This is a genomic window from Pseudodesulfovibrio nedwellii, assembly GCF_027923765.1.
GTDB classification, from domain to species: domain Bacteria; phylum Desulfobacterota; class Desulfovibrionia; order Desulfovibrionales; family Desulfovibrionaceae; genus Pseudodesulfovibrio; species Pseudodesulfovibrio nedwellii.
On the sequence record NZ_AP026709.1, the window covers coordinates 1,460,172 to 1,575,514 of the forward strand.

Consider the following 115,343-nt stretch of genomic DNA (forward strand, 5'->3'; position numbering starts at 1 on the left):
AATTGTTGGCCGGAGCAGTCCACTTGCCGTGCTGGACAAGATCAATGTTCTCATCAACCATTTCCTGATAAGTGCGATACGAGCCGTCAGACTTGAGCATGGCGCTCATCAACATCTCGCAGCCGACCTTGATGGAATTACCCACAACAACCTGAGAGCGAGAACCACCAGCGGGGCCGCCGTTGGGGCAATAGCGGGTGTCGTTCAAGGTCAAATGAATCTGGTCAGGAGTAAGTCCCAAAGGACGCAAGGATTCATGAGCAGTACCCAGCACGCCCATATCAGCGCCCTGTCCATGATCATGCCAACATGTCAGCACGGTCACACTGCCGTCTTCATTCAGGCGAACGTCCGCTTCAGCGGTGTCCGGGCCATCAAGGCCGGAAGCGTACACGCCAAGGGCAATACCCACACCACGTTTGATTTCATCGGTGGAGTTGGCAGCGGTCTTTTTCTTGGCTTCCTCGTACTTGGGACGAAGAATGTCGAACATTTCAGGCAAAGAATAGATTTCAGGATCACAACCCGTGGGAGTTGTAGAACCTTCACGGTAGATATTCTTGTAACGAAGTTCCAAGGGGTCCATACCGAGTTTTTCAGCCAATTCGTCCATCAGGGTTTCAGAGGGGAACTCGGCTTCAGGTCCGCCGTATCCACGGAAAGCTGCACCCCATGCATGGTTGGTGCAGACAGTCCGACCTTCGCCGCGAATGTTGTCGATATTGTAACCGGCACCGATGAACTGAGCACCGCGCAGGGTCAGCAGATCACCGAACTCGGAATATGGACCATGGTCAACGGTCCAATCGGTTTCCATACCAAGCAGCTTGCCTTCCTTGTCGGCAGCCATGCGCACGGTAGTGAACTGAGGCGAACGCTTACCGGTGTAAGTCTGCTGCTGATACCAATCGTAACAGAGGAAAACCGGTTTGCCAGTTGCCAGACAGGCTGCACCAACAAGCGCTTCCATAGTCGGGGAGAACTTGTAACCAAAGGTACCACCAGTAGGATTCTGAACCATGATCAAATTCTCAGGCTCGACACCGAGACCAGGAGCGATCATGTACAGGTGCAGATGCAAACCAATGGACTTTGAATGAATGCACAGTTTGCCTTCGTCATCCAGATAAGCGAATCCAACATCCGGTTCGATGGGCATGTGCGGCTGACGAGTCGTGAAATAATCACCCTCGATAACCACGTCGGCCTTATCAAAAATAGGAGCGGTTTCTTCGCCCTTGGCGACTTTCTGTGTGTAATAAATGTTAGGAGTGCCGGGATGAATTTCAATGGCATCGTCAGCCATGGCGGCAGGAGCACTCATGTACTCAGGCAGACGCTCCAGCTCGACTTTAACCTTGGCGGCTGCGGCCTTGGCATTCTTCTCGGAGTCAGCGCAGACGATGGCAATGGCGTCACCGTACTGGAAGACCTTCTCGTCGCACAGGATAGGACGATCCCAACCGTCACCCTTATTGGTGGGGAAGGTGATCAGACCAGTGATACGGTTTTTGCCTTTGACATCCTTGTGCGTAACGATCTTTTCCACGCCGGGCATGGCTTCGGCTTCGCTGGTATCAATGGAGATAATCTTCGCATGGGAGACTTCTGCCTGAACCAAAGCGCACTTGAGGGTTTCCTTGGGCATCTTGATACCGAGGTCTGCACCGTAATCCAGCGTACCGGTGACCTTGGCCACGGCGGTGGGACGGGGATACTTTGTGCCCCAGATACGACCATCTTCGGGGATCTGGAAAGCCAGCTCGTCCATACTCATGTCGCCGCGCATGACAGCGGCGGCATCCATAACGGAATCGACCAACTGCTTGTAACCGGTACAACGACAGGCGTTGCGATATTTCTGAAACCAGTCACGAATATCTTCGCGGGTCGGACTGGGATTGGCCTGCAACAGGGCGTACGAAGAAACAATGAAACCCGGAGTGCAGAAACCGCACTGTGCGCCACCGTTGGCGATCCAAGACATCTGGATGGGGTGCAGATTATCAGGAGTACCAATACCTTCAGTCGTCAGGATAGTTGCGCCGTCCTTGATTCTGCTCATTTTCATGGAGCAGGAACGGACCAGCTTACCATCAACGATAACTGAACAGCTACCGCATTGTCCGGTGCTACAACCGACCTTCACGCTGGTTAACCCGAGGCTTTCACGCAGGATCGACGAAAGTTTGTCGTCCTTTTCGCAAATCACCTGTTTGGGTGCATTATTCACGGTAAGATTCAATTTAATCATGACAGTATTCCTCCTTGGTGTGTAACTGTCGCAGGTTCACGCCGCCTATTGGCGGAGGGAAAAAAGCCTATTTTCCAAAAGGACAGATAGGATAACGGCAAACATCACAGGATGCACAAAATCCACCATGTCCCAGGGCTACAATGTCTTCTCGGGTGATTTCTTCCCCGGCCAACAGGCGGGGCACCACAAGGTCAAAAATGGAAGCCCGGTAGTACATGACACAACCAGGCAGCCCAAGAATGGGCACACCTTCCCGCATGGCGATCATGAACATGACACCAGGGAAAGTGGGCGAACCATAGGTAATGACTTCGGCCCCGGTGGCACGAATAGCCGTGGGAGTCTGATCATCAGGGTCCACAGACATACCGCCCGTGACCACGACCATCTCGGCTCCTTCAGCAATGAAGGCCAAAATGGCATCGCGAGTCATGGACGGATCATCCGACGTCAGCCGTTGATCCATGACCGTGGAACCAAGTTTGGAAAATTTCTTACGAATAACCGGACCGAATTTATCCGTGATACGCCCGTGAAACACTTCGCTACCAGTGGTCACAAGGCCAACGTTGTGATGTTTGAAAGGACGAACGCCGACCACATAGGGGTACTCGGCACAGATGGCTTCCACTTGCTCTATCTTTTTCTCGTCAATAACCAGCGGCACCACACGAGTACCAGCCACGGGACGAGACTGTGTGACCTGCTGGCCGGTGTGCATGGTAGCCAACACGACTTCTTCTATGGAATTAATACGATTAAGGGCCTCGACATTGACATCAAGCAAACCGGGAGAGGCTTCGAAATTGACACGGCCTTCACTGACCTCGGACAGAGTTATTCCCGGTCCGACTGCAGCTTTTGAAATACGCTCCGCCGCCTCATTTTCGTGAATGCTTCCTTTTTCCAGATTGAGCACATAAATGTGCTCCTTGCCAATATCCAGCAATACCGGAATATCTTCCTCAGCAACGACATGCCCTTTTTTGAAGGCTGGACCTTTGCTTTCTCCGGGAACAATCTTGGTCATATCGTGACACAACACCATACCGACGGCATCGTGAACGTGAACAGTTTTCATCAGCAACAAACTCCGTATTCCGTCAAGGGTAAGTTTCACCTTTACCCTCAAGTATTTTTCAAAACAATATTATGTCAAAATAGGCCTAATACTTAATACAACATTCTTCAAAAAGCGTGACATTCTCCACTTCAAACAGGACTCATCCGAGTTCTTCAATATTTGTTCATGTACAATTATGCCGCAACAAGCACAATACAATTGACGATATTTCCAATGAAGCATCGCCCCCATGCTTTCCGACATATTCAAGCATACAAGGCGCAGCATTGTGCCCAAACGGACATAACATACTCCTCCCCTCAAACTGCGTCAATATGAGCGATCATTCATTCGATAAAGAACAAAAAAGACTTTGCAAATTAAATGCCGCAATTCCCTTAAGTTACGACAACTTTCCGATCACCCATAACAATCATGGTCTAAGAGGGGAATCCACGCCCGCAATCGTGCCAAAATTCAAGCCTCATTGTCTGGCAAACGTTTCGCAAAATCGCGCGACAGTGTAAAATGGCGAATAAAATCAACACGCCAACTTTTCATTTATCAACAAAATAATACAATAGATTCAATAGCATGCCGATTACAACGCCATCCCCCGCGAATGCAGGCACGGCCTATGCAATCTCTTGTGACATTACTGAGGAAAAAATTCATCAATAAGGAGAATTCATAATGGAAATCAATTTTACCGTACATGGACATTCCTGTGATCTAGCACTGCACCCCATATCCGAAAAGACCGCACACATCATCAACGAGTACGGCTCTGACGTTTACGCCATGAAGGCCCTTGAATGGTGGCGCAAGGGAAAGACCGCCACATGGGGAATGCGCATTGATGACGTTTGTCACGTTCAAGTAACAGTGGATGGTGACCCCATTGAATTCGATACCAATCTGATCACAGCCGATCCTTTAAAGATCAGACGCAGAATGTACCTTGATAGTAAGGCAAAGTACGTATGCGTCCTTGGTTTCGACAACGAACTCTGCAAGTTCTCCTGGCAGTGGACTACTCCCGGTGCTTTTGATCCTTCCAAGTTCGAATTCATGGTCCACCAATGGGACAGAATCATGGGTGAAACAGGCTACTTCATCCTTGATGAAATTCGTTACGACAATACTTTTGCAAATAATCACGACTGGTGTGACGCTTCCGGCTACTCACTGGTCCCACCACGTATCATTGATCTTGATGAGGTCAGACGGGAACTTTCTTTGGGAGCCCCCGAGCATGAAGGCCCGCCTTTCCCCTCACCGCACGTCACGGCACAAACAGCCTCGGAATAGGTCCAACCGCCCTTCCTCTGGGGTTTATCACAAACACCCCTATAAAAGCCCCCGTACCTTCTGGTGCGGGGGCTGAATTATGCTAAAATCCACTGTTATTTATTTTCATTCGGGGAGGCTGACGGCTTCTGCCTGAGGAGCACTATTTTCTTCATTGACCCCGCCATCACTTTCAACATCAAGAACGGGCAGGAGCCGCATGGAAACCGTTGTCCCATGCCCCGACTTGCTGGCAATTTCCACGGTCCCGCCAAAATCTTCCACAATCTTCTTGATCATGGCCAGACCAAGACCATTTCCATCTTCCTTGGTCGAATAAAAGGGGTTAAAAACCTTTCCCAACTCCTGCTCGGCCATTCCGACTCCCGAATCCTTCACGTTCAACACAACCTCGCCATTCTCCAATACCAAATCGAGAAGAATGGCCCCACCATCGGGCATTGCCTCAATGCTGTTCTTGATAAGATTGACGATACACTGCTTGAGTGCATCCGCCTCCCCCTTTACTGGTGGCAACGACGACGCCTTCACTTCAATGGAATACCCTTGTTTACCATAACCAACAGCCATCAATTCCGCGACATCCTGACAAACATTTACGATATCAACATTCTCGCCCCCGAATCGGGTGGGACGGGCAAAATTCAACATATTGCTCAACATTCGATCTAACCGTTGAGTTTCATCAACTATAATCTGTGCCTTTTCCCGATCCTTTGCATCGAGATTCGATGATTTTAGCAAAGAATTAGCAAAACCACCCACGGCAAAAAGCGGATTACGAATTTCATGGGCCAGATACGTGGACATCTCGCCGATTATGGCAAACTTATCTCGCTGATGTTGGAATTTCTCACGATGTGTTCGTTCCGTAATATCCCGATGCATAACCATTACATGTGTCATATTCCCTCTGATGTCATAGATCGGATAGGCATATAACCGGTAATATTGCAGCAAACCGTTCCCATTGATCCGTGTGACCAATGATTCTTCCTTTTTCCCACTTTTCAATGTCGCATGAAACGGACAAGCCGAATCCAAATCATTACAGAAAATCGAACCGTCCCGCAGTCTGGCCGCATGCCAACACGGTTTGCCCAAAAGCTCCTTTCGCGAAACACCCGCCCGTTGCCAAACCATACGATTCAAATCCGTGATAATACCATTCTTGTCGAGCAGGAAGATATCCTCCCGGATTTCATCAATAATGGATTGAAGCAATGTCCGTTGGTGATCCAAATGATTCATGTAGTTGCTCTTGACCAGAGCCATGTCGTGTAGACCACACAAAAACACAAACTCTCGGTGGTCCATGAGAGAAACTCTTTCAGGAAGCGACTGTCGCAAACGGCAGCGTGTACTGCGATTGCCGGTGATCTCAACAACCAAATTTATTTCCGGGTGCATGTCGAGCATCTCCGCCCAGGTTGCATAGACAGGACAGGAAACACCGTCCAATTCTCGCAATACGGTCTCGGTTTCACCTTCATGGCTGACTGCGAGCAATCGTATTTCCGGCAGAAACTCTCGGAAGGCTTCGTTGTAAATGATATCCACCAAAACCTTCAGTCCATTCCCAACACCGACAACTCCAATATTAAATGGCCCCAAGGCTCCATTCCAATAACAAAATCCCATATTTTCATAGCTAAAATCATTCACGCTTAACTCCTGTATATTTCATCGCAAAAAAATAATGTTGCATATGGTTATCCACCAAAGAAATGAAGAATATCATCGATATGCCACGCCGCTACAAAGCCGGTCAGGGACATTGTAACGGTGTAGGGCAAGGCCAAAACGACCATCCGCCCATACGACAACCGGATAACCGGTGCCAATGCGGAAGTAAGAAGGAAGAGAAACGCAGCCTGCCCGTTGGGTGTTGCTACACTCGGAATATTCGTACCGGTGTTGATGGCCACGGCCAGCTTGTCGAAATTCTCCATAATGGCACCAACCTGTTGCGCAGCACTTGCCGGAAGGCCAGCCAGGACCTCGGCCCTCGACAAAAGCGGGTCCGTCAACATGTCCATGAGCTGACTGCCCGCCATGGCAATACCGGGGACAGCGTCAAGCATCTGCGTAAAGTGCATCTTGGTTTCGGAAATATACACCGTTGCCACAAAGACGTTGTCAGAAATCATCGAAAGCACACCATTAGCAGCATAATAAGCGGCCATCTGGGTCTGCCCTTCCAAGCCAAGGACATAATCAATGACTGGCTTGAAAAGATGTTGATCGTGGATAACAGCAACAATCGAGAAAAAAACCACCAATAGTGCGGTAAAGGGCAAAGCCTCCTCAAAGGCATGGCCCAACTGATGTTCATCCGTCACACCGTTGAGCGCCGTCAACAAAACGATCACGGACAGACCGACGATACCTACAGCTGCCAAGTGAAACGCCAAGGCAATGATCAGCCAAATCGCGGCGAGTCCCTGAGTGACAAGCTTGGCCCGACCAGTTTTACCCAATTCGGCTTCACTCTCCATGGCTGTTTCCAACAGATGGGAACGGATATTTCCGGGAAGTAATGCGCCGTATCCAAAAATCTTAAATTTCTCGACCAGCACACAAGTGAGCAGCCCGACCACGAGCACTGGCATGGAAACAGGAGCAACCTTGATAAAAAAGGTGCTGAAATGCCAGCCCATCTCGGCTCCGATAAGCAAATTCTGCGGCTCACCCACCAACGTACAGACACCACCGAGGGCCGTACCGACAGCACCGTGCATCATCAAATTACGTAGGAAAGTTCTAAACTGGTACAATTCTTCGCGTGCAGTCTCCTTAACGAACTGATCACTGCACAGATCGTGTGTACAGAATCGGTCCTTGCCGGAAGCGAAACGGTGATACACGTTATAAAAACCATAGGCCACAGCGATAATAACAGCCGTGACAGTCAGGGCATCAAGAAACGCTGACAAGAACGCACCAGCCATACAAAAAAGCAACGAGATAAGCACCTTAGAACGGACCCTGATCAATATCCGGGTAAAGGTAAATTGAAGCAGATCTTTCATGAAATAAATACCTGCCACCATGAAAATCAGCAGGAGTATCACTTCAAAGTTGGCAAGCGTTTCATGATACACGCTTTCGGGACGAGTCAAACCAAGGAATACCGCTTCAATAGCCAACAAACCGCCAGCAGGAAGAGGGTAACACTTCAAGGCCATGGCCAGTGTGAAGATGAATTCGCCGATAAGTACCCAGCCAGCGATGAAAGTCCCCGCACCATAGATAAGAACGGGGTTGAGAAGCAGAAAGCCCAAGATGGTCATTTTGTACCATTTGGGCGCATTGCCAAGAAAGTTAAGAGCGAAAGCCCTCGAAAGTGAAGTGGTCACAACGGTTCTCCCTGTGTTGCGTTTGTGGTTAAAGGTTCACATCAAATCATGGTCGAATTCTTGAAAAGCTGATCAATTTCTATCTCGTTATTACGAAGCTGCTTTTTCTCAATGGCTCTCTGCACAGTGCTAAGAATCTCCTCCACAGAAGCAGGTTTCACGAGGTAATCGAACACCCCACGCTGTAGAAGTTTTGTCGCGTCATTGATCGAAACATGTCCCGTCAGACAAATGGTTTCGACATCAAACCCCTGTAAACGGATTTCATTATACGTTTCTTCCCCGGAAAGTTCCGGCATTTTCAAATCAAGAAGGACAACGTCGAACCCGCCTGTCGCAAGCCTATTCAACGCATCCATACCGTCACTGGCTTCATCCACGGCATATCCTTTGGATCTCAAAATTCGAGCCATGGATTTCCGAAACCGTTCTTCATCATCAACAACCAAAATTCGCGCGTTGGTTTCCATCTGTACCTCTCAAGATTCAATAGGGATTCGGACGGTGAAGGCCGCACCTTCACCAGGGGCTGACTTTACGGTTATGTCACCCCTCAATTCATTGACGATACGCAGGCTGACCGAAAGCCCAAGTCCCGTCCCTTCGCCAGGAGCTTTCGTGGTATAAAACGGATTAAACACTCGCTTGAGATCTTCCGGAGGGATACCCGGGCCAGTATCCCGTACTTCAATGCACACCATACTTTTTTCACAAAAGGTGGACACGAAGATAACGCCAATCTTTCCCATGGCCTGCACCGCGTTGATGAGCAGATTCAAAAAAACCTGCCGTAAAAGAGGGGGATCGGTCTTCACCATGGGCATGAGGTCATCAAACGCCCTGACAATCCAAATACTGTCAGTCCCGGATTCGCGCTCAACCAAAGACAACATGTCTTCCATAAGCAAATTGATATCCGCGAACTGAGAAACAGGACGACGATGCCGGGCGAAATCCAACAGTTTATGCGTTATTTCCGAACACCGCTCAACCTGACCAAAAATGGAATCAAGACTTCCCTGAATCTCACTCATCACCTCTGGAGGTGGGGGTGAGTCGAGCTGCATTCGCAACAACTCGACTTCACGCAAAATGATATTCAAGGGATTATTGATCTCATGCGCAATACCTGTGGAAATTTCTCCAAGAGCGAGCACTTTCTGCGATTGAATGAGTTCCTTCCCGAGACGGGACTGCTCAGCCGTTGCTTCATCGAGCCACCGGGCAGAGATACGAAGCAACCCCCACATTCCAACAATGATTGAGGCAATAATGGCCATGATAAAAGCATGTTCAAAAGGCGGGAATTTCCAGACAACAGCAGCGATCAACAAACAGGAAGCGGGATATACGTACTGCCCCAAACGGGCGACTCTTCTGACCCGCAACAACTTCATACGTCACCTCGGTCCAGCTTCTTCAGTCGGGAGTGTTCGCTGGCAGCCCTAATTCGTTCAAGCAAATCATCAATGGAAAAAGGCTTGAGAATATAATCGTAGGCACCGTGACTCATTCCGTCGATGCCCGACTTCACGGATCCGTGCCCGGTGAGCATGATGACGGACAACCCACCAAATCTCTTTCGGATCTCCTTGAGTGTTTCTATGCCGCTCAAACCCGGCATTTTGACGTCAAGAATGAGGACATCCACAGGACTCTTACGCAGACTTTCAAGAGCGACCTCACCACTAGTGGCAACATCAACGTCGATATTTCTTTTTGACAATCGACGTTTAATCAACTTCAGAAAATCCGGTTCATCATCGACAACGAGTACCTTTATTCGAGTCATGCTTCCTCCTGGCAGTCAGGGAAATACGGGCAGGTCAACGGCAGGGAAATACTAAAAACAGTCCCATGACCGCGTTTGCTGTCCACACTGATCTTGCCACCCAATTTCTTGAGGGTGGTGTAAACAATAGACAACCCGAGACCGGTGCCTTCCCCGGTGGCTTTGGTGGTAAAAAACGGATCAAAAACCTTATTGATATGCTCTTCCGGTATCCCTTCGCCGCTGTCTTCGATTTCAACAATCACCCGGTCTTTGTCCCCACGGGTGGTCAACGAGATGGAACCGTTTTCGCCGATGGCGTCGATGGCATTTTCAAGCAGATTCAGCATGACCTGCTGCACCTGATTAGAATCGGTTGTGATCAACGGAAGATCCTGATCGAAATTGCGCACCACTTCAATATTCCGATGACGAGTCTCATTTTCAAGGAATGAAAAGGTCTGCATAGCCAACATATTAAGATCCACATCTTCGTGAAGTGGCTCCATACGACGAGCAAAACCGAGCATCCGATGCGTGACAGTCCGCGCCCTTTCCACATGCCGATCGATGTCGTCCGTGGCTTCCTGCAAATCATCCACAGCTTCGCCTTCACCGAGTTCTCCATCATTAATGATGTCTCGTATCCACCCGGCACTCTCACGTATGATGGACAATGGATTGTTGATTTCATGGGCCACCCCAGCGGCCAGTTTACCAAGCGAAGCCATTTTGCTTGATTGCATGACTGCAGCGTCCATGGCCGCCCGTTGTCGATCCGATGTCCTGAGTTTTGACACAACAGAAGACACGGAAATATACGCCCCGATGAAAACCATCAGCGCACAAATCGAAAGCAATGTGAATATGAGAGACTGTGTCCGCAAAAGCGGTGACAATTCCTCTTCTGGATTCTCAATGATGATAAGCCGCCACCCAGCATGGGCCAAAGGCGTAATACCGGCGATAAACGGGGTACCGTTTTTCTCCCAATCAACGATCTCGACATCATTTTCACCACGATATTCTGGAAGTTCTGCCTGAGACAGCACCTTGCCACCGAAACGAGACGGCGTCTGGAGCGCGTAATCTCTGTTAACGAGATAGGCATCTCCCTGCCTGCCGATACGAACATTGCGAACAAGAGACGTAAATACGTCGGAATCAATAGTGGCTCTGAGTATCCACGTAATATCCCCTTCCCGCCTTTTGACCGCTATGATGAAATGCGGAAAATTTCTAAATCCCATAAAAACGTCACTGATATACAACCCCTTGAGCATTACCTGATTAAACCAGGGTTCATCCTTGTAATTGACATCTTTGAGATCAAAGGGACCACAATACGCTTCATGCCGTCCGTCCTGCCCTATGACGCCTATGTCTATAAAAGAATGTGACGCCTGCTGAATGGTATTAAACACCTCATGCAGGTAGGTCTGATCCGTCATGTCGGCAAAGGAATGCATATCGGCGAGAAGCTGCAACTGGACAACCCGCTCAGTCAAAAACATATCGATAGCATCACGCTTGTTACTTGCCACAAGCCGCAAATTGCTCGTCAGCTTTTCTTCATATGACTGACTAAATTCAGCGTGGATGACATACCCCAACACAAAGAGTGGAATAAGCGAAAGGCTCAAAGTAATAAGAACAAGTGTCCACCGCAATTTCCTGTATGATGAAGTCGTCATGCTCCGCACCTCCAATCCTGAGATTCTTCAGCAGTTCCCGACAAAAGCGCACCGATGTCCGCTGTAAACTTCTGTCCGTACCGACTGATGGAATCAGGGTCAGCCGCGACCATATCGACTTGACGGGTATGCACCAGCAGGTACCCAGCCACGACAAGGGCTTGTTCTACGGCTTCCTTTTCCACACCTTCAATCCGTGCAAACAGGGCGTCATCCCGTACTTCCACGATAAACCCATACCGTTCCAATATTTCACCAATCATATTCGCTCTGCGGGAACGCCGCACAATATCTGCACCGCCTCCCTTAAACTGAAAGAGTGCATAATTTTCAACGGGTGTATCACCGGCAAAACCTTCAATGGTACAAAAATGAAATCCGAAACGGGACTGGAGATTGCAATAATGCCGACCGACAGTGAAATAGTTACGATCGCCCATACTGTTGGCCATTCCCGGAGCCAATGCCGGGTTACATGCAGCTTCGGAAAAAACCGACATAAGTCCACCGGGAGCGACCGGCGGAGGGCCATCCCAAGGTATGGCGGTCATCCCTCGCCACAAGGCCTTCATTGTATTGGACCGGATGTCATCCAGACAAACGCGCGTATTATCACACGACTCAGCGGTACCGCCGCCAATATCAATGAGCCAGTACTGCATGGGCATCTTGCCGACCAGCTTTCGTGCATTTGCCGTCAACTGCTCCCCGCCCATAAACATTTCATTGACGGCCTTCTCATGGCAAAACCTTGTAATATCATGCAAAGACACACAATTCTCTGGAGAAAATTGCGGCGACTCAGGATCGGTCAGCGAAAGCGGCACGATATATGGCATCATCCGTTGTAATGCCAAATGCACTTCATTGCTTGAAGGCGATGAAACAGAATCCACGGATTCATCAATCTGAGACTGCCTCATACCGAGATAAATATTTCCGTTGTCAGCATTAATAGTGACGACACCAACTCCGGATAACTGCTCGACAGCACCCGGTCCGGCGATCAGATAGGGCTTGCCAAACTCTCTGGCAACATTGGCAAGATGCCCGACCGGACTGCCATATTCGGTCACCAGCCCACTGACTTGTGACATCAACACTGACAGATGAGGCCGCGCACTTCGTGCCAGCAAAATACCACTCTCCGGGAACTGGGACATATCTTCATCCGATGCAATGAGAGCCACACGGCCTGCTGCAACGCCGGGACTTGCAACAACACAGGAATGCAGAAGGATGGAGGCAGCGTCTTCGTCGTTATTCGTATGCGGTAATACCTCCTCATGTGGCACACACACGGACAAAGGACGGCACTGAAGAATGACAATACGACCATCGCGGGCTAATGCCCATTCGATATCCTGAGGAGAACCAAAATGACTTTCGATGCGAAGGGCCAGCCAAACAAGCTGTTGGATAACCGAATCCGAAACTGACGGGGCCACGCTCCTGTCACCATAAAGTTTTTCTTTGCTTATACGACCGCCGGAAGTCTTCACGTAACAGACTTCCTTTGCCGCGATATCCTTGCTTCGGATTGCCAAGGACACACGTTCGACCACCCAGGAATCGACCAGAGAGCACCCATCAACGACGGTTCGGGGAAGTCCTGGCACCGCGTTGACGACTACACGCCCATCGTCATGTCCCATGGGAGACCGGGTATAAATGACACCTCCGGCCTTTGCGTCGATCATTTCCATACAGGCAACGCACATGACCACAGCGTCATCACGCAACCCTCGATTGAGCCGATACGCCATGGCCGTGGCCGAATATGCACTGGCTAAAACGCTTCTGTACGCTTCCAGTACGTCGCCAGCCTTGACCCCAAGCTTCGACATGAACTGTCCTGCAAAACTGGCATCTTCGGAATCTTCACCCACAGCACTACTACGGACGGCCATTCTGACGTTACCAAGTTTCCTGCATTTTTTAATAACTGCCTGCTCGATATCCTGCGGAATCACCGTCATATCGATAGCATGTCGGATGCTCTCCTCAAGAAGACGCAACCCGTCCAAGGTCTCATTGTCGTGTATCTGGATCAGCCGGTTGATCTCATCACCAAGCCCGGATCGCTCCATAAACAAATGGTACGACGAGGCAGTAATGGAAAACCCACGGGGGACTTCCACTCCAAGCGCTGCCTTTACTTCACCAAGCATGGCCATCTTTGACCCCGTCTGTGGTAAGGAATCAGCCCTTATGTCTTCCATCTGCAAAACCAGTGGCCCGGAACTTTGTTTCGTCCCTTCATCCATGGCCTTTTCCATGGAAAGGACGATATTATTGAACACATCACTAAGTTCGCCATATTTCCCAGGAGCCATGAGACACAATCGTTCGATCATCTGACGAACGCCGGAAGCAGCCTTGAGACATTGAGCCCTGACATGGGCCATGCTGAAAATACTTTCCGACTGTGCTTCTTCGGTTATCTGGGCCATGATTTCGAGCGCCTTGTTGTTGGCGGCTAACAACAGACGAAAATTCTCGGTCTTGGCAAGAAAGCGCTCCCTGTCTTCATCATGTCCGGCAGAAGATTTGCGAATGCAATTAAACAGAGTCTTGAAGAGGGTCTGCATGTGTTCATCCTCCAGCCATTACACCTGTGTACGATGTCTGGATCTGACAGCATCCAGCACCTTGAAATACAACTCATCAGTCCCTACCGGCTTAAGCAGGAAATCAAAGGCACCGATGTCCATCCCTTCAATCATGGTTTGAGAATTGGCATGTCCCGTGAGGATGATCACCGGGAGATTTGGCTTGATGGCTTTGATACGACGCAACGTTTCAATGCCATTCATCTCAGGCATCATGACGTCGAGAATAACTACGTCGAAATCAATAACCCGAATTTTGTCTATAGCCTCCTGTCCACTGGACGCGATAGTAATGTCGGCGTTTCTACGAACAAAGCGTCGGGCGTATACTGTAAGAAAATCCTTTTCATCATCAACAAGAAGCAATTTTATCTTCTGCATGGGAATCTCCGATCAACATTGTCCACGTCTGGCCGGGGGCGGGGCAAGCCCCCGGCCTGGATGGGGAGGGTAAGGATTATATGCACCAATACGTTTGCGCCGAATCGGTCACATCCTCACAGAAATACTGCCCGCAATTCAAGAACCAGAGGAGCTGCGGCCCAAAAAAATACCAACAACAAGAAAGCTGTCGTCGCAACAATCACAGCAGCCTTGAGCTTGCTTACCTCAGCCACCTTGAACAGCCCGACGCCCACGAGCACGGCCCGTACTGGCTCCATCACAATGGCAAGTCCAGGAATCCAGGAAATGACCATGACCGCGCCGCTGGCATAGGCGTACACATTAAAAACCTTGCCATATGGCACTTTGCCCTGACCGGTCATGCCAAGCAGAATAAAACTAAAAGCCGCTCCAAGTGCAGGCATAAGCACCGCGTTAACCATCATGACCACACCCATGGCCAACGAATTCTCAAAAAAATACGTCATGCTCACGGAACAATAAAAAATTCCTGAAATCATGAGAAAGAACAAAGCTCGACGCGACCCGGACTCCAACGCGACCTGTTCAAAATGCCGAGCCGGTGACCGCATGACATGAAAAATAACGTCAAAATATTCCCTGATGCCCATTCTGGCGTCTGCTGCGCATGTTGCTTTCATTATTCCTGCTCCCTAAAAAAAATCTCGTGAATATTCGACCACACCCCAAATGAGCATGACCATGGTCATGACGAACAACACTCGCCGTTCAGTCTGCTTTGTAAAATACGTCACACCCTTTTCATGAACGAAAAACTTTTTGCGTTTCTTTTCCTGTGTCATGATGAATCTCCTGTTAGAATCGACGACCCGCCCGAGGACGGGCCGCCGGAGTATTACGGTTGTTTCAGCATCGTCAGAACGATGGAAGATCATTGAATCCGATACCGGTCCAATAAACCGCTGTCAGAAGCACAATCACAATATTCGCAATGAACCACATCGGGATACCAACCCTCACATAATCCTTGGGTTCCAGATAACCGGACGCATAAACGATGGCGTTTGGCGGCGTACCGATAATCAGGCAATAAGCGAAGGATGACGCCACAGCTGTGGACATTGCCATGAACGGCAGGAATGTGGTGCCGGGATGAACAATGCTTGCCAAGTTAAGGGTGATGGGACCGACTGCGGCTGCTGCCGGACCATCGGCCATCAGGTTTGTCAGGACGGCTGTCAGACCATTGGAGGTGAGCATCAGCGGGATGCCTTCGCTCATGCCCAACGGAGCCAGCATGTCGATGACGGACTGAGCCAACCAGTAAGCAGCACCGGTCTTATCGAGGGTCCGACCAAAAATAATCGCGCCCGCGTACAACCAGACAACACCCCAGTCGACCTTTTCCTGATAATCACGCCAGTTGACAACGCCTGCCAGCAAGTAAGCCACAGCACCGCCAACCGCGATGACACCAATGCCAAGACGAATGGGGTAAATACCCATATTGAAGAAAGCCTTTTCGGTGAACCATCCGAAAACCATGATGATAAAAATGACCATGGCCCAAATCTGATGCTTGTTCCACTTACCCATCTTGTCAATTTCGCCTTCCAGATGGCGCATGGCCGGAGCAAGGGAAGTAATGCGTGGCTTGAAGATCATGTTGGTGATGAGCCACGTGCACGGAATCATGACAATAACGAACGGCATACAATAGCCGATCCACTGGGCGTACCCGATATCCATACCGAACATGTCACTCAAGTATGTCATCATAATGACGTTACGAGCGCCGCCGGACGGAGCACCAGGACCACCGATATTACATGCCATAGCGATGGCAATCATCAACATCTTGGCGAGTTCCTTGTCCTCCGGGATCTCGTCAGTCAGGCTGTTCTGATAAAGCAGCATACCAATGGGGAGAAACATGGCTGCCAGCGCGTGGTCAGAAATGAACGCCGCCAGCGGGCTGATTACGACAAAGAATATCAATGTAATCCAGCGCACATTTGGCACTGCCAATTTACGGAACATCATCAAGCACATACGCTTGTCCACGCCCGTTTTGACAAAGGCCGCCGCGAACATGAGTGAACCCATGATAAACCAGCAGGCGTCAGACCAATACAGACCGGCCACCTGGCTTCGTGAAACGACTCCAGAGAAAACAAGAATCAATCCGATACAAAAGGCCACACCCGGAAGTGGCATGCACTCGGTCATGAAACAGAAGACAACAAACACCACGAGGGCGATCGCGACCTTGATCTTCCATGCTCCCTTATCCGCGTTCACCTTGTCTCTGTCCGAAAGGTTGTCATACTTGAGCCCCTTCGTCCTCATCTTGAACGCACTCTGCATAACCGCCATATAGGCTTCAGCTGGCACGGAATCCACGACATACTTCATGGACCGTTGGAAGTTGATCGAATCAACAGGAATCTTGTACTTCTTCGCCCACTTCACATCGCGCTTCATGAACCGTTCTTTAGACAAGGCCCCCATGCGCATGTTTTGTTCCATCATACGGGCGGTCAGCACCTGCCATTGCTCACAATCAGAACTCGTTTTACCAAAAAGTTCTTGAGCGATAAACTGGGTCACGACCTTAGGACCAATCGAATACTGCATTCCAACGTTCTTCATCCCATCGGGAGTAGGAAGAAGAATAATGACAGTAAAAATTATCACCGGAATTATTAATAGCTTCCAATTGACGAACTTATCGTAACCGGTCGCCTTTTTCTTTTCTTGAGCCATTTTTAACCTCTGTGTGTTGAACTTCAATCAAAGTCAGCTGGATGAAATGATCTTTGCGACCTCGTAGAACAGCTCTTGCTCTCGAACGATACCGACATCCTTGCCGTTGGCCTGAACCAGCATGCGCCGTGCAGGAAGTGTCACCATGGTGTCGGCAACTTCCATGAGATTGGCCTCTGCATCGATGACGGGAAGTGAATCGGACATGAAAGTCCGAACGGGCTTGTCCACGATTTCCTTGACTCTGGAAGTGAAAAGCCCCTGCCAGAACATGGCAGAATATTGAAGAGTGTCGGCCATCGACGGCTTAGGAACCGAGAGATACTCGGGCCTTACCGCATCGATGAGATCCAACGGGCTGAGAATACCGACCACAGTATTATTGGAACCGGTCACCACCACTGAACGGTGGCCTGTGTCCATGAGTCGATCCGTGGCCATGAATTCGCGCATAGCATTTTCAAGGGCGGCGATAGCGTCACGGACAGTGCTGTCAATGTCGATTCTCGTATATCTTTCAAGGGGGATCATAATGTCCCCGGCCATTTTTTCGATGTAAGCGACTTTGGTTGCGTACTCGTAAGCGTCCTGAATTTTGGCACTCAACAAGTCCACGTCGCAGGGTTTTGCAAGGTAGTCGAACGCACCGGTTTCATAGGCTTTCCGTGCACCCGGGACATCACCGTGACCGGTCAGCATGATAACCGGTGTATCCGGCTGCCGTTCCTTGATGATTTTCAAAGTGGCATGCCCATCCAATCCGCTCATTTTCACGTCCAGAATGACCACGTCGGGACCCTGGCTCATTTTTTCCAAAGCCTCTTCACCACTTTCTGCAAGTATTGTTTCAAACCCTTTACGGGCCAATATCTTAGCCGTCGTGGTACGGAAGCGTTCCTCATCATCGACCATGAGGACCTTGATCTTAACCATTTCAACCTCCTAGTGTTATCTAACGCAGGCCACCCTGCCCACCGGTCGCTTCGACCATGCGGGCAGAATGAATTTTCTGTTTTTGAAGCGTTACCTTTTCAAAAGCCTCCTCTGCCTTTCCAAGAAAATCCTTCATACTGACAGGCTTGATAAGATAATCCAGCGCACCGAGCTTTAAACATTCCACGGCGGTCTCCATCGTGGCATGTCCAGTCAAGATGATGACTTCCATGAGAGGGTAGTTCTTCTTGATGCGCTGCAAAGCTTCCATTCCGTCCATGCCAGGCATTTTGATATCGAGAAACACGACATCAACTGCTTGCTCTTCCAGGATACTCAGAGCATCCTTGCCAGACGAAGCTGTCAGGGCATAAATGCCCATTTTCTCGAAAAGTTTTTTTGTCGTGCTCAGCAGACGTTCTTCATCGTCTACAAGCAAAATTTTCAATTGTTCCATGGTGTCACCGTCTATTTGACCTGCTTGATAATTCGTGAACAATGGCTTCTCTTTAGCAACCGGTGTGCCATTTGTAACACACTGATTTAAATGAATTTTAAATGGCAATATCTATTGCAATATCTAATTGCCAGATTTAAATTCACACAATATAAAGAGAAAAGAAGGCAAGAAAATAAGCGGGAATGAAACAGAAGGATTCATTATTCTTCAGAAATAACAGGCCAAATTTCAGAACAGAAACGAACTTTACGATATGGCAAGGCATGGATGATGCACGGTACAAAACATATATTACCAACAGAAATTACGGAGAATGCCTTGCTTACAGATCTTTTTCACTACGACAAAAATGACTACAAGCTTCTCGAAATTCTTGATGACCTTTTGACAAGGGAAGTCGACAGGTCCAATTTCAAGACGCTTCTTGAGCCATATCTTAAGCCGCACGGCATCAAGGAACTCGCAGCAGAACGAGGACTCAGAATCGCCTATGCGATCATGCACCTGCTCCAATCCTTAAAATCTGATCAAGCGTCAGACAGGACTAAAGCTCTTATCGCACTTCGTGACGAAACTATGTCCGCAGCCGGTGGAGGTATGCGCAACAACAGGGCCAGAGTGCTCCTCCAGATAGGCAAGGAACTGATTCGAGCCAGGAGAGATAAAGACAAGCAGCTTGCCCTGGCACATGAATTCAGGAAAGCGGCAATTGGTAAAACCCGTTTCATTCGTCAACAGTTGAAAAAATACCATTTGCTCGAAATGCCTGAGGAATGGAATCAGGTCACTTTCGATGACCGTGTACACGATGCCAACAGCAAAGGCAGAAAATCAGCGACCCATCTCATTATGGACGCATGGATCAAAGGTATCCGCCGCCTGACAGTCGTTTATTACGACTTCATGGAACCATCTGTTGCCAGAGAATTATTCGCTTCAGCCCAGATTCTGGGCATTACCGTCTCAGTGGGCATTGAATACAAGGCTCGATTCGGCGACCGATTCGTCAAGATTGTTTGGGGACCTGAAGGATTGCAGGACAATGCAGACATTGAAGGCTTTTTCAAACGTGAATCCGTTCTTGAATTAATGCAGCAGGGACGCGAAGTTCAGGCATACAGGACATGGTATGTTCAATCTGCCACAGAAGCATTCAACGACGTTCACAGAAAATCGATCCGCCAAGAATTCGGTATTAACCTTCCCCGCATCGAATACAAGGATGTCGCCAAAACCATTGGCACAGGCCAGCCGTCCATTTTTCACCTCGGTAATCATATCCATGAAATAGCGCTGCCCTTATTCGCTGACCGTGTTATTGAATTAAAGGCGGAATATGCAAATGCGGACTATGACACACGGGCTTCCATTGCTATGCATCTGGAATCACTCGATTCCCTCGACGCAGACACTATTATTGCGCGGTATCTCGTTCCAGAGGAAAATCCAGAAATTTCCGATCCCGACACCCCCTCTGCTGACGGGTCCGGCCCAAAATTGTTGCAACTCTCTCCGGCAGAACTAACAACCCGACTCCGCCGCGTCAGTTATACGAGCCAATTAACGCTGATTCTTTCGGAGCTTGATCTGTCCGATGCCATTGAGCTGTTGTACGATTGCAAAGGTCGAATTTCACACTTTGAAGTCTTTAATACCAAAAGTCTGACGGAATTCATTGTCCGTCATCGTAAACCCTTCAGCCTGTTGCAACGATCATTAAACGAACAGAACGCTGTCACGCTCAAACGAACAATTCGTCAATGTATCGAACAGCTTCAAGAAGAGAACTCGACCAAATCAAAAGAAAAGGCAGAACGACTCTTAGCCATTCTTTCCGACTTCAGTGCGCTTCTGGATTACTACAAACGCTCACCGCTCAGAGCCAAAATCGGCAGTGGGTCGACTGGTCGTTCTACCCGATCCCATGGCATGGGATTCGCCGTAATAGATACACTTCCGCTCAGATCACAGCAGGAAATCCGCAACAGGACGACGTCAAACTGCATCCCGGTATCAGGCATCGCAACCCAATCCATAGAATTCATCCCGCCACGCAATAAAATCATCCGCTCCGGGGGGATTGCCAAAGCCCTTTGCCATATGCCGGGTTTGCGAAGCCTGATGTGCAAAACTAAGCATAGTTGGCACATTGCCGGATACCATGTTGACGATGCGGGATGCGGCAATGTCGTTTCTCTGGGTGGCATGAATCAGGAAGGAAATGGATTGAGTCTTTATGATGATGAAAAATCTCCGCATCGGCCATCAACGGGGACACTCAACACCGTACTAAAAAACGCTGCAAAAATCGTCATTGGCTTCATCCCTGCATTCCTGACATTCTCATTGACCAAAGACTGGTGGATACTGGCATATCTTGGCGGCGTGATCTGGTTTTCCATTACAGGCTTGCGAAACGTTATCCAGTCCATCCTCGGAGGAGGAGGATTGCGACGCTCGCCATATCTGACCTGGAACGATTATATCGACTGGGAACGCATATCTGACTCTCTGCTCTACACCGGATTTTCCGTGCCGCTGCTGGATTGGCTTTGCAAAACAGTTGTCCTTGATCAAAGCTTCGGCATCACGACCATGACCAGCCCGCTCTTGCTATACTCCATCATGGCCATCACCAATGGCGTATATATTTCCAGTCATAATATCATCAGGGGATTACCTCGAAAAGCCGCCATCGGAAACTTCTTCAGAAGTGTTTTATCCATTCCCGTAGCCATGCTCTTCAACTGGGGCGTTGGTCTTATTTTGATAGCTTCGGGAAACACAGATACTGCTGCGGTTCTTCAACTCTGGGCAGCGGTCATATCCAAGCTGGCATCAGACTGCGTAGCCGGTGTTATCGAAGGGCTTGCGGACAGAGGACGAAACATTGCCATGCGGCATTGGGATTACTCTGAAAAAATCAAACAAATCATCGAAATATTTTCACGACTGGAAATTGAATTTCCGACTCGAGACATGCTCAAGACATTGAATTCTCCAGATGATTTCATTGAGCTGTCCAAGAACACAACGCCAAACCATGTCCCGGAAGTTATCGCCAACGCGCTAGACCTCCTCTACATCCGCACCTACAAACCGCGCGCAAGAGAAGCTCTTCGGCAAGCATTGGAAAGCATGAACCGAGATGAACTCGAAGTGTTCATGGCGTCCCAACAAATCCTTTCTCAGGAAAAGACTATTGCACGTCTGTTTGTTGATGGTTTAGTCGGCCGAAATTTCCCCAAGGCATTGGCCTTTTATTTACTGCGATATCCCGACTACCTGCATGAACTGGACTCTCTAGCAACCCATTATAGAAGACAGCCGGACATTTAAGACCACTAACGCCGATTCGACAGACCTGGCAATGTAATAACAAACGTGGTTCCTTCACCCCGAACGCTTTCAACATTCAATTCGCCACCAAGCGAATCAATAATGGTGTGACTGACTGGAAGTCCCATGCCCGTGCCTTGCCCCGGAGGTTTTGTCGTATAAAATGGAAGGAATATTTTATTCTGGATATCCTTTGACATACCAGTGCCATTGTCAGCGACACGGATAACAGCGCTCCCCTGAATATTCTTCACGGAAACGCAAATTTCACCACCTTCCGTCCCGTGCCTGTCCACCACTGCATAAATGGCGTTGTTCAGCAAATTAATCATGACCTGCTGTAACTGTCCGGGATCGGCTGCAATGGTTGGAGATTTGTCATCAACTTCAAATTGCAAACGAATACCATGAACCTCTGCCTTGGCCTGAATCATTGCCCCGACTTCAGGAATATATGTTGTCAAAACCACAGGCTGTAATTCCGGCGCATCATGTCTACCGAAACGCAAAATTTCACGGGTTATTGCGGCGCATCGTCCAATCTGAATGGAGAACTGATCGACAACCTCCTGAGCTTCTGCACACAAATCAGCATCAGTCCCCTTTTCAACCAAATCACTCAAAGTTAATTCCAACAAAGCGGTATCGGTCTTCATGACCTGCAAGGGATTGTTGATTTCATGAGCAAAACCCGCCGCCATTTCACCAAGTTCAGCCAGACGGGCTGCTTGAAGCAATTGATTCTCCAAAATATCAACCTCTTCAGCCTGCCGTTGTAATGTATCCAAAACCCGACGACTAACGATCACGGCCAAAAAGATTATAACACCACCACCGCACACCAATATCAACAGAACCGTATACGACGCAGCCATGGTAGACTGAAACGCTTCTTCCTTCTTTTGACGAACAATCAAACGCCATTTCCCATCATTCATGGTCGCAGAGGCAAACAGATATTCCACATCCTGCTCTTTGCCAGTAAACGCCATGACTGATTCATCATGCGTTGGGTAGCTAAAGGCATCACGTTCCAATAATTCACCATAAGACCGGCGGTCTGTCTGAAAAATACCATCCCTGTTCAAAATATATGCTTCACCGGAATCTCCGATACTGACCTGCTCGACAAGTCGGCCAAACTGATTCGAATCGATGGAGGCTCGCAACACCCACACCTGTCCCTGAATACGACGAGCAACTGCCACAACAAAATGTGGAACATTCCTATAACCGAGGAACACATCGCTGACATAGTACCCCTGTTTAACGGCCTCACGATACCATGCAGTGTCCGAATAAAACTTACCGACTAAGTCATAAGGACCACTGTAAGCTGTTTGTCTCCCCTCCGGATCAATAACACCCATATCCTGAAACACATTCCCCGAAGCATGAAGTATTCGGCTGATTTCAGCCTGTCCAGCAGCACCGGACAAAGCATCGACCGAGGTGAGTGCCAGAATTGTTTCAAGGTCTGCCCGCCGCTCATCCAAAAAACCCACAATCATATTTCTATGGTCGATTGCCACTTGTTCAATGGCATTGGTCGCAAAATTCTTTGTGGTTTCAACATATGAATAAAATCCTATGACAGCTGCCAAAAACAACGGAACAGCCGGAACAATTATCATGGAGATAAAAAGCAGTCTGTGAACTCCGGTAAACATCGCGTTCTTATTCATAAAATTTCGCTGCCTGATTTTGCGCAAAACACTGCGAGTTAATTCTCAAATAATTACAAATATTTAACAAATCGCGCAAAGTAATATCGCATGATTGAAAAACCTCACACCTAATTAAGCAACCGTTATGCCAAAAATGATTGACACCGACAAAAGAGAAGAATAATCGCAGAAATAGAGATTGTAATTTCGCCTCATAACGTTGCTGTTTTCCATAACGGGAGGATGTCATGACCGAGACTCGCACGACCGATCAATCCACGCAATCACGCCGGACCAAGATGGGATCATCCATCATACGTAGGCTGGGATTGCGAGGAAAACTCCTCCTTGCTTTGCTCCCCCCCATTGTCGCCATTCTGCTTGTGACCGGATATGCTTCGTATACCGTTTCCGAAGACTTCATAGACATTGCCCTTGAACGATCCGTAAAAATGCATACCCTGGCCATGGCGCATGAAGTTGAGGAACTCCTCGAACAATGCCGGATCGACCTTCTTTTCTTTGCGCAAGGCAAAATGGAACCAAAAGCCCTACGTTCCATGCTGGAAAAACGTCTGCGTTCAGGTGGCAACCAGTATTTCGAACTCTCCTTTATTCCGGCCTCAGGCGGCCAACCGTTTGCACTCATTCAGCAAGATGGCATAATACAAGAAATTCACGCCGACGCATTCGATACTATATACCCGAACCCTTTTGAAGAGTTGAACAAAATTGATTTTCTCAAAGTCGGACAGGTGCTGCCTTCAGATATTATCGAAACGGTTTACCCCATGCCCAGTCACACGGCCTCGAACAGACACATCAAAACACGCATTCTCCGTTTTTACACATACTTCCCAGGTGATGAAATTTCGCCCCCCGGCATCCTGTTCCTCTCCGTAAAAGCTACCGATATTCGCAATATTCTTTCCTGGTATAATTCGGAAGAATCACCATTGTGGGCATTTCCACGGAGTGATGAACTTCGATTCAGCTACTTCCTCAACAATGATGGCTGGATGCTCTTTCAATCCGAAGCATTTAACGAAACCAACAAAGAGCTGACCACCTATCTTGCCAGAGAAAACTTCAGCGGCACACTGGGGAAAGACGGTCATGCTGCGGCATTTCGCCCTAATGAGAATCATGTCCGATATTGGGCAGCTGTCAACGACATCAACAAAGGGGAAAACGGTCTTACTCAGGTTGCTGAAGAACGCATCGGTGATTCAGCCGTAAATTCATTCTATTTCAGTTATGCCCCAGTTCGCTTTTGGGGCGACAGTAAAGATAAACCAACATCATTCGGCGGTGTTGTCTTCGTTGACAGAACCCAACTTCCCATCATTGCAGGTTACAAGAATCTGGATGTGATGCTTTTTGTCACAGCCGGAGCAATTCTCTTGATATCCTGCCTCGTCTTCTGGTTTGGCCGCATCCTCACACGCCCAATTCACGCCTTGGCAACCAAACTTGATTCATTGAATTCATTGGAAGAAATGGAAGAGATCAACCTCCCGTACAGCGGAGCAGACATCACCCAACTTCAAAAAGCAATCAACGTCATTATTCGCAAGGTCAAACAGCAAGTGGTTGAGATTCAAGTCAAGGATGAAGCCATTCTTAACGTGAACAAACGGGAACGCGCCCCGCTAAAAAGGGAACGAGAAACCCTTGCAGAAGCCGAATTGAGCCGTATCCCGGAAATCATTGGCATTGGCCCGGTCATTTCAAATATGAAAGTAAACATCCTGAAAGCCGCCCAGGTGGAAGTCGACGTCCTCATCTCCGGCGAAACCGGCACCGGCAAGCAACTAGTTGCCGAAGCCATTCATTCCCACAGCAATCGCACAGACAACCCGTTTATCTCCATCAACTGCGGTGCCTTAGATGAAAACCTTTTGCTCGACGCCTTGTTCGGACATATCAAAGGCGCATTTTCGGAAGCCAAAGAAGACCGTAACGGCGCATTTATCGAAGCTGATGGCGGCACTCTCTTTCTGGACGAAATCCAATCAGCCTCACCCAAGGTGCAACAATCTCTGCTCAGGGCCATTGCATCACGCAAAATAAAATCACTGGGTAGTGACAAGGAGTGTGCCGTAAACGTACGCATCGTCGCGGCAACCAATGTGGATATCCCTGACCTGATCGAACGAAGAACATTCAGAGAAGACCTGTATTACCGACTCAAAGTTGTTTCCATCGCAACCCCGGCTCTTCGTGAACACCGAGAAAACATCCCGATGCTCGCAGTCTATTATCTCAACCAGGCGGAACAACTCGCCGGACGAGAAAGCCTTGACCTGAGCAAAGGGGCACTTGCGAAGCTCGTCAACTACCAGTGGCCCGGCAATGTTCGCGAATTGGTCAACTGCATTACCAGAGCCGCTGTCATGGCAGAGAATGATATCATTCAGGCCGAAGAAATCCGCTTGGAAAACGAAACGCCTCAGCCCGTAACAGAGCAAAACGATACTCCTCCGATCACACCGAAAGAAGAGAGTGATCCCTCGGTGAATCGAGTTGAGCCAACGCCACCCCCGGCAATGGCTTCCCCGCTGAACGCTCGCCAAAAAGAAGCGTGGCCGCATATACAAAAAAAGAAATCAGTGACGCGCAAGGAATACCAGGAACTGGTGAGCGGCACACTGCCCACACGAACGGCAATTTACGACCTACAGGACTTCGTCAAACGAGGGCTCCTTATCAAACAAGGGAAAGGTCCTTCTACAAGATATGAAGTCGTCAAATAACGATTTCAGCGTCCCAATTTTACGCTGTGGCAACAACAATTCATAAGGGGAATGACGGGCTTCGTTGGTGACAAATGACGGCACTCTAAGGTATTCATGCACCATGAAAGTAACCTTCCTGCTCCGTATTCATTTATTGCTCTTTATTGTCCTCGCAACATCTCCAGCCCTTGCGGCGGAGTCCTTACGCATAAGTATTTTCCCTTTTTCACCACCATTTTCGTATTATGCAGTCCAAAACGGCAATAAATACTTACAAGGATACACGATCGACGAGAGTCTGGCTGTAGGAAAAGAGCTCAAACAAGATATTGAATTCATTGCAGTAAGCGCCATCGATAGACAAATAGGAATTCTCAAAAAAGGCGACATAGCGCTCATTGCTCATGATTCCGCTTCCTATGCGAAAACACATGGGCTAACCTTTATCCCCGTGGGAGTCAGCCTACAACACCACTTGTATATCCATGAGGCATGCGCCCCCTGTATTGATCTGCATAGCCCTGAAACTCTTCGGAATAAACGCGTTGTCACGGTCAAAGGCGCCCCTTATGTCATGGATATTTCGATGGTTCCCAACATCATCGAAGCGCCTTCAGCTCTTGAAGCCCTGAATCTCCTCAACCAGGGAATTGCCGACATTTATATAGCCCCGTCCGAACGAGTGGCAGATTATCTAATCGTTGCCAACGGCTTTGACGCTGTCCTCAAGGACGGTGACTTTATCGGTGAAGCCCCATTAGGATTCATCGTCAATCCCGATGACACGGAACTCATCAGTCGCCTCAAAACCGCCATCAAAACATTGGAACGACAAGGCACACTTGCAAGCATCCGAGACAAATGGTTCGACCAACCACATGAGTTCTCCCTCTCAAAATACTCCAAACAGATCGCCCTCACAGCGCTGGGTATAGCCACCCTGTTCGTAATGTTCGGTGTGTGGAATCTTTCCCTGAAGCGACGGGTAGCTCAAGTGGCGCGAGACTTGCGCCAGACTGAACAACGATATCGAGATCTCATCGAGTCATCACCCGATATGATTTTTTTGGTGACTGAGGACGGCGAAATCCTCCACGCCAATGAACGAGCATGCACCAATCTCCGCTTGAAGACACCGTTTAAAGGGTTAAACCTGCAGAACCTGATCGCACCGGAAGACAAAGAAGAAGTCGCCCCCTTTCTGGACAAGGTGTTCAACGACGGATGCGATAAATTCGAATTCAGGATGGACGAAAAGACAAGGCAGGACATGGAAGTTGAAATCGCAGGACGTATTCTGCAAGGCCCCATTCAACCGGGACTGCTGGCCTGCCTGTTCGCACGTAACGTCACGGACAGAAATCGTATGGAAGAAGAGCTCATCCAGTCAGAACGACTCGGCATCATAGGGAAAATGGCCGCAGGAGTAGCTCATGAAATCAACAACCCGCTGGGCATCATCCAATTCAACGCAGAAGATATGCTCTATGCGGAAGAAATGAGCACCGAAGCCAGAGAAGGACTTACTGCCATCTCCCGCAATGCGGCACGGGCTGCGGACACGATCACTCATCTGCTGGATCTGGCATCGCCTAAACCAATGGCAAACGACATCCTCCATCTGGACGAAGCGGTCAAGGACTGTATCGCTCTGCTAGGGCCCAAAATCAAAAAGACTACGCTCACACTGGATATTCAAAACGAACCACTGAGCATGCGCGGAGACTCCAGAGCCATCCAGCAAGTTCTGGTCAACCTTCTGCTCAATGCCTTGAGCAGTATGCAGGGCAAGAGAAGCATCTCCATTTTCGGCGACAGGTCCCACGAAAGCATTCGGCTTGTCATCGAGGACAAAGGGAAAGGCATTGTGCGAAAAGATCTCCCTCATATTTTTGATCCATTCTTCACATCCAGAGAAAACGGATTTGGACTGGGATTATTTATCACACGACGCATTGTGGAACGTCATGGAGGCATCATTTTTGCTGAGTCCGAGCCAGATAAAGGAACGCGAATGATTTTGGAATTTCCCCTGCACGAAGATGAAGAGAGCGTATAATGACCGACAAAATATTACTGGTCGATGACGAACTGGACTTGCTATCAACGGTTTCACGCGCCTTAAAACGACAGGGGTACACTGTCCACACGGCTACTTCTGGCGCAGAAGCTCTGGAAGCCTTGTCAGAAACCATATATGACCTCGTCATCAGCGACCTTGCCATGGAACCCATCGACGGCATGGAACTACTCAAACGGGTCCGTTCCATTGACACCCTCTTACCGATAATCATGATGACCGGCGTCGGGAGCATCGAAACCGCTGTGGAATCCATCAAACTCGGTGCCTATCATTATATCACCAAACCATTCACCCCGCAGGAGTTGTTGCTCCTCGTCCACCGGGCCATCGAGCATGGGCAACTCAATCGCAAACTCGAATCCATTCAGGCTCGTGACGACAATAAAGAAAGTGATTCCATGGTTATCGGCAACAATGCCATGATTCAACAAATGATGACAACCATGGATAAAGTGTCTGAATCGGATGCCCCTATTCTAATTCAAGGAGAGACCGGCACCGGTAAATCCCTGTTCGCCAAACGCATTCATACGATCAGCTCACGAGCGGATAAATCATTTTTTACCATAGATTGTGGAGCACTCACTGAGACCCTGCTGGAAAGTGAGCTTTTTGGTCACGTTAAGGGAGCATTTACCGGAGCAACACGAACCAAACGCGGCCTACTCGAAGAAGCACAGGGCGGCACTATCTTTCTGGACGAAATCGGCGATTTGTCGCCTTCAACACAGGTTAAACTTCTGCGAGCCATTCAGGAAAAAGAAATCAAGCCTGTGGGCAGCAACACATCAAGCATCATTGATGTCCGATTTCTCGCTGCCACCAGTCGCGACCTTGAATCAGGGGTGGAGACCGGCGAATTCCGCAAGGACCTCTATTACCGCCTTGCAGTCATTCCCGTTCGTCTGCCGCCACTGCGTGAACGTCAGGATGACATCGTCCTGTTCGTCGATTTCTTTGTGCGCAAATTCAACAAGCGCTATAACAAAGCCGTGACAGCCATTGACCCCAGTGCCATGCAGGTCATTCTCGATTCTCCATGGCCGGGAAATATCCGAGAACTGGAAAATGTCATTGAACGCGCCGTCCTTCTCGCAAATGGTGAAACCATTGCCCTAAACAGCCTCAACACCTGCCCACAGTCCTTTGCTACAATGCAAACTCATAATGCCCCTCTCCCACTCAAGACCGCAGTCTCGAAAGCTGAAGCAACCGCTATTCGCACGGCCTTGAAAGCGACCAATGGCAACAGGTCAAAAGCAGCGCAAATTTTGGGCATCGGCAGAACGACCCTGTATGAAAAAATTGATGCTTACCGCATAGACTGACAATTAAAATCAACACAACAACAGCCAAAAAAGGGGCGCCCAACACCCGATGTGTTGGACGCCCCATATCTATTGAGGAGGTTAAACTCTTTAGTAAACCGGCATGGTGTTAGGACCATCGTCGGTATCAACTTCGACCTCTTCACCCTCGTCAGTCATGGAAACATTGGAAAGAAGGCCGCCGCCGGTCATTTCACCGACTCTGGGCTTCTGTCCCTTGACGTTGGGGATCTGAAAACTGTTGTTTGCCGGAGGCACAACAGCAACTTCTTCAGCGTGTTTACCCTGCGGTGCCCACTCGTAGGGGACACGATAGGCGCGGTACACGTAATTGGTGCCGGGGATATTGCCGGGATAAGGAGAAATATATTCCCAGACAACCTCGCCTTCATGGGTCACTTCAATGAAGCGGCCATTGGAACCTTCGCAAATCAAAGTATTGCCGTTGGGCAAACGCTGTGCGGAACTAATAAAGGGGCTGAACTCTTCATAGCCAAAGAGCTTCCAGGGCTTCTTGCGGGACTTGATGGAATATTCCCACACAACTTCCTTGGTCACAGGATCAATTTCCAATACGCGTGAGTAGAAACGATGGATTGTTGCCAGTCCATTGGGGGACATAGAATTTGGTGCACCGTAGCCAGCCTGACCACCGTTGTCATAGACCATCACGTTGCTTCCACCGGGCAAGCCATTGGGAATCATATGTGTATGGTGGGGTCCAAGAATCTGACCAATCTTTGCTTCTGCGACCTGAGTATAATCCGGGCCGAGACGCCAGACGACCTTGCCGGTCTCGTGGCTGATAATACACAGAATATTGGCTTCACGAGAGTCAAAAATGATGTTGTCAGGATGAAAACGCTTGTCGCCTGCATCGTACCATCTGTTGGGCCCGAGGTAGGATGCACAGTTCTGATGCCACCAGTCAAAGCCGTTCTTTTCGGCACCGGCCTTGGGGCTCCAGCCTTTGATGGCCTTGATGGCATCCTTATCGAAGCCATATTCCTTGAAATGCTCAGAAGCGACCCATTCCCAAATGACCTTACCGTTTGCATCCACTTCGTACACGGTGTCGTCCATCAGCACATGGTCGCTGACATCCTTGTTCACGTGCCACTTATGCCCCAGAATCAGGGTCTTGCCCTTCATCTTGTAGCTATGGCCCGGCACATAATAAACTGGGTTACCTGCATGTTGCAGGTCATGATGCTGTGTGGAAATCCACATATCGCCTGCAGCTGGATTCTTGGGGTCTTTGACAACCTTGGCGTACTTACCGAATTCCCAAACGGTCTTGCCATTCCAGTCGAGCTGCTTCACGGTTATGGCATCATCAATGTACCCCTTCCAACGCTCGCCGGTGGAAAGGAGCTGGCCGCCGGGCAGCATCTTTGCGGGGAAACCGTTCACGCCTTCCCATTCATTGACGAGATTGCCATTCATATCCACAAGGCGGGCTTTACCACCTGCAATCAGCGTGTAGCCATTAAACGTCTTGTCCGGGGAATACTTTACAGTACCAGTCGGAAACACCGAGGTGGTAGCATAGGCTGCTGTAGCGACGAGAACCATCGCAAAAGCCAGCAAGGCCTGTCGTGTTAACCTTTTCATTCAATCACTCCATTCTGCTATGAGTCATCCGATTATTAAAGCAATCCAAATGGATCGCTCTCCTCTTCTTCCGGCTTACATTTCAAGGAGTGTTCCAATCATGATTTCATGGAACGACAAGATGATACAAAATTCACATTCAAATAAAAGTCTTAAATTACAAACGGATAGGACCTCTCAAACTTGTTATCAATCGATCAGATTTCCACCCAAAACAACATGGTGTTATTTTCGTCACAGCCGGTTGTCCGGCTGACCGAACACTTGTGCGTGGTCTCGGACAGAACAACCGAATGCTCTCTCATTCTGACCGACAAAAACAAAAAGGGCCTCAAGCATTCGCTTGAGGCCCTTTGCCTTTTCCTGGCTAACAGGAGAAACCTTCTAACACTTGGACGGAGCCAGTGCAGGCTCTGCATCCGGGTCAAAAACGACATCACCGTCATCAGTAACCTGCGGATTCAATTCTTCCAGAAAATCCTGTGTCATACCGGGAACCTTAACCATGTCGTCAGCCTTTTTGAACGGTCCGTTGACGGTACGGTATTCAACAATGGCCTTGGCAATGTCCTCAGAGACATCTACGTCTTCGATGGACATAAGCTCTTCCACGCTGGCCTTATTGAAGCTGACAATATCATCCTGAGCAAAGGCCGCTGTGGCAAACAACATGCACAGTGCAGCCAGACAGATGGTTATGATAAGTTTGTTCATACTATTTCCTTATACTTTTTATAAAGCGGACAGGGCGACGCGGAGGGGGCATCACCCTGTCCAGAGAGAAGTTCTGTTATTAATCAGCCTTGATACGGAATGTGGTATTTTCCGGCGGAGTGACGGCCTTCTCCTTGGGCTGCTTCAACTGGGGAACATAGTCATACGGTACACGCATGGCACGATAAACCAGATTGTAATTACCCTTCTTGGTGTAATACGGGCTGATATATTCCCAAACAATTTCGTGATCCGGGGTCACTTCTTGGAACTGACCGACTGCGCCGTTAGTAATCATCGTGTTGCCATTGGGCAAACGCTGTGCAGAGGACACGTAATCGGAATAGAACTGATACTTGTTACGCATACCCATCTGCTTGGCGGAATGTTCCCACACGATTTTCAGAGTACGAGGATCGAACTCGATAACGCGGGAATAGTCACGACGAGCATTTGACCAGCCATAAGGGGCACCGGGGTTGCGCGGGCCGTAACCAGCATAACCGCCATTGTCGTAAACCATGATGTTACCTTCACCCGGCAATCCCTTGGGAATCATGTGGGTGTGGTGCTGACCAATGATCTGGCCGAGCTTCTTGTAGGCCTTCTTGTACTTCTTGCCGTTGAATTCCCAGACGGAATCCTTGTAATAATAGGGACCAATCTGCCAAACGAGCTTGCCCGTCTTCTTGTCGATGATGCAGGACGTGTTGGTCTGCCGGTTGGAAATAATGATATTATCCGGGTTGAACATGGAATACGTCTTCGGATCTTCATCGTACCACTTGTTGGGGCCGAGATAGGAAGCCGCGTTGACATGAATCCAGTCGCCACCCTTCTTGCCCGGAGTACGGGTCATGGAGAAAGTGGGGTACTTGCGCAGAGTCTTCTTGAATTCCGGGGGGAAATTCATTTCGTCAAAATGGTCGGAAGCGAGCCATTCCCAAATGATCTTGCCGTTCTTATCCACTTCCACGATATAATCGTCGTACAATTCTTTTTTCGTAATCTTATCATTGTGTACGAACTTGTGGGACAAAATCAACATCTTGCCCTTACGGTTGTCCACAGGCATGCCGGGAGCGTGGTAGCCGACCGGATTGCCTTCGAACTGGTAATCATGGTGCATACCAGCACGGGGAATCTTGCGAACGACCTTTTCATTCCAATCCACAACCACGAGGTCAGTCGAAGATTCGTCGCCCCAAGTCCGACCCTTTTTCTCAGGCGAAGGACGCTTGGCACCAGCCAGATAGCCACCCTTCAACAACTTGGGAGGATGCTCTGCCTGACAAATATCCGTCCACTGTTTGACCACGTTACCGTTCATGTCGATAAGCACGGTGCCTTCAGCTTCAACTTCGGTACCGAACACGGTAAAGCCATTCCAGCACTTCGAAGGCTTATAAATGGTCGTGCCATGAGGAAATACGGTGGGAAAGCTCATGGCCTCCATGGGATTGACCAACGCGGTGGCGGCAAGAGCTGCGCACCCGGTCAAAAACTGACGTCTTTTCATGTCCTCTCCTTAAAGTTCACTTCCACGACATTGACTGCCACGGATAAGATTATGCAATTTCACTTCACATAAAGCACAGATCGTGCCGAAAAGAATTTTCATAGTATTTTAATGAGATAGAGAACAAAGCAACATCTTTTGAGTGCGTCCTCATGCACACTCGCCCGAACAGTGTACGGACTGACGCACACCCGGAGATTCAAAAGAAAGGCCCCCTGCACACAAAGGGTGCAGGGGGCCTGTTATTCTTTGTAATCAGATAGACCTAGTATGCATGCATGGCAGGGCCATCCTCTTCTTCGGTATCATCATTTTCATTAGCGAATCCTTCGCTTGTTCCACCGTCAAGGATTGCACCACGCTTATAGTCTTTGTAAAAACGCGGACAGTCATCGCCACAAATATATCCCTGCGGAGTCATATCCTTACCCTTGAAGGCAGGATAATCCTTGCTGTAACGATAAGCGCGATGAATGTAGTTGTTTGCGATATCATACGGGGTCATCCCTTTCTTGGCCGTATATTTTTTGCTTTCATCAAACATACAATGCGCTTCTTCACCGAATATGGGATTCACAAATTCCCAAACAACCTTGGGATTCTTGCCGCCAGTTACTTCGATCAGATGTCCCTGACCGGTTGAAGTGATAAAAGTATTACCATTTTCCAAGCGTTGTGCGCCACCTTGGTACATGGAATAAAAACTGTTAGTCAGCTTACTTGTATACTCCCAAACAACTTTGCCGGTTTTGGGATCCATTTCCACTGCGCGGGAACGGTTTCCTTCAGGACGATACCAACCATTGTCAAAAATCAAAAAATGACCATTTTGCAACCAAGTAACATGGTGATTACCAAACAGTTGTTGATCACCGTTATCGATAAAGGCAGGGGCCTTTCCGGCATCATGTGTACTCGGATTACCCCATCGGTATTCGATTTTTCCAGTCTTACGATCAATTACGTAAAATTCACCAAAGTTACGAGAATTCAGGACAATTTTTTTACCGTCTGGAGATACATCAACGGAGTTGCAATGCGTCCAATCAACAACGTCCATTAATTCGACGATGTTACGATCACCCCTGAGATACCAGTTGATATCAATCTTATCCGGTCCGGTTCCAATATGGTCCCAAATATGCCATTCCCAAACAACCTTGCCATTCTGATCAACCTCTTGGACATAATCAGCCCAAGTGTACTTGAATTGCATCCCCCACAGCTTCAAACCGCCCTTGGGCATAGCCTTGGGATCACGGCCTTTTGCAATGGCTTCTTCATTCGTTTTTCTTTCCCAGCACAACACAAGAGTATTGCCGTTAGGAAGTCTGCGAAAAGAATGATGCTGAAGAGACGTATCGCTAAAATTCTTATACTTCCATACGAGTTTGCCATCCCAATCAAACTCTTCCAAAAGCCCACCCTCTCCGCCGAAACCGACAGTGGCAGGCTTATCCAGATGGCTAGCTCGAAGCAGATGCCCATTGGGAAGCAACTGGGAGTGGGCTCCGGCTTTAAACTTGTGCTTCCACGTATGAACAATATTGCCTTCCATATCTATCAGATAAGTAGACGTTCCCATGCCAGGATCAAATAGTGTATACCCTTCAAGAGCCTTGCCTTCTTCATACTTCAAAACACCGGTGGGCCCGGTCAATGCCTCATAAGCCTGTGCCGGAACAGCCAACACAACTGCTAACAGCGCGGCCAGTGCAAATGTGTAAAAATTGGATTGCTTGCGCATTCGTCCTCCTCAAAATGATTGTTACAGTAGATACACCTACAATCCAACTTCCGTGCCATTATTCTATTTTTTATTACTCAATATATTCAGACACTTAAACTCAATTTAAAATTCATTCATGCCAAGTTCCGCACACCACACAAAGCGACTGTGTTAACGCCCGCACAGAAGTCCATAAAAAAAGACGACCCCGAAGGGCCGCCCTGTTTGAATTCATATAATATCGTAAAGACCTAGTATGCATGCATGGCGGGGCCATCTTCTTCCATGCTGTCGTCTTCCTCATCAGCGTATTCGTCTGTATCGCCGCCTAAGGTTGCACCCTTTTTAAAGTCACGGAAAAAACGCGGACAATCATCGCCACAAACATATTCTTGTGGAGTAAGGTCTCTCCCTTTCAGACCAGGGTAGTCCGGGCCGTAACGGAACGCACGATGAATCATGCCCCACATGGAATCATCATGACCATCATAGATAGCATCTTCGTCACCCAATACGCACTTAGCCTTACCAAAGACGAAGGGATTAACAAATTCCCACACGATTTTCTTATCGTTTGTTACTTCCATGACGTGACCACCATGGGTGGAACAAATCAAGGTGTTGCCATTGGGCAGACGCTGCACTCCACCCTGACGATGAGAGGAAAAGCTGTTGCTGTGCTGTGTATGAAATTCCCAAACGACCTTACTCGTCTTAGGATTGACTTCAACTGCACGAGAAAGTCGCTTCTCCGGTGCTTCAGAACCGTTATCAAAAAGGAGAACGTTACCATTCTCCAATGGAACCGCGCAATGCTGGCCCCATATTTTCTGATCGCCATTGTTGTACCAACTTGGCTTTTGGGCCTTGGGATTCCAAGCGGTATCGTTACCCCAGCGATACTCAATTTCACCGGTCTTGTGATTAACAAAATAAAACTCGGACAAGTTACGGGAGTTCAACACGATGGTATCAGTTTCCGGGATATAACTGACCGTATTGAAATGAGACCAATCGTATGATGAATAAATGGAACCAACCGGTTTCGGAAGAACATAATTAAAATCGAGTTTTTTTGGTCCCTTACCCATATGATCGGCTGTATGCCATTCCCAGACAGTCTTTCCTTTGGAATCAACTTCACGAACGAAATCATTCCAAAAACCTTCATGACTAGCCCCTTGATACACAACAGGCTCGGAAGGGATAGTCTTGGGATCACGACCCTTTTTTATGGCCTCTTCCTTGGTCATGTATTCCCAGCCAAGGATCAGGGTGTTGCCATTGGGCATACGATGGAAAGTATGGTGATGGATCTCCTTGTACGGCTCGGCCATCTCATATTCCCAAACGACATTGCCGTCCCAGTCGATTTCTTGAACGATGCCACAAGCACCTCCAACACCGACATATTTTTTGAGATCTTTTTTACCCAGTTTCTTCCCATATTTCTTCTCCAGCTGCTTCTGCTGATTGACACGTCCACCACGAAGAAGATTTCCATTAGGCAACAGCTCAGCATACAAACCAGGACCTGTTTCGCAATCCCACGTGTGAACAATATTACCTTCCATATCAATCAGGTAAGTAGTCTTGCTCCCAACTTGGGGCGAAAACAGGGTATAACCTTCGTAGGCTTTTCCTTTTTCATATTTCAGGACGCCGGTGGGTCCTGTAGCAGCCTCATAAGCCTGTGCCGGTACAGTGAGCACAACCGCCAGCATAGCGGCCAGTGCAAATGTGTAAAAATAGGATTGCTTGCGCATTTGTCCTCCTCAAAAAATTTGTTACAATAGATGCGCTTCTAATCCAACAATCATGCCAGCACACAAAATGAAAAATTTCACAATATTATAAGCTATTACGGCACCACAAAAGGCCACATGTGCAGAACATCGCGCGGTTTTACCGCACACTGTATAGAGCGCCGCACAGGTTGAAAAATATCAAAGATTATAGGTATCGATTTTATCGTAGAGCGTCCGCCGACCAATGCCGAGGATCTTGGCAGCCTTGGAACGGTTGCCTTCTGCAACGGCGAGAGCCTGCCGAATAGCGGAAATTTCAGCCTTTTCAACGGCACTTTTCAACTCAACTGGCTGACTAGGATTTTCGTACTTGTTTTGAGCACATGTTCTCGCATTGGTACACAAGGAATCAAGCGTAATGATATTATCGTCTGAAAGCAGCACAGCACGCTCAATAACATTCTCCAGCTCACGAATATTCCCCTTCCACGGTGAATCCATAAGCATTTGTAAAGCACTCGGAGACAATTCTGTAACATCCTTGTTGTACCGGGTGTTGAACTTGCGCACAAAGTGATCGACAAACAACAGAAGATCATCCTGTCGTTCTCGCAAAGGAGGCAATCGCAACGGGATAACAGCCAAACGGTAATAAAGATCCTTACGGAACTCGCCTGTTTCCACCCCTTCGTCCAGGTTCCGACTCGTGGCAGAAAGAAAACGAACATCGATATTGATAGGAGTGTTGCCACCCACTGGCTTAATCTCCAGCTCCTGAATTGCCCGAAGGAGTTTCACCTGCGTAGACGGTGACAGTTCACCTATTTCATCCAGAAAAATCGTGCCACCCTGCGCTTCTTCAAGCAGACCGCGTTTGGCGCGCGTTGCCCCGGTGAAGGCTCCCTTAACATGACCAAACAACTCACTTTCCAACAGATTTTCAGTGAGCGCACCGCAATCAATAGTGAAAAAAGGTTTGTCTGCACGAGAACTTGCCAAATGAATCCGCTTGGCAAACATGGACTTGCCAGTACCGGTCTCGCCCTGAATGAGTATGGGGGCATCTGAACCAGACACCTTATCCACAGTGTTCATCATCTGCTGGATAACCGCGTTGTTGCCAATGACCATGGCACCTGTCTGATCATCTTCTTCCTGGGCATTGAAAGATTCCAGTTTGCGATGCAACTCACCGTGTTCGATGGCCCGGCGGGCGAGTAAAGCCAACTCCTGAGTCTTAAACGGCTTGGTAATATAATGGTAGGCACCAAGCTTGATGGCATCCACCGCCGTCTCAATAGACCCCGCTCCGGTCATAATTATAAAGGGCAAAATGCTATCAATAGTCCGCACCTGCTTGAGCAATTCAAGTCCGCCCATAGGCTCCATGGCAAGATCACTGACAATCAGATCATACATGGTTTCAGAGAGAGCCTTCCACGCTTCCTCACCGGACGAAGCTGTATGCACCACATATCCCTGACGGCTCAAAGATCGCTTCAGGATGGAAAGCAATTCCTGTTCATCATCTACGAGCAGTATTTTATGAAGCATCAGTCTTATCCTTATGTCGATATGCGGGAAATTCCAAAATCATACGAGTGCCGTCCCCAGCTTCCGACTCAGCGAAGATCAAGCCGTCATGACGCTCAACCATACGACGGGTAATAAACAGGCCCAAACCGAACCCGCCCTTGCGAGAAGTAAAAAAAGGCTCAAAAATACGTGGCAAATTCTTACGAGGAATTCCTTTCCCCTCATCTTTGACCTCCAGTCGCACAGTCTGAAGATCATGTTCTCCCTGCCGCCAAACCAAAATCTCAATAAACCCAACCCCGTCCATACTCGCCAAGGAATTAAACAGCAGATTCACTATAACCTGTTGCAAGACACGATTATCGCCTCGAATAAAGAGAGGGCCGTCCTCCACACGCACTTCAATTCTGCTCTTTTTCGCCTTGGGACCAAGCAGGGAAAGCGACTCATAAATCATGTCGCCTACATTGATTTTTTTCAAAGAAATGGGTTTAGGGGAAGCCGCTTCAAGCAGGCCTTTGGTTATCTCACCCGCACGGATGGCATTCCGCTGAATGGCAGACAATCCTTCCTTCACATCCTTGTCAACATTAGCTTCACACAAAAGCTCTTCGGCGTTGGCCTGAATAATGCCCAACGGGTTGTTGACTTCATGGGCTATACTTGCCGCCATCTTCCCGATAATTCCAAGTCGCTCAGATTGAATGAGTTCCTCTTCCATACGATTACGTTCCATCACATTTCGCGCAAAGAGACAGGCAAGGAGCTCTGTATGCAACGGCCCCTGTATAACGCGACCGGCAATCTCCACTTCCATCGGGTTGCCTGACACACTCTGCATGCTGAATTCATGCTTGTCGCACCCGTCATTAAAAACTTTGGTCAAAAACGCCGCGATTTCATCAACATCATCAGGGACCATGATCTGCCCAAGATTCACAATATCATCCTGATCCGGAAACAAAAGAAATGATTGAGCGCGCTCGTTGGCGTGCAAGATATCGCCAGCCTCGTTGACCAAAAAAATCACATCCGGGGAAGACTCGATCAAATCACGATACCGTTGTTCTGTCCGACGTAAATCGCTGGCAGCTTTGTCCACTCGACGTTTGAGCGAAACATTCCACAAAACAATACCGATAAAAATCAAGCCGACTATCGCCACAGCAATGGCAATATGTTTGGCATAGTAAGTGAGGCCGTCCCTTCGCGAATGCTCACCAAACCATTTATCTCGCAATTGAGCCAAATGTCCGGTTTCCCGCAAGTGCCGCACGGCAGACATCAGGTCAGCGGCAAACTGCCTGTCGTGCCGAGAAACAGACAGTCCAAGAGGCACTTCACCCAAGACCTTCCCTTTTTTCTCGATATTCGAAAAACCATTCTGATCGATCAGGTAATCCGCCACCCTCTCGGACGGCGCCACAAAAATTTCAACAACACCCTGATCAAGCATACTCAAGGCTTCAAGCGGAGAGGTCACTCTGATCACATCATCGCCGAACTCGACTTCCGGGCTATAGGGAGCCCCGGTAATAGCCACCACACGCTTGCCAGCGAGTTTATTTGAATTATTAACCACTGGACTCTTCGTGTTGACGAAAAGATGATTACGCAGACTGTATCCCAGCGGAATAAAAACAAATGAAGAACGGGAAGATGGACGTGATCCGTGTGCCATGAGGTCAAGTTGCCCGTCTGCATACATGCGAGGGTAGTCAACCAGACTATCTACAAGGACAAATTCGATATCCGCATCAAGCAGTTCACCAAGCAAAACCCATTCATCGATGGAATAACCACGAACCCCTTGTTCGCCATCCTGCATGGCAAGAAACGAAAATGGTGGAGATATAGCCCGAATACCAACTTTGCAAGTCTCACGACACCACGCATTGCCAGCGGAAAAGAAAAGAACAAACGCCATAAGAATCAGGCTGAGGTAAACGGAGCGTCGCATGCCGGTCCCATAACGCAAAGAGCCACTATGCACCAGCCCGTACAACGTCCATTTCCCAAAAACAGGGACTGCCCCCGGCATGTCTATGCCGGGGGAAATCTCAGGGAGGAGGTATGATGAATTTATACTATTCATCTGGTTATGATAACTATTTGGTCTCGCCAATCAACACGGCTTTGTACCCTTTTCCTATGTCATTTCTGGCATCGGAATACACCATGATGATATCCATGAACCGGCCGAGCTTGTTTGGTGTGACTAAAAACTCAATGGGTGCGGTCTGCCCGGCTTCGAGTTTCAGTGCGCCCTGCCAGTAAGTCGTCTTGAACTTGCGCGACTTGACGGCCGTCACGGTCATAGAGGCGTCACCAGAATTCTTGATCATGATTTTAGTCGGAGTAGCCTTGCCATTGACCAAACCTTCCACCGTGGTCTTGCGCGGGGTTACAACCATAACACCCATAGGGATCGGATCGACATAACCGACGATATGAATGGTCTGTTGGCTTTCCTTGCCTTCACCCGTGCTGACCGTCACGGTCTTGTCGAATTTACCAGGATACTTGAACGTGTTGTAGCTGATGACCATTTCAACAGATTCACCAGGATTGATGCTGCTCTGTCCCAGAGCAGTTGTGGTGCAACTTCACGACGTCGTCACGTTCTTAATCGTGACAACCTCCTTGCTGACATTGGTGAGCATCACCGTTTTGCTGGCAACAGGCCCTTCGATCATGGAACCGAAATCAACCTTCATATCACTGATGGAAACGGGCTGGGCCGCCATTGCCGAAGAGGCAAACAGCAAACCAAGCACCAGAGCCATAAGCTGAATTTTCTTGAACATAGTGAGTCCTTACTTTTTCCCGTGAACGAACCGGGATTTCAAACTGTAGTCAAAGTTCTTGTCCTGCCCTTCGGTATGACAGGTGCGACAATTATCCTCACCGGGCTTCCCGATAATATCCTTGGGGTCCTCGGACTCGGTATGAGCCAACCCCGGACCATGGCAGGATTCACACTGAACATCCTTGAGTTCAGGGGTCAGTTCAATGTCAATGAAGCCGCCGTCCGCATCCATTGCCACCACGTGACATTGGACACATCCCTGCACCTGTTGCTTTTCCTCGCCCTGCTCCTTGAGGGTCTCGAAAGCGTGCGCATGCGGGGTCGTCTTCCACCCCTCCACGATCTCAGCGTGGCAGTCCGCACACGCTGTGTACCCCACGTAATCGCCAAAAATTTCGGCATTGGCAGCCGAAACCAGCGACAAGACAAAGAAAATGGCAACGATGCTGAGCACAAGGCGATTCATGATATATCCCTAACAGTTACAAGATGATGCAGGTTCCAAGAACAAGAACTTGCTCAGTTTACGCAATAAGGTGGAATCAATGCCGTCCACATCAAGCAATTCATCCATATCCACGAACTCTTCATTTTCAGTACGCAACTCGATAATTGCCTCGGCCATGGGCTGATCAATGCCGTCGATGGCAACCAACTGCTCCACGGTTGCGGTATTAAGATTAAGCTTGCCATCATTGTCACCGGCAAAAGCGGGAACAGAGGCTATGGCAATGGTCAACAGAAGGGTCAATGCGATGATGATATTTTTCATTTTCATACTCCTAAAGATTACCAGCCGAGATAGTGATGGCTGTACAAAACGGACCAGACCAGACAGGAAACAGTTCCGCTGACTATTCCGGAAAACACTTTTTTTGCGAATGATGTGGTGCCCCTATGAGCCTTAAACGCGCCCATATACAAGGCTGCGGAAGACATAAGGACCAACAAAACAGCGACCAATGGCAGAATGACGTAGTAGATGCCATGCATTGTGAAGCCCTCCTAGAGCATACCCATGTATTGGCTGATGGTGATAATGGCCATAATTGCCAAGGCAAAGATCACGCCGAGGCTATCCCGGTCCTGTTCTTCCTGTCCTTTATTGTCCATGTAATTGAACCCGGTTTCATCAGTGGTGTGCATATGTCTTTTCATTGTCAGACTCCTTAGGCCGGAAGCAGGCCGGTTTTGACGCAAAGCAGGATCACTGCCAACAACAGCGCGATACGAATGAATCCGGCAATACAGGTGACCAAAAATCCTTTGAAGCCATGCTCACCTATGTCACGGAAGGAAAGGGAAAGCCCAAGAGCACCCGCTGCCAGCGAGAAATCCCACTTGACCATTTCAAAAATGGCATGATGTGCAGGCTCCTTAAAGACATGCAGGCAGGCCAGCACCCAGAAGAAAATGAACACGCCAAGCCACAACGGGAAAGTCTTGATGCCACGGGTGGCACGGACTTCCTCATTATTCCTGTTCCGCAATTTGCGAATGAACATGACGATGAACACATACAGAAAACCAGCGGGCATAATCACATGGCGGCCAACATCAAACCAGCTTGCCCAACGCCCAGCCTCGTAACTGTTGCCAAAGGCGGCATAAAGGCCTTGTGTGCCGTTACCGACACCGACAACGGATGCCAGCCCAAAATACTTGGCCGGAATACCGACCAGATCACCCAGAACTGGCAGAAGCTGCATGGCAATTAGGCCAAAGACAATGACACAGACAAAGGCATTGACGACCTGACCACCCTTGGCCTTGATCAGCGGCATGAGAATGGCACAGACATGGGGGTCGCCAGTGGACAGGCCACCCGCGATAATGGAACCATGCCGGTCATCCAACTTGAGCAGTCGGGAGACCCCCAATGTCACAGAGGCCGTGACAAACAGGGAACCGGTGCAAATCAAGATGGGGATCAGGCCTATCTTGAAAGCATGACCGATCATGAAATGAGGGGCCAGCATGATGATACCCAACGGCATCAACATATGAATGTAGGACAGACCGCGTTTCCAACTATCCGGCACACCAAAGATGTTCCCAATAAGCAAACCAAGCAGCAGCGGATTCCAGACGAAGTTGGAGTTCAGTATCTGAAAAAAAGGCTGATGGTTCAGCGGACCGATAACTCCGTCAAGCCATGCAAACAGATTCTGGAGCGTGAACGGATTCGGCACGCCCGCCAAATTGTTACTGAAGATGGCGACAAAGAACATTGCCAGCAGACCGGGCAGCACTTCCTTGAGGCTGTAAAGCGAACTGAACCAGGATTTCCTGTTCAGATCGTAGTTCAATGTTGCACTCGAAGTATTCATTGTATTCCTCATATTTCTTATAAATAGCCGCTAGCGACGGATATGGGCGGAACCGCCGGTATTCACCGAGCCACTCAACTTTTCATATGGAGCATGCTGTCCGATACGCCAGTAATCCTTGAAGGCGAGACGGGGCAGCATTGAAAGGCGCAGGAAACCTTCGATAGTCCCGTTAACTCCCACCAGCACGTCGACGTTGTTCCTCGGACGGAAGGCAAGATTCTCAGTGGAATAGTGCTTTTTCCTGTACTCGGTCTCGATGTGCCATGCGTGAACCATTTCACCGTCAAAGCTATCCACCACAATCGTAAACAACGGTTTACCATTCTCATCACGAGGGCCTTCGTAGACAGGATGTTCCTTGTCCAGAATGATAGTCTCAGGGTTGTCCAAAAGGACTTCGTTGAGCTGATAGCAGTGACCACAAACGTCAGGGCGAACCATGAAGCGTGGATCATGTTCGAATGGTGTGTCTCGCTCCAATTCCTGAATGTCCGTAAAGAAGTAGAGATTGACCTTGCCGTCCTTGAAGGGCTTTTTCACATCCAGTTCGGCCATGACGGAACCATATTTGAGCTGCATGGTCTGGGCGACATCCTGATGCTGTGGCAGCAATTCTTTGGCGGCGGCGTTCAGCGGGCCAAGAATTTTGGAATCAACGTGATTGCCCTTGGCATCAAACAGGGTCAGGCCAACGGTTCCGGCGGTGGCATCAAAACTGTTGAGCTTCAATGTAAACTTCCCAAGCTTTGCCGTTTCTCCGACAGCCAGAGAATGCCCTTTCGGCTTGTTGAAAGAGTAGCTGATGGCCTGAATAGACGGCGTGCCGAATTCCTTGATCTTCACGTAATTGGAACCGATGTACTCCGGTACAATGTAGGTAGCTCCTTCCGAAAAGACTTCTGGCATATAGTAGCGATTGCCCGCTTTTTCATCTTCATTGAAACCTTGCGCAAGGTAGAAATGTGCGCCCCAACGGTTACCGGAATATTTCATAAGAGAAAGCGAGGCCACAGGACGGTCATCCAGATAAGTATGGCCGGTATACCGAAGTGCCTTGTTGCGCACGCCGAGCATCTCATCCTGCCAGTACATCAGGTTACCGTCGCCCATCGGCTGGTTCTTCCAGAAATCCAAATCCAAATTTTTACGGACAAACGTACCGGAGGTAAATGTCGCCAGATAGGCACGCTTGCCGAGCAAAAAGAAAGACTCGCCTGCCAGCGTGCGGATATTTCGCGCATTGCGGGAGGTGTAGCAGAGGCCAGCAGGCGGAATGACGATACGATTATTCTTGTAATCAACATAGCTGCCGCGAATGACGATGGCCTCGGCGGACAACAATTTTTCCCGTTTACGATTACGCGAGGTCTTGCGCATCAACCCTTTGAGGCGAGGCACAAAGGGCGCGGTGTGATCCGGCTCGTAAAAGGAAGAGTTGGGCACAATCTTGGGGTAGGAAGTAAAACGGGATTCCTCGACCACGGTGCCGTATGAAGAATCGGCAAGACGTGTAAGAAAACTACCTTCGATCATCGGTTCAAGGACCGGAGAAGAACCAAGAAAGAAATCGAGGTTAGTACGCCCTTCGTCAGCCCACATAACCATATTATCCGTCCGCATCATATAATAGTCGCGAACATACAGATTACGGACCACGTCGCCTTCAAATTTGTTGGCAACTACTTTGAACGCGGGACGATTCCAAATTTCAGAATATTTCACAGGTCCGTCAAAGCTGTCGTTGTCGTTGTCAAAAACCAACACGTCATTGTTCTCAATGAGCAAACGCTGCAACATCCCTGTCTTGAGATTCGGCTCAAGCACAACAGAATACCGAGAATCCAAAGGCCAGTCCTGACCGTTTTTCACGGTAACGAGATCACGATAAACAACAAAGGAAAAATGGCCGGTTGAATATCCATGAGACTTGCTGGTGGCCCAAGGCACAAAGTCGGAATCCTTGAGAAAACTTGGATCCATGACAATCTCAACACGCATATCCAACTCGGGAATCGTCAGGTTGTACTTGTCCTTTTCCCCCATCCGTGACTTGTATTCCTGTGCAGACGTCGGCTTGACCAATTTCTCAGCCAACACTTCGCTCCCGGTAAAGTCAGTGACCTTCACCATGAAGCCGTCAGGCTGACGGTAAGCGTAAATGCGCTTGTCGCCGTAGAAACGATAATCTTCCTGACGCACTTCCAAAATAATGGGACGCTGCATGGAAAATGTCGCGTCCGTAATTTCAGGGAATTCAATGGACTCAAACACGGCATCGTCAAAATCGATCTTGCTTGCCACATACTTGCTGGCACCAAAATAATAGGTGTTATCCAGATAGAAATTCTCCAACTGCGAGTTCAATCCTTCCTTGAGAGAGAGTTTACGAACTTCTTCACGTCCGGGGAACACAGTTGAAATAGGAAATTCAAGCGGCCATCCACCAGACGGAGACATCACAGCCAGTTCAGCATACGGCTTTTCATAATGGTCCGTGGAATAATCGAACCAGAGACGATAGCCGGTGTCGCCCAATGGCTTTCGGTCGCCCTTCTTGAGAGCAAAATCCTTGAAGACTCGCTTGGTGGAGTTTAAATCAACAAGATACGCGTGTTCGCCCAACACCAAAAATGGGTCGCGCATGAAAGGACGAGCATCGTGGGATGTTTCGGAAAGATAGAACAACCCGCCGGGTTGAACTGTGGCTTTGCCATCCTTGATCTCGCTGCCGCGCATGATGATGGCTTCGGACAAATGTTTTTTCTGTCCGTACTGGTTCTTGAAAACCTTGTTTCTCAAGCCTGCCAAGTGCGGCAAAAAAGTCATATCCGCTGCCGGGGACAACCCGTGCGGATCGTTGGCGGCCAAACCTACTGTAGGTATGGCAAAAAGGATCGCCAACGCGATGGCCAGAAGTCGTACTGTGTTTTTCATTCTCTTGTTCCTGAGTGTCTGAATTCAATGTCCGTGGACAAATGTCTTCCAACATACAACAAGAACCGTACCACTTCATTAAAAATTAATTAAACACTGTATTTACAGCGCTTTACAAAACAGACTTCTCTCATCTACTTTCCACAACTGTGCAGGCCACCGCACACTCATTTCGTGAGTGTCCCTCCACACGCACAATACAGCCCGATCCCTATAAAGGGTTGCGAATAGAACAATTCATCAAGCCCTTTTTCGAAGGATCTGTCCTGCTTGAGGCTTGATAAATCCCCCAAGAAAGTACCCGAATTTCAGGTTTGATTCGAGATAAACCCCAGTTGTTATGAATAAAAACAAAAAAACAACGGCCTTTCACAACCGCTGTTTTCAAATTTCAAACAGATACAAATAATTTGCTATAAAAACCATCCGTACTCAGGCTTCAGCTATAATTACGTTCACCCAATAGGAGGATAACTGCTCGCACCCAGCCGAATCGACAATTGTTCTGCGGCTTTATAAAGCTCAAGACTGACCGTCTCACGAACACCAGAAGAGAACCGTACGCTGGGCACGGAAACACCGATGGTTGCGACCAATTCATCGTTGTAATCAAACACTGGGACTGCGGCACAACAAACGCCATGGTATATTTCTTCATTGTCATACGAGACGACATTTTTTCGCACTTCTTCAATTTCCTTGATAAAATCAGCCATTTCAGGTGGTCTGATCTTTCCTTCTGATTCTCTCCGGATAGCCTCCAACAAAGCCCCTGACTTCGCGGAATCCATGAAGGCAAGATATGCTTTTCCAGAAGCCGATTGATACAATGGAAATGAACGACCAACAATTGAATCCTGGCGCAGCACCTGCGTTGTCACTTGCCTATCGACAACAACCATTTCAATGCCGGAGGGGACACAAAGGTTAATTGTTTCACCGACCACCTCAAGCAGCCGTTTGCAATATGGCCGAGCTGCTTCCTGAATACTCATATGCTCAGTGACCATGCTTCCCATTTGAAAAAGCTTGAAGGTCAAGGCATAGGCACTCTCCTCTTCTCCTTGCGAAACATATCCAAGATCCTGCAAAGTCAACAAAAAGCGATGAACCGTTGTTTTGGGAAGACCAACAGATCTACTCAGTTCTGCCAGTTCCCACTTATGCTGTTTCGTCATCTGTTCTATGACAGAAAACACCTTCACCACAGATCCAATCGTATAATACGCGTCTTTCGCCATACTTTCTCCACTCACAACTTCTCAGCCTTGCCAAACGGGGGGACCTACAGGATTTTCCAACAACAGTATCAGCTCCGTCAATCCGACAGTCACTCTTGACTCTCACACTTTAAGACTTCAGCAAAATAGACGATCATACAACAAAATGCCATCTCTCTTTTTGAGGAATTCACGTCCTTCCCAATTCTTTATACAACCAATTCAGCCCGCACTCAGGGAAAACGCTTCATAACCTGTAGAAGCCATTTCATTAAAACTCATCAAAAGACCTAAACACCAACCAACAATCTCACAAAGATATTCATGATATCAAATCATTCAAACAAACCTGCCGAGTAAACAAATTAAAAAACAGTGTTTACAGCGCACGACAATAAAAACCGTATCCCGATTTCAAAAACGGAACACAAAAGACCGTATCAATGTGTTGAAATATAGAATGAAGAGATGGACTTAACAGCCAGATTTCCCTGCAATTTCTAAGATATGCAGACAACAGAAAAAGACTTTATCGATCAGGTATACGCCCTTTTATGCAACTGATGATGCTGCAAGAAGTTCAGCAATCGCAGAGACCTCTAGATTAAAAGAGTGGTCAGGCGCTTGAAAAAGTTTGGAAGCTTCTGATGCGGCCATTGGTATTTCCTGAAGAAGCTTGTACGATAAGGATCGGTCCAGACGCACTGTGGGAACAGAGCAACTTATTGTTGCGACAACTTTCCCTAAATCATCAAAAATGGGGGCGGCCACACAGCGTATTCCCCTAAACAACTCTTCAAAATCCAAACCAATGCCTTTTTCGCGGACAGATTCAAGTCTTGTATAGAGCGAGTTTATTTTATCGATATTCATCGCGGTATCACTGCGTCTTAATTCCTTGATAAATACACGCAGATCATCCTCGGGCAAAAAGGCCAAAAAGACCTTTCCTGATGCGGACGCATAGGCAGGGAAAGATGTTCCTACAATTGAATCCATTCGCAAGGCATGCCGGGATGTTGTTTGGTGGACAACCACCATGTCTACACCAGACAAAATACTCAAATTAACGGTTTCGTTCACTTCATCACGCAAATGATGAAGGACGGGCTGCACCAGAGACGCTATATTACTTTGTGAAAAAACCTGATTGCCCAATTTATGGAATTTTAGCGTCAACGTGTACGCCCCGCCACGTTGGACTTGCCGAACATATCCCAGATCTTCCAAAGTTCGCAAAATGCGCTGCAACGTCCCTTTGGGGATACAGCAAGCCTCATTAAGACTCTTAAGCTTCCAATTCTTTCTAGTCGCCATGGTTTCTATGACAAAAAGAGCTTTTTCCAAAGAACGCATCATATAATATTTATCGGCCTGTGGCATTATTTCCCCGGCAAACATGGTCTTTGGTTTTGCGCATAGTAAAATATAATTTCAAAGGCCCTTCAAAACACTTGAAAGGCCTTTGAAAATTATTGTTTTTATGTATCTTTGTCTAGCCAATTTGGTTTTTCCAATAAATACATACCCTCCTTTACAAGGGAAATGCACATGGCGAACGTAAATATCATCATGGGGAATGCTGCAAGTGATATCAGCCCTCGGACAGGTTCAATTCCGCCGCATATACACAACACATAAGCGATAAGTCCGGTAACTAAACCCCAGATAATCTTCAAACTCTTGGGAGGTTCCTCACTTGCCCGAACACCTTTGGTCGATATAATTGCCAGTGTTGCGACTAATGAATCAGTCATTGTGGCAAATGAAAATACAATCGTGACGACAAAGAGTCCCATCAAAATCTTGCTGAAGGGGAACTGGGAAAGAAGGATGTATACCATCGATTCCATCCCATGCTGATGTATGCCAGCCCAGACATCGACTAAGCCTGTCCATTGAAAATACACGGCTGTTCCACCAAACGTCGCGATCCAAAAGTGACAAAAGATTGTCGGAGGGATGATATTGACCAGAATAAACTGACGAACAGTTCTTCCCTTAGCCATACGAGCCAGAAAATGTCCCAATAGCGGAGCAAAAATAAAAAAGATCTCCATATATGGAACAAGCCACTGCATGGGCCACTTGTCACTTATCTGCATGGTGTTGAGTAAGGTGCTATTGCGGAAAAAATTATTTGCAAAATACCCAAAGGATTCAACGCCAATCCCAAGAATGAACAGCGTAGGTCCCACAAAAAGGACAACTGCCATAAGCAGGAAAAACGCTCTTGTGGTTCCCGTGGAAAGGATACGCATGCCCTTCTTTAGACCGGAATAGGACGACAATACGTAAATTGGAATAATGATCGCTGCAGCAGCGGCCCAGGTCCAAGGACCTGGAGTATAATCAAAAATAGTTCCTGTTCCGCTGCCTATCTGCATAAGGCCGGCCCCCATGCTGGTAGCAATTGCACAGCAAAGAGAAAAAAGACAGATCGCGTGAACAGTGGAAGACAAAAACGGACGCATTTTCACAGGGAACAGGGCATACATGCCAGCAGCTATTGAGAGTGGATAGTCACGGTTAAAACTTACCAGGGCAATAGCTACTCCGCAGATGGTATAAAAACAGTATTGCGCGATAGTCCAATGCAGCGTTGTTTGAGCTATGGCAAAGACTCCGGCATCCTTTGATCCGGGTTCAATATGCAAACTCAATGGCGGTTGCATCATATGAAAAATTGGCTCTCCCATTGCCCAAAAAAGTATTCCGATCCCGATACAGCCACAAAGAGAGAGAGCAAACCACTGCCAGAAGGAAAACTCGGGCTTGGCATCCTTACCTCCAAACCTAATATTTCCAATAGGAGAAAAAGCGATCGCCACGGTAAACATCACAATAATGATGGCCAAAGAAACTTCCAGCCATCCGAAATTAATATGAATCCACTCCATCGTCGTGCTCAAAATTGCCGCGAGACCTTCTTGATATGACAGACCTAAGGTAATTCCGGCGAGTAAGAGTATGAATCCAGGCCAAAAAGTATAGTGATTGAGTTTTCTGTGTTCATCCGTTTTCCCTGCCTCTGACATAATGCCTCTCTCGCTGGTTTGTCCGATAATTGTTTTTTTTAATCGCCGAGTCTCATACCGCGATGCAATATTGATTAACTCTTTAAGCGGGTCAACAACCCTGTCGGAACGTTTTGGGTATAACAGCATCCATTGAAAAAGCGCTTTTTCGGTACAGTGTACCGTTTGGTGGTAAGATTAAAAAAACTACAAATTCATGTCAATAAGCGTTTTATTTTTTTTAGGGATCTGCTCATATTCAATAATAGTCTCATTTTCTTTGAGAAAATAATTTTACAAACACATCGGTAAAAGGATGACGTAAACTTTCGCCTCAGTTATAGTAAACAAATCGGTATGGCTTACCACTATATGGTACGGTATTCAACCTCAGATCGTATGCTTTCTCACACGAAATGGTACGTCGTCCCAAATTAGAATAACTTTCATTCTTCAGAACAGTTTTTTTACTCAATAAAACAAAGAATCTTTTCAACAAATATTCTCAAACTATGGCTGTTTTTTAAACCAACACAAACAATGGAGGCTTAAAATGAATATCGGTTTTATCGGGACAGGCAACATGGGAGGGGCCATTATCAGAACGCTTTCTGAAGTGGAGAACCTTACAGTGTATGGATTGAACCAAACCAGAAAAAAACTGGAAGAATTGGCGAAAGAAACCGGCCTTGTTCCTTGTGATTCCATTGAAGAATTAACCACAAAATCAGATTTTATTGTTCTGGCGGTCAAACCGCAGCAGGTAAAGGGGATATGGTCTAAGATGGTCCCGGCTTTAACGAAAGACAAATGCTTGGTGTCGATCGCAGCCGGCTTGACGTTAAATTCATTAAAAACCAGTGTTCACAATATTTGTCCGGTCATTCGAGTTATGCCAAACACTCCGGTTTTGATCAAAGAAGGAGTAACCGCTATTTGTCTGGATGATGAAACCATTTCAGAGCCACAAAAAGCATTTATTCAAACCATTTTCCAAAACTCAGGCGACGTACACATCTTGGCTGAAGATCAATTCGATGTGTTTACAGCGCTCATTGGATCCGGGCCAGCTTTTATCTTTTACCTCATTGAAACCATGATCGAATCAGGAGTGGAGTTGGGGTTGCACCGGGACATCTCGTCAAGCATGGTCAAAAAACTTTTCAGTGGGTCCAGTCTTATGGCGGAACACTCAAAAGAACATGTCAGCATGCTCAAGGAGATGTCGATTGCTCCCGCCGGAACAACAATTGCTGCCTTAACGCATTTTGAAAGAACTGCCCTGCGCGGAAATATCATGGATGCAATCCGCATGGCCTATAACCGCAGCGTAGAATTGGGCTAATAGAAAAATTAGTCCTGTCGATTGCTCGTTAGAAGAAAGCACACAGGCCTCCGTAATAAACGAAGGCTTGTGTGCTCCTCATAAATATCTCGTGGTCCCATCTTGAATGACACAATTTCAAATATATTCATAAGAATCATTTGAACCTGTAACCAACTCTATAAATTCGCTCTAGTTCAAACGCACAGCAAATTACAAGCGGTTAGCCACAAAGACACCGTACAGATTCGATTGAATTATTCAATTTAAAACTTTAAGCACAAACGCAACAAAAAAAATGCAACTACTTAGGCAGCTTGCACCTCTTTTCTTTGTCATGCAAAAGGAGTTGACCTAAATAGTTAAGCTGGTTTACCATCTGTGCATGGATAGTCAGACAAAAACACAAATGAACATATATAATCAATTGCGCCGAATCATCGAAAACCATACGCACATGGATGAACAACCGTTTATGCTGAATGAATCCATGTCACTCTCTCCGCGAGAGGTACGAACTATCGATTTTTTGGGTCAAAACAAAAATAAAAATGTGACCAACGTGGCTACACATTTCAACTTCACCAAAAGTGCTGCCTCACAATTGATAAATAGACTGGTTAAACGCAAACTCGTCAGCAAAAAGATTTCGAAACACAGCGACAAAGAATTTCACCTTTCCTTGTCACCGGAAGGCAAGAAGGCCCATCAACTCATCCAAATTATGACAAACCAACGTCTGGAAATGTTTCTGGAAATGACGGAACGCTTCTCCGCACAACAGATCGCCACGACCTCCGAGGTGCTTGAACAAATTGAGACTATGGTGAACGAACGACTCAAACGATTCAAATAATTTTTTTACTACAATAGTTAAGCTTATTAACCTTCATAAATCCATACTCTTCGACTCACGACACTGGATGGCAATAAAAAAAAAGACGCTTCAAATTTCCCCAAATACACATTGAGGAGAAAATGCTTTATGCCTGAAAGACATAAGACACATTGTCCCGAGGAACGTATCAATGCCAAAGGATATGGACCAACTAGCTTCTGGCTTCATGAACCGGAAGCATTGATCAAACAGCTCGACCTTTATCAGGGAATGGTCCTGCTGGACGCCGGATGCGGAGCTGGAGAATACTCTCTGCTGGCAGCGCAGCAAGTGGGAGACAAAGGTCAAGTCATCGCTTTGGATACCACCCCCCTTTCCATAGAAAAGCTTGCTAAGACATCCAAAAGAGAAGGTCTGACCAATATCCAAGGTCATGTCTGCGACATAACAGGCCACCTCCCAGTAGCCTCCCGAAGTGTGGACCTGATATTATTAAGCACCGTGCTTCATATTCGCGCAGTACGAAATCGAGCCTCGGACATATTTCACGAATTTCGACGCGTGCTGCGCCCCAAGGGGAAAGTAGCCATTATCGAATGCAAAAAGGAAAAAGCCGACTTTGGCCCTCCCCTGCACTCACGACTTGCTCCAGAAGAAATCGAATCCATGGCGGCCTCAAGCGGTCTGCAAAAGACTTCATTAATCTTGTTCGACTACACATATCTCCTCAACCTGGCATAAATTCGAACACCTTTCATTTGATTGCCCCTTGCCTCAGCATTGACCAAGAACTTCAAGCCTTCCATATCAAACACGCCTTCACGCCCGAAAGCATGCGGACTTCTATCCACCATGGAAGGGATAATAATCCATCACTGTTCCACTCAATATATAATGCTTCATCCCTTTGTAAAATTCGTCAGGATCTATCAACGCCACATCTTAAAATTAATAGGTGTTTTTATCAGAATAGAACGTACAAGTTTTTATGTCTCACGACAGACAAAAAACATCGTGTTCTGTTCTTGCCAAAGTAAAGTCAATCATATGAATTAAGAGGTGGCCTCGGTTCTTCGGGCCACTGAGCAGCGAATTTAAGATGGACGAGTTTACGGGTTACGCTGCCTTTTGATTCCAAGCCAATGCCTCACGCAGTTCACTTCCTGTGCTTAGCTCACGCAAATACACGCATTCATATTTCAACGAACGCCATAGCCGTTCGATCATGCCGTATCCATCCTACGCCCCCGTCCATCCATTGAAATGTGTATACCAGCATCCCTGAGAGTCTTCGTGAATTCATAACTGGTAAACTGTGAGCCTTGATCAGTATTGAATATCTCTGGCGCGCCATAGCAATTTATGGCTTCTTCCAAAGCTGCTACACAGAAATCCGTATCCATCGTATTCGACAATCGCCAAGAGAGAACTGCGCGACTGTGCCAGTCCATGACAGCTACGAGATACAGGAATCCACGTTTCATGGGGATATACGTAATGTCCGTGCACCAAACTTGGTTCGGCTTTGTGATCGGCAAATTCCGAAGCAAGTATGGATAAACCTTATGCCCAGGATGAGGCTGGCTCGTTCGAGGCTTTTGATAGACAGCCATCAAACCCATTTTACGCATCAGCCTTCTCACCCGTTCTCGACCGACGGAATACCCCGTATCTCGCAGGATATTCCGCATCTGCCTTGAGCCGAAAAACGGCAGTTCCATAAACAGCTCATCGATTTTACGCATCAATTCCAGATTGAGCGGAGACTCGCCGATAGGCTGGTAGTAATATGTTGATCGTTGCAATTGCAGAACTTTGCATTGTCGCCGAATGCTGAAACTAGGATATCCGCTGTCGACGATTTTGCGCCTTCGTCCGCAGTTCATATTTGGGCGAAGGCTTGTTGCAAAAAATCCTTCTCCACAGTCAACTGGCCGATCTTTGCATGAAGATCCTTGATCTGCGCTTCGTTGTTTTGTGGGATATTCTTGGTCTTGCCGGAAAAGGATTCGACGATCTCTTCCTTAGCTTGTTTCTTCCACGTGGAAATCTGGTTGGGATGAACACCATGTTTGCTGGCCAGTTCTGAAATCGTGTGCTCACCGGATAATGCATCAAGTGCGACACGGGCTTTGAACTCTGCTGAAAAACGTCTTCTCTTGGACATGATCGAGCCTCCTTCGGCTACTATATGTCCACCTAAACAAGTGGTCCAGTTTTCTGAGGCCACCTCTAACGAACACAACTGCTTTTCTCTTTAGGCGATGTGTCCGGAAAAGGTGTGCCAGCAGCCCTGTTCATGTTCGCAACGCAACACATGCTCCGCTCACTGGCCATGCAGGGCATGCCCCTGAACGCCATCATGAAAAAGCTCAACAACACACTTGCGACGAACAACACTTCAGCCATGTACGTCACCATGGTCGTAGGCCGCTACGATCTTCGAACCGGAGACTTGGAATATATTTTGGCAGGCCACCAGCCACCGCTATTAAAACACGCAAACGGGACTCTGACGAATCTGGAAGGCGCAGCCAACTTTCCAGTGGGCAATATCAGTAACATTGAATTTGAAAGCCAAATGGCAAAACTAAAAAGCGGAGACAGATTGGTCGTCTTCACCGATGGAGCGACCGAAGCATACGACGGTCAAAACAACCTTTACGGTATGAAACGCTTGGTGTCGCTGGTACGTGAAGACAAAGGAAGTTGTTGTGAAGAATTGTTAGAGACCGTCTTCTCTTCGGTTACAAAATTCTCCGAAGACAAAGACATGCATGACGATATCACGGTACTCTGTCTCCATCGTAAAGAGTAAAACACCAATCAGTAAAGAACTATAGACTTCTTTACTCCTTCAAAAAACAACTAACAGTCCATCATTCGTATAGCCCACGAAAAAAGGCTTAGAAGAAAAACCTTCTAAGCCTTAACTTTCTTGTGGTGGAGCTGGAGGGAATCGAACCCACGACCTCTTGAATGCCATTCAATGGCTGATTCGTCACATGCAACACGCTAACCATCTATAATAAATACGAGTATTCGCTTTGCTTTTCCTAAACCATCATGTTGTGCACTGCATGCATGTGACGAATAATTCCAGTTGGTTATGCAGAGAGTGGAAATGAAAAGGAATACATAACGAACATATTCCTCACTCCTAGGCTTCTAAATAAAAGAAATCAAAGGACATAATACGGATAGCTCCTATGGCAGCATCTTAACTCTTCCCATATTTCTTTCTCAACACGCCAACCATCTTTTCAGTCAATGAATTGGAGAGTCGTGCGTTATATGACTGGTGATATTGAACCGGCTTCTCAGCGAGCGATAAATCAATTGGTGGTTGAATAGATGGATCTTCTTTATCATCCTGAGGACGACTGGGGTCCATCGACGGGATATCCGCCAGTACAATACTTGATGTGTTTGCAAAGTTGGGTAGCAGATCAGTCTGCACGATTTGTTGTGTTGCAATCGCATATCTTCGTGACATCTCAGCAGGAGTTCCCTTTTTAACGGCAGGGTTAACATTAACTGCGTCAATTGAGATTGTATCGTCATCATTAAAGAATATCTCAAAATTCCTAAACTGCTGAGGGAAATCTCGAAGCGATGACGTTTCAACCTGCCAAAAGCCTCTCTCCGGCTTTGTAACATCATCGGGTTTGATAGCTTTCACGGTATTAAAATGGCGATGACCGGCTATCCACATTAACAGATTCGGAGTATTTCTAAGCTCGGAAACAAGCTCAGAAAGAGTGCAGCCATTTTGCGTTTTCGTCGTCGGGTCACCAAACGGATTGTTTTTTGTTTTGCCACCTGCCCACCATTCAAGCTCAGTGCCAATTCCTGCAACACAGATTGGGATATGGGCAGCAATAACCATCAACTGATTATTTTTTTGTCCTTCTTTCAGTTCTTTTTTTAACCACTTCCACCTGAGAGGATCAAGAAAACCGTGGCCATGGATATCATGGGAGCCGTCATCTTCTCTTTGCGTGTTATCCAATACGATTATTTTGATGGGTACTTCGGACTTGGATTCTGGCACGAAGCTATAACAGGCAAAACCAGTCGGTCTTTTGTCAGGGAGTCCGAAAGAATACTTAACTCGGTCAAAACCGTGTCCTTCAGGCTTCGAAGAAGTAGTGAAAAACTCTTCCATCCACTCTGTTCTTTTAAGAGGACGACGGTCGGCATCTGCTGTGACCGGAGGGGCCATTGTGCCCTTTTTAATCGGCCCCTCAACGTGAAGGATGTCCCCATTCGGAGTTGATCCATCAATGACACCACCAAAATATCGGTCCCTTCCATTCCCTTTCTTGAGCGTATCGGAATTAAAAAGAGCGGGGAAAGTCGTCATATCTGCCTTGAGAAAATCAGTAACCGTCCAAACTTTATTATCCGTAAAAGAATCTTCCAAACCAAGATTTGAGTAATCTTCAAATATTGGGAATGACCCGATTAAAAAATGATCATGGTTCCCTAAGACTTGGTAAAAAGGAATCTCCTTATTGAGCCCTGCTGCCTGAAAAGGCTTTTGATAGTCAATTGCATTTTCTCCCAGATGGGCACCCGAACTTGGTCTAATTTTCTCACCATCGAGAATGTCGATGTACCACCGAAGCTCATTATACATTGCCGTATTACTCACATCCCCTAAAGAAATACCAAAATCATAGTTTTTCTTTTCATGAAGAGCATTAGCTGTTTGCAAAGCTGCATCAAAAACATGAGGTGTATACACCATCACCGGGGAATAGACGGATGTATTAGTACAGGAAGAATCCTCTTGCTGATTATGAATAAACTGGTTTGGAGCCTCCTTATCGGTAAGATGAATGTCGGTCATCGCAAAAAAATTCAGTAGCGATGTTCTCTTCTCGACATCTGGCGGCAGATAACCAATTGGCATGAAATCGGTGCGGGGAACGATTGGGAGGCCTGAACCATAACTCCAAAGCCCATAGCCCCGCCTTTCGTACTCTGAAACCCTATGTAGTTCTTTGATTTCCAGTCCCTTGTGCTTCCCATCGGGAGCCATTGGAGGAGTCTTCCACTTTTTTGGTGGCACATCTGATAAGTTTATATTAAAGGCGATCATCCGCTCTACTGTAGTTTCTACAACCGTATCGATCTCATACCTTGGGAGATCAAAATCTGACCAAATAGGTTCTTTGGAACCACAACCAACTAAAGGAATCGGCAATATGGTACCAGCCAAAAGAGTCGTGCTGTATTGTATAAATTTTCGTCTTGTTAGATCTGTAGACTTTTGGGTTTCATGCTCTTCGTCGAGAGAAACTCTGGTATTCTTGCTGATATCTTTTTTGCTCATAATATTTACTCGCAGGTTAATGGATACAATTAATTAAAAATCATTGCAGTAATTCGCATTCATTTATTCTACTACTGGAGCCGAGATAACAGGAGTAGAAAAGGCTCTCACTGATTTGCAATCTGTATACGTAAAAGCTCCCTTTATCTTCGTCACTCCTTTGCTCTTTGATTTGATCTCAATATCACCGGTTCCAAGAGTGCCCCCCTCTGCGGTTACCGTAACGGAACTGTTGGTTTGACTAATGATGGGAGCAGAAATTCCAATAATATTTACACTCGTAATATCGTCCCCATTGCCCAGACCATTGCCTTTGATCGTCACTTTACAACCATCTTTGTGGCATGCGTTATTAGGCGTAATGGTAAAAACGGTTCGAGACTTTAAGTTATTATCAGCAGGATATAAATCTGTCTGAAGTGCCAAGAAACCCTGCGCTACAAATTCTGAAATCTCTGCAGCCGCATCAATATGACGTTTGGCTTCTTCATTGATACTTTCATCTCCTGCATAGTGAACCATCAGTGATTCGGCAAAAAGATTTCCAAGTAATTTACCTTCTTTCGCGTTAAATCCTTGTTTTGAGTAGACGATTTCTCCCAACGTTTGCAGTCCCTTGGCTCCATAGGCTTTTGCATATTCTTGAAAGGTCGGATCTCCCGCGCTCATGAAACTGTGACCGTCTTTTACATAGTCAATTTTTTCAACTTTCTTCGTAGTGATGTCTAACGATCCATCTACATGAATAGTGCAAATTCTGTAAGGCACAGGATATGAGGCCAGTGAGCCCGTTTCAATGTCTGTCAGGCTATGAATTCCGTTATTGTCAGACCATGATTTTGTCACAATATCAGTTGCATGAAAGTGGCCCGTGAACATTATCTCAAGACCAGCTTTGGCAAATTTTTCAGATAGGTTGTCAAAATCCTGAACCACAAAGTCTGCATAGGTTTCACTCTGTCCAGAGAAATGCTCAAGGATGGCATGATGCATCATGCCATAAACAATTGCTCCTTCTGCTTTGGCTTCGTGTATATGATCTATAATCCACTTTTCCGTTTTGGCAGTGATTCTTCCGGCAGTCACCGGTTTTGTCGGGTTCTCATTATGCAGAATATCGACATAGATACATGAATCAATGACGATGAGTTTTACCCCGGGAACCGGTTCGCATACGTAAGACAATGATTCTTGATCGTGATCGAGAGCGTCGGCATACCCATTCTTTGCATAAATTTCGACAAATTCATTAGGCGTCACTGTTTGAACGGGATAGGTCGAGTCTCCGTCATATTTTTTGGCATCCCGGTTATTAATATCATGGTTGCCGGTCGTAACCCACGTGCTGATTCCAGCCTTTTCCAATTTATTTAAATGACCGGCCACCAAATGATGATTCAGCGATTCGCCATCTTTAGTCATATCACCGGCAATAAGTACGAAATCGACATCGGCTGCAATAATTTCATCAACCGCCGCCTCCATGATCGCATCGGATTCATGGAACAATTTAGGGTTGCTTATCAAATACTTTTGGAAAGCTGTTCCTTCATCAATAAATTTCTCATTGCAGTAATGCGGGTCAGATAAGATAGCGAATCGGGCCTTGGGCTTTTTCGCAAAGCTCTTGACACGCAACGCGACGTTATCTTGGATGTTTTTATAAAACAGAGAGTAGTCGAACGAATGATAAATCCCGACATACGGACCGCTTGTCGGCCCAATTATCGAAGGATCTGCGGCAAGAACCTGAAGGGCACTATTCACAACTTGAGCCGTCGCGAAATGTGCGCGACTCGTCGTTGAGCCATCCTCGTTGAAAAAAATCGACTCCTGGTTCAGCGAGGCTGAAGCAAAGACACTGTCGGTCTTCCATGTAAGCGGATTGACCACGTAGCTCTTTCCCCTGGTCAAAGATTCTATCTTTGACTGTTTGCCGGGGGCGATGCTGTTGTAGGCTATGAAACAACCCGTTTGATCGTCATTTTTACACACCTTGATTGCCGGGTTCTTTTTTATGTCTCCCGGTGTTACAGACCAACCGAGTGTATACGCCGCGACAAGCAGGTTATGTTTCGGAGATGTTCCCCATAGTCTTGTCGCAATCTCCACAAGGTGTTCAGATCCTTGACTGTGACCTGCCAAAATGAACGGACGCCCATTGTTGTAATTAGCAAGGTAATATTTGAACGCAGCTTCAACATCCTGATTTGCCGTTTGATGAATGAGTGTGGTGTCGCCTTGAGTAAACAGCGTTGCAATATTCGTTTGCCGATACGCGGGAGCATAAATATTGGTCTGCCCTTCAAAAACGCTCGCTTGCGTGATGACAGTCTCCATAGCAGCTTGGCGCAAACCTAGATCGTCAATATCCATTAACCACTGTATGTCATTGTTCAATATGGTTGGATACACCCAAAAAACATCAACAGGGTGCTCATCTGGATTTTTCGGCAAAACCAGCCAGTCGTTCGTTTGGTCGTAGGCAGGACTGCGCGGAATAACCGCATCAGCTGGATTTGTTCGCGGCGTATTGGATCTCATATTCTTTCACCTTACGGAGCACATTGGCCTGTTGGGAGCTTTCGCTCTGATGTCAACAATGGAATAACCAAAACCCTGAAAAGGACATAGTCGTCTATCAAATGAAACACTTACTCAAAAAAAATGTCCCGTGAGGCATATCGTACAATTGAAGAAGCACATCAGAAAGTGCCTCACCATTTATCTGTTCCTGCTGTGTCATCATCAAATCAACGCTTCGTCATCCTGTGCAACTATTCGGAAAACGGCAGAATGAGTTTGAATTTCCCGGTTTTGGGATTCAGTCCTATGGAGTCCACGACTTCGACGCTTGAAGACACAAACTCAAGCTGCTCTTTTCTGAGAATGTCCAAGAGCTGTTCCTCTGCCAACTGCTTGGTGTCGCTATAGCCGTCGGCAACCGTGATCCGGGCGAGCAAGGCGTTGGGCGCGGTCTGTTCAAACTGGAATTTGTTCAAACCTGGCGCAAAAAAATCAACCAGCTTGAATGGATGAAGCGGATGCCCCTTGCCCTCGTCATCAACGAAAGTGAGAGCATCTGTCTCTCTGCCTGCAAATGTATCAAGCGTGATAAACGGTTGGTCCGTTGTCTTGAGTGCCACGGTGTCAGACATCCGGTACCGGATGAGCGGCTGGAGTGAACGATAAAGTGGCGTTATCAAGAGGGAGCCGGGGGTGCCCTCCGGGAGAACTTCGTTGTCCTCATTCACCACTTCAATGTGGTGCCAGTCATTAAAAAGAAGGAAAGGGTCCTGACTGCTTTTCTGAATACCCAAGAGAATGGACTCCGAGCATGCGTACAAATTCACCACATCAAGATTGAATGCCTTGTCAACGGCCTCCCGCATCTGGTCAGAGAGTGCTTCCCCGGAGGATTGTATCCGTTTCGGTTTAATTTTTAACCGGCCATCAAGCTGAGCCAAAGCGAGTTGATGGATGACTCCTGCATAGCCTGAAATGATATCGGGCTGGAATTCGTTCATATCCCGTATCAAGCCTTCGGTGTCTTCCGGCTTGGAGAACTGCTTCATATTGTAGATGAGTCGAGGCGCATCAGCGGTCAGTGTTGCCCCGGCAAAATGTCCGATGGTTGCCCCGATAAACGCCAACTTGAATCGGCAAAAGGCTTTCGGCATCGGGTGCTTAATCCGTGCAGTCAAAAGAGCGACGATGAAATTCCATTCATCTTTTGAATAGACAAATATCCCGGGGACCCCGGTAGAGCCGGATGTGTGAATAATTGCATTGCCTTGAAAGCGATTCTTTGGATTGAAATCCTGGGTGATAAAGTCCTCAACCGCTCTGCGCGTAATGGACTTGTCAGTAATCAAGGAGTCAAAATTCTCCATCACCAGTGCTTTGTCAAGTATCGGCAGATCAGCTGGGGCAACGTCAGGAAGATCCTTAGGCTTGATTCCATGGGCACTATAAAAGTCGCGGTAGAACTCAGATGAGTGGTACGTTTTTTCCAACAAGATTGAAAATCGTTGACGAGACAACTCCTGCACTCTTTGAGAAGTAAGTTCTGAATCATTTTTAAATTTTCGCAACTGGGCCATCAGGGTAATTATATTCATAAAAGTTTACTCATGCTTGCAACTGATTGGAAAAATAGAATTAAAACAAATTCCTCGCACTTCGTTCGCGTTAAGTCTTGTTTGAAAATATTCTTATTAAGACAACATCAATATCGGTCTCAGAAATGTAATATTATAAGATAAAAAAGGTGCCAGAAACAACTGACGCATTATTTAAAGACATGCATGTTTAAGCGCATTCTTTTAATTTGAAAAGTATAGTTTTTACAACAGCAACAAATACCGACATTTAATTTTATTTCATTATACTTACATTTAAGATTGCGTTATATTTAATTAGTTTTTCAATGTTTTTGTTTTATTAAAACTAAAGCCAACTTTTATCCCAGGTCGTGACCTATGAAAAACAGTTTCCGTATACTCTCATTTGTATTTGCATTTACAATATTCGCTTCCATTTCAACCATATCCATTGCAGCCCAAAAGGTAGCCGTCCCTGACGATTGCCCATGTAAAAGGTCAATTACAAATCTCATCGAGGCCTACAGTAATGATAAAGTCTTTAAAGTGCTTATTGATGAGGCATTTAAAAACATGCAGCCCCTCCCGGAAGGATACATGAAAGGTGGAAATCCTTGGATCGGCAAATCATTTGCCGACCTGATTCCGTTTTTTGTGGAATGGAGTTCTTTTTTACCGGAGGCAAAAGGCAGTAGTGATAATGGGCTTAAATACATCGAACAGATGGACGTTTTTGCATATAAAAACCCATTTGGCAGAGCCGCTTTTCAAACTTCGCCGGGAGTTGAGATCTTTGACCTTTTCGTGCGTGAACGCGGTGAGTTTTTATCCAGCAAAGCTTCAACAAAGAATGTAGCCAAATGGCTCGCTGACATACGCATCGAAAAAGAAGAATATGTCCTGCCCGATCCCACAGCTGCTGACGGCGGATTTAAATCCTACAATGAATTTTTCTCCCGCAAGTTTAAAGATATCAACAAGGTTCGTCCGCAAACCATGCCGGACCGAGATTATGTAATCTCCTCACCGACCGATGCCATTATGAATCCTATTCCTGTAACAATTGTAGACGGAAGCACTCAGCTTAGGACCAAAGGTACTCAGGAACTGAATATTAAAGAGTTGCTGGCCGGTTCACGCTATTGGAATAAGTTTGTCGGCGGCACGGCTCTGTCATGCATCCTGATGCCTAACACCTACCACTATTACCATGCTCCGGTCGGCGGTAAGGTTCTCGAAACCCGCCTTGTGGATGGAGCACTGATCGGCATGGAAGATTTTCCAAAATTCGCTCCGGCTGATGGCAATGTAGGGGCTCACGGAGCAAGCTTCGGCGCGTTCGAAAGCTATGCACGCGGTTATTTTGTCATAGATACCGGGAAATACGGCCTGGTAGGAGTTGTCCCAGTAGGCCTGAGCACCGTCGGCTCAGTTGTGTTCAAGGACAAATTCCTCAAAGCGAAAGGTCCGGTAACGATCAAGCGCGGTGATGAACTGGGACACTTCCTTTACGGAGGATCTATGGTCATTTTGATTTTTGAACCCGGTAAATACAGTTCCGGTGCGATTAAAGTCCGCCTAGGAAATCAAATCGGAACATTTGATACCGACTCAAATGATTAGCGTCTAAGAAATTATAATGAATACAGCCCGGAAACAATCTTGTTTCCGGGCTGTATTCATTTCTTTGCAGAGAAAAAAGACAGAGATAGTCACGGTTGTTTGGAACGCTCAGTCGCAAGTTTAAAAAGACTGACAAAAAAAACTGTGCGCTTGCTCAATATTATAGGTTAAAATATGTTTGATGCGCAATCACACCCCTAACCAATAAAAACGTAACCCTATGATTCCTCTTTTAAAATCCCTCGCCTCTCCCGACATCGCCCCTGTAGCGGAAAGCCTTCACTATGCGCTAATTTCAACGCAGCAGGCTCAAGATGAATTCCAGATTGAAATTCCTATTTCCAAATGGCTGAAATTTTACCGATCACATCGAAAAGTTTTGGATATTTCGCTGGAAAATATATTTTCGGTTTTGCCCGATTTATCCAACAAACTTGAAATCGAAAGCGGACAAATCATAACTAGCTTAAATAATGAAAGTATTTCGAATATGAACATCCGGTCGAAATTTTAATTTCGGAATTAATGTTTTCGGAGAATTACCCGGAAACCGGAGAATTCCCGCTTTCAAACGAAGGCTTTTTCACTTTCCGAATATTTCTCCCCTGCTGGCTGCATTATTTCGAAACTCCGACCGGATTATATCGAAAAGCGCGGCTCGGGAATTTGGACGCTCTGGATAAGCTGCTCCGAATTGATAAACGAGTTATTGGAGACACCAAAATTTCACGCCATATAGCTCAATATGGAGCCAATCCAGCAAGCCCCGAATTCAAGCGACTCATCAAAGCTCTTGAAGGCGCACCTCGAAAGCTGAGTGTCACGAAAGTGAAAACCTTCCTTGCAGCCTTCTTGTATGGTTTGTCCAAGCACCTCGGCTCCCCACTCACCTATCCACAAGTCCAAGACCTCTTCGACCAATCTGCTCAAAAAAGAGGGATTGGACTCACTGACCCAGACTTGGAGATGTCCCCCCAGTCTTTTGAAAAGGCTGTTCGCCGCAACTTACTTTTCTGGGGTCTTCATCGGACCGGACAAAAATAAGATTAGAACTGTCCGAGACTCATGTGCCTCCGCTCGCTAGTTTCTATGCACGCCCTGCATATCAGGGTGAATGAAACTGCTTGGAGAAAATTATGACTAATCAGAAAATACTGCTCAATATTCAGGAAATCGCCGATATACTGCGCGTGCATAGATCAACTGTTTCGCGCATGCTAGACAGTGGTGAATTGCCCATTATTTTGGTACGCTCTCGCAAGCTCATCCGCTATACCGATGTGCTTGAGTTCATTGAAAACCAAATAGGGAGAAGCAAGGACGGATACTCGTGGGAGGACTAAGCTATGGCTACAGTCACCATCACCACACGCCCACGTAAGAAAGGCAAAAGCTACGTAATTCAATACCTGGAACCTGAATCCGGGAAAAAGCACCATCATGCGACATTCAGACGAAAGTCGCTTGCCATGCAGGAAGCCGACAAACTTCGCTCATTATTGGACGAGGGGAAGCTCCCTAAACCAAGAAAGAACAAGAAAAATGAGCTGGCGCAAACATTCGGCAGCATTGCAAATAAATGCGTTTACGAATGGCAACGCAGACACAAGGAAGGTGATCTAAGCATCGCCACTTTGAAAGGCTATCTGAGTTTCCTCAAACCATTGCTCAAGAAATGGGGCAAAACGGTTTTGGGGACAATCAGCAAAGAAGACTTACTTGATTACCGGGCGGAAGTTGCAGCCAATCGTTCTATGGCATTGGCAAACCGCCAGATGTTCATTCTCAAGCAAGTCTTTGCGAAGGCTGTTGAATGCAAAGCCATCAAGAAAGCCCCAACCACAGGTATTAAATATCTGAGTGAAAAGGGACATGAGCGAAAGCAATTCATGCAGCCATAAATGGTTGAAAAGCTACTTGAGAAAGCAGCCAAAGGTCGTGCAAAACACTATCTACCTTTAGCAACCCTGCTGGCAGTTGAACATGGCTTGAGCAAACAGGAAGTCTTGGATTTGCAATGGTCTGACATTACTTTGAATTATGGTGAAACTGGAATCATCCGATTCTACAGAACCAAGACCAAAGTAGAACGAGTCCACCGGATCATGCCCAGAACGAGGAAGGCGCTCCTGGCTCGCAAAGCTCACATCAGCAAGATGCGAAAACTCAGAGGAATCTCCAACAAAGGAGATTTCGTTGTAGGGCATCTGGATGGCAGCCGGATGAGCGAATTCAAATCGGCATGGAAAAGTGTTTGTAAATCACTTGGCCTCAAGGACTTCCATTTCCACGACAACAGGCATACCTACTGCTCCAACATCATTATGGCAGGCGGCACGCTCAAACATGCTAAGGAGATGATCGGCCACAAGACGCTCCGCATGGCGGATCGTTATTCCCACCTCGAAGCAGCAAGAGAAAACGTCATTCAGGACAACCTGGCCGCTCATTATGAAGCCCCAAAAGCTATGGCCTCGAAAAAAAGGAACACATAGCGGACATATTCTCGAGACAGCCCCCAAAGACATGAAAAAAGGACTCCAAGTATTCACTTGAAATCCTTATTTTTCTTGTGGTGGAGCTGGAGGGAATCGAACCCACGACCTCTTGAATGCCATTCAAGATTGCCTGTGGGTGCGACAATGGATTAACCAACTAAAAACAAAGAGCTTTCGCCCGAATATTCTGATTTGAGCATCGTGTGCACGTCGTGTAGGAGGCGCCTGATTTCAATGGATTACGCATGTTGTAGCTGTGGATTGGGACACAAAAAGGACACGAGACATCCCTTTATAGATTACTTGCCACTGGAAAACCAAATCAACCAGGATACTCATATGTATCAATAAAACTGGATGCGCGCGCCAAGAAGTACTTGACCTCAAATGGTCACACATTGGTCTGAAGTTTCAGAACTCTGGATTTATCAACTTCTTCCGCACCAAGAATACGCAAGAAAGGCTCTACTCAATCATGCTGAGAACAAGAGAAGCCCTGATCAAGCGAAAGGCTCATCTCGAAAAAATGTGGGATCAAAGCAAAAGAAGGATATGTCATCGGATGACTTAATGGCACTCTGTTTACCAACTTCAACAAAGCCTGGCACACCATCGGCAATACATGCGGAAGCTCAACTTCCATGGCAACTGCCAAACTTACGGCACGAACATCGTGCTGACAGGCGACCCGACCAAACATACGGCGGCCATAATCAGACACAAGGATCCACGCATGACTGAGCGTATACACCAACCTTGAGACATTGCGGCATAATCCGGTGCAGGACAAGTCAGCCGCACACTAAGAAAACAAAAAAACATTTAGGACACATAGGTGACATAAAATCGACTTTTGGTAGAACGGATGGGGGGACGAACCCACGTCTCTAAATATATTCCTTGGGTGCACCTACCAACACACCTGTAATTAGTCTACTTATTCATCGTATAGCGACTTCGGGCACTATACAACAGCGCGTGCAATAGGTGTGGAATGTCACTACTTGAACATTGTGCAGAAAACTGAACGGACATATAACGGATACGAAATCAGCAAACAGTTTGTTAAACTCAAACTATTTCATTGATATTTTATATTTTTTCAGCTTCGAATACAAAGATGTCCGTCCTATCCCCAACAATTCAGCGGCCCTGCTCTTGTTCCAATTACATTTATCCAATGCATCGACAATGGCCTGCTTTTCCATGGTAACGAGTGTACTTTGTTGGGGGGATTGCGGGACTGTAGTGCCCAATCGGGAAGAAATGTCAGAGGGAGTAATGAGGTCATTCTGGACAAGGACCACAGCTTGCTCCATAACATTTTCCAGTTCTCGTACATTTCCAGGCCATGGGTATTCTTGTAGTATTGAAAATACTCTAGGATGAATTTCTACGGATTCCCGTTCTTGTTGTTTTGCATATTTTTTTAGAAAGTGTCTTGCCAGCAGGATTATGTCGCTTTGGCGTTCTCGTAAGGCGGCAATTCAACGGGAATGACGTTCAGACGATAAAAAAGATCTTCTCTGAAATTTCCAGTCTTGGCTTCTTTTTCGAGATTCCTGTTAGTCACCGCAATAATGCGGATATCTCCTTTTATAGTATGATCACTTCCCAACCTTTCGAACTGGTGATCTTGTAAGACTCTGAGGAGTTTGACCTGGGTGGAGTGGGGAATTTCTCCGATTTCATCAAGGAACACCGTTCCGCCTTCGGCTTGTTCAAATCGTCCTTTTTTGGTTTTGATTGCGCCGGTAAACGAGCCCTTTTCGTATCCAAACAATTCGCTTTCAATAAGCGTTTCAGGATATGCGGCACAGTTAATGACGACAAATGGCTTGGACGCCCGTAAACTTTTTTCATGCAGTGCGTGAGCCACTAACTCTTTTCCGGTTCCGCTTTCGCCCTGAATGAGTACTGTAGCGTCTGACGGACCAGCATTTTCTATGAGCGAATATATTCGTTGCATCGAAGGATGGCTGCCTACAATGCCGCAAAAATGTACCTCACCTCCAGGACTGACGCGCAACCGACGAAGTTCCTCTTCTTGAGCTATGGCGCGTAAAATACTGTCCATGACGTGCGAAAGAATTAATCTCGCCATTTCCGCTTCTTGTAAACGGGATTCATGTTCCGTTGGGGAGGCAAAACAGAGGGCACTGCTAAATTGACCATGTGCGTGGCTTAAAACAATACTGAATTGATCTGCTTGGCAGAAAGAAAATGGAAGCAGGTTTTCAGGTATGGGGAGTTCAGATATAAGAATTCCGGGCTGTGTCAATTCCAGTGCCGTAATGGTTTGAGCAATGACATCGGTTTCATATTCCATTCTGACACCTTGTGCGCTTAGGATAAACAGCGTGTCGCGAGCAAGGGTGGGAACAATTATTAAAACATCTTCGCACGAAAACATTTCACATTTTTTTTGTGTAACACCTTCCCCATAGCATGCCTCGGCTCCCTTACGGACAAGGGAGTCGAGGCACTTGGGAAAAGAAGTAATATAATGGCCCCGCCCCTTTAATAAGCTCTTTGGCTTTTCATCAAAGTCAGCCGAGGCTGCCAACAAACTTGTTCATGAAGTACAAGCTAAATGTAAGAAACAGGTTCATCCCATTACCTTAAATCACAACTCAGTGGTCCGACAAAGTGACCACATTTCTTACAACCAAGCCCACTTTAGGCCTTCTCCGTGTAGAATGGTCATTTTACAGTTGTCCTTCAGTTGGAATGTCAGTAATTCTGATTTTGAGGTCAAACCATGAGAAAAATGCTAGTTATCACACGCGACGGAAGCCGCTCCGAGGATGTTGGGAATTTATTAAATCGAAACGACGATATCCTGACGGAAACAACGTTGGAATCGTCAGATCCAAATGATGATCGAGAAGTGGACACACTTTTCGTTGATGTAGGATCATTGGTTGGGAATAACGAATCTATTAATAAAGCACTTCAAGGACTTTGGGAGCACTACCCTTCAGCCGCAATCGTGGTCATGGCCGAAGAAGAACAGACCAAGGCTGCAGTTGACGCGGTTAAAGCTGGAGCCTTCGACTATCTCACCCACCCTATTGGCAAAGAAGAACTCGGTCTCGTTATGGACAAAGTCCATGAGTCTGATGTGTTACAATCTGAACTTGATTATTTGCGTGGCCAATTCTGGAATGAAGATTCTCTTGATTATGTAGACACACGAAGCCAAGCCATGCGGGATGTTTTCGTCAAGATCAGACAAGTCGCCGGGACTCGAACTACCGTCCTCCTCACAGGAGAAACCGGAACCGGGAAAAGTCTCATCGCCAAACTCCTTCACAGTCACAGTAACCGTAAGGATATGCCCTTCATCAGTTTACATTGTGGAGCTATCCCGGATTCCCTGGTGGAAAGTGAACTGTTTGGTCATGAAAAGGGATCATTCACCGGCGCTGTCCGACGTAAACTCGGCAAGTTCGAACTCGCTCATGGAGGGACTCTCTTTCTCGATGAAATCGGCACGGTAAGTCAGTCTGTGCAGGTCAAACTTCTTAACGTCATTCAAGAACGAATTATTCAACGCGTAGGCGGAGAAAAAGACATCCATGTTGATGTTCGCATCATTGCTGCCACCAATGAGGATATGGGACAGCTTTGCGACGAAGGTCGATTCAGACGCGATCTATTTTACAGACTCAATGTTTTTCCCATATGCATACCACCGTTACGCAACAGGATTGAGGACATTGCTCGAATATCAGAAAGTTTCATCCAACAATTCAACGGCCTTTTAAATACTGAAATCAAAGGCATCCACCCCGAAGTTCTCGACGCATTTCAAGAATACGACTGGCCCGGCAATGTTCGGGAACTCGAAAATATCATTGAACGTGCCTGTATTTTGGAAGCGACTGAAGTCTTACAACCAGAGAGCTTCCCTCCTGACCTTCTCGACACTCAGAGAGAGATAATGACCTCCCCCATAAGGACCAGCCTTCCAATCAAAGAGGCTCGACAGATAACCATCGACAAATTCGAAAAACAATATTTATCCAGCCTGCTTGAGCAATGCAATGGTATTATCAAGGACTCCGCAGAAAAAGCAGGCATCAGCACTCGACAGTTGAACAAACTCATAAAAAGACACGGCTTGGAACGAAAGGACTTCAGGCTGTCAAAATAGGAACTCCTGGTTCCCATACGAGAAACACAAGAACTAAAAGTTCTTATCTCTATCTATGCCGCTAATATAATAGATCATACTTGACTAAACCACGCTCAAAACGACTCAACTTTTCTCAAATTATCCTGCAGAAACTCCTTCTTTCCTACAGAAAGGAACTATGAGTTCCCTTCTGTGACCTCACAAAAGATCTCTTTGTGTTAAATTACAACCACTTAAAGCCTTGGCACGTTCTCTGCTAACTTTCCTTCGTCCAAAGTAAGGACGAGAAAGTATGAAACGACAAAAAACATCTGCGCATCAAAAGGAAACCGTTAGGGGGGTCGTTGTTCCTAAAGAATGGGACAATAGCTTCCAAGTAACGGAGCTCCTCATTGCCTGCAAGGATGAACGTGAGATTCGCGTTGAAAATCTGGACAAATTTCCGATCCTATTCTCACTTTCTCAAAAAGAGGCAAGAATAACTGGCACCATCCTAAAAGATGACGGGGACGAATCCATTATTGTTGAACATATTGATGTTATTGAAAAGACAACACTGAGCTAAAGTATGCAGATATTTTTTACGGCAATGCTCATATCGGCCTTAATGATTGGAACATTTACAGCACGAGTCTATGCCGAAGATCAGCCGCACAACCCCATTGAAATCAAAGGGCTGGTGGTCAACTCCGAAAAAGGCCTAACCATCAACGACGGAACGCAGGAATATCTTCTCCTCGGCGTTGACGATATCGGCATAGAAGGACGCACCTGTATCATCTTTGGTGATCTAATTTACAACACAGAAATGCCAGTCATTGATGTATTTGAAGTTCATCTGTCCTCAGACGAATTCCTTCACGATGACAACATAGGCATTGATTACAACAGGCAATTCTTGACTCGGACTGTGCAATACCATTCTGGACATGCACGCCAATTGACTCCCTGCGGACTGGCATGCTGGTATTGCGCAAATAGGACCTTCGAACAGGGAAAGAACGATGTGCCGATAGTCGGCACATCGTTCTGTTCATGACAACCGCAGGAAGGGCGACATAACCATGGAAACACCCATGATTAAAAATGAAGTTTTTGAGGGCGATGTTTGCGAAGTCAACATTACCTCCGGAGTTTCTCCAAAAGACGTTGAAAGTCTTCTCGATATGGCGAGAACCAGTGGTTTGTTCACTCCCAACGAATTGCTCGCAGCCGAAGACATGGCATGGGGCTGCGCTTATCAAGGGGATAACACTTCATGCTGTTTTCTACAGGCCAAGATCAACACACCCGATGGTGATAAACCTATAGGGTTTCTATGCTTTGCCGAAATTTCTCATTGGGCACACAATTTTGAACTGTTCGGAATCGCCGTAACTCCTGAATATCAACGGCTTGGAATTGGTTCAGCCCTCATCGTGGAAATGGAACGCATCACGTTGGCTGCCAATGGGAAACGCATTCTCCTTGAGACTGGCGACAGCCGTGACTTTGAAGAACTCCGGCTTTTTTATGAAGCAAACGGTTATGTTATGGAACAACATTTTTTCAAACAATTCATCCCCAAAGACGATGGTGTTGTTTATTGCCGCTTACTTGAATCCGTCGAGAACAGCGATAATTTCCAATAGAGGACAAAAGCATGGCTTCAGACATCTATGAAGACACTATTTATGGTCAAATCCTTCCTGTGGACTGGAATAATGATGCCGTGACAGGCCTCATCCTCCTTGTGGATGGAGAGGAAGAGTTCATCATCGAGAATGATGATAACGGCGAAAGGCTTACAGATCACATAGACAAATGGGTGACAGCTCAGGGCATTGTTGAAGAAACTGATGATGAATATCGCATCCGAATCCGCAATTTCAAAGTGGATGACGAACTTGATTATGACAATGATGACAAATGGTAGATCCTATTTCCGCAGGCAACCATAAAAGCTTGTCTCATCATGTACAGACCAATCAAAGCATCCTGTGAGAATACAGAAATGATACATCCCAATACTGAAGTGCGCTTCGTCAATCCGACTATTGGATATGGCGTTTTTGCAACAGTAGATATCCCTCGTGGAACCATTGTGTACGTCAAAGACCGACTGGAAATTGAGTTGTCCGACACGGCATTTAATGAACTGGACGAGCAACACAAGATCATAGCCGAAAAATATTCATACATAGACGAACACGGTGTCCGTATCCTGAGCTGGGATCACGCCAAATTTGTCAACCACAGATGTGACTGCAATACCATGAGCACAGGCTACGGTTTCGAGATAGCGGTACGCAACATATGGAAAGATGAAGAAATCTGCGATGAATATGGGCTGTTTAACCTTGAAGAAGTCACCCCAATAGCATGCGGCTGCATTGGGTGTCGCAAATTACTTCGCCCTGATGATGTTGATAATTTCCACACGCTTTGGGATGAACAAATTCTTTCCGCCTTGGAAAAAGTTACCTCAGTACCCCAACCACTTATGAAATACATGGATTCAAAAACCAAAGCACTGCTCAGAGCGTACCTTTGTGGTGAAGACCCTTACACGTCAGTACTTGCATTGAAATATCACCAAAACAGGACTAACACGTCGAAGATTTTGACGGACAGTACACCGCATACCAATCAAGGATACAATGGCTAAAACTCCAAAACAACCGAAGATGATCATCGGGTGGCGGGAGTGGATCTCGCTGCCCAATTTTTTTATTCCGGCCATCAAGGCCAAAATTGATACCGGGGCCAAAACCTCGGCGATCCATGCTTTTCAAATCGAACCGTTTGAAAGATCGGGAGAGAAATATGTTCGCTTTTATATTCACCCTCTTCAAGGGCGCGACGACGTGTCCATTCCTTGTGAAGCAAGAGTAATCGACAAACGAAAAGTGACCAACTCCGGCGGAATAGGCCAAAAAAGATATGTCATAGGCACCACCGTTGAGATTGCGGGGCGGCAATGGGAAATCGAACTCACCCTGACCAACCGGGATGAGATGAAATTCCGAATGCTCCTTGGCCGTTCAGCCATGAAAGGGGTTCTCATTGTCGACCCACAACAATCTCATCAGACCGGAATAGTCAACACAGAAAAAATCTATAAAGACTAAAGACAGAATGAAAATAGCAATCCTTTCGAGAAAAAAAAACCTGTACTCCACGAATGCTCTAGTGGAAGCAGGTGTTGCCAACGGGCACGACATGCACGTCATCAACCCATTGCGCTGCTACATGAATATTGCCTCCCACAACCCGACTATTCATTACAAAGGAGAAGACCTGTCTGATATTGATGCGATCATCCCTCGCATTGGTGCATCCATTACATTTTACGGCACAGCCGTAGCGCGGCAATTTGAGATGATGGGCGTATATAACCTAAACGAATCGGTGGCCATTACCCGATCCAGAGACAAATTACGCAGCATGCAACTCCTATCACGCAAAGGCATCGGCCTCCCCGTGACCGGCTTTGCAAACTCTACAAAATTCACTGACGACCTCATCAAGATGGTCGGAGGTGCTCCACTTGTTGTCAAACTACTTGAAGGCACACAGGGTATCGGCGTTGTCCTGGCAGAAAACAATCAAGCAGCCAAAAGCGTTATTGAAGCTTTTCAGGGTGTGAAGGCCAATATTTTGGTTCAGGAATACATCAAGGAATCAAAAGGGAAAGACATCCGCTGCATCGTCATTGGAGGCAAAATTGTCGCATCCATGCAACGAAAAGCTCCGGCCGGAGAATTTCGCTCCAACCTCCATAGAGGCGGATCAGCATCCACAGTCAAGATCACTCCAGAAGAACGTTCAACAGCCGTTAGAGCAGCCAAAATAATGGGGCTTAATGTATGTGGCGTCGACCTGCTCAGAACAAACCACGGTCCGGTGGTTATGGAGGTCAACTCATCTCCTGGACTTGAAGGTATTGAGACTGTCACAGGGAAAAACCTTGCGGCCAAGATCATCGAATTTATCGAGAAGAATGCCAAATCAGGCGGCAACAAAACCCGAGGCAAAGGGTAGGCCGCAAGGCCGGAAGACGAGGCTGATCATGAAAAAAAATGTTGTGACTATATCTGGTATTAACAAATCCTTTGATGGAGATATCGCTCTCAAAGACTTCACCCTTTCCGTTCGAGATGGAGAATTTCTGACCCTGCTCGGTCCATCAGGATGTGGCAAGACCACTCTCCTACGCATCGTTGGCGGCTTTGAAACGTGTGACAGCGGTGAAATACACATCGACGGACAGTCTGCCACAGGAGTTCCGCCCGAAAATCGTGCCGTGAACACGGTGTTCCAAAGTTACGCCCTATTCCCCCACATGACCGTATTCGACAATATCGCCTTTGGGCTTCGTATAGCGGGAAAAACAAATTCTGAAATATCCAAAGCTGTACTTGATGCTCTCAAGCTGGTTCGTCTTGAAAACACTCGACACAAGATGCCCGCTGAGCTGTCTGGCGGCCAACAGCAACGGGTTGCCATTGCCCGTGCAATCGTCAATAAGCCTCGGGTTCTCTTGCTGGACGAACCTCTTTCAGCTTTGGACTACCGCTTGCGTAAACAAATGCAAAAAGAATTGAAGGAACTCCAGCAAACTCTTGGTATCACCTTCATCCTTGTGACTCATGACCAGGAAGAAGCCTTCACCATGTCTGACCGCGTGGTTGTCATGGATCATGGTCAAATTGTACAAGTCGACTCACCACGCGCCATTTATGAAGAACCTGCCAATCTCTACATAGCCAGCTTCGTCGGCGAAATAAACGTGCTGGATGGTATCATTACAGGTCGCGGCGAAAGCCACTATGTAGCTGATGTTGAGAATGTATCCGTGATCGTCAAATCGAAACGGGATTTCGCCATAGGCGACCCCGTACATGTGCTGCTTCGGCCTGAGGATTTTCGGATCGAAGTCATGCACGATCTTGAAGAATCGTCAACGCTAGCAAAGAAATTCGCCAAGGCTCTTCTTAAGGGGACAGTGGAATCCACCTATTACAAAGGTGCGACCTACGACGTCGACATCATCCTGAATGACGGAAAACGAATTCTTGTAACGGAGTTTTTCGATGAAGACAGCGAGTCTCTCTATTTCAATCAGGGAGACCGTGTTGCAGTGGGTTGGTTTGAAGGCTGGGAGGTAGTATTGCCCCATGAAGGATAACCATTTTTTCAAGAACCTTGTCATATGGGGAACGATTGGATGGATAGCCATTTTTGGAGCTATTCCTACCCTCATGCTCACGGGTGTCAGCTTCCTCAAGAGTCATACGTCTAACCTGATCAAACCAAGCTTCAACTTGAGCAGTTATATCCGTTTGGCCGATCCCACTATAGGCACAATGGTTATCAAATCGCTCTTCATGGCAGCCTCGGCAATGCTTCTTTGCCTTCTTATTGGGTATCCTTTTGCCTACATTATTGCCCGAGCTGAAAAACGGCACAGTCGAAGGATGCTTTTGCTCGTCATGATCCCTTTCTGGACCAATACGCTCATCCGCACCTACGCTCTGGTGGCAGTTCTCAAGGCTGATGGAGTCCTGAACAAGACTCTCATGTTTCTGGGGCTGATCGATACCCCCCTGAAAATCATGTATACTCAGACCGCCGTTTTCATAGGACTCATCTATACTCTACTCCCATTCATGATTCTCCCACTATATGCAGCCATTGAGAAACTTGATTTCAGATTACTTGAAGCATCAAGGGACCTCGGCGCAAATCGCTGGAAATCATTTCGAAAGGTCACCATCCCCCTGACCATGCCAGGCATTATTTCCGGGTGTATGCTGGTCTTCCTACCCGCCCTCGGCATGTTCTATATTCCGGACATTCTGGGAGGCGCACGAACCATGCTTCTTGGCAATTACATTCGAGATCAATTCCTTACCTCACAAGATATTCCAATGGGCGCTGCCGCAAGCGTTGCCCTAACTCTTATTATGGGCCTCATGCTGTTAACGTACTATAGAAGCCTCAAAAATTCGGGAAGGACAATACGGCCATGATGCAATTCCTCAAATCCGTATATGCGTGGCTCATCTATCTCTTCCTCTATCTTCCGCTGGCAGTCATGGCATTCTATTCGTTCAATGCGTCGAAGTACTCTCTGACGTGGAAAGGCTTCACGCTCAAATGGTACGGAAAACTACTGACCAACACTAACCTGTTCGATGCCGCACTTCGTTCCCTGACCATTGCCATACTCTCGGCGACCATTGCCTGTATAATCGGTACACTGACAGCCTTCATGCTACATCAATATCGCTTTCGAGGGCGTAAAGCGATATTGGGTAGCCTTTTCGTAATGATGATGTCGCCCGACATCGTCATCGGCATATCCCTGCTTGTCCTCTTCCTCGCTGCAGGTTTTACTCTTGGCTTCTGGACGCTTCTGATGGGGCATGTAACTCTCTGCGTCCCATTTGTCGCAGCGACCGTGTACTCTCGCTTCGAAGGCTTTGATATCTCTGTTATCGAAGCGGCCAAAGATCTCGGGGCCAATGAGTATCAAGTTTTTAGCCGTATAATTCTCCCCATGGCCATACCGGGCTTTGTTGCCGGATGGCTGCTCAGTTTCACCCTGTCGCTAGATGATGTTATCATTAGCTTTTTCACAACCGGCCCAACTTATGAAGTCCTGCCTTTACGAATCTACTCCATGGTTCGTCTGGGGATCAAACCCGACGTCAACGCGCTCAGCGTGGTGATGATTGTCATAACCGTAGTCGCAGTCTTCCTGTCTCGGCGACTGCTCAAGGAGAAAAGATGAAAAAATTCTTATTTGCACTCGTTTTTATTGTCCTTTGTTCCGCTCCATCCTATGCAGAAAATGAAGAACTTTTCCTTTATATTTGGTCCGAATACCTCCCGGATGAAATTGTGGAAAATTTCACCCAAGAAACCGGTATTAAAGTTCACATATCAAACTACGACAGCAATGAAGCGATGCTCACAAAGATCAAACTGGCAGGCCAAGGCTATGATTTGATCGTTCCGTCTTCGGACTATGTAGGCCTGATGCGCAGAGAAAACCTCCTGCTCCCACTCGACAAGTCAAAACTATCCAATTTCACAAACCTTTCCTCTGCGTTCGTGGATCAGCCATTCGACCCTGACAACACCTTTTCCGTACCGTATATGTGGGGGTCCACATCCATCATTGTAAACACCGGCACACTCGGTTCCGCAGCTATCGAAAGTATTGCCGACCTTTGGAAACCGGAAATGGATGGAAGACTCATCCTTCCCAATGATATGCGGGATGTTTTTTCTGTCGCCTTGAAACTACTCGGATACTCTGTCAATGAAACCGACCCGGCACACCTTGAAGAAGCATATCAAAAATTAAAGATCCTCTTCCCCCGAGTTCGCGCGTTTGATTCGGACTCTCCCAAACAAGCACTTTTATCTGACGAAGTTTCCGTTGGCGTTGTATGGAACGGAGAAGCGTATATCGCCAACACCGAAAACCCAAATATCCAATACATATATCCCCCCGAAGGATTCAGTCTTTGGATGGATTCCTTGTGCATTCCCAAGGGTGCCAAGAATCTTGACGAAGCTCATGCCTTCTTGAACTATTTACTCCGCCCAGACGTGGCCGCCGCTCTCAGCACGGAAATGGGTTACTCCACACCCAACGCTAAAGCCATGGACCTTATTCCCGAAGAAATACGCACCAATCCCATCGTGTACCCGACCGAAGCAGAAATCCAACACGGTGAATTCCAAGACTATTTAGGGGAAGCTCTGAAGATGTATAATGATTATTGGGTCAAACTGAAGACAAACTAATCGGCTCATATTCATGTTCATTTGTACCATCTAACGATGAGCATCGTAGACCACTCAAATTCATTCTTCGCACCGTAAAAAAGGATGTACTTCTAAAAAGAAGTGCATCCTTTTCCTGTACAAGATCCTGTCAACGGCTGACTTTAACGCCTTGTTAATTCTACTGACTGTTTTTCAAAGCTAAATTAAACTAGCATACCTATAAATAATATATGGATAACGAATAACGAGCAGCAAAAGATGAATTAAAGACTAAAAAAAACCTTTAAACCATTTTTCTTCAAGAAAAATTCCTGTAATAAATGATATAAAACAGATAGACGGATAGACTCCACAATAAAAACAGCCCTTTCCATAAGGAATCCATATCATGATTTTCCCACCCCCGCCAAACTCACATGCCTTGGCTGTTCTTATTTTGACAGCAATTGCTCTCATTCTTTTTAGCCGTGAGAAAATATCACTTGAGTCCTCAAGCCTATTTATCCTTATTTCTCTTGCTGTTGGGTTTGAAATCTTCCCGTATCAGACTGATGAAAAGACCTTTCATGCCGTGGATTTCTTCATGGGTTTTGGTAATGAAGCATTGATCGCGGTGTGCTCTCTGATGATCGCGGGACAAGGGATATTACGCACAGGTGCCCTTGACCCAATCGGACGAATACTTGCTAAACTTTGGCGGCTCAGTCCGACGTTATCGTTGCTGCTAACATTGTTGCTCGGCGCATTCATCAGTGCTTTCATCAACAATGTTCCTGTTGTCGTATTATTGCTTCCTGTGTTGATAAGCGTCTCTTTAAAAACCGGAGAATCAGCAACACCGATCCTAATGCCAATGGGGTTTTCGACCTTACTTGGAGGGACCAGCACAACTATTGGAACGTCAACCAATCTGCTCGTAGTAGCTGTAGCAACGGAAATGGGACTAAAGAAATTTAGTATGTTTGACTTCGCTGTCCCCGCAGTTCTGGCTGGCAGCATAGGCATCCTTTATCTTTGGCTTATTGCGCCTCGTCTTTTGCCCAAACGCAAAATCGCTATTAGTGACTCGTCGGCCCGAATTTTCACTGCACATCTTGCGGTTACGGAAGAAAGCCCAATCAATGGGAAAGCACTGATCAAGGCCCTTGAGCTGACCGATGGGAAAATGAAAATCATGGGGCTGGAACGAGGTGAAGGGAATAGTATTATGCAGCTTCCCGATGTACTTCTCATGCCCGGTGATCATTTAGTTATTAATGACACGCCGGAAAATCTTAAAGAATTTGAAACAGTTCTTCATGGTACATTGTATCCCGTAGGGTCAGAAGATTCACCTGTCGATGAAAACAATCCCTTGCATGATAGTGACCAACAAATTGCAGAGGTCGCCATTTTTCAAGGATCACAACTTAACTCCACCACATTGAACAATTTCAGATTTTTCGACCGATATGGCTTGATGCCTCTTGCCCTGCACCGATCTGGAAAACGCTTCAAACGAATAGAGGATAAAATTGGCGAAATCAGATTACGCGTTGGTGATATTCTTCTCATCCAAGGACCACGCAGTAACATTACAAATCTCAAGAAAAGTAATGATGTTCTTGTTCTCGATTCAACCGTAGACCTTCCATATTCAAAAAAAGCACCTATAGCTATGGGCCTCATGCTCGCCATAATTATGACCGCAGCCCTTGGAGTACTCCCCATTGCCATTAGTGCCCCCTGCGGAGCATTGTTAATGATTATGACTGGTTGTCTCGACTGGCGGGATGCAACTCGGGCACTCAGTGCACAAGTCATCCTGATTGTCGTAACGAGCCTAGCTCTTGGAACTGCAATGCTTACGACGGGCGGCGCAGAATATCTCGGTTCAGTTTTTGTGGTTATGGCAGGACATGCCTCACCACCTTTGGTTATTAGCGGCCTGATGTTGCTTATGGCAATCTTCACGAATATCATCTCCAACAATGCCACAGCAGTCATCGGAACCCCCATAGCCATATCCATTGCAAACCAAATGGGGCAATCAGCGGAGCCTTTTGTCCTTGCGGTCCTTTTTGGTGCTAACATGAGCTTTGCGACTCCCATGGCTTACAAAACGAACCTGCTCGTCATGAATGCTGGCGAATATTCATTTACGGACTTCCTCAAAGTTGGCATCCCCCTTGTAATCATTATGTGGGCAACACTCTCTTTTCTGTTGCCTATTCAATTCTTATAACCTAGCGACGCCCATCAACAAAGAAACCGTAAAAAAAATTAGGCTAGCACAGGAATAAAACGTTATCCTTAGAATAATAAAAAATGTTTTATACAAACGACTTCACAGAATAAATTCATATTTTAATGTAGCCATAAAAATCGGGAATCTGCCAATGAATCATTTCATAAAGAATCTATTCATCACCACCATACTATTCTGTCTAATAACATTTACATTGGGAGGAGTTGCACTCAGTGTAGAGCAACAAAATCATGAGGATCTTCGCCACCGTATAGAAAAATTCTCTGTCATGATAGCAGAAGAACAAGCGGCAATTAAACGCACAGCAGCCCAGATCGACAATGCAAAACTCAAGCTGAACAATCTTTTCGACAATTACCAACAACTATTCATTTCCAGAAACACCTCAAGCGGATCCCCTTTGGAGCGCAAACACTTTGAAACAACCCTAACTTATCTTAGTAATAAGAATTCCAATCTGGTTGAGGATCTTACAAGTGAGACTGACGCTGTATCAATAAGGGTAGACCTCTTCCAGGCATATGAACAACTGACATCAGACACCAAAAAGGCAACACCATCGTTGTTCAGACAGTTTGACGATGTATGGAAAAGAGCACATCACATTCAGACTGAGTCAGGTAAGCAGTTAGCCCAATTAGAATCCCTACTCCGCAAATCAAATCAATTACTTGGGCGGATTGACAAAATTCAAAAAGGTAAAAAATCCCTTTATGAACTGTGGAAACAGTATTTCCTAACCGGGAAAACGCCTATTTTCAGTTTAGAGTATTGGAATGAAGTTTTCCCCAGCGGGAGTTGGCTAACGCTTAAGGCCTCAGGACTCAAAGATGCGACAGCAGCCATCATAAACAATGCCGCCAGATTCCTTTTTTTATTCATGATCCTTGTGACCATGGGCATAACGACAAAAAGATTCTTTAAAAAATATATACACGTAAAGGTAGACAAAGAGAGCTCTGCCATACGCTCTCAATTCTATTTCGTACTGGCAACAACCGGCCTATCCCTGTTTCTGGTAACTCGCATTACCTTTCCAACCAGTATGGAGTCCTTGGCAGCACTGGGGGCTGGTGTTTTCCTGCTCAGTATCCTCAAGCTCTCTAAACATATGAATACTGATAAACACTTGAGTTCATATGGCTATTCACGATTCGCGTCGCTTTTTATTGTCAGCACCCAACTCCTAACCCAAGGTTTGCCAAGTCGCAGTATAACACTTGTATTTCTGGTCGTAATTACCATTCTATGGAGTAAAGACTCCATACTTACTTGGAAAAAAAAGAAGCAGCCCGTTACAGTAACTGCTATGCGTGGCGGAGCCTTAACCCCCCTCTTTGCGCTAGCCGTTTTGGGTTACGGAAGACTTGCATGTCTGTTCACTATTATATGGTGTCTGGGCATTTTTGTGGTGGCGTTAGGAACACTTTGGTCACAAATTATTTTTCAAGGGACAGAAAAAAGCACAAAAATTCAAAAGGGCCTCTCCAAAGGGCTATTAGTCCCATTAGGGTGGGCTGGGGCCTTCACACTACCTTACTTATGGTTTGTAGATTTCTTCGGAGAGAATACTGTCAGCACCATATTGAATTCTCAAATTGCCCTTGGCGATTATACAATTTTCCTTAAAAGTATTCTTACACTCTTCATACTGTTCTTTCTTACCAAACATAGTCTCTCCGCTTTCAATGTCTCCATCGAATTTGTCGGTAGCCGTTGGCAAAAAGCTAAAAGAGGAGCCGTCCCTTCGATTCAAACATTGGCAACCTATGCCGTCTGGTCTCTATTTACGATGTTGGCAATGCGTATCATTGGCGTCAGTTTAACCAGTATCACGGTAATTGCAGGTGGACTCAGCGTCGGAATCGGCTTCGGAATGCAAAATGTCGTCAACAATTTCATTAGTGGGCTTATTCTTCTTTTTGGTAGATCAATCCAGCAAGGAGATATCATTGAGATGAATGGTCTCTGGTGTACCGTGAAAAAAATCAACATTCGTACGACTGTGGTCGAAACTTTTGAAAATGCAGTCATCATGATCCCAAACTCAGACCTTGTTTCAACCCAGTTAACAAACTGGACAAAAAACAACCCGTCTTTGAGACGTGATATTCTCGTAGGTGTTGCTTACGGCTCCGACACGGAAAAAGTGAGTCAGACACTCGCTCGGGTCGCAGATGAACACCTCAACGTCCTAAAATCACCTAGCGCCCAAGTACTCTTTAGTGCCTTTGGTTCAAGCAGCCTGGATTTTATCTTGAGAGTCTGGATTGATGACATAGACCATACGATTCGTGCGACATCCGAACTTCGCTTTGCCATCGATGAAGCTTTCCGCAAAGAGGGAATCGAAATAGCATTCCCTCAAATGGATATCCATTTTAAAACGGCACCAGCACTTGCAGACCATTTGGCAAAAAAACTAGGAAATAACTGACTCAATTTTTTCCTAATAACGACTGGAAAAAACAGAACAAATCCTTATATGCGAAGTAGTTAACTTCTATCATAAAGAGACAAGGAACAGGCAAAAACAACGCCCCTCCATGTCGATCTTCTCTGGAGTAAGTTATTTGTTAAGCTTATCAGACTTCATCACTGCAAAGCTACTCAGTAACAACATCCAATCCAGACTGCACTGACACCCGATGTTTCGGCAAACTTTCAGGATAATGCATGCGTAGGAATTCAACAAGCGCTTCCCTGAGTTGACAGCGCAAATCCCATGCGGAGGAGGCGTCAGGAGAACTAACAATCGCACGCAGTGTAAGCGTTTCAGGGCCGGCATCTGTTACCTGTAGAACACAAGTTTTGCCATCCCAAAGGGGCTTTGACTTAATGCAAAGACGGTTCAATTCTTCACGCAAAGGACCCAACGGACAAGTATAGTCTACATGGATAAAAATAGATCCTATTATGTCGGCATTCTTTTTTGTCCAGTTCTGAAACGGTGTCTCCAGAAAATATGTCATTGGAACAACAATTCTTCTTAAATCCCAAGTTTTTACAACCACATAAGTGAATGTTATTTCCTCAATCCGACCCCATTCGCCTTCCACTATGACCACATCATCCAGATTTATTGGATGTGAAAGGGCGATCTGTAACCCTGCGACCATTGCTCCAAATGTTTTCTGGGCGGAAAAGCCTAATACAATACTCACAACGCCGGCAGAGGCTAGCAGTGTGCTTCCAAGCATCCTGAATTGATCAAAAAGCATTAATATACCAGCAATAGTCAGTAACCAAATAAGAACGACAACAATTCTTTGAAGAACTTTGACTTTTGTATGGACCTGTCGAGCCGCTAAATTATCCTTCACGTTGATGTCATATCGGCATTGGGCCATTTCGGAAACCAGGGAAACAATCATTGTCCCCGCCCAACCAGCCAATAATATCAGAAGAATATCCAAAATTTTATTGACAGCTACCGATATCTTTCCATCTATACCAGCAATGGGCACAAGCACTACAACAATCAACGTAACACAGACGAAAGGAATCAATAACTGCCCTTTTTTCTTCAAGGAACAAACAAATGAGTCCCTTAGACCTACATTGGAGTCCTTCATTTTTCGAATTGAAGACCATCCCCAAATTGCCCCTGCGAGAATGGTAATTGCTAATCCGATCCTCGCAACCCATACTAAGAAACTCATTGTATCCACGTCGCCCCCTTTTATGTTAAATAAAATATTATAATTATCACTTATAGCGAACGCTCGCACGAAAGAAGTATTATAACTTCAGGAGTTCCAATGCAGTCACCCAAAACGACTCAAAACTTATGGGGAAAAACAAAAACATTTAGCATGTTAGCATTACTGGCTTTATTTCTCCTGTTCATTTTTCAAAACATACAACAAGTAGAAGTCTCTTTCCTTTTTTGGACCATATCGACTCCACGCGCCCTTTTACTCTTCGCAGCATTGAGTATAGGCATTATTATTGGATACCTGCTCGCACAGACAAAAAGATCATACTCAATCAACGAATGATTAAGGAGAAATAGCATGGCACGCTTTCTTAAGAAATTTGACAAAAAGTCAGGTATGCCACCGGGATCACTCATCTTCATCGGACGACAAAAAACCGAAACACCTCGTCTACGCATCATTGATTACGACATGGGAATGATACGGGATGAATTCATTCAAACCATTGATGATGCTACCTGTGCAAAAACAACCGCAACGACAAGCTGGATCAATATAGATGGCCTACATGAAATAGAAATCATTAAACGTGTGGGCGATAATTTCAACATACCATCGATGGTACTTGAAGACATCCTGAATACAGGACAAAGACCAAAAATCGAAGAATACCCAAACCATATTTTCATTTCCATGAAAATGCTTCTCCTCGACGAAGACGAAACCACAGTGAGAGCCGAACAACTCAGTGCAGTCCTTGCAAAAAATTATTTAATCACCTTTCAGGAACAACCGGGTGATGTTTTCGAACCGGTTCGGGAAAGAATCAAAAGACAAGGAGGGAGACTCAGAAAACTCGGCCCGGATTATTTACTCTACACTCTCATCGACTGCATTTTAGAAAATTACTTGAAAGTAATTGAAAAAATGGGTGAAAGAATCGAGGAAATGGAAGATGAAGTTTTTGGAAACCCTGAGCCAGATCTTTTAGAAGAAATAAACTTGTATAGGCGAGAGATGGCCTATGTGCGAAAGGCTGTACGCCCTACAAAGGAAATCATTTCCAAAATCAACAAACTTGAATCTGACATAATTAGTACAGAAATCTTACCATTCTTGAAAGATTTATCCGACATCACAGAACTGTCTGTCGACTCCGCAGAAATTTACAAAGAGATGCTCGCCTCCCATATCACCACATATAACATGGTCATGGGAAACAGATTAAATGAAATAATGCAGTTTCTAACAATCTTTGCAACTATCTTCATCCCCTTAACCTTTCTCGCGGGAATATATGGAATGAATTTCGACGTTATTCCGGAGTTGCATTATAAGTATGGCTATTATGTCCTCCTGTCCCTCATGGTGGCTGTAGCAATAACAATGTTACTATACTTCAAAAAAAGAAGATGGATATAGCTACAAATGAGACATCGCTTTTGCTCTTAACAGTGACACCTTGTAAAGCCTTCATTCTTTGTTCCACCTACGAGTAGAAACTTCCGCTCGGTGAACTTGAGGTGGGTGCGGTTTTTAGACAAGTTGTTAAGGTCATGTTCACCAACGAGAAGGATTTCAAACCATGTTTTAGAGAAGACGTTTTTCAGCAAAGAGAGGTGGGTGCGGTTTTTTGGACAGGTTGTTAAGGTGGAGTTCACCGACGAGGAGGACTTCAAACCATGTCCAAGAGAAGACGTTTTTCAGCAGAGTTCAAGGCCCGTGTTGCGCTTGATGCATTATCCGGCGAATTGACGCTTTCAGAGCTGGCCAGCAAGTACAAGATCCATCCCAATCAAGTCTCGACCTGGAAGCGACAGGCCAAAGATCAGATTGTTGACGGCTTTTCCGGCAAGGCAAAGTCTCGCCAAACAAATAGCGAGGACGAGCTCAAGGATCTGCACGCTAAGATTGGCCAGCTAACAATTGAGAATGATTTTTTACAAAAGGCCTTCGCTCGGAAGTGAGCTGTGAACGAAGGCGGCGGATGGTCGATAAGTATCATCCATCGCTCAGTATATCCCGACAATGTTTCGTGCTAGGCATGTTGCGATCGACGTTTTATTACACGCCGAAAGGAGAAAGTGCGTTCAACCTGCAGTTGATGCGGTTGATTGATGAGCAATTCATGGAAACGCCTTTCTTTGGAAGTCGTCAGATGAAACGGCATATGGTCAATTCTGGCTATGTGGTTGGTCGTCGTAGAATTCAACGTCTCATGCGTAAAATGGGACTTTCTGCGGTCTACCAAAAGCCAAGGACGACAATCCCACACCCTGAGCATAAGATTTATCCGTATCTTTTACGTGGGCTTCGGGTTGATCGTCCGAATCAGGTTTGGTGCACAGATATTACATACATTCCGATGAAGCGTGGATTTTTGTATCTTGTGGCGATTATGGATTGGCACAGTCGTGCGGTCTTGTCTTGGCGACTTTCCAACACCATGGACACCGATTTTTGTGTTTCAGCCTTGGAAGACGCGATTACTCGCTATGGCGTACCTGAAATCTTCAACACGGATCAAGGTTCACAATTTACGAGCTATGACTTTACAAGGTCTCTTAAGGAGGCAGGAATCCGCATTTCCATGGATGGCAAAGGCCGTTGGATGGACAACGTCATGATCGAACGACTGTGGCGTAGCTTGAAATATGAATGTGTTTATCTGCGGGAATTGGAGACTGGCAGTCAGGCTCGAAACGAGCTTGCGAGATGGTTTAGATTCTATAACTGGCAACGTCCGCATTCGACCTTTGACGGAAAGCGACCAATGGAGATATATTTGGACTCCCCCATTCCTGGGGGGCTAGCCCCCCAGGAATGGGGAGCCCGTCAGGCAGCGTAAGGAGAACCGAGCTCCACCTTAACCTTGCTGCCGAACTGTCCGAACAACCGGAACCACTTCTTAAGCAACATGTTTTCTTTGACAACAACAGGAGAACGTTATGTATGAAGATGGGTGGATTCCGACTATCTGCTATCAGTGCAAAGCCGAGTGCGCCATTCTGGCGCGAGTAGAAAACGGTGTGGTCAAGGAAGTGAAGGGTAATCCCCAGGGACGCGACAAGGCTTGCGTCAAGGGAATGGCTGGTATCACTTCGCTCTATTCCTCCGAGCGTCTGAAGTTTCCAATGAAGCGCGTCGGCGAACGCGGTAGCGGAAAGTTTGAGCGTATTTCCTGGGAAGAGGCCATGGGCATCATGGAAAAGAAGTTGACCGAACTGCATGAACGCGGCGAGGCTCATAAATTCACCTACTCCATGTTCCCTCATTCCGTGACCGATCCCAAGTGGAGATTCGTGAATGCCGCCGGTGGTTTTATTTCCACAGGTCTGCCTCATTGCGATTCTGGAAAGATCATGGCCATGATGCATACGTTCGGTTGTTTTCCCAATCATCATATAGCTCCCATGTACCATACAGTCCCTAAGGGCGGACTTATGATCTTGTCGGGCCGCCATCCCTTTGGCTGCTTGGATGATGCCGCCGTTCCCAAGTACATTCTCGACGCCAAAGAACGTGGCGCCAAGCTCATCGTCATCGATCCCATATTCCGACCCGAGGCAGCCAAGGCGGACTGGTGGATTCCCATCAAGCCCGGCGGCGATGCATCCTTGTTCTTGGGCGTGTGCCATTACTTGTTGACGAACGACTTGTACGACAAGGAGTTCTGCGACAAGTGGGTGCGCGAAGGGGATATGGACAATCTGATGGCCTATATCCAGGACAAGACACCGGAAGCAATGAGCAAAATTTGCGACGTGCCCGCCGCAGACATCATCAAGCTCGCCAAGATGGCAGCCGAAGCCCCCAGCGCCTGCATCGACGCTTTCAAGTCCATCATGTACGGCAACGCCATGGATTGGGGACACGCCTGGTGTCTCTTCCTGGTCATCACTGGCAACCTGGACAATCCCGGCGGTCAGCCGCTTCCGGAAATCGCACCCATGGCACCGGTAGAGCCTGTTCCCCCGGCACCGGACGTCACGGAGCTTGGATACCACCGTTCCGGCAACAATCGGGAAAAATTTGATAATTACAACTTCTTCCTGCAACCGACATGGTATGCGGCCCAGGCCATCAAGGACGGCACTCTCAAGGTCTTCTTTGCCTCCGAGTGCAACCCGGCCTTGTCTGAAATGGGGTCCGGCGAATGGCGCAAAGCCGTGACCATGAAGGATGACAACGACGATTACATGCTCGAACTGCTCGTGGTCACCGAAATTATGCCTTCGGAAACCATGAAGTGGGCCGACTTGGTCCTCCCCGACCAGACCAACTTTGAGCGGTGGGAACTCCTTTACATGCCGTGGTGGTACAATTTTGGTCATTGTGCCGCGTTGTGCCAACCCGTGGTCGAACCCATTGGTGAAGCCCGCCATGCCAACCGAGTGTTTATTGAGCTCGGACAACGTATGTTCCCCGAATACTTCGCTTTTAAGGATGATGTTGAATACTACGACATCGAGTTGTCGGGTGTGGACATGTCCGTAAAAGAATTGCAGGAAAACGGCGGCATCTGGTCACCCGGTGCCGTAGGGTTCCGTAAATACGAGGATAAGGGCAAGTTTGACACGCCTTCCGGTAAGATCGAGTTGGAATGGCAGATGTACAAGGATATCGGCCAGGATTGGCCCAGCCCTGAACTGCCGCAGGAATACCGCCGTGGCGAAAAGGATTTCCCGTTCATTCTCGTCAATTTCAGGACTATTTTCCTGAATAATACTGGCGCGTGGTCCCAGAACAATGCCCAGCTCCGTGACCCCGTGTCCGGCCTGGACGCCAACCCCTGCCTTCTGAACCCCATTGACGCCAAGAAGCTTGGCGTGGCCGACGGGGACACCGTGACCATGGAGTCCAGCACCGGGTCGGTTGAAATTCCGGTGATGTTGACCGAAAGGATCATTCCCGGTTGTGCGGGTATCATTCACGGATTTGGCCAAACGGTAGGCAAGGTGGCATCACGCGGTAGTTGGGTCAACGACAACGAGCTGATTGCCGATGCCGGTTCCACGCTTGACGAACAGGACCTTCGCGGTGGCGAGGCCCACGTCTCGACTCGTGTCAAGATATACAAGTAAGGGAGATGTGAAATGAGACAACTCAGCATAATGGTGGACTTGGACCGCTGTATCGGTTGCAAAACCTGCATCGTGGCCTGTCGTAATCATCATAATATAATCGACCATGAAAATGATCAGCCCGGTGCCATGGCAAACTATATCCGGGTGGAGAGCAAACTGGAAGGTACGTACCCCGAACTGCGAGAAGACTCTTGGGTCGTCATGTGCCAACACTGCAAGAAGGTTCCCTGCGCCAAGGCGTGCGAATACGACGCCATCACCAAGGACCCGCAGACCGGTATCGTGCTTATCGACCAGGAAAAGTGTACCGGGTGCGGCGAGTGTATTGAAAAATGCCCGTACAATGTCATCCAGTTCAACAAGGAGGACAATTACGCGCACAAATGCAACCTTTGTTATGATCGCGTGATTCATGGGTTGACCCCGGTGTGTGTCGATGTCTGCCTGACCGACGCCCTCAGTTTCGGTGAAAAGGAAATTCTCCTGATGCAAGCCGAAGCCCGGGGCAAGAAAATGATCAAGAAAATGAGTACCCAGTCCATCATATACGTAAAGAACGCCTAACATCGGATACTCGGCCAGCCAGCAATATTGCTGGCTGGCCGAACTATAACCTCATTGCAGCTCAGGATATCATGACTACCGATTACTCCCACCTTCTCGTTCCGTCCGAGACCATAGGTTCATATACAATTGATCAATTCATTGAAGCTGCGACACAGTTTCATGGGTACGCCGCTCCGGGCCTTGTCCTGGGCGGTTTCATGGTGGATGCCGCAATTAAGGCGTTGCCGGACGATATCCTTTTTGATGCCCTCAGCGAGACCTCCTGGTGTTTGCCGGATGCCGTGCAGATGCTGTCTCCTTGTTCGGTCGGCAATGGGTGGTTGAAGATTTTGAACCTTGGTCTGTACTCGGTCTGCCTGTACGACAAATTTACCGGACACGGAGTACGTCTTTGGGTGGATCTTGATAAGATTGATTTGGATTCTGAGATCCGGACATGGCTTTTGAAAAATAAACCGAAGCAGGAACAGGATTCTCCATTGCTGCGTCGTCAAATCCTTGAAGCCGGTGCCAGCATCTGCTCCATGCGCGATGTTCAGGTCAAGCCGGAACAGCGTATCAAACGCAGCAAAGGCACGGTTGTCCCATGTCCGATTTGCGGAGAGCCGTATCCTGCACAGTTTGGTGCAATTTGCCGGTCCTGTCAGGGCGAATCTCCGTATCTGGACAACTTGGGGACGGATATAATGCCTGAGCCGTCACTTGTTGCCACTCCCGTGGAAAAGGCCGTGGGCGGCCAGGCGTTGCATGACATGACTCGTATTGAGCCCGGGGTGAGCAAAGGACCCGAGTTCAAATATGGACAAATTCTCACTGGCGGTGATGTTTGTCGTTTGCAACGCATGGGGCGCAGTCGCATATAGCTTGATAATCAGGACCCGGGAGATGATTGGGTACATGAGAACAAGGCGGCGACGACGTTTGGCAAGCTTATGTCCGGCCCTGGCATCTCTGTAGAAGGCGACCCGCGTGAAGGAAAATCAAAACTTATGCCCGATCATGATGGATTGCTGGTCGTGGATTCAACCCGATTGAGACAATTCAACCATGTACCCAATGTCATGTGCGCTTCCCGGCATTCCTATTCGCTTGTACAAAAGGGTACGCAGGTGGCTGGGACCCGGGCTATCCCATTGTATTTGCCCATCAGGGACTTCGAGGCAGCCTTGCAGGTGCTGGATGAAGAACCATTGTTTTCAATCCATCCGTTACGCACGGCACGTGTCGGCGTTTTGGTCACTGGAACGGAGGTCTTTACCGAACTTGTCGAGGATAAATTCGAACCAGTTGTCTCAGCGAAGGTGGCAGGCCTTGGTAGCCGTGTAGTCAAAACGATCAAGGTACCGGATAATGCCAACGCCATCTGTCTGGCCATGAAGGATCTGGTGCATGAAGAATGCGATCTGATCATCACCACCGCAGGACTTTCGGTTGATCCGGACGATGTCACCCGCAAGGGACTACAGGATGCCGGAGTTACAGACATTCGGTACGGCATGCCGGTATTGCCTGGCGCCATGACGCTGCTCGGACATCTGGGGACGGCTCAGGTCCTTGGAGTTCCGGCCTGCGCATTGTTCCACAAGACAACGAGTTTTGATTTGCTTTTGCCAAGGCTGCTGGCAAATATCGAAATCACACGCTCCGCGCTTGCCGATTTCGGAGAGGGTGGCCTTTGTCGCGAGTGCAAGACATGCACATTCCCCAAATGTTCATTTGGTAAATAGCCACGGACTCCAGGAGCTTGACGATCTGGTAATCACTGAGTTTTGATTTGCGTATATGAGACTTCTGCTCCTCGTTTGGAGCAGAAGTCTCTACTTTGTAGGGGACCTGCCTTAAGGAGACTGTGTAAATTCATAATCACAATGTAACACGATTTATTTTTTTGTATCATTATTTTGCTACATATTATTGACACGTGTTATTCTCCTGTATATCGTGTCACCTTCACAACCGTTGTTGTGAACGCATCCTGCAGGAAGGGAATTTCTGACCTTAGGGCGAGCGTGTCGTGTCTCGACGTATCGCCTTTTCGTGTCTGCGTCAGCCCCTCCGCTCCCCCCATCTCTCCCTTCCTCGGATTACCGAGGAGGCATATAATGACAGATTCCATAGCCATTCAAACGGCTGAACCGGTCGTCGGACCCGATGTTCACGCGCAAGAGATTGTTCAATGTCAGGGCAACGCGTTTGTCACCCGTATTCGACTTGTGGACGGTCGTGTGGACGAGGCCTGGAGCACTGGCCGCATGATGCGCAACATGAATATGTTGTTGCGGGGGGAACTTGATGAGCGGGGGCGGCCCGGTTTCGTTTCTCAGGCGCACTGTTTGTGCAATGACGGCCATGCCCTCGCGGCCATCCGGGCCGTGGAAGATCTGGCTGGGGTGGGCCTGCCGGACAGTGCCATTCTGGTGCGTAAACTGGTCCAGTCCATGCGATGTATGCAGGAGCATCTGCTCCATTTCTATCAGTTTCATTTTTCCGATTGGGTCAGTCTGGAAGCCGCATTACGCGTCGACCCGGCCAAGGCTGCAAGTATGGCGTCCCTGCCGGGAGAGGACACTGCCTATTTTCGTTCTGTTCAGGACCAGCTCCGTCTCATGGTTGAAGATCGTTCGACGACCTCCTCATATACTGAAGATGAAGGCCGGTACCAAGGTCCCGACGCTTTGCATTTGCTGCTGCATGGGCACGCCTTGGCGTCGATCCAGATCGGAGCCTCGCTGCAGGCGGCGCTCGGATTGCTGGAATGCGGGCCAAAGGGTTTCAAGGCATACCGAATCGGCGGCCTGCCAGACGATCTGGATTTGAGTACAGCAACCCTTGAACAGTTGGGCATGATCCTTGAGGAATGCCGGGAATTCATTGGCACAATTTTTCCTGCCGACCTTGCGCGGTTGGCTCGGGTTTACTCCCCGTGGACCGAACTGGGGAGGGGGAGCTCCTTTTTGACCTGGGATGGAGCAGTTGCCTGCGGGCTGCTTGTCGCGGGTGGTGGGTTGCCCTGGAGGCTTTTACAGCCCGACTCCGCAGTCATTCGCGAGGAGTGTGAGCCGGATTGGAACCATGAGGATTCGCATCGTTACCGGTTGTTTGCCGGACGGAGCGAACCGTTGTTCCGCTGGGGGGATGGCAACTATTTCTGGCTGTCCGCGCCCAGGCACGGCAACTCCGCCTGTGAAGTCGGGCCTCTGGCTCGGGTCATGGGCGGCCTGCTTAATGGGCAGGGCGGGATGGAGCAGATCGTGTCCCGTGTGCTTGATGACGGTGGACTGTCCTTGGAAGCCCTGAATTCCACTATGGGAAGGGTTTTGTCGCGGGGTATCGAAGCCTCGGTCCTGATGGACTCCATCCTGGAGGGGGTGGACGAGCTGGAATGCACACTGGTGGATGAGGGACGGCATAATGTTGATTTTACCCTGCCGACAGCCGGGATCGGAGTCGGTCGAGTGGAGGTACCTCGGGGTACTCTGACGCACACCATTCGGTGGGGTCAGGGGCGGATAATGAGTCACGACTATCTCATCCCGTCGCTGTGGAATTTCTCGCCGCGTGATGCCCGGGGCGAACTCGGGCCGCTGGAGCGTGCTCTTCGCGGCACCCCGGTGATAAACCCGGACTCTCCCGTGGAAATCCTGCGCACCCTGCACGAATTTGATCCCTGCAACACCTGTCATGTGGTGATCGAAAATCGGGACACCGGCCGTACTACCCTGACAACAGCCTGATTTTTAATGAACAAAGGAACCGGAAAATGAATCGAAAAACTGTTTTTGATGCCCTTCAAGACGCCGAGGGCCAGGAATCCCTGTTCAGGCAGGCGGACCAGGTTCGCCGGGAGCAGGTGGGCGATGTGGCACAGTTGCGTGGCGTGGTGCATTTTTCCAACCACTGCCGGTGCAACGATCTCTATTGCGGTTTGATGCATGACAACGATCAGTGCCAGCGGTTCCGCATGACAGAGGATCAGATTGTGGACACGGCTTTGGCCATCGCGGACGCGGGCCTCAGGACCGTGGTCCTGCAATCGGGCGAGGACTTGCATTTTACCCGGGCCATGTTTTGCTCCATCATCGAACGTATCCTTGAAAAAGCGGACGTTGCCATCACCCTGAGCCTTGGGAAGCGTTCTCGTGAGGATATGGTCGCTTTCAGAAGCGCCGGAGCCGAGCGGTATCTCATGAAACACGAAACCATGAATCCTGCGCTGTATTCGCGCATGCGGTCAGGGCTCAAATTGGACGATCGACTGCGGCTCATCAACATGTTGCGTGAGGTCGGCTTTCAGGTAGGCGTGGGCAATATCGTGGGGCTGCCTGGTCAGACTTTGGAAGACCTGTGTGAGGATATCCTCTTTTTTCAGGATTTCCAGCCGGACATGATCAATATCGGCCCTTTCATTCCCCATGCCCAGACGCCTCTCAAGGATACCCCTACGGCCGACATGGAGTTGATGCTCCGGGTGTTCGCCCTGACCAGAATCGTCACCGGTAACACGCACATGGCCGCTGCCAATACCGTGGCCACCCTGGACCCGGATAACGGACAGTTTCGGGCGCTTACCAAGGGCGGCGCCAATGTCATCATGCCCAACTGCAACCCGTTTTTGGAAAGCAAAACGGACAAGATCGAATATGAATTTCAGATAACCACCCACAAGCGTTACGTTTCCGTGAATGAAGCGAGGAATGTCTTGGAACGGGCGGGCAGGACGGAAGGTGTGACCAAGGGCCATTCACTCAAACTGCAAGGAGAAGCACTTTGATAAAGGTAGCAATTTACGGCAAGGGCGGAATCGGCAAATCAACGGTGACCTCCGGCATTTCGGCTGCGTTAGGACTCGACGGCCTCAACGTGATGCAACTCGGTTGCGACCCCAAGACCGACTCGACGATCAACCTGCTCGGCGGCAAGCCTCCGACACCCATCCTGCAATATCTTCAGGAGCAGGGGAGACCGGACACTCTCGACGCCATCGCCAAAAAGGGTTTCGGCAACGTTACCTGTATGGAGGTGGGCGGTCCCACTCCAGGGGTGGGTTGTTTCGGTCGCGGCATGCTCACGGCTTTTGAGCTGCTTGATGAAATGGGGGCCTACGACGTCTATAAACCGGACGTGGTCTTGTACGACATCCTGGCCGATGTCGTGTGCGGTGGCATCGCCGTACCCATGCGCGAGGGGTTTGCGGACAAGGTCTGCATCGTCACCTCCGGTGAGAAAATGGCCCTGCTGGCCGCCAAGAATATCATCCTGGCCCTGCGTAATTTTGCAGACCGCAACTACGCAGAGCTTGGGGGGCTGATTCTCAACTGCCGGGACATGGCCGACGAAGTCGAGCGGGTGGAGGAATTTGCCCACAAGATGGAGACCTCGGTCATCGGCGTGATTCCGCGCGACACGGCCATCCATCAATTCGAAGAAGAGGGCAAGACCATAGTGGAAGGCGACAGAGCCCTGCCGACTTCGGCTCGGTTTTTCGACCTGGCCCGGACTGTCGTCGATTTTGCCGAAGAACGAAACGTAGCCTGAGCATAGCCAACACAGGAGAATCAATATGGATCTGGATCACACCCGAATTAGGGTGGAACAACTTCGGGAAAAATCGGATTTCCCCTTCGCCCAACTGGAGGGCGTCGGTCCCAATCTGGCAGGATGGGGCGTCATCGAGACCTGCCTGCTGCTCCCTCAGTCTGTGGCGATCATGATCGGCCCTTCGGCCTGTCTGCGCCACTCCGCCTTCATGGCCCATGCCCGCGGCTTTACCGAGCGATTTCATATGCTCTGTCTGTCCGAGCTGGATATGACCATGGGCAACCATCTGCCCAAGGTGGAGCAGGGCATGGCGGACATCCTTTCCCGACGCGAGGAAAAGGTCGCCTTTCTTATTGTCGGTTGCCCTGATTACATCCTCGGCACGGATTTCACCGGGGTCATCAACCGACTGGAAGAGTCCACGGGGAAGCGGATCATTCTTGGAGCCATGGCACCGATCACCATCGGACTCAAGGAGTCGCCGTTCACCTCGGCCTACACCTCGTTTTTCAATTTTCTCAAGCATGAGGAACGCAAACCGAACGAGAACCGGCTTAATCTGTTGGGTACCTTCATGCCCCTGTCCGACTCGGGCGAATTCTACCGGGTCCTGTCCGATGCCGGGGTGGACGACATCGTCCAGATTCCGCTCTGTCCGGATCTGGAGACGTTTTCCGGCATGGCTCATGGCCGAGCCTCGGTCGTGCTCCATCCGCTGGCCAACGGCCTGAGCGGCAAAATGGAGAATGAGATGGGCATCCCCACCTGTTTTGCTCCGACATCCTATGGCTTTTCGACCATCAGGGAACAGTATGAGCGGATCGGTGAGGCCGTGGGGAAATCCCTGTCCGTCGACGTGCTCGAAAAAGAAGCCCGGCAGGCAGCCGAACCATTGCTGGACGCCCTGCGTGGCAAATCCGTGGCGGTTGGGTGCAGCATCAACGGCAGCCCGTTCGAGTTGGCCCGGTTCCTCGTGGACAACGGCGTCAACGTGGACACACTGTTCGCCAGAGGAACCATCAAGCCATATGAGTGGAAACTTATCGAACAGTTGCGTGCGGTCAAACCGGACATTCAGATTTACAACGCCTCTCATCCGGGCCTGTGCGGCCAGACTGAGCCTTTTGACCACGTGGAAGTGGCCTATGGCGTGGATGCAGGCATATTTTGCGTCAACGCAGCCAACGTGCCTTTATCCCGTTATCAGGAACAGAAGTACGGCTATGAAGCCGCCCTCTGGATGCTGGAACAGACCCGCGAGGCCATGGAAACCCCAGTCAGCAACTACGACTGGATCTACGGCCACGACTTTCTCATCTAAGGAACTGCAATGAAAGAATATCATCACCTTCTCCCCTTGGCCACGGGGTACTTCGGCGTCAGCTCGGCCTTGTATGATTTCGAGGGGCTTGTCGTTGTTTACGGACCTGCTGGCGGAGCCTGGCACATCAACATCGAGGACGAACCACGTTGGTACCGTGGCCCGGCCACGGTGGTCGGCGCAGGGTTGCTGGAAATGGATGTCATCCTGGGCAACGACGACAAGTTCATTGATAACATCGTGAACACGGCCAAGGAGCTGAACAGTCGATTCGTAGCTCTGTCCGGCACCCCCATTTCCGAAATTATCGGCACCGATCTCAAGGGATTTGTCATGACTATCGAGTCCCGCACCAACATTCCCGTGTTCATGGTGCCTACAGCCGGGTCCGAACCCTACCCGGAAGGCTCGTCCAAGGCGCTCCTCGCCCTGGCCGACAAGTTCATGGAACCAGACACGCCCAAGGTCCCCCGAGGCATCAACATTCTTGGGGCCATCCATTTAACCATGGGCAAGGAGACGCACCTCGCTCCGTTGATTGAGGCTCTTCAGGAAGAGCGCTTCGAGATAGTGGGCATGTTTTCCGCCCCGTTGCCCGGTCAGGCTGATCCTCTTGAAGGGGTTCGCAAGGCCCCAGGCGCAACAATCAACGCCGTTGTTTCCACCAGCGGTTTGGCTCTGGCCGAGCGCATGTATGCCGATTACGGCATCCCGTTCGTGGTAGGCATGCCCGTGGGACTGGCTGGGAGCAACGCCTTCATGGACCTGCTCGGCGGATCGAAGCCTGATCAGTCCAAAGTCAGTGAATATACCTCGTATAAACGAGCTCTGGTTATCGGTGAGCCGGTGATGAGCTATGGGATGAAGTATTGCCTGACCTACGATTTCGGTGTGGATAGGGTCGATGTGGTTTCCGTCACTCCGAATGAACCGTTGTTCCGCAAGTACGAGGGGTGTGCGGGCGTACTGGCTGAACGAGGGCGGTTCGACCATGACACTGATGACGAAGGTCGGATAAAGGAGTTGATGAACGAACCGGGTGTTGACCTGATCGTGGCCGACCCCTGCTATCGCCCCCTGCTGGAAGGGGACACCGCCTTTGTTTCCCTTCCGCATACGGCTATGAGCGCCCGGATTAATTGGGATATGCCGTACGAATACGCCATGGACAAGGGGTACGAATATCTGGCCTCGCAACTGCTGGGCGATTGAAAGCAATAGGAGAAAAATATGTGTCTTGCCGTTCCCGCTGAAGTGATCTCCATTGAGGACGATACTGCGGTCTGCCGTGTGGATCGTGGGCAGACCACGGTCAAGGCGTCCCTGATGTTGTTGCCCGAAAAACCTGAACTGGGCGAGTTCCTCATCATCCATGCTGGTTTTGCCCTGCGAATTCTGGACCGTGAGGAGGCCGAGAAGAGCCTGCGATCCATGAATCTGGCGGTGGAGGGTGTGTGAGTTCCTAACCACTGGAATGTTTTTGCGATCTCGAATTGTGTCATAAGATGCTTGGCTGGGTTTGAGCCGCCGGATGTCTTCCAGTCCCTTGAATGTCCGTTGTCTGGAAAGGCCTGTACTCCGGCCAACCCGATCGGCCCCTGCATGGTCTCGACCGAGGGCAGTTGCGTTGCATATTACAAATACAAATTGGATTAAACATGTCTGACAAGGTTCTTCTCGATTACGGCAGCGGCGGACGCGCTTCTCAGCGCCTTATCTCCCAACTCTTCCTGAATCATTTCAGTAACGACGAACTGAACCGTCTCAATGACGCGGCGGAATTGTCCATGAGCGGGCGTCTTGCCATGTCCACGGATTCCTTTACCGTCGATCCAATCTTCTTCCCCGGCGGCGACATCGGTTCTCTGGCCGTACATGGTACGGTCAACGATGTTGCCATGATGGGGGCTATTCCCCGGTACATGACCTGCGGGTACATTATCGAGGAAGGTTTGCCCATGGCTGATCTGGAAACAATCGTTGCTTCCATGGGCGAGGCAGCCCGACACGCTGGCGTGGATATCGTTACCGGCGACACCAAGGTCGTTCCCAAGGGCGCTGTGGACAAGATTTTCATCAACACCACAGGCATAGGCGACATTATCGTGGACCCGGCCCCCAGCGGCGACGCTGCCCGGCTTGGTGACGCGGTGCTTATCTCCGGCACTGTTGGCGATCATGGTTTGACCATTCTTGGCACCCGCGAAGGGCTGGAATTTGAAGCCGCAGTCCAGTCGGATTCCGCCGCCTTGAATCACCTGTTGGTCAAGTTGGTGCAGGAATTGCCCGAAGTTCACGTCATGCGCGACCCCACTCGGGGTGGCTTGGCTACCACGCTCAATGAAATCACGGGCAGTTCCAACGTGTGCTGCGAGCTTGACGAGAGTGCCATTCCCGTGCGGCTCGAAGTCAAGGGCGGGTGTTCCATTCTCGGTCTTGATCCACTTTATCTCGCTAACGAAGGGAAATTCCTTTGCATCCTGCCCGAGGAACATTCCGAAAAGGCCCTTGAAATCATGCGTGCCGATCCCCTCGGACAGGACGCCTGTCGCATTGGAACCATGACCGACGCCAATCCCGGCAAGGTCGTGCTCATCACTGCGCTCGGCGGCAAGCGACTCCTTGGCATGCTTGAAGGAGAGCAGCTTCCGCGTATTTGCTAGTCGGCAAATGTGGTCCTGGACCCAAAGATTGATATTGTTGTAGAAAAATAAAAGGACTTCAGGTGATTGCCTGAAGTCCTGTTTCGGTGACATTGGAGGAGAATACTCTCCTTTGTCAGCAGTTATTTCTTACCCTTTTTCAATCCTTTTATCTTTTGGGCGACGCCTTTCCAGCGTCCTTTCTCCATGCGGTCCGCGCTTTTTGTGCGACGCTCGGAAAGATACTGCATTTCAAGCTGCATCTTGTGGAAGCTTTCCAGCCGTTCTTGCGGGAGCTTGCCGGTCTCGACTGCATGGCGCACAGCACAGTGCGGTTCATGGCGGTGGGTGCAGTCGGCGAAGCGGCACGTTCTGGCCAATTTACATATGTCGGCGAAGGTGTTTTCAATGCCGTTGCCGCTTTCGTGAAACGCGATTTCGCGGATGCCGGGATTGTCCATGAGCAAACCGCCCTGCGGCATGCGGATGAGTTCCCGGACAGTGGTTGTGTGACGTCCCTTGCCGACGCTGGCGCTGATTTTTCCTGTGGCCTGTATTTCATTGCCGTGCAGCATGTTCGCCAGTGTTGATTTCCCGGCGCCAGACGATCCTATCATGGCAGCGGTTTTGCCATCGCCCAAATGGATCGCAAGCTCGTTTTCATCGGAATATACGTAATATCTGTGCACCAGACCTGATTAGGAAGATCAATCCGAAGCCCACGTAAAAGATACGGATAAATCCTATGCTCCGGATGTGGAGTCGTCGTCCTTGGCTTTTGGTAGACCGCAGAAAGTCCCATCTTGCGCATGAGACGTCGAATTCTACGACGACCAACCACATAGCCAGAATTGACCATATGCCGTTTCATTTGACGACTTCCAAAGAAAGGCGTTTCCATAAATTGTTCATCAATCAATCGCATTAACTGCAGGTTGAACGCACTCTCGCCCTTCGGCGTGTAATAAAACGTCGAGCGCAACATGCCTAATACACGGCACTGGCAAGATATACTGAGCGATGGATGATGCTTGTCGACCATCCGCCGCCTTCGCTCACAGCTCACTTTCGAGCGAAGGCCTTTTGTAAAAAATCATTCTCGATTGTTAGTAGAGGTGGCCTTAGAAAACTGGACCACTTGTTTAGATGGACATATAGTAGGCGAAGGAGGCTCGATCATGTCCAAAAGAAGACGTTTTTCAGCAGAGTTCAAAGCCCGAGTTGTGCTTGATGCACTTTCAATGCGAATTGATGCTTTCGGAACTGGCCAGCAAGTACAAAATCAATCCCATCTCCCGGCTCGAGCACATTATTTTTAACGACGAAAAATTTGAGGAAGAGGCTCCCCGCTCTTACCGCCGGTGACTCTACATTTCGTAAATCCGCTACCTCTCCCAAACTTCAACCTAAACACGCTACTCCCCCCGTTACTGTATGTCTGACTCAGACATACAGTAACGTTTTTTGGGGGCATACAATAACGCTTTTGAGTGTTGACATGTTGAGCAGAAATCTTTTAAAGATTTTTGTAGTACAAATACAAATGGAGACATTATGGAAACGACTCAAGCTTTCAGAAAAAAGGACCTGCGACGGATTCGAGTTCTGACAGGTGGCTCGTCTGCGAAAACCCAAAGGCAACCCACTCAACCTCGACTCTATGAATTTGACGAAGGCGACACACTCTCCTTTGACGAGGGGACACATGGCGTACTGGTTATTGGTGGAGTTGGCAGAGGCAAGACGGCGTCATTTATGTTGCCCATGGCATCTTCACTGATTGAAAACGGTCTGCCTGGGCTCATCATCGACATCAAAAACAATTTGACGAATCAAATACGCAAGCTAGCCAAAGCTGCCGGACGTGAAGATGATATCATTGAAATCGGCACGCATACTTCAGCCACTCCCATAAATATTCTGGCAGGGTTCAGTTTGGATGAAATGCACCAACTGTTTGAATCGCTTATCATCAGCGGCATGGAGAACAGCCGAAACATAGACTGGCTCCATAAAGGTATCCGGATACTCAGCGATGTCGCTATGTTGTTACATTACGTGTCACAAAATAATTTACTATTTGTACCCAACTTCGTATTACTCGATAAATGCATTAATGATTATAAATTCGCACGCACTGTTTTTAAAATGTACTTGGACAGTGCATACGATGCCGAAGATTACTGCCAACGCGCTTTTGTCACGAGGGTCCAAACTTCAGCCTTCCATATCTTCACTCCGCAAGACCAAACGACATCGTCCAAGTATGAAGAACAGCTCGCCTTCCAGCTTTACACACCACGACTGGTCCTAGGAGCCATCACTTCAGATGATTCTCTGTGCGCCAACCTGTCGGGCATGGATTGCTCGCTCACTCTGGATTACCGAGAACTTCTGAAAAACAATAAGATCGTCCTGCTCCGTTTTAAACATACGCAGGGACATGCAGCCAAACTGCTGGCACGACTGCTCAAAGAAAAATACTACGCGGACATCTATCGTACTTTGGACCAGGATTACGAACGCCCTAAACATTGCTTTTTCATGGCCGACGAATACCAAGACGTCATCAACGTCTCACCGGACAACACTTTCGATGACTTTTCTTGGTTTTCTAAGGCACGTGAATTTGGCTGCATCAACGTGGTGGCTTCACAGGCACTCTCAAGCCTGTATGCAAACAGTTCCCAGCGAGATCAAGTCAATGCTCTGGTTGCGAATTGCTCTACCAAGATCGTCCTGCAAAACGATGATCCGGCAGCCGATGCTTATTTCCGGCACTTCTGCGGCTTGGACAAAACACTCGCTCAACTGGGAGCAGCCGAAGCACTTGTCTCTCGCTTCGATTTGAAGAAACGCGAGCAAACAGTCAAAATGTTGCATTGCAGCCAGGCTTTCAAACGAATACAGGCGCAATTAGTTCAGCTTAAGGAGGTTACTCCTCCCACAAACGTCTGCAAATCCCACATCAATTTACTGCGAAATATTGATACCGTACTGCAACTTCACAAGCTACCACGGGCAATCAAAATACGACCTGACTATTTAGAACTGACCACAACCTTCAAAGACCTATTCGAGGACTTGGACGAAGTAAAAATCAGATACAGAGAAGGACTCCATAGTGAAGTCATGGACGCATTGAAAACCCTGCACACAAACTACAGCGGTAAGTTTACTGTCAACGGAATCATTGAAGTCAACTATGGCATCATCTACCTCGACATTAATTCAGATTTCGATGTTGAGGATGAAATAGACGACTTCGTACGCGAACTATTGGAGAAAGAACATGAAGAACAAAAAAGCAGATAACTACTTTCAACGCGAACAGATGTTTAACCGCTATCTGATCAAGGCTGGCCATAATTTATTAACAGAAAAAGCAAACTACAGAGTTCCTGTAGGTTGGATCAATATCGTCGTAGAACTTTTTAAACGAGTCAGGCAATATCACCCAAACCTCAAAATTGAGAGCATGATTATCGTTGAGCCCTCACACAGTTACGGCAGTAAATTCTTTTTTGCATACATAGCGCCCGACAAACAACGGTACGATGACCTCTTGCACAAACCCCGCTCCCTGCGCTGGATCGAGCTACAGGCCCGCCGACAAGTCTATGCAACATGTTCCAGGTGCGGACGACCACTCAAAGGCCCAAGCAAAAAGAATCGTTGTCTGGTATGTGCTCGTAAAGATGGCTTCAAGAGTTTCAACTAGTCAGCCATTGCCGCGCGCAACGTTGATTGCTACATAAAAAAAATGGAAAACAAAAAGGACGATCTCGACCTCATAGCAGACTTGGACTTGGGCCTGGATTTCAAAAAACATATCAGCGATAAGCCTCGCTTGATAGACTATACCCGTTACGGCCCAACCGAAAAGAATAAAGCCAACTTCGAAGACGACATGGGGTATTTAATCTCGGACGTGTCATTCCTAGACCAAGCCGGAAGCAAAACCACAGAGTATCGCCCCCAACTCGAAAAATGCATCAATCAACTCAGACAAGGCGATCGTCTTAATATTCCATCAATAGATCGATTAGCTAGAAACACCAAAGAATTGGTCGAGCTGATAAAACGCATCGCCGACAAAGGCGTCAGCATTGAATTTGAACGCGAAGGCATTAAGCTCGGTCCTGAATTGCCAGACTTTGAAGAAAAATTGAATCTGATTGAAGGCATTTACAAAGCAGAACAAGCTGTTGCTCTTGAACGACGCAAAGAAGGACTCATCAAGGCAAAAAAGAAAGGCGTCCGTTTAGGCCGCCCCACGAAAGTGTCAGATGAAAAGCGTTCACAGATTCGCAGACGGCTCGCTGACGGCGAAAAAGCTCCATCACTCGCCAAGGAATATGGGATTTCAGAAAGCCTCGTTTACACAATAGGCCGGGAAGGTGGACGTTAGTTCTTCATCTCATGGCACACACCACAACGGCAACCACCTTTATAATCAATCCCGAAACCAACCGATAGTCGTACGGTATTTCCCAATCCACAACATGTGAAGGTACATTAGTACAACAAAGACTATCATCCCAACAATGACGTAGTCGGTCATCAGCCACGCACTGATGGAGTAGAGTATTGTCATTGACAGGATAATAATGGTTGAGAAGCTTCCAGCTGTCACTTGCTGCCCATGCACAGCCTGACAATTACCACAGACAGAAGCTCCCTTGGACACGAATTCTCCACAAAAAGGACATGCTCCTTCTTCTGCCGTCGCCTGGTAAGAAAAGCTATTATCCATTGCATTCTCCGATAGTTATACTAATATTATCTCTCATTGTGATACTTATAGTCTGTAGACTTATAGAAGTCAAACTTCCATGCGAATATTTGGAGGAATATGCGCATGTCTGGAAATTACACGAAGCAGGAAAGAACATTTTTGAAGAGGCTTGGAAAGGCCATTAAAGAACGACGGACACAAGAAGGCCTGTCGCAAGAAAGGCTCGCAGAATTAACCGGACTACACAGAACTTATGTAGGCTCTGTTGAGCGTGGAGAGCGTAATATCAGCGCGCTAAACACCAAAGTACTGGCTGACGCTTTAGGATGTCAGGCTAGCGATCTATTTCGAAGTGCCGAATAAAAGGGTACGCAGCAAATTACCGAATCAGCCCCTGACCAAATGAAGCCGTTTGACCCCCAAATGTATAAAAAGGTCAAAATGCCCTTCTCCGGCTACTCCCCCCGTTACTGTATGCCAAAACCGACATACAGTAACGCTTTTTGCCACCCCAAAGTAACGCTTTGATGTATAAAGACCTACTGCCTGCCTAAACGTTTTTGCCACCCCTCCTCCATCCTTTCTTAAGACAGCAATCGACCTACATTATGTAGAGCTGCACAAATTAATAATTACAAAAAGATACGCCTTACCCATTTTCTTACATGAACAGCCAAGAGTTGGATCTGACACTATTCACTTACATATCATTCCGCATTGACTCATGCCTTATTTGTGACTATTATACTTGTTGTAATTAATTTTTATGGCAATTAAAATAGGCATAATAATGAAAAAGAAACTCCCAATATCGGTCCGTAGCGGATTAAAAAAACTCGGTGACTCCTTAAAGAAAGCCAGACTCCGGAGACGATTAAAAATGGTAACCATCGCTAATCGAGCTGGGATCAGTCGTGAGACTTTGGCCAAGATTCAAAAAGGTGATTCAGGTGTGAGCATAGGAAATTATGCAGCCGTCATTTTCGCTCTTGGCCTGGGTGTTGAGTGGATGGGCTTGGCTGACATCTCGGAAGATAAGGTAGGACAGGCCTTAGATGAAGAGCGCATTCCTCGTCGCGCCAGAGATATTAAGGCATAGGAATTCACCATGGCCAAAGAAATATATGTTTATGTTGATCTCCAAGAAGGGACTCATCCCGTAGGAACATTGTGGGTACATGCCAACAATGCAGGGGAAAGTGCGTCTTTTGAATATGCGCCGGAGTGGAGAAACTCTCCGTCAAAATTTTCTCTTGAGCCAGCACTGGAAGTTGGTGAAGGGGCTTTTCACACAGATGCAGGCAAATCCTTGTTCGGCTCTATTGGAGACTCTGCGCCTGACAGGTGGGGGCGAGTGCTCATGAAACGCCGTGAAGCTCATGCTGCAAAAGCTGAGAAGCGTAATCCTCGACTTCTTCATGACTCTGACTACTTGCTAATGGTCAACGACTTCTCCAGACAAGGAGCTTTGCGCTTTGCCGAAACGAAAAATGGCCCTTTCATGGCTGCAGACACAAACGACAGCATTCCCCCAGTCGTTGACCTTAGACGACTTCTAAACGCGTCTGAAAGAATTCAGGCTCGCCAGGAACTGGATCAGGACATCAAAGACCTTGTTGATCCGGGTGCCTCCTTGGGCGGGGCACGACCAAAGGCCTCCGTCATTGATACAAATGGCGACCTGCTTATTGCGAAATTTCCTAGCCGAAATGATGATTGGGACGTTGAGCTATGGGAGTATCTCTCTTTCAAAATGGCAGAGCGTGCGGGCATTCCAACGCCTGCCACTCGATTGGAAAGAATTAACGATAAAAATGTACTTCTTCTCAAGCGCTTTGACCGCAGAGAAAAAGGAATTCGAATTCCCTTCCTGTCTGCCATGAGTATGCTGAGTTATTCTGATGGAACCCACGGTAGCTATATTGAATTAGCCGAGATTCTGGCCCGATATGGATCTGAAACGACATTGGACCAAAAGGACTTATGGCGTAGAATGGTGTTCAACATCATGATCTCGAATGTTGATGATCATCTTCGAAACCACGGTTTTCTCTACGACGGTTCCGCAGGGTGGCGCCTTTCGCCTCTCTACGATCTCGAACCAACGCCGACACACGACAAGCCGAGAGTGCTGCACACTTATATAGACATGTACAATGGTACAGCTTCTTTAGATCTTGCTTACAGTGTGGCAGACGAATTTGACCTCAATTTGAATGAAGCACGCAAAATAGCTAAAGAGGTGGCAGAAGCAACAAGAAATTGGGCCTATGAAGCTGGTCGCCTTGGAGCGGACAAAAATGATATTGAAACCATGAGTTCTGCATTTAACCATGACGACCTAAAGCTGGGGCTCAAGGCCAAGGTTGTTATAGGAAACTCCCGTCCCTGACGCAGAAACAGGGGGTACACTCTCCCCCAAGAATTTGAATTCAATGGGGATGGCCAACGCTTTACAAAACCATATAAGTGACTAATTTAAAAATACAGAATGAAGGATTGGGTAATTTATTGCCAAATCGAATCAGCCTCTATTTTCTTCTGAAGCCAATCCTCCACAATTTGCATAGGCCAACCGAGCCTTCTACCCAAATGGATAGGGCGAGGGATTGCATCAAAGTTACGCCGTTGCCAATGACTACGGATGGCTGCGCTGGTTGTTCCTAGCAATTCCGCAAGCTCGTAGATATTCAAAACTTTTTGATTACTCATGATTTTTTCTCCTCTTCGAAATTCATCATGAGTTATCAATAAACTGACAATACAAAATACGACTATCTACGATTTTCTTTTCACACAGCTGATTTTTTTTGGAAGCAAACGTATGTACCAAAGACAACAAGAACTAATGCTCATAGAGAGATACAAAGGACGTACTCCGGCTGACGTGACAAACTTGATCAGAAAAGACATCTCACAACTCTTTCCTAAAAGCGTCCTCGCCAAATCATTAATTATCCTTCACAAATGCAATTCGTGGTCAAAATTGGGCAAAAAAATAGAATGGCTTTCCAGCGCTACTGAATACGGAGAACAAGAAGATTTTATTAACGACCTATACTCCGCATTCCTAATTATAAAAGCCAACGGGAATAAAAGTTTTGCCCTAAAAAAAAGAACAAAAAAATTGCTTGGGCACTTCACGACTTGTCCCCATTGTTGGCGCTTTGTTTTCAAGCGTTACAACAAAATCAAAAAAGACCCTTATTGCTGCTTCCACGAATCCGGTTGTGCCGAATACCAAAGTCACCGACGGGCCCTTTTACGCCTCGCAAAAATCGGGAAAACACCGAGGCTACAGGAGCTTCGGAGCCTCTACCTAAAACGTACTCAAAATGTACTTCACATTTGGCCCCCTAACTACATCAATTTAAAATCTAAAGGAATCCTTGCGCCTGAGGAATACGAGCCTGTCGAGCATGACCTCACAGAGATATGGCCCCATCTTCCTCTTACCAAAGAATTTATTTGCAAAACAGGAGGCGACATTCGCAATATCGAATCCGTAATATCGGCGCTTGATCCTGTCGATAGGATTGACCCTAATGATATGTGGGATAAAAATGATACCGAAGGTGCTGCATTTGTCCGCGAAAAACGACTTCTGCTCCACCAAATCATTATTCGTGACGCTAGTTTATACAAATGGGAATTTAGCCAAGCTGAAGCCTGGCTCAAACTCCAGCAGGAAGTACGTTCATCAAAAGGAGGCCCAAAACCAAACGCAGGAGGGCGACGTATAGGGGCTGGCAGACCTAAAAAACAATGACCCTTTTCCTCTACATATTTGACGATGGGCCCCCTTCAACTTACTAATGAACAGCTAATTCTCTGTTTAAAACCAGTTATTTATCCCAAAATCAAGGCACACAGAACACAGAATTATTGTATCTACACAACCAACCGTATTCATCACGATGCATCACGATCAATCACAATGGTTGTAGTCGCTGAGCAGCAACAGACTCCAACAAATGCTGTATGTCTTCGACCACAAATCGGACCTAGGGGACCTCATTCACCCTGAACTTCCCTGATTCATCACGATTCATCAAAAACAATCAAGCTCTTGAATTTAAAGAATAACTTGAAAAAACTTATCAGCCTGATATTATCCCTCCACCTTCCAGAATGAACAAGCGATACTGGCAGAAGCAGAAGCCTCAGAACTCAATGTGTCCTGGCGTACCATTGAGTATAATTAATGACCTTCTGCCCCCTATGGGCGGAACGCCACCTGACCGCATTACATAGGCAGGATGACCGCCACATCCTGCTGGTTGGTTCTTCATACTGAACCTCGGTTATGAGATGAACAGGAACGCGAAACCGAACCGCGAACCGAAGAGTCATCCGGCCCAGAAACCGCCCTCTCACCAGGGTCTATACTCCTAACCAGCATTCGAACTGGACGCTGTTCGGCAACCTTCATCATGGAGGCTGCTATGCAGTATCAAAATAACCAAGCACTCTTACCTAACCTCTTTACAATTCAAGACGCCGCAACCTTTCTGCGCGTCCACCGTTCCACCATTTCTCGCATCATTTCCACTGGCGATTTACCCTGCATCAGAGTAAGATCACGTAAGCTGATCCGAGAGCAGGATTTGCTAGCGTTCATTGACAGCCAAATCGGAATTGAAACGGGCGGAAGCTCGCAGGAGTACTAGCCCATGGCTACAGTAACCATTGCGAAATGCCCCAGAAAAAAGACCAAAGATGTATACCGTGTAGACTTCTACTGCCCGGAAACACAAATGAAAAAATATTACGGCACGTTCAAGAGAAAAAGCGATGCGAAAGCGGCAAAAGCCAAACTTGAAGTTACAATAGATGGCGGAGAATTAATTGAGATGCCAAGGGCCAACAGGTCCTTACGAAACAAGACCGTCAATCACTTCTGTGATCTCAAAGAAAAAGAGTGGAAAAGACGCAAACAAGAAGGGAGTCTCAGCCCTGTCACAGCTTCAGGATATATAGGCCGTCTGAAACGAATCCGAAAAACGTTTGGAAGAAAGCTGATCGGGACGATTACCGAAGAACTCCTTCTCGACTTCCGAGCCAAAGAAGCTCATCGCAACTCCCCAGCCTCGGCGAATCGGTATCTGTTCGTTGTTCAACAAGTAATAAAGCTGGCATCGAAAGAGAAGGCGATCACGATTGATCCGTCTGCTTCAATCCCGAAGTTAAGCGAAAAACAACATGAACGGAAAGTATTCCTCACCCCTAACGAAATTGAGATATTACTCGAACAAGCTAGAAAACAAAAAACACGACACTATATGGTGCTGGCGATTCTGCTTGCCGTAGAGCATGGATGTGCTCGCCAAGAGATACTTGACCTCAAATGGTCCCAAATTGACCTGGACTTTCAAGACACAGGAGCAATCAACTTCTACCGCACCAAAAATAAGAACGACAGGCTTCACTCAATTATGCCGAGAACGAGAGAAGCCTTACTTGAGCGAAAGGCCCACCTTGAAAAGATGAGGAAACAGCGTGGAATCGAAGTAAAAGACGAGCATGTTGTCGGGAAAATCAATGGCTGTAGGTCCACCAACTTCAACAAGGCTTGGCGAACCATCCGTGACACATGCGGCTTCGACAAGAAGCTCAACTTCCATGACCACCGCCACACTTATTGTACCAACATCGTGCTGGCGGGCGGGTCAACAAAACACGCAGCATCCATGATCGGCCATAATGATCCGCGTATGACCGAGCGTTATACCAACCTCGAGAACTTGCTCCACAACCCGGTACAGGACAAGTTGGCCGCACACTATCAAAATACATAAAAATCCCATTTGGGACATATATGGGACACAAAACCGTTTTCCGGCTTTAAACCAAAGAAAAAGGACCTCGGATAATCATCCGAAGTCCTTAACTTTCTTGTGGTGGAGCTGGAGGGAATCGAACCCACGACCTCTTGAATGCCATTCAAGCGCTCTCCCAACTGAGCTACAGCCCCACGCTGTTGGGAAAGTCAATTTGCTCAAAGTGTCGATGGTTGTCAACAGAGAAAACGGTTTTGATTGCAACCAATGAGACCATGTTTGTATAGATGGATATAAACAATATATTGGACGTATTAATCAATGGATAATAGAGTCTTTTCAATCAAAATGAAAAAGAAAGGACTCGTTATGTATGAATACAAAACAACAAAAAAACTGAATATGAATGAGCTGCAGGATTTGTTTCTCGCGTTGGACTGGGACTCTGGCAATCATCCTGAAAAACTGACCGGGGCGATTCACGCATCAACATCCGTTTTCACGGCATGGGACGGCGACAGGCTTGTGGGCTTGGTTAATGTCTTATCCGATGGTCACATGGCCGCCTACATTCATTATATGTTGGTTAGACCTGAATGTCAGGGGCACGGCATCGGCAGGCGACTTATGGACATGGTCGCAGACGAATATGCCGATGTTCCACATAAAGTTCTTGTGGCTTACGGCCAAGCTGTCGGATTCTATAAACAGTGTGGCTATCATTGCGCTGACGGGACCTCTCCCATGTTCATGACGACATTGAGAGTCTAGTAGCGTTCCTGCGTTGCGCATTTTCCTCATTTTTTGCTATGCTTCCGCATAGTACAAAAAACAACGGCGTTAAGTCGACGAGGAAACACCCATGACAGGTTCAATTAGAAAAGGCCTTGGGGTCTGCGGATGCCTACTCTTTATAGCAAGCATTGCTGTTGCAGCTCAGTTAATGAGCGTTCAGGTTCGCTCGGGCCAACTCCGCGATAATCCAGGATTTCTGAGCAAAGTCGTCGCGAAATTGCCCTACGGTGACCGCGTCAATTTAAAATCGGAAAAAGGGGACTGGAGGCATGTTTCATCCGTCAAACTCGGCAAATCAGGCTGGATTCACATCTCAGCCCTTTCCGAACAGGAAATCGTTCTCAACCCCACGAACAAAGACGTTCAGGCAGCAGCCAAGTCAGACGAGCTGGCTCTGGCCGGTAAAGGGTTCAACAAACAAGTCGAACAACAATACCGCAAACAAAGCAAATTGAATTACGCCAAAGTGGATGAAATGGAAAAACTGACTGTTTCCCAAACCACCATAGCCAAATTCATCTCGACAGGCGCACTCGGGAAAGGATACGCCCAATGAACCGTCGACAATTTCTGAATGCACTGGCTATGGCAACCCCTGCAATCTTCACTCTCGGGGCCATCCCCGCCTCCGCATCCTTCCTTGATGATCTGACCGACATAGTTCCTGACGAAGTGACCACTATCTTTGAAAGCGGCAAGAAAATAGCAGCCGGCTTTGAGGATATCACACCGGAGCAAGAGTATTACCTTGGCCGTTCTGTCGCGGCCGTTATCCTGTCACGCTATACACCTCTAAATCACCCACACAGTTTGGCTTATGTCAATGTAATGGGACAAACTCTGGCCCAGGCCTCTGACCGCCCGGAGACCTTTGGCGGATACCATTTCATGGTCCTCGACGCAGACGAAATAAACGCCTTGTCCGCACCCGGCGGATTCGTCTTTGTCACCAAAGGACTCCTCAAATGTTGTACATCCGAAGACGCCATTGCTGCCGTACTCGCGCATGAAATCGGACACGTCCAACGTCAGCATGGTCTTCAGGCCATACAGGAATCCCGCATCACTGATGGCGTGACCACTCTGGCCATAACCGGCACATCCACCTTGTCCGGCGGTACGTTGAAAGAACTCACTACGACCTTTGACGATTCCATCAAAGCCATCACCACAACCATGATCGACAGCGGTTATTCCCGTGCAGCCGAAGACGAAGCTGACGAGGATGCCGTCACCATCATGCAACGATTGGGATACGATCCTAACGCCATCATCGATATGCTCAATCAAATGCGCAAACGAATGTCTCCGGGTAGTGAAGGCTTCGCCCGAACACATCCGACACCAACCCAACGAATTGAGGAAATTACTGAAATTATAGGGATTTACAAACGCCCACAGACTTGCACTCCTCGCGCCGCCCGATTTTCGCGTATGACCAAGGGGCTATAAGGTGTCACGCAGGCTGAAAAAGATCTTGGCAGGCATCACGGTTGGTTTCATAGGAACCCTTTTGGCCGTTGGTGCATTGACAACTGGCCTGCTCGATTCTCTGGAAAATGTCACTTTTGACCTACGTGCGCGTGTGTTGGCACGACCTGGCACAGCCACAGACAAAATTGCCGTCATTCTACTCGATCAAAAATCATTGGATTGGGCGAAAGAATCCTTTGGACTGGGATGGCCATGGCCACGACAGGCCTACGTTCCACTGGTCAACTTCTGCCAAGATGCGGGTGTTGCATCACTCGCCTTTGACGTGGTTTTCACAGAGCCTTCAGTCTATGGAGTGAACGACGACAAAGCATTGGGAGAAAGCTTTGCGAACCTTGGCCGGGTAGCACTGGCTGCCGATTTTGCCCGACATGACGGGACGACAACGGCATGGCCCAGACACATCCCCACCCCGATCTTCCCGTTATCAGGGACTGCCAATCTCCCTTTGGCTTCCGTAGCAACATTCCCAATCGCGGACCTGACTGCGGGCATAGCCAGTGTCGGAAACGTCAATGTTTCCCCTGACTCGGACACCATCTATCGCCGTTTTCCACTCCTGATACGATTTGCTGACAAATTTGTCCCCTCCCTCCCACTCGCCGCATCTCTTGTGGCAGAACCTACTTCCATCAGCCTGAGTCGCCATACGCTTACTTTCGGTTCGACGCCTGTCCCAATTACAACTAAAGGACAAGCAATTCTCAACTACAGAGGAAAAACCGCCTATTCGACCTATAGTGCGGCAGCCTTTATGGAAAGCGGCATGCGCATGGCCGAAGGCCAAAAACCAATCATCAACCCCATGGAGCTTGAGGGGAAGCACGTACTTTTCGGTTTTTCTGCCACCGGCCTTTACGACCTTCGCCCCACTCCACTCGGAGGGGTCACCCCTGGGGTCATGGTTAATGCGACTGCTTTGGACAATCTCTTATCCGGTGACTTCATGCGTATGGCCGGGGTCAAAACAGACATTGCCATCACTTTGATTTTTGCCATTTTGGCAGGACTCAGTGTCACGATCTTCAGCAGCCTCTGGTTGACTGTCACGACTTCAGCCCTGGCTCTCATTGCACCCATTGGGCTTGCCCTCGCGTCATACTCCATTGGTATATGGTCCAACCTGGCTGTGCCACTTGCAGCTTGCATGACCTCCATGTTTCTAGCCGGGGCCTTCAAATACGCAACCGAGGGCCGCCAAAAAAAATTCATCAAATCCGCATTCAAACAATATCTCAGTCCACAAGTCATCGACCAGCTTTTACAAAACCCGGATAAACTGACTCTGGGAGGCGAACGACGCGAATTGACCATCTTCTTCTCGGACCTTGAAGGATTCACGTCCATATCCGAAGGCCTGACCCCGGAAGAATTGACCAGCGTATTAAATGACTATCTGACCGCCATGACCGACATCATTCAGGAAACCGGCGGCACTGTGGACAAATATGAAGGGGATGCCATCATCGCTTTCTGGAATGCGCCCGTGGATCAACCCGATCATGCCAAACGAGGCGTTCGAGCCGCCCTTATGTGTCAGGAGAAGCTGACGCAAATGCGGCCGAAACTCCGAGAACGAACAGGGAAAGATTTTCGTATGCGCATAGGCCTGAATACTGGCCCCGCTGTTGTCGGAAACCTCGGTTCTCACAACCGATTCGACTATACCATGCTCGGCGACTCGGTAAATCTAGCCGCCCGCTTGGAATCCATCAATAAACAGTTCGATACGTACACCATGATCTCACGCGCCACCCTGGAACAACTGAATGAGGAAACACCTATCCGAGAACTCTCCAGTCTTCGAGTTGTCGGCAAAAAAGAAGCTGTGACAGTCTACGAACCTTTTACGCCACAAGAATATTTATCCAAACAACGAATATTGCAAAAATTCTCGTTGGGACTGGAACAATTCTATGCTGGGAACTTCGACACGGCAGCAACGCATTTCAAAACCATTGCCACTGACGATCCTCCGGCAGCCCGATACCTGACACAATGCCACGAATTAAAAAACACGCCGCCAGACAACTGGGATGGTGTCTGGACTATGAAAACCAAATAATTCTTTCACTGCACTTTTTCCTACCAGTTGCTCCACAAATCGTCAGCGAAAATATTGTTTCTATAGTCCTTTCCACTGCGTAACATCCCGGCGGAACTGTATTAAGAATCATCAAGGGCACGAACCCACTGTCATTCCACACCTTTTCTGACAACACCCTAAAATAACAGCACTTATGAGAACAAACATCATGTGCCCGTTTTGAACACTTCTTCTCACAACAATATAGTATCCAATATTTTTTTCAAAAAAAGTTTTGGAGCTCTTTTTTTACATTTTTGGACACAAAAACAGACTGTTATTCAACAATCTGTACCGGGGATAACTTGAGTCTAGACAATCTTTTTTTTAAACATATACCTGTTTAAAACTTTTAATAAAATTATAAAAACACGTATAAATACGTTTTCGACAATCCCGCACCCCCTAAGGAATACAGCGTCCGTGCACAAGCTTCTCCACATGCTAAATGCATGGTTTATAGAACCTTTCCTACGTTGACTACAAACCGTTTCATCAGTATATAATAAAGTAACCAGTAGGATTTAATTTTTCGCTGCTCATACAAATTATTTTAGGAGGACATTATGGCTGATCCCAAGACCCAAATGCTGCAGGTTTCATTACCTGGTGCAGGCAAGACCCAGACGTATCAATTGACACCTGATACACCGGTAAAGTTCGACTTCGACATAGCCGAAGCCGTTTTTACCGGCAACAATGGCAACCTTGAAATCGCTCTTGAGGGCGGTGGAACGGTCATCCTCCAAAACTATCAGGCGCTCGCAGACGCTGGCACGCTGTCTACCTTCGAAATGATGGATGGTGAACAAGTG

General features: G+C 47.6%; 99 protein-coding genes, 1 tRNA gene and 4 pseudogenes (2 of these 104 cut by a window edge). 57 read left to right on the plus strand and 47 right to left on the minus strand.

The annotated features are described in order from the left end of the window. Window positions 1–2,254, minus strand: partial view of a molybdopterin-dependent aldehyde oxidoreductase gene (locus SYK_RS06985; protein WP_281762872.1) — the 5' portion only. The gene continues 464 nt to the left of window position 1, outside the view; the window shows 2,254 of its 2,718 coding nt (coding positions 1–2,254); it begins with the start codon at window positions 2,252–2,254; its stop codon lies off the left edge, out of view. 67 nt (window positions 2,255–2,321) lie between these two features. Further along, window positions 2,322–3,338, minus strand: coding sequence for a molybdopterin-binding protein (locus SYK_RS06990; RefSeq protein WP_281762873.1), 1,017 nt, complete (start codon window positions 3,336–3,338; stop codon window positions 2,322–2,324). A gap of 675 nt (window positions 3,339–4,013) precedes the next feature. On the opposite strand from SYK_RS06990, the gene SYK_RS06995 reads away from it, so the two are divergent. Further along, window positions 4,014–4,631, plus strand: coding sequence for a hypothetical protein (locus tag SYK_RS06995; RefSeq protein WP_281762874.1), 618 nt, complete (start codon window positions 4,014–4,016; stop codon window positions 4,629–4,631). A 105-nt stretch (window positions 4,632–4,736) separates the two neighbouring features. On the opposite strand, the gene SYK_RS07000 is transcribed toward SYK_RS06995, so the two are convergent. From SYK_RS07000 to SYK_RS07060, 13 genes are all read right to left on the minus strand, one after another. Beyond that, window positions 4,737–6,296: a two-component system sensor histidine kinase NtrB gene (locus tag SYK_RS07000; protein ID WP_281762875.1), complete on the minus strand. Its 1,560-nt coding sequence runs from the start codon at window positions 6,294–6,296 to the stop codon at window positions 4,737–4,739. 47 nt (window positions 6,297–6,343) lie between these two features. Continuing rightward, entirely contained in the window at window positions 6,344–7,990 is a 1,647-nt protein-coding gene (gene nhaB / locus SYK_RS07005; RefSeq protein ID WP_281762876.1) for a sodium/proton antiporter NhaB, read from the minus strand. A gap of 41 nt (window positions 7,991–8,031) precedes the next feature. Further along, window positions 8,032–8,460 carry a response regulator gene (locus SYK_RS07010; protein WP_281762877.1) on the minus strand — a complete coding sequence of 143 codons (429 nt, stop codon included), beginning with the start codon at window positions 8,458–8,460 and terminating at the stop codon, window positions 8,032–8,034. A gap of 9 nt (window positions 8,461–8,469) precedes the next feature. Beyond that, window positions 8,470–9,387: a sensor histidine kinase gene (locus SYK_RS07015; protein WP_281762878.1), complete on the minus strand. Its 918-nt coding sequence runs from the start codon at window positions 9,385–9,387 to the stop codon at window positions 8,470–8,472. Then, window positions 9,384–9,782, minus strand: coding sequence for a response regulator (locus SYK_RS07020; protein WP_281762879.1), 399 nt, complete (start codon window positions 9,780–9,782; stop codon window positions 9,384–9,386). Before SYK_RS07020 ends, SYK_RS07015 begins: the two co-directional genes overlap by 4 nt. Then, the gene (locus SYK_RS07025; RefSeq protein ID WP_281762880.1) at window positions 9,779–11,455 is read right to left on the minus strand and encodes a sensor histidine kinase; all 1,677 of its coding nucleotides are present in this window, start codon (window positions 11,453–11,455) and stop codon (window positions 9,779–9,781) included. The genes SYK_RS07020 and SYK_RS07025 overlap by 4 nt, the downstream gene beginning before the upstream one ends. Further along, entirely contained in the window at window positions 11,452–14,046 is a 2,595-nt protein-coding gene (locus SYK_RS07030; protein ID WP_281762881.1) for a PEP/pyruvate-binding domain-containing protein, read from the minus strand. The genes SYK_RS07025 and SYK_RS07030 overlap by 4 nt, the downstream gene beginning before the upstream one ends. 18 nt (window positions 14,047–14,064) lie before the next feature. Continuing rightward, a complete protein-coding gene (locus SYK_RS07035; RefSeq protein WP_281762882.1) occupies window positions 14,065–14,448 on the minus strand; it encodes a response regulator in 384 nt (127 codons plus the stop codon). A gap of 116 nt (window positions 14,449–14,564) precedes the next feature. After that, a complete protein-coding gene (locus tag SYK_RS07040; protein ID WP_281762883.1) occupies window positions 14,565–15,113 on the minus strand; it encodes a YIP1 family protein in 549 nt (182 codons plus the stop codon). Window positions 15,114–15,125: 12 nt separating this feature from the next. Beyond that, window positions 15,126–15,275 carry a hypothetical protein gene (locus SYK_RS07045; RefSeq protein WP_281762884.1) on the minus strand — a complete coding sequence of 50 codons (150 nt, stop codon included), beginning with the start codon at window positions 15,273–15,275 and terminating at the stop codon, window positions 15,126–15,128. Window positions 15,276–15,348: 73 nt separating this feature from the next. Next, window positions 15,349–17,199 (minus strand): SLC13 family permease, encoded by a 1,851-nt coding sequence (locus SYK_RS07050; RefSeq protein WP_281762885.1) that lies wholly within the window; start codon window positions 17,197–17,199, stop codon window positions 15,349–15,351. Between the two features lie 33 nt (window positions 17,200–17,232). Further along, window positions 17,233–18,132 (minus strand): response regulator, encoded by a 900-nt coding sequence (locus SYK_RS07055; protein WP_281762886.1) that lies wholly within the window; start codon window positions 18,130–18,132, stop codon window positions 17,233–17,235. A gap of 19 nt (window positions 18,133–18,151) precedes the next feature. Then, the gene (locus SYK_RS07060) at window positions 18,152–18,589 is read right to left on the minus strand and encodes a sigma-54-dependent transcriptional regulator (protein ID WP_281762887.1); all 438 of its coding nucleotides are present in this window, start codon (window positions 18,587–18,589) and stop codon (window positions 18,152–18,154) included. A gap of 321 nt (window positions 18,590–18,910) precedes the next feature. On the opposite strand from SYK_RS07060, the gene SYK_RS07065 reads away from it, so the two are divergent. After that, window positions 18,911–21,931 (plus strand): hypothetical protein, encoded by a 3,021-nt coding sequence (locus tag SYK_RS07065; protein ID WP_281762888.1) that lies wholly within the window; start codon window positions 18,911–18,913, stop codon window positions 21,929–21,931. A 5-nt stretch (window positions 21,932–21,936) separates the two neighbouring features. Here the strand turns inward: SYK_RS07065 and SYK_RS07070 are convergent, their stop codons facing one another. Continuing rightward, a complete protein-coding gene (locus SYK_RS07070) occupies window positions 21,937–23,616 on the minus strand; it encodes a sensor histidine kinase (protein WP_281762889.1) in 1,680 nt (559 codons plus the stop codon). Between the two features lie 230 nt (window positions 23,617–23,846). Between SYK_RS07070 and SYK_RS07075 the strand changes: the two genes are divergently transcribed. The 3 genes from SYK_RS07075 to SYK_RS07085 all read left to right on the plus strand — a co-directional run bounded on the left by SYK_RS07075 (window position 23,847) and on the right by SYK_RS07085 (window position 29,747). Further along, entirely contained in the window at window positions 23,847–26,354 is a 2,508-nt protein-coding gene (locus tag SYK_RS07075) for a sigma 54-interacting transcriptional regulator (RefSeq protein WP_281762890.1), read from the plus strand. 103 nt (window positions 26,355–26,457) lie between these two features. After that, window positions 26,458–28,395, plus strand: coding sequence for an ATP-binding protein (locus SYK_RS07080; RefSeq protein WP_281762891.1), 1,938 nt, complete (start codon window positions 26,458–26,460; stop codon window positions 28,393–28,395). Further along, a complete protein-coding gene (locus tag SYK_RS07085; protein ID WP_281762892.1) occupies window positions 28,395–29,747 on the plus strand; it encodes a sigma-54-dependent transcriptional regulator in 1,353 nt (450 codons plus the stop codon). The genes SYK_RS07080 and SYK_RS07085 overlap by 1 nt, the downstream gene beginning before the upstream one ends. A gap of 90 nt (window positions 29,748–29,837) precedes the next feature. On the opposite strand, the gene SYK_RS07090 is transcribed toward SYK_RS07085, so the two are convergent. From SYK_RS07090 to SYK_RS07175, 18 genes and pseudogenes are all read right to left on the minus strand, one after another. Next, window positions 29,838–31,361 carry an aryl-sulfate sulfotransferase gene (locus tag SYK_RS07090; RefSeq protein WP_281762893.1) on the minus strand — a complete coding sequence of 508 codons (1,524 nt, stop codon included), beginning with the start codon at window positions 31,359–31,361 and terminating at the stop codon, window positions 29,838–29,840. A 384-nt stretch (window positions 31,362–31,745) separates the two neighbouring features. Continuing rightward, on the minus strand, window positions 31,746–32,075 hold the full coding sequence (locus SYK_RS07095) for a ComEA family DNA-binding protein (protein ID WP_281762894.1): 330 nt from the start codon (window positions 32,073–32,075) through the stop codon (window positions 31,746–31,748). A gap of 79 nt (window positions 32,076–32,154) precedes the next feature. After that, window positions 32,155–33,594 (minus strand): aryl-sulfate sulfotransferase, encoded by a 1,440-nt coding sequence (locus SYK_RS07100; protein WP_281762895.1) that lies wholly within the window; start codon window positions 33,592–33,594, stop codon window positions 32,155–32,157. Between the two features lie 265 nt (window positions 33,595–33,859). Further along, a complete protein-coding gene (locus tag SYK_RS07105; protein ID WP_281762896.1) occupies window positions 33,860–35,341 on the minus strand; it encodes an aryl-sulfate sulfotransferase in 1,482 nt (493 codons plus the stop codon). A gap of 233 nt (window positions 35,342–35,574) precedes the next feature. Continuing rightward, the gene (locus SYK_RS07110) at window positions 35,575–37,089 is read right to left on the minus strand and encodes an aryl-sulfate sulfotransferase (RefSeq protein ID WP_281762897.1); all 1,515 of its coding nucleotides are present in this window, start codon (window positions 37,087–37,089) and stop codon (window positions 35,575–35,577) included. Window positions 37,090–37,269: 180 nt separating this feature from the next. Beyond that, window positions 37,270–38,625: a sigma-54-dependent transcriptional regulator gene (locus SYK_RS07115; protein WP_281762898.1), complete on the minus strand. Its 1,356-nt coding sequence runs from the start codon at window positions 38,623–38,625 to the stop codon at window positions 37,270–37,272. Further along, entirely contained in the window at window positions 38,615–40,567 is a 1,953-nt protein-coding gene (locus SYK_RS07120; RefSeq protein ID WP_281762899.1) for an ATP-binding protein, read from the minus strand. The genes SYK_RS07115 and SYK_RS07120 overlap by 11 nt, the downstream gene beginning before the upstream one ends. Window positions 40,568–40,715: 148 nt before the next feature. Further along, window positions 40,716–41,198 (minus strand): annotated as a pseudogene (locus tag SYK_RS07125) (hypothetical protein); the annotation flags it as partial. A gap of 15 nt (window positions 41,199–41,213) precedes the next feature. Next, window positions 41,214–41,414, minus strand: a complete 201-nt coding sequence (locus tag SYK_RS07130) for a hypothetical protein (RefSeq protein ID WP_281762900.1) — start codon at window positions 41,412–41,414, stop codon at window positions 41,214–41,216. 9 nt (window positions 41,415–41,423) lie between these two features. Continuing rightward, on the minus strand, window positions 41,424–41,882 hold the full coding sequence (locus tag SYK_RS07135) for a cytochrome c family protein (protein ID WP_281762901.1): 459 nt from the start codon (window positions 41,880–41,882) through the stop codon (window positions 41,424–41,426). Window positions 41,883–41,891: 9 nt separating this feature from the next. After that, on the minus strand, window positions 41,892–42,188 hold the full coding sequence (locus tag SYK_RS07140) for a ComEA family DNA-binding protein (protein ID WP_281762902.1): 297 nt from the start codon (window positions 42,186–42,188) through the stop codon (window positions 41,892–41,894). A gap of 17 nt (window positions 42,189–42,205) precedes the next feature. Next, window positions 42,206–42,409, minus strand: a complete 204-nt coding sequence (locus SYK_RS07145) for a hypothetical protein (RefSeq protein ID WP_281762903.1) — start codon at window positions 42,407–42,409, stop codon at window positions 42,206–42,208. Between the two features lie 12 nt (window positions 42,410–42,421). After that, a complete protein-coding gene (locus tag SYK_RS07150; protein ID WP_281762904.1) occupies window positions 42,422–42,574 on the minus strand; it encodes a hypothetical protein in 153 nt (50 codons plus the stop codon). Between the two features lie 11 nt (window positions 42,575–42,585). Continuing rightward, window positions 42,586–43,746 (minus strand): putative sulfate exporter family transporter, encoded by a 1,161-nt coding sequence (locus SYK_RS07155; protein WP_281762905.1) that lies wholly within the window; start codon window positions 43,744–43,746, stop codon window positions 42,586–42,588. Window positions 43,747–43,776: 30 nt separating this feature from the next. Then, window positions 43,777–46,683, minus strand: coding sequence for a hypothetical protein (locus SYK_RS07160; protein ID WP_281762906.1), 2,907 nt, complete (start codon window positions 46,681–46,683; stop codon window positions 43,777–43,779). A 455-nt stretch (window positions 46,684–47,138) separates the two neighbouring features. Beyond that, window positions 47,139–47,924: an IclR family transcriptional regulator gene (locus SYK_RS07165; protein ID WP_281762907.1), complete on the minus strand. Its 786-nt coding sequence runs from the start codon at window positions 47,922–47,924 to the stop codon at window positions 47,139–47,141. A gap of 531 nt (window positions 47,925–48,455) precedes the next feature. Continuing rightward, window positions 48,456–49,286, minus strand: coding sequence for an IclR family transcriptional regulator (locus SYK_RS07170; RefSeq protein WP_281762908.1), 831 nt, complete (start codon window positions 49,284–49,286; stop codon window positions 48,456–48,458). Between the two features lie 98 nt (window positions 49,287–49,384). Next, window positions 49,385–51,070: a BCCT family transporter gene (locus SYK_RS07175; protein ID WP_281762909.1), complete on the minus strand. Its 1,686-nt coding sequence runs from the start codon at window positions 51,068–51,070 to the stop codon at window positions 49,385–49,387. A 403-nt stretch (window positions 51,071–51,473) separates the two neighbouring features. Here SYK_RS07175 and proC point away from each other — a divergent pair, with 403 nt between their 5' ends. The 3 genes from proC (at window position 51,474) to SYK_RS07190 (ending at window position 53,823) form a co-directional block, all read left to right on the plus strand. Further along, complete coding sequence (proC, locus tag SYK_RS07180) at window positions 51,474–52,265, plus strand: pyrroline-5-carboxylate reductase (RefSeq protein WP_281762910.1); 792 nt, start codon at window positions 51,474–51,476, stop codon at window positions 52,263–52,265. Between the two features lie 364 nt (window positions 52,266–52,629). Beyond that, the gene (locus SYK_RS07185) at window positions 52,630–53,100 is read left to right on the plus strand and encodes a MarR family winged helix-turn-helix transcriptional regulator (RefSeq protein ID WP_281762911.1); all 471 of its coding nucleotides are present in this window, start codon (window positions 52,630–52,632) and stop codon (window positions 53,098–53,100) included. A gap of 111 nt (window positions 53,101–53,211) precedes the next feature. Next, window positions 53,212–53,823, plus strand: a complete 612-nt coding sequence (locus SYK_RS07190) for a class I SAM-dependent methyltransferase (protein WP_281762912.1) — start codon at window positions 53,212–53,214, stop codon at window positions 53,821–53,823. 396 nt (window positions 53,824–54,219) lie between these two features. Here the strand turns inward: SYK_RS07190 and SYK_RS07195 are convergent. Continuing rightward, window positions 54,220–54,968, minus strand: a pseudogene (locus SYK_RS07195) (IS3 family transposase); the annotation flags it as partial. Next, window positions 54,965–55,249, minus strand: coding sequence for a transposase (locus SYK_RS07200; protein ID WP_281762914.1), 285 nt, complete (start codon window positions 55,247–55,249; stop codon window positions 54,965–54,967). The pseudogene SYK_RS07195 and the gene SYK_RS07200, both read right to left, overlap by 4 nt. Window positions 55,250–55,327: 78 nt before the next feature. On the opposite strand from SYK_RS07200, the gene SYK_RS07205 reads away from it, so the two are divergent. Beyond that, complete coding sequence (locus SYK_RS07205) at window positions 55,328–55,900, plus strand: PP2C family protein-serine/threonine phosphatase (RefSeq protein ID WP_281763247.1); 573 nt, start codon at window positions 55,328–55,330, stop codon at window positions 55,898–55,900. Between the two features lie 402 nt (window positions 55,901–56,302). Here the strand turns inward: SYK_RS07205 and SYK_RS07210 are convergent, their stop codons facing one another. The 3 genes from SYK_RS07210 to SYK_RS07220 all read right to left on the minus strand — a co-directional run bounded on the left by SYK_RS07210 (window position 56,303) and on the right by SYK_RS07220 (window position 62,544). Further along, window positions 56,303–58,423 carry a TIGR03768 family metallophosphoesterase gene (locus tag SYK_RS07210; protein WP_281762915.1) on the minus strand — a complete coding sequence of 707 codons (2,121 nt, stop codon included), beginning with the start codon at window positions 58,421–58,423 and terminating at the stop codon, window positions 56,303–56,305. Between the two features lie 63 nt (window positions 58,424–58,486). After that, window positions 58,487–60,967 carry a DUF3089 domain-containing protein gene (locus SYK_RS07215; RefSeq protein ID WP_281762916.1) on the minus strand — a complete coding sequence of 827 codons (2,481 nt, stop codon included), beginning with the start codon at window positions 60,965–60,967 and terminating at the stop codon, window positions 58,487–58,489. 233 nt (window positions 60,968–61,200) lie between these two features. Next, window positions 61,201–62,544, minus strand: a complete 1,344-nt coding sequence (locus tag SYK_RS07220) for an AMP-binding protein (RefSeq protein WP_281762917.1) — start codon at window positions 62,542–62,544, stop codon at window positions 61,201–61,203. A 360-nt stretch (window positions 62,545–62,904) separates the two neighbouring features. Between SYK_RS07220 and SYK_RS07225 the strand changes: the two genes are divergently transcribed. From SYK_RS07225 to SYK_RS07245, 5 genes are all read left to right on the plus strand, one after another. After that, on the plus strand, window positions 62,905–64,149 hold the full coding sequence (locus tag SYK_RS07225) for a phosphatidylserine decarboxylase (RefSeq protein WP_281762918.1): 1,245 nt from the start codon (window positions 62,905–62,907) through the stop codon (window positions 64,147–64,149). Between the two features lie 525 nt (window positions 64,150–64,674). Next, complete coding sequence (locus SYK_RS07230; protein WP_281762919.1) at window positions 64,675–65,193, plus strand: hypothetical protein; 519 nt, start codon at window positions 64,675–64,677, stop codon at window positions 65,191–65,193. A 92-nt stretch (window positions 65,194–65,285) separates the two neighbouring features. Next, entirely contained in the window at window positions 65,286–65,492 is a 207-nt protein-coding gene (locus SYK_RS07235; RefSeq protein ID WP_281762920.1) for a helix-turn-helix domain-containing protein, read from the plus strand. Between the two features lie 3 nt (window positions 65,493–65,495). Beyond that, complete coding sequence (locus SYK_RS07240; protein WP_281762921.1) at window positions 65,496–66,050, plus strand: hypothetical protein; 555 nt, start codon at window positions 65,496–65,498, stop codon at window positions 66,048–66,050. Next, window positions 66,051–66,644 (plus strand): site-specific integrase, encoded by a 594-nt coding sequence (locus SYK_RS07245; RefSeq protein WP_281762922.1) that lies wholly within the window; start codon window positions 66,051–66,053, stop codon window positions 66,642–66,644. Between the two features lie 1,079 nt (window positions 66,645–67,723). Here the strand turns inward: SYK_RS07245 and SYK_RS17745 are convergent. Together SYK_RS17745 and SYK_RS07250 are read right to left on the minus strand one after the other, a co-directional pair. Then, window positions 67,724–68,134 (minus strand): AAA-type ATPase lid domain-containing protein, encoded by a 411-nt coding sequence (locus tag SYK_RS17745; protein ID WP_488663692.1) that lies wholly within the window; start codon window positions 68,132–68,134, stop codon window positions 67,724–67,726. Then, a complete protein-coding gene (locus SYK_RS07250; RefSeq protein ID WP_281762923.1) occupies window positions 68,101–68,976 on the minus strand; it encodes a sigma 54-interacting transcriptional regulator in 876 nt (291 codons plus the stop codon). Before SYK_RS07250 ends, SYK_RS17745 begins: the two co-directional genes overlap by 34 nt. Before the next feature lie 432 nt (window positions 68,977–69,408). Here SYK_RS07250 and SYK_RS07255 point away from each other — a divergent pair, with 432 nt between their 5' ends. From SYK_RS07255 to SYK_RS07320, 14 genes are all read left to right on the plus strand, one after another. Continuing rightward, window positions 69,409–70,806, plus strand: a complete 1,398-nt coding sequence (locus tag SYK_RS07255) for a sigma-54-dependent transcriptional regulator (protein WP_281762924.1) — start codon at window positions 69,409–69,411, stop codon at window positions 70,804–70,806. Window positions 70,807–71,080: 274 nt separating this feature from the next. Beyond that, a complete protein-coding gene (locus SYK_RS07260) occupies window positions 71,081–71,353 on the plus strand; it encodes a hypothetical protein (RefSeq protein WP_281762925.1) in 273 nt (90 codons plus the stop codon). Window positions 71,354–71,356: 3 nt separating this feature from the next. Further along, complete coding sequence (locus SYK_RS07265) at window positions 71,357–71,827, plus strand: hypothetical protein (protein ID WP_281762926.1); 471 nt, start codon at window positions 71,357–71,359, stop codon at window positions 71,825–71,827. A gap of 37 nt (window positions 71,828–71,864) precedes the next feature. Continuing rightward, window positions 71,865–72,419: a GNAT family N-acetyltransferase gene (locus SYK_RS07270; RefSeq protein WP_281762927.1), complete on the plus strand. Its 555-nt coding sequence runs from the start codon at window positions 71,865–71,867 to the stop codon at window positions 72,417–72,419. A gap of 11 nt (window positions 72,420–72,430) precedes the next feature. Beyond that, window positions 72,431–72,703 (plus strand): hypothetical protein, encoded by a 273-nt coding sequence (locus SYK_RS07275; protein ID WP_281762928.1) that lies wholly within the window; start codon window positions 72,431–72,433, stop codon window positions 72,701–72,703. A 39-nt stretch (window positions 72,704–72,742) separates the two neighbouring features. Next, a complete protein-coding gene (locus SYK_RS07280; protein ID WP_281762929.1) occupies window positions 72,743–73,435 on the plus strand; it encodes an SET domain-containing protein in 693 nt (230 codons plus the stop codon). Further along, window positions 73,428–73,898 (plus strand): ATP-dependent zinc protease family protein, encoded by a 471-nt coding sequence (locus SYK_RS07285; protein WP_281762930.1) that lies wholly within the window; start codon window positions 73,428–73,430, stop codon window positions 73,896–73,898. The genes SYK_RS07280 and SYK_RS07285 overlap by 8 nt, the downstream gene beginning before the upstream one ends. Before the next feature lie 7 nt (window positions 73,899–73,905). Then, complete coding sequence (gene rimK / locus SYK_RS07290) at window positions 73,906–74,811, plus strand: 30S ribosomal protein S6--L-glutamate ligase (protein ID WP_281762931.1); 906 nt, start codon at window positions 73,906–73,908, stop codon at window positions 74,809–74,811. Between the two features lie 22 nt (window positions 74,812–74,833). Continuing rightward, window positions 74,834–75,958: a spermidine/putrescine ABC transporter ATP-binding protein PotA gene (gene potA, locus SYK_RS07295; RefSeq protein ID WP_281763248.1), complete on the plus strand. Its 1,125-nt coding sequence runs from the start codon at window positions 74,834–74,836 to the stop codon at window positions 75,956–75,958. Beyond that, window positions 75,948–76,802, plus strand: a complete 855-nt coding sequence (gene potB, locus SYK_RS07300) for a spermidine/putrescine ABC transporter permease PotB (RefSeq protein ID WP_281762932.1) — start codon at window positions 75,948–75,950, stop codon at window positions 76,800–76,802. The genes potA and potB overlap by 11 nt, the downstream gene beginning before the upstream one ends. Further along, entirely contained in the window at window positions 76,799–77,566 is a 768-nt protein-coding gene (gene potC / locus SYK_RS07305) for a spermidine/putrescine ABC transporter permease PotC (protein WP_281762933.1), read from the plus strand. The genes potB and potC overlap by 4 nt, the downstream gene beginning before the upstream one ends. Next, window positions 77,563–78,591 (plus strand): extracellular solute-binding protein, encoded by a 1,029-nt coding sequence (locus SYK_RS07310; RefSeq protein WP_281762934.1) that lies wholly within the window; start codon window positions 77,563–77,565, stop codon window positions 78,589–78,591. Before potC ends, SYK_RS07310 begins: the two co-directional genes overlap by 4 nt. 370 nt (window positions 78,592–78,961) lie before the next feature. Then, window positions 78,962–80,797 (plus strand): SLC13 family permease, encoded by a 1,836-nt coding sequence (locus tag SYK_RS07315; RefSeq protein ID WP_281762935.1) that lies wholly within the window; start codon window positions 78,962–78,964, stop codon window positions 80,795–80,797. Between the two features lie 292 nt (window positions 80,798–81,089). Next, window positions 81,090–83,258, plus strand: a complete 2,169-nt coding sequence (locus SYK_RS07320; protein WP_281762936.1) for a mechanosensitive ion channel family protein — start codon at window positions 81,090–81,092, stop codon at window positions 83,256–83,258. A gap of 169 nt (window positions 83,259–83,427) precedes the next feature. Here SYK_RS07320 and SYK_RS07325 read toward each other — a convergent pair whose 3' ends face one another. Then, complete coding sequence (locus tag SYK_RS07325) at window positions 83,428–84,483, minus strand: mechanosensitive ion channel family protein (protein WP_281763249.1); 1,056 nt, start codon at window positions 84,481–84,483, stop codon at window positions 83,428–83,430. Between the two features lie 153 nt (window positions 84,484–84,636). On the opposite strand from SYK_RS07325, the gene SYK_RS17690 reads away from it, so the two are divergent. The 14 genes and pseudogenes from SYK_RS17690 (at window position 84,637) to hypE (ending at window position 99,656) form a co-directional block, all read left to right on the plus strand. Beyond that, window positions 84,637–84,822, plus strand: a complete 186-nt coding sequence (locus SYK_RS17690; RefSeq protein ID WP_353618302.1) for a lipopolysaccharide assembly protein LapA domain-containing protein — start codon at window positions 84,637–84,639, stop codon at window positions 84,820–84,822. 15 nt (window positions 84,823–84,837) lie between these two features. Beyond that, a complete protein-coding gene (gene corA / locus SYK_RS07330) occupies window positions 84,838–85,902 on the plus strand; it encodes a magnesium/cobalt transporter CorA (RefSeq protein ID WP_281762937.1) in 1,065 nt (354 codons plus the stop codon). 260 nt (window positions 85,903–86,162) lie between these two features. Then, a protein-coding gene (locus SYK_RS07335; RefSeq protein ID WP_431194121.1) for an IS3 family transposase occupies window positions 86,163–87,328 on the plus strand; the annotation gives its coding sequence in 2 pieces (ribosomal slippage) (window positions 86,163–86,432 and window positions 86,435–87,328; 1,164 coding nt in all). Between the two features lie 100 nt (window positions 87,329–87,428). Continuing rightward, a complete protein-coding gene (locus SYK_RS07340) occupies window positions 87,429–89,564 on the plus strand; it encodes a molybdopterin-containing oxidoreductase family protein (RefSeq protein WP_281762939.1) in 2,136 nt (711 codons plus the stop codon). A gap of 12 nt (window positions 89,565–89,576) precedes the next feature. After that, on the plus strand, window positions 89,577–90,131 hold the full coding sequence (locus SYK_RS07345) for a 4Fe-4S dicluster domain-containing protein (RefSeq protein WP_281762940.1): 555 nt from the start codon (window positions 89,577–89,579) through the stop codon (window positions 90,129–90,131). A gap of 71 nt (window positions 90,132–90,202) precedes the next feature. Then, window positions 90,203–91,861 (plus strand): annotated as a pseudogene (locus SYK_RS07350) (FmdE family protein). Between the two features lie 375 nt (window positions 91,862–92,236). After that, the gene (locus SYK_RS07355; protein WP_281762941.1) at window positions 92,237–93,868 is read left to right on the plus strand and encodes a nickel-dependent hydrogenase large subunit; all 1,632 of its coding nucleotides are present in this window, start codon (window positions 92,237–92,239) and stop codon (window positions 93,866–93,868) included. 26 nt (window positions 93,869–93,894) lie between these two features. Then, complete coding sequence (hydE, locus tag SYK_RS07360; protein WP_281762942.1) at window positions 93,895–94,905, plus strand: [FeFe] hydrogenase H-cluster radical SAM maturase HydE; 1,011 nt, start codon at window positions 93,895–93,897, stop codon at window positions 94,903–94,905. Further along, the gene (locus SYK_RS07365) at window positions 94,902–95,669 is read left to right on the plus strand and encodes a nucleotide-binding protein (RefSeq protein ID WP_281762943.1); all 768 of its coding nucleotides are present in this window, start codon (window positions 94,902–94,904) and stop codon (window positions 95,667–95,669) included. Before hydE ends, SYK_RS07365 begins: the two co-directional genes overlap by 4 nt. A gap of 25 nt (window positions 95,670–95,694) precedes the next feature. Beyond that, window positions 95,695–96,993, plus strand: coding sequence for a nitrogenase component 1 (locus SYK_RS07370; protein ID WP_281762944.1), 1,299 nt, complete (start codon window positions 95,695–95,697; stop codon window positions 96,991–96,993). Between the two features lie 9 nt (window positions 96,994–97,002). Continuing rightward, window positions 97,003–98,205 (plus strand): nitrogenase component 1, encoded by a 1,203-nt coding sequence (locus SYK_RS07375; protein ID WP_281762945.1) that lies wholly within the window; start codon window positions 97,003–97,005, stop codon window positions 98,203–98,205. 18 nt (window positions 98,206–98,223) lie between these two features. Continuing rightward, on the plus strand, window positions 98,224–98,451 hold the full coding sequence (locus tag SYK_RS07380; protein ID WP_281762946.1) for a HypC/HybG/HupF family hydrogenase formation chaperone: 228 nt from the start codon (window positions 98,224–98,226) through the stop codon (window positions 98,449–98,451). Window positions 98,452–98,541: 90 nt separating this feature from the next. Next, window positions 98,542–98,649, plus strand: a pseudogene (locus SYK_RS07385) (hypothetical protein); the annotation flags it as partial. Between the two features lie 2 nt (window positions 98,650–98,651). Further along, window positions 98,652–99,656: a hydrogenase expression/formation protein HypE gene (gene hypE / locus SYK_RS07390; RefSeq protein WP_281762947.1), complete on the plus strand. Its 1,005-nt coding sequence runs from the start codon at window positions 98,652–98,654 to the stop codon at window positions 99,654–99,656. 122 nt (window positions 99,657–99,778) lie between these two features. Here the strand turns inward: hypE and rsgA are convergent, their stop codons facing one another. Together rsgA and SYK_RS07400 are read right to left on the minus strand one after the other, a co-directional pair. Continuing rightward, a complete protein-coding gene (gene rsgA, locus SYK_RS07395) occupies window positions 99,779–100,252 on the minus strand; it encodes a ribosome small subunit-dependent GTPase A (protein WP_281762948.1) in 474 nt (157 codons plus the stop codon). After that, on the minus strand, window positions 100,249–100,620 hold the full coding sequence (locus SYK_RS07400) for an IS3 family transposase (protein WP_431194122.1): 372 nt from the start codon (window positions 100,618–100,620) through the stop codon (window positions 100,249–100,251). Before SYK_RS07400 ends, rsgA begins: the two co-directional genes overlap by 4 nt. 193 nt (window positions 100,621–100,813) lie before the next feature. On the opposite strand from SYK_RS07400, the gene SYK_RS07405 reads away from it, so the two are divergent. From SYK_RS07405 to SYK_RS07420, 4 genes are all read left to right on the plus strand, one after another. Next, window positions 100,814–100,954 carry a hypothetical protein gene (locus SYK_RS07405; RefSeq protein ID WP_281763301.1) on the plus strand — a complete coding sequence of 47 codons (141 nt, stop codon included), beginning with the start codon at window positions 100,814–100,816 and terminating at the stop codon, window positions 100,952–100,954. Between the two features lie 235 nt (window positions 100,955–101,189). Continuing rightward, window positions 101,190–102,950, plus strand: a complete 1,761-nt coding sequence (locus SYK_RS07410; RefSeq protein WP_281762949.1) for a type IV secretory system conjugative DNA transfer family protein — start codon at window positions 101,190–101,192, stop codon at window positions 102,948–102,950. Further along, a complete protein-coding gene (locus SYK_RS07415) occupies window positions 102,928–103,356 on the plus strand; it encodes a hypothetical protein (protein WP_281762950.1) in 429 nt (142 codons plus the stop codon). Before SYK_RS07410 ends, SYK_RS07415 begins: the two co-directional genes overlap by 23 nt. A 42-nt stretch (window positions 103,357–103,398) precedes the next feature. Next, window positions 103,399–104,046 (plus strand): recombinase family protein, encoded by a 648-nt coding sequence (locus SYK_RS07420; RefSeq protein WP_281762951.1) that lies wholly within the window; start codon window positions 103,399–103,401, stop codon window positions 104,044–104,046. 45 nt (window positions 104,047–104,091) lie between these two features. Here the strand turns inward: SYK_RS07420 and SYK_RS07425 are convergent, their stop codons facing one another. Continuing rightward, complete coding sequence (locus tag SYK_RS07425; RefSeq protein WP_281762952.1) at window positions 104,092–104,391, minus strand: zinc ribbon domain-containing protein; 300 nt, start codon at window positions 104,389–104,391, stop codon at window positions 104,092–104,094. A gap of 105 nt (window positions 104,392–104,496) precedes the next feature. Between SYK_RS07425 and SYK_RS07430 the strand changes: the two genes are divergently transcribed. The 3 genes from SYK_RS07430 (at window position 104,497) to SYK_RS07440 (ending at window position 106,765) form a co-directional block, all read left to right on the plus strand. After that, complete coding sequence (locus tag SYK_RS07430) at window positions 104,497–104,736, plus strand: helix-turn-helix domain-containing protein (protein ID WP_281762953.1); 240 nt, start codon at window positions 104,497–104,499, stop codon at window positions 104,734–104,736. Window positions 104,737–105,163: 427 nt separating this feature from the next. Next, entirely contained in the window at window positions 105,164–105,472 is a 309-nt protein-coding gene (locus SYK_RS07435) for a helix-turn-helix domain-containing protein (RefSeq protein WP_281762954.1), read from the plus strand. A gap of 9 nt (window positions 105,473–105,481) precedes the next feature. Then, window positions 105,482–106,765, plus strand: coding sequence for a type II toxin-antitoxin system HipA family toxin (locus SYK_RS07440; protein ID WP_281762955.1), 1,284 nt, complete (start codon window positions 105,482–105,484; stop codon window positions 106,763–106,765). A 116-nt stretch (window positions 106,766–106,881) separates the two neighbouring features. Here SYK_RS07440 and SYK_RS07445 read toward each other — a convergent pair whose 3' ends face one another. After that, entirely contained in the window at window positions 106,882–107,085 is a 204-nt protein-coding gene (locus SYK_RS07445) for a helix-turn-helix transcriptional regulator (RefSeq protein WP_281762956.1), read from the minus strand. Window positions 107,086–107,197: 112 nt separating this feature from the next. On the opposite strand from SYK_RS07445, the gene SYK_RS07450 reads away from it, so the two are divergent. The 3 genes from SYK_RS07450 (at window position 107,198) to SYK_RS07455 (ending at window position 110,171) form a co-directional block, all read left to right on the plus strand. Continuing rightward, window positions 107,198–108,142 carry a hypothetical protein gene (locus SYK_RS07450; protein WP_281762957.1) on the plus strand — a complete coding sequence of 315 codons (945 nt, stop codon included), beginning with the start codon at window positions 107,198–107,200 and terminating at the stop codon, window positions 108,140–108,142. 676 nt (window positions 108,143–108,818) lie between these two features. Further along, window positions 108,819–109,043 carry a helix-turn-helix domain-containing protein gene (locus tag SYK_RS17695; RefSeq protein WP_353618293.1) on the plus strand — a complete coding sequence of 75 codons (225 nt, stop codon included), beginning with the start codon at window positions 108,819–108,821 and terminating at the stop codon, window positions 109,041–109,043. 3 nt (window positions 109,044–109,046) lie between these two features. After that, complete coding sequence (locus SYK_RS07455; RefSeq protein ID WP_281762958.1) at window positions 109,047–110,171, plus strand: tyrosine-type recombinase/integrase; 1,125 nt, start codon at window positions 109,047–109,049, stop codon at window positions 110,169–110,171. Window positions 110,172–110,271: 100 nt separating this feature from the next. Here the strand turns inward: SYK_RS07455 and SYK_RS07460 are convergent. Beyond that, window positions 110,272–110,347, minus strand: a tRNA-Ala gene (locus SYK_RS07460). Window positions 110,348–110,501: 154 nt separating this feature from the next. Between SYK_RS07460 and SYK_RS07465 the strand changes: the two genes are divergently transcribed. The 5 genes from SYK_RS07465 to SYK_RS07485 all read left to right on the plus strand — a co-directional run. Then, entirely contained in the window at window positions 110,502–110,924 is a 423-nt protein-coding gene (locus tag SYK_RS07465) for a GNAT family N-acetyltransferase (RefSeq protein ID WP_281762959.1), read from the plus strand. A 91-nt stretch (window positions 110,925–111,015) separates the two neighbouring features. Further along, window positions 111,016–111,504: an SH3 domain-containing protein gene (locus SYK_RS07470; RefSeq protein ID WP_281762960.1), complete on the plus strand. Its 489-nt coding sequence runs from the start codon at window positions 111,016–111,018 to the stop codon at window positions 111,502–111,504. Further along, window positions 111,501–112,400, plus strand: a complete 900-nt coding sequence (locus tag SYK_RS07475; protein ID WP_281762961.1) for a M48 family metalloprotease — start codon at window positions 111,501–111,503, stop codon at window positions 112,398–112,400. The genes SYK_RS07470 and SYK_RS07475 overlap by 4 nt, the downstream gene beginning before the upstream one ends. A gap of 1 nt (window position 112,401) precedes the next feature. Continuing rightward, window positions 112,402–114,507: a CHASE2 domain-containing protein gene (locus SYK_RS07480; RefSeq protein WP_281762962.1), complete on the plus strand. Its 2,106-nt coding sequence runs from the start codon at window positions 112,402–112,404 to the stop codon at window positions 114,505–114,507. 587 nt (window positions 114,508–115,094) lie between these two features. Then, on the plus strand, window positions 115,095–115,343 hold the beginning of the coding sequence (locus SYK_RS07485; RefSeq protein ID WP_281762963.1) for a VCBS domain-containing protein. 11,271 nt of this gene lie beyond the right edge of the window; 249 of the gene's 11,520 nt are visible here — the first part of the coding sequence; the start codon lies at window positions 115,095–115,097; its stop codon lies beyond the right edge, outside the window.

What these genes read in the sequence shown, in the direction of transcription:
- SYK_RS06990 (WP_281762873.1), bottom strand. Translation starts at nt 3,338, where the DNA reads ATGAAAACTGTTCACGTTCACGATGCCGTCGGTATGGTGTTGTGTCAC.
- SYK_RS06995 (WP_281762874.1), top strand. Translation starts at nt 4,014, where the DNA reads ATGGAAATCAATTTTACCGTACATGGACATTCCTGTGATCTAGCACTG.
- SYK_RS07010 (WP_281762877.1), bottom strand. Translation starts at nt 8,460, where the DNA reads ATGGAAACCAACGCGCGAATTTTGGTTGTTGATGATGAAGAACGGTTT.
- SYK_RS07015 (WP_281762878.1), bottom strand. Translation starts at nt 9,387, where the DNA reads ATGAAGTTGTTGCGGGTCAGAAGAGTCGCCCGTTTGGGGCAGTACGTA.
- SYK_RS07020 (WP_281762879.1), bottom strand. Translation starts at nt 9,782, where the DNA reads ATGACTCGAATAAAGGTACTCGTTGTCGATGATGAACCGGATTTTCTG.
- SYK_RS07025 (WP_281762880.1), bottom strand. Translation starts at nt 11,455, where the DNA reads ATGACGACTTCATCATACAGGAAATTGCGGTGGACACTTGTTCTTATT.
- SYK_RS07030 (WP_281762881.1), bottom strand. Translation starts at nt 14,046, where the DNA reads ATGCAGACCCTCTTCAAGACTCTGTTTAATTGCATTCGCAAATCTTCT.
- SYK_RS07035 (WP_281762882.1), bottom strand. Translation starts at nt 14,448, where the DNA reads ATGCAGAAGATAAAATTGCTTCTTGTTGATGATGAAAAGGATTTTCTT.
- SYK_RS07040 (WP_281762883.1), bottom strand. Translation starts at nt 15,113, where the DNA reads ATGAAAGCAACATGCGCAGCAGACGCCAGAATGGGCATCAGGGAATAT.
- SYK_RS07045 (WP_281762884.1), bottom strand. Translation starts at nt 15,275, where the DNA reads ATGACACAGGAAAAGAAACGCAAAAAGTTTTTCGTTCATGAAAAGGGT.
- SYK_RS07050 (WP_281762885.1), bottom strand. Translation starts at nt 17,199, where the DNA reads ATGGCTCAAGAAAAGAAAAAGGCGACCGGTTACGATAAGTTCGTCAAT.
- SYK_RS07055 (WP_281762886.1), bottom strand. Translation starts at nt 18,132, where the DNA reads ATGGTTAAGATCAAGGTCCTCATGGTCGATGATGAGGAACGCTTCCGT.
- SYK_RS07060 (WP_281762887.1), bottom strand. Translation starts at nt 18,589, where the DNA reads ATGGAACAATTGAAAATTTTGCTTGTAGACGATGAAGAACGTCTGCTG.
- SYK_RS07070 (WP_281762889.1), bottom strand. Translation starts at nt 23,616, where the DNA reads ATGAATAAGAACGCGATGTTTACCGGAGTTCACAGACTGCTTTTTATC.
- SYK_RS07075 (WP_281762890.1), top strand. Translation starts at nt 23,847, where the DNA reads ATGACCGAGACTCGCACGACCGATCAATCCACGCAATCACGCCGGACC.
- SYK_RS07080 (WP_281762891.1), top strand. Translation starts at nt 26,458, where the DNA reads ATGAAAGTAACCTTCCTGCTCCGTATTCATTTATTGCTCTTTATTGTC.
- SYK_RS07085 (WP_281762892.1), top strand. Translation starts at nt 28,395, where the DNA reads ATGACCGACAAAATATTACTGGTCGATGACGAACTGGACTTGCTATCA.
- SYK_RS07090 (WP_281762893.1), bottom strand. Translation starts at nt 31,361, where the DNA reads ATGAAAAGGTTAACACGACAGGCCTTGCTGGCTTTTGCGATGGTTCTC.
- SYK_RS07095 (WP_281762894.1), bottom strand. Translation starts at nt 32,075, where the DNA reads ATGAACAAACTTATCATAACCATCTGTCTGGCTGCACTGTGCATGTTG.
- SYK_RS07100 (WP_281762895.1), bottom strand. Translation starts at nt 33,594, where the DNA reads ATGAAAAGACGTCAGTTTTTGACCGGGTGCGCAGCTCTTGCCGCCACC.
- SYK_RS07105 (WP_281762896.1), bottom strand. Translation starts at nt 35,341, where the DNA reads ATGCGCAAGCAATCCAATTTTTACACATTTGCACTGGCCGCGCTGTTA.
- SYK_RS07110 (WP_281762897.1), bottom strand. Translation starts at nt 37,089, where the DNA reads ATGCGCAAGCAATCCTATTTTTACACATTTGCACTGGCCGCTATGCTG.
- SYK_RS07115 (WP_281762898.1), bottom strand. Translation starts at nt 38,625, where the DNA reads ATGCTTCATAAAATACTGCTCGTAGATGATGAACAGGAATTGCTTTCC.
- SYK_RS07120 (WP_281762899.1), bottom strand. Translation starts at nt 40,567, where the DNA reads ATGCGACGCTCCGTTTACCTCAGCCTGATTCTTATGGCGTTTGTTCTT.
- SYK_RS07130 (WP_281762900.1), bottom strand. Translation starts at nt 41,414, where the DNA reads ATGTTCAAGAAAATTCAGCTTATGGCTCTGGTGCTTGGTTTGCTGTTT.
- SYK_RS07135 (WP_281762901.1), bottom strand. Translation starts at nt 41,882, where the DNA reads ATGAATCGCCTTGTGCTCAGCATCGTTGCCATTTTCTTTGTCTTGTCG.
- SYK_RS07140 (WP_281762902.1), bottom strand. Translation starts at nt 42,188, where the DNA reads ATGAAAAATATCATCATCGCATTGACCCTTCTGTTGACCATTGCCATA.
- SYK_RS07145 (WP_281762903.1), bottom strand. Translation starts at nt 42,409, where the DNA reads ATGCATGGCATCTACTACGTCATTCTGCCATTGGTCGCTGTTTTGTTG.
- SYK_RS07150 (WP_281762904.1), bottom strand. Translation starts at nt 42,574, where the DNA reads ATGAAAAGACATATGCACACCACTGATGAAACCGGGTTCAATTACATG.
- SYK_RS07155 (WP_281762905.1), bottom strand. Translation starts at nt 43,746, where the DNA reads ATGAATACTTCGAGTGCAACATTGAACTACGATCTGAACAGGAAATCC.
- SYK_RS07160 (WP_281762906.1), bottom strand. Translation starts at nt 46,683, where the DNA reads ATGAAAAACACAGTACGACTTCTGGCCATCGCGTTGGCGATCCTTTTT.
- SYK_RS07165 (WP_281762907.1), bottom strand. Translation starts at nt 47,924, where the DNA reads ATGGCGAAAGACGCGTATTATACGATTGGATCTGTGGTGAAGGTGTTT.
- SYK_RS07170 (WP_281762908.1), bottom strand. Translation starts at nt 49,286, where the DNA reads ATGCCACAGGCCGATAAATATTATATGATGCGTTCTTTGGAAAAAGCT.
- SYK_RS07175 (WP_281762909.1), bottom strand. Translation starts at nt 51,070, where the DNA reads ATGCTGTTATACCCAAAACGTTCCGACAGGGTTGTTGACCCGCTTAAA.
- proC (WP_281762910.1), top strand. Translation starts at nt 51,474, where the DNA reads ATGAATATCGGTTTTATCGGGACAGGCAACATGGGAGGGGCCATTATC.
- SYK_RS07185 (WP_281762911.1), top strand. Translation starts at nt 52,630, where the DNA reads ATGGATAGTCAGACAAAAACACAAATGAACATATATAATCAATTGCGC.
- SYK_RS07200 (WP_281762914.1), bottom strand. Translation starts at nt 55,249, where the DNA reads ATGTCCAAGAGAAGACGTTTTTCAGCAGAGTTCAAAGCCCGTGTCGCA.
- SYK_RS07210 (WP_281762915.1), bottom strand. Translation starts at nt 58,423, where the DNA reads ATGAGCAAAAAAGATATCAGCAAGAATACCAGAGTTTCTCTCGACGAA.
- SYK_RS07215 (WP_281762916.1), bottom strand. Translation starts at nt 60,967, where the DNA reads ATGAGATCCAATACGCCGCGAACAAATCCAGCTGATGCGGTTATTCCG.
- SYK_RS07220 (WP_281762917.1), bottom strand. Translation starts at nt 62,544, where the DNA reads ATGAATATAATTACCCTGATGGCCCAGTTGCGAAAATTTAAAAATGAT.
- SYK_RS07225 (WP_281762918.1), top strand. Translation starts at nt 62,905, where the DNA reads ATGAAAAACAGTTTCCGTATACTCTCATTTGTATTTGCATTTACAATA.
- SYK_RS07230 (WP_281762919.1), top strand. Translation starts at nt 64,675, where the DNA reads ATGTTTTCGGAGAATTACCCGGAAACCGGAGAATTCCCGCTTTCAAAC.
- SYK_RS07235 (WP_281762920.1), top strand. Translation starts at nt 65,286, where the DNA reads ATGACTAATCAGAAAATACTGCTCAATATTCAGGAAATCGCCGATATA.
- SYK_RS07240 (WP_281762921.1), top strand. Translation starts at nt 65,496, where the DNA reads ATGGCTACAGTCACCATCACCACACGCCCACGTAAGAAAGGCAAAAGC.
- SYK_RS07245 (WP_281762922.1), top strand. Translation starts at nt 66,051, where the DNA reads ATGGTTGAAAAGCTACTTGAGAAAGCAGCCAAAGGTCGTGCAAAACAC.
- SYK_RS07250 (WP_281762923.1), bottom strand. Translation starts at nt 68,976, where the DNA reads ATGGAATATGAAACCGATGTCATTGCTCAAACCATTACGGCACTGGAA.
- SYK_RS07255 (WP_281762924.1), top strand. Translation starts at nt 69,409, where the DNA reads ATGAGAAAAATGCTAGTTATCACACGCGACGGAAGCCGCTCCGAGGAT.
- SYK_RS07260 (WP_281762925.1), top strand. Translation starts at nt 71,081, where the DNA reads ATGAAACGACAAAAAACATCTGCGCATCAAAAGGAAACCGTTAGGGGG.
- SYK_RS07265 (WP_281762926.1), top strand. Translation starts at nt 71,357, where the DNA reads ATGCAGATATTTTTTACGGCAATGCTCATATCGGCCTTAATGATTGGA.
- SYK_RS07270 (WP_281762927.1), top strand. Translation starts at nt 71,865, where the DNA reads ATGATTAAAAATGAAGTTTTTGAGGGCGATGTTTGCGAAGTCAACATT.
- SYK_RS07275 (WP_281762928.1), top strand. Translation starts at nt 72,431, where the DNA reads ATGGCTTCAGACATCTATGAAGACACTATTTATGGTCAAATCCTTCCT.
- SYK_RS07280 (WP_281762929.1), top strand. Translation starts at nt 72,743, where the DNA reads ATGTACAGACCAATCAAAGCATCCTGTGAGAATACAGAAATGATACAT.
- SYK_RS07285 (WP_281762930.1), top strand. Translation starts at nt 73,428, where the DNA reads ATGGCTAAAACTCCAAAACAACCGAAGATGATCATCGGGTGGCGGGAG.
- rimK (WP_281762931.1), top strand. Translation starts at nt 73,906, where the DNA reads ATGAAAATAGCAATCCTTTCGAGAAAAAAAAACCTGTACTCCACGAAT.
- potB (WP_281762932.1), top strand. Translation starts at nt 75,948, where the DNA reads ATGAAGGATAACCATTTTTTCAAGAACCTTGTCATATGGGGAACGATT.
- potC (WP_281762933.1), top strand. Translation starts at nt 76,799, where the DNA reads ATGATGCAATTCCTCAAATCCGTATATGCGTGGCTCATCTATCTCTTC.
- SYK_RS07310 (WP_281762934.1), top strand. Translation starts at nt 77,563, where the DNA reads ATGAAAAAATTCTTATTTGCACTCGTTTTTATTGTCCTTTGTTCCGCT.
- SYK_RS07315 (WP_281762935.1), top strand. Translation starts at nt 78,962, where the DNA reads ATGATTTTCCCACCCCCGCCAAACTCACATGCCTTGGCTGTTCTTATT.
- SYK_RS07320 (WP_281762936.1), top strand. Translation starts at nt 81,090, where the DNA reads ATGATAGCAGAAGAACAAGCGGCAATTAAACGCACAGCAGCCCAGATC.
- SYK_RS07325 (WP_281763249.1), bottom strand. Translation starts at nt 84,483, where the DNA reads ATGAGTTTCTTAGTATGGGTTGCGAGGATCGGATTAGCAATTACCATT.
- SYK_RS17690 (WP_353618302.1), top strand. Translation starts at nt 84,637, where the DNA reads ATGTTAGCATTACTGGCTTTATTTCTCCTGTTCATTTTTCAAAACATA.
- corA (WP_281762937.1), top strand. Translation starts at nt 84,838, where the DNA reads ATGGCACGCTTTCTTAAGAAATTTGACAAAAAGTCAGGTATGCCACCG.
- SYK_RS07340 (WP_281762939.1), top strand. Translation starts at nt 87,429, where the DNA reads ATGTATGAAGATGGGTGGATTCCGACTATCTGCTATCAGTGCAAAGCC.
- SYK_RS07345 (WP_281762940.1), top strand. Translation starts at nt 89,577, where the DNA reads ATGAGACAACTCAGCATAATGGTGGACTTGGACCGCTGTATCGGTTGC.
- SYK_RS07355 (WP_281762941.1), top strand. Translation starts at nt 92,237, where the DNA reads ATGACAGATTCCATAGCCATTCAAACGGCTGAACCGGTCGTCGGACCC.
- hydE (WP_281762942.1), top strand. Translation starts at nt 93,895, where the DNA reads ATGAATCGAAAAACTGTTTTTGATGCCCTTCAAGACGCCGAGGGCCAG.
- SYK_RS07370 (WP_281762944.1), top strand. Translation starts at nt 95,695, where the DNA reads ATGGATCTGGATCACACCCGAATTAGGGTGGAACAACTTCGGGAAAAA.
- SYK_RS07375 (WP_281762945.1), top strand. Translation starts at nt 97,003, where the DNA reads ATGAAAGAATATCATCACCTTCTCCCCTTGGCCACGGGGTACTTCGGC.
- SYK_RS07380 (WP_281762946.1), top strand. Translation starts at nt 98,224, where the DNA reads ATGTGTCTTGCCGTTCCCGCTGAAGTGATCTCCATTGAGGACGATACT.
- hypE (WP_281762947.1), top strand. Translation starts at nt 98,652, where the DNA reads ATGTCTGACAAGGTTCTTCTCGATTACGGCAGCGGCGGACGCGCTTCT.
- rsgA (WP_281762948.1), bottom strand. Translation starts at nt 100,252, where the DNA reads ATGATAGGATCGTCTGGCGCCGGGAAATCAACACTGGCGAACATGCTG.
- SYK_RS07400 (WP_431194122.1), bottom strand. Translation starts at nt 100,620, where the DNA reads ATGTTGCGCTCGACGTTTTATTACACGCCGAAGGGCGAGAGTGCGTTC.
- SYK_RS07405 (WP_281763301.1), top strand. Translation starts at nt 100,814, where the DNA reads ATGTCCAAAAGAAGACGTTTTTCAGCAGAGTTCAAAGCCCGAGTTGTG.
- SYK_RS07410 (WP_281762949.1), top strand. Translation starts at nt 101,190, where the DNA reads ATGGAAACGACTCAAGCTTTCAGAAAAAAGGACCTGCGACGGATTCGA.
- SYK_RS07415 (WP_281762950.1), top strand. Translation starts at nt 102,928, where the DNA reads ATGAAGAACAAAAAAGCAGATAACTACTTTCAACGCGAACAGATGTTT.
- SYK_RS07420 (WP_281762951.1), top strand. Translation starts at nt 103,399, where the DNA reads ATGGAAAACAAAAAGGACGATCTCGACCTCATAGCAGACTTGGACTTG.
- SYK_RS07425 (WP_281762952.1), bottom strand. Translation starts at nt 104,391, where the DNA reads ATGGATAATAGCTTTTCTTACCAGGCGACGGCAGAAGAAGGAGCATGT.
- SYK_RS07430 (WP_281762953.1), top strand. Translation starts at nt 104,497, where the DNA reads ATGTCTGGAAATTACACGAAGCAGGAAAGAACATTTTTGAAGAGGCTT.
- SYK_RS07435 (WP_281762954.1), top strand. Translation starts at nt 105,164, where the DNA reads ATGAAAAAGAAACTCCCAATATCGGTCCGTAGCGGATTAAAAAAACTC.
- SYK_RS07440 (WP_281762955.1), top strand. Translation starts at nt 105,482, where the DNA reads ATGGCCAAAGAAATATATGTTTATGTTGATCTCCAAGAAGGGACTCAT.
- SYK_RS07445 (WP_281762956.1), bottom strand. Translation starts at nt 107,085, where the DNA reads ATGAGTAATCAAAAAGTTTTGAATATCTACGAGCTTGCGGAATTGCTA.
- SYK_RS07450 (WP_281762957.1), top strand. Translation starts at nt 107,198, where the DNA reads ATGTACCAAAGACAACAAGAACTAATGCTCATAGAGAGATACAAAGGA.
- SYK_RS17695 (WP_353618293.1), top strand. Translation starts at nt 108,819, where the DNA reads ATGCAGTATCAAAATAACCAAGCACTCTTACCTAACCTCTTTACAATT.
- SYK_RS07455 (WP_281762958.1), top strand. Translation starts at nt 109,047, where the DNA reads ATGGCTACAGTAACCATTGCGAAATGCCCCAGAAAAAAGACCAAAGAT.
- SYK_RS07465 (WP_281762959.1), top strand. Translation starts at nt 110,502, where the DNA reads ATGAAAAAGAAAGGACTCGTTATGTATGAATACAAAACAACAAAAAAA.
- SYK_RS07470 (WP_281762960.1), top strand. Translation starts at nt 111,016, where the DNA reads ATGACAGGTTCAATTAGAAAAGGCCTTGGGGTCTGCGGATGCCTACTC.
- SYK_RS07475 (WP_281762961.1), top strand. Translation starts at nt 111,501, where the DNA reads ATGAACCGTCGACAATTTCTGAATGCACTGGCTATGGCAACCCCTGCA.